We start from the raw sequence: 113877 nt of genomic DNA on the forward strand, positions 1-113877 counted from the left end.
CGCGATGGACGAGATCACCGCAACCGTCCGTCATGCCGCGACCGGCGCGGGCGATGCCGCGCTGGCACTGGAACAGACCCGCGCCGATGCGCGCGACGGCGGCGCGGTGGTCGTCCGGGCTCGCGCGGCGATGGTCGATATCGAGCGCGCCTCGTCCGAGATCGAGGAGATTATCGGCGTCATCGACGGCATCGCCTTCCAGACCAATTTGCTCGCGCTCAACGCCGGGGTCGAGGCGGCGCGCGCGGGCGAGGCCGGGCGCGGCTTTGCGGTGGTCGCTTCCGAAGTACGTGCGCTGGCGCAGCGTTCGGCCGATGCCGCGCGCGACGTGAAGCAGCGCGTGCTGGCCAGCGCCAGCGGCGTGCAGAACGGCGTCGCGCTGGTCGGCGAGACGGGCGTGGCGCTGGAGAAGATCAACGAGGGCATGGGTCGGCTGGGCACGCTGATGACCGGCATCGCCGACGATGCGAATCGCCAGGCCAAGGGGTTGGGCGAGGTGAACACCAGCCTGTCCCAGATGGACATGGTGACGCAGCAAAATGCCGCGATGGTCGAACAGGCCACCGCCGCCGCGCGCAGCCTGGCCGAGGAGGCGGAGCAATTGTCGCAGGCGGTGGAGCGCTTCGTGCTCGACATGCCACCCGCGCCGCTGCGGGTCGTCGAGTCGGTGAAGGAACGGGTCGTGCCGCTGCCTGTCCGACGCGCGGCGAATGAGGACTGGTCGGCCTTCTGATGGCCGGCCAAAGCGGGCTGGCCAAAGCGGGATTGCCTCTGCGGAAACGCATCCTTTCCCGCGTCCTGCTTGATCCCCATCGCGACCCGCGCCACATGGGGGTCATGCTGATCGAGACCGAACCGACGCCCAACCCGGCGACGCTGAAATTCCTGCCCGGCCGCAAGGTTATGGACAGCGGCACCCGCGACTTCGCCTCGCCCGAGGAAGCCGCCGCCAGCCCGCTGGCCGAGGCGATCTTCAACCTGGGCGACGTGACCGGCGTGTTCTTCGGCCGTGACTTCGTCTCGGTCACGGTTGCGCCCGGCACGGACTGGTCGGACGTGAAGCCCGATGTGCTGGGCATCCTGCTCGACCATTTCTCGGCGCAGATGCCGTTGTTCCGCCAAGGTGCGGCGGACTTTTCGGTGCCGTCGGAGGACAGCTTCACCGACGATCCCGAGGATGCCGACATCGTCGCCCAGATTCGCGAGCTGATCGACACGCGCGTTCGCCCGGCGGTCGCTAATGACGGCGGCGACATCGTCTATCGCGGCTTCGACAAGGGCAAGGTGTACCTGAAGATGCAGGGTGCCTGCGCTGGTTGCCCCTCGTCCACCGCGACGTTGAAGAACGGCATCGAGCAGCTGCTGCGCCATTATGTCCCCGAAGTCACCGAAGTGAGGGCCGTCTGATGAACCCCATCGACGATGCCAGCCTCGACCGGCTGTTCCGCGAGGGCCGCACCTTCAACCATTATCTCGACAAGGCCGTAGGCGAGGACGAGATCCGGGCGATCTGGGATCTGATGAAGATGCCGCCGACCTCGACCAACCAGAGCCCGGCGCGCATGGTGTGGTGCCTGAGCGCGGAGGCGAAGGAAAAGCTCGCATCCTGCGCCTCGGACAGCAATGCCGACAAGATCCGCAACGCGCCCGCCGCCGTCATCATCGGCATGGACGTGAACTTCCACGAAACCCTGCCGCAGCTGTTCCCGCATGTGGACGCCAAGAGCTGGTTCGACGGCAATACCGAACTGCGCGAGGCCTCGGCCTTCCGCAACAGCTCGCTCCAGGGCGCCTATCTGATCCTCGCCGCGCGCGCGCTGGGGCTGGATACCGGTGCGATGTCGGGCTTCGACCAGGGCGCGGTGGACAAGGCGTTCTTCGCCGACCAGCCGGGCGTTCGGTCGAATTTCATCGCGACGCTGGGTTATGGCGACACGTCGAAGCTGCATCCGCGCAACCCCCGGCTGGCGTTCGAACAAGCCAACCGGATCGCCTGAGCCAAACTTGCGCACGCTGGTCATCGACACCGCCACCGCCGCCTGCTCGGTCGCCCTTCTCGACGGCGACCGGGTGGTCGCGCATGGCCATGACGTGGTCGGGCGTGGCCATGCCGAACGGCTGGTGCCGATGATCGCGGCCTTGCCCGATGGCGGCCGGGCGGCGCGCATCCTGGTCGATTGCGGGCCGGGCAGCTTCACCGGCATCCGCGTCGGCATCGCGGCGGCGCGCGGGCTGGCACTGGGCTGGGGCGTGACCGCGACCGGCTATCAATCGCTGGCGCTGGTCGCCGCCGCCGGGTTCGCCGCGCGCGACGACGCCGCGCTGACGGTCGTGCTGGAAGGCGGGCATGGCGAGGTCTTCGTCCAGGCCTTTGCCCGCGACCTGACCGCCCTTTCCCCCTTTGCCTCGATGAAGCCCGATGCCGCGCTTGCCGCGTTGGAGGGCCGGGTCGCGATCGGCAACGGGGTCCGCTGGCTGACCGCATTGGCACCCGATCTGCCGGTGGTCGAAGCGCTGCCCGATGCGTCGGAGGCATGGCGGCTGCCCGCCGACCTCACCGCCCTGCCCCCGCGCCCCGTCTATGGCCGAGCCCCGGACGCCAAGCTGCCCGGCGGGATCACGCCGCCCGACGCCGTCGGCCTCGGGGCCGCCTGATGGCTAGCATCGGCATCTCGCTTCGCCCCGGTGACGCGCGCGACGCCGGTGTCGTCGAACGGGTCATGGCCGCCGCCTTCGACCCGCAATGGGGCGAGGCCTGGACTCGCTCGCAGCTACTTGGCGTCATGGCGCTGCCCGGCATCAAGCTGCTGGTCGCCGAGGCGGGTGAGGATCCGGCGGGCTTCGCGCTGACCCGTTCGGTGCTGGACGAGGCGGAATTGCTGCTGCTGGGCGTCACGCCGGAGCATCGCCGCACGCGGATCGGCAGCCTGCTGGTCGAGGCGGTCGTCGCCGACTGCGCCGCACATGGGGTGGAAACGCTGCATCTGGAGGTGCGGTCGAACAATCCCGCCATCCTGTTCTACTCCGCGCATGGTTTTGCCAAGTGCGGCGAACGGCGCAATTATTATAAGGGCGCCGACGGGCGCCATTATGACGCGCACACCTATCGACGGTCGATCGCAACCCGGGCTATCGGCTGACCCGATCACTGTTTCCGGGTTATTGCGAGTCGCTATCCCCTTTTCGCAATTAGGCTTTGGGGGTAGAGAGGGGTTTGCCCGAGGAGTTGAAACGTTACCATGGCCCGCAAAATCGATCTCGAAGCGCTGTGCGCGCAAAAGGGACTGCGCATCACCGAACAGCGCCGCGTGATCGCCCGCGTCCTGTCGGAGGCGGAGGACCATCCCGATGTGGAAAAGGTCTATGAGCGTGCCGCCAAGATCGATCCCGGCATCTCGATCGCGACCGTGTACCGCACCGTCCGCCTGTTCGAGGAAGCGGGCATCCTGGACCGCCATGATTTCGGCGACGGCCGCGCCCGCTACGAACCTTCGCCCGAGGCGCATCACGACCATCTGATCGATGTCGAGACCGGCCGCGTGATCGAGTTCGTCGACCCCGAACTGGAACAGCTGCAAAAGGCGATCGCCGAGAAGCTGGGCTTCCGCCTGGTCGATCACCGGATGGAGCTTTACGGCGTCAGTCTCGACCGCAAGGGATGATGGCAGCGGCCGTCCCCGACGACGCCGACAGCAAGGGCGGCCTGCGAGCAGCGGGTCGCCTTTTATGTATCGTGGGCGTGCTGCTGATCGCGCTGGCGCTGCACGGGGCGTGGCGGCTGGCCGGACGCACCTCGCCCTGGCCGCCCCGCTTCCTGTGCCGGGTCGCGATGATCCTGGGCGCGGACATTCGCGTCGTCGGCACGGCCGAACGCCGCGATGTGATGATTGCGGCCAATCACCTGAGCTGGATGGATATCCTCCTGCTGGCGGGCACGTCGGGCACGCGTTTCGTCGCCAAGGCGGAGGTGGCGGCGCTGCCGCTGGTCGGCTGGCTCGCCGGACTCAACCGTACCCTGTTCGTCGAGCGCGGCGATCGGCTGGGCGTGGGCGATCAGGTCGCGACGATCCGCACCGCCCTGACCGAAGGGCCGCCGCTGGCGGTGTTTCCGGAAGGGACGACCGGCGACGACCTCAACCTGCTGCCCTTCAAGCCCGCGCTGTTCGCCGCCCTGGTGCCGCCCGTCCCCGGCATCCGCGTGCAGCCGGTGCGGATCGACTATGGCGCGGCGGCGGGCGATCTGGCCTGGCTCGGCACCGATCCGGGGGACGCCCATGTCAAACGGGTGCTGCGGCGGCGGGGGCGGTTCACCGTCACGCTCCATTATCTCGCACCATTCGACCCGGCAGACTTCCCCGACCGCAAGGCGATCGCAGCGGAAGCCCGGCGGCGAATCGTCGAAACCTGATCTCCGTCGCGGCCAGTGCGCCTTCCCGAAGCTGGCGAGCGGGCGACTTTTACGATAAGGGCCGCGTCATGCCCGCATCTCCCAAGACCTTCCACGTCAAGTCCTTCGGCTGTCAGATGAACGTCTATGACGGCGAGCGCATGGCCGAATTGATGGCCGCGCAAGGCCTGTCGACGACCGACGATGCCAGCGCCGCCGATCTGATCGTCCTCAACACCTGCCACATCCGCGAGCGCGCGACCGAGCGGGTCTATTCGGAGATCGGCCGTCTGCGGAAGGATGCGGGCGAGCAGGGCCGCAAGCCGATGATCGCGGTCGCAGGCTGCGTCGCCCAGGCCGAAGGGGCGGAGATCGTCCGCCGCGCCAAGGTCGATGTGGTGGTCGGCCCGCAGGCCTATCACAACCTGCCCGATCTGGTCGCCAGGGCGGCGGCGGGCGAGGCCGCGCTCGACACCGACATGCCGGTCGAGTCCAAGTTCGTCCACCTGCCCGGCCGTCGCAAGGTGAACCCCTCGGCCTTCCTGACCGTGCAGGAAGGCTGCGACAAGTTCTGCACCTATTGCGTCGTGCCCTATACGCGCGGTGCCGAGGTCAGCCGATCCTATTCGGCGATCATGGACGAGGCGCGGTCGCTGGTCGATGCGGGCGCGCGCGAGATCACGCTGCTGGGCCAGAACGTCAATGCGTGGAACGATGCCGACGACCGCGGCCTGCATGGCCTGATCCGCGAATTGGACCGGATTCCGGGGCTGCACCGCATCCGCTACACGACCAGCCATCCCAACGACATGACGCAAGGGCTGATCGACGCGCATCGCGACGTCGAAAGCCTGATGCCCTTCCTCCATCTGCCGGTGCAGTCGGGCAGCGACCGCATCCTGAAGGCGATGAACCGCCAGCATACGCGCGACAGCTATATGCGGGTGATGGACCGCGTGCGCGCGGCGCGGCCCGACATCGCGCTGTCGGGGGATTTCATCGTCGGCTTCCCCGGCGAGACCGAGGCGGACTTCGCGGACACGCTGAGCCTGGTCGACGCGATGGGCCATGCCCAGGCGTTCAGCTTCAAATACTCGCCCCGCCCCGGCACCCCCGCCGCGACGATGGCGGATCAGGTTCTGCCTGAGGTGATGGACGACCGCCTCCAGCGTCTCCAGGCCGCGCTCAACCGCGACCAGCATGCGTTCAACCTCGCCAGCGTCGGACGGACCTGCACCGTCCTGCTCGAACGGCGCGGCAAGCTACCCGGCCAGATGCTCGGCAAGTCGCCCTGGCTCCAGTCGGTCCACCTGATCGGCGACCACCAGATCGGCGACCTGGTCGAGGTCGAACTGGTCGCCGCCGGACCGAACTCGCTGACCGGCCAGGCGAAGGTAAAGGCGGCGGCGTAAACCCCAACCTCCGTTCAGGCTGAGTGAAGTCGAAGCCTACGCCTGCGCTTCCGCAATTTTGTTCGCGCGGAGACGCGGAGACGCGGAGGTGCCTGGCTCGTCGATGCTTCATCCGGCCCTCGCGACCGGGAGACCTATTTGAAAGCCAATGGCTCACAGGCCAAGATCGCGGCTAGATACACCCTCTCCGCGCCTCCGCGCCTCCGCGCGAACCAAAATCTTTTTAATCGCGCAGAGGCGCAGAGAGCGCAGAGGAAGAAGAAGGTCTCCCGACCGCCACGCAGGGCTCTTCTTCTCTGCGCCCTCTGCGCCTCTGCGCGCAAAAAAGCCTCATCGCGTCACACCTATGTCACGCAATTTCGCTGGCGTTCCGACCGGTGCCACCCCATCTTGGGGAAACCACAGACGGTGAAAGGACCGCATGAGCCGCAAGCCCCTCCCCGCCCAGGCCGGTGAACGCAGCCGGGCGGAACTCAGCTTCGACAAGCCGCAAGTGCTGGCGCAGCTGTTCGGCCAATATGACCGCAATCTGGTCGCATTGGAGAATCGCCTCGGCGTGTACATCACCGCGCGGGGCAATCGGGTCGGCCTGGAGGGTACCGCCGAGCAGGTGGCGCTGGCCCGCGACGTGCTGAACGACCTCTATGCCCGTATCCAGCGCGGCGAGGAGGTGGATACCGGCCTGGTGGACGCCTCGATCGCGATGGCTTCCGAGCCGACGCTCGACGGCATCCTCAGCGCCGAGCGCAGTTCGACCCCGTCGGTCATGATCCGCACGCGCAAGAAGACGATCGTGCCGCGCACCCCCGCCCAGGCGCATTATATGAAGGAGCTTGTGTCCAACGACATGATCTTCGCGCTTGGTCCGGCCGGCACCGGCAAGACCTATGTCGCGGTCGCGCAGGCGGTGGCGCAGCTGATCACCGGATCGGTCCAGCGGCTGATCCTGTCGCGCCCGGCGGTCGAGGCGGGCGAGAAGCTGGGCTTCCTGCCCGGCGACATGAAGGAGAAGGTCGATCCCTATCTCCGCCCGCTCTATGATGCGCTGCACGACTGCCTGCCCGCCGAGCAGGTGGAGCGGCGGATCGCCAGCGGCGAGATCGAGATCGCGCCGATCGCCTTCATGCGCGGCCGGACGCTGGCCGATGCCTTCGTCATTCTCGACGAAGCGCAGAACACCACACCCGCCCAGATGAAGATGTTCCTGACCCGCTTCGGCCAGAACAGCCGCATGGTCATCTGCGGCGACCCCAACCAGGTCGACCTGCCCGGCGGCGTCGCCGCATCCGGGCTGGCCGATGCGGTGCGTCGCCTGGAGGGTGTCGAGGGCATCGCGATGAGCCGCTTCACCGCCGCCGACGTCGTCCGTCATCCGATCGTCGGGCGGATCGTCGACGCCTATGAAGGGCCGAACGCCTGAGCCTGCTTTCGCCAACATCTGCTTTCGTTGGCGTAACGATGGAACTGTTGATAGGGGGCGGCGATTTTCACCATCACCGCCCCGCTGCCCTTGAAAGGCTCCCATGATCGAAATCGCGCTGATTCATGAAGAGCCCTGGTTGGGCGACGAGCAGAACTGGGAGGCGTTGGCCACCACCGCCGCGCGTGCCGCGATCGAGCGGACGCCCTACGGCCCGCTGCTGACCACGCCCGCGCTGATCGAGATTTCGGTGCGGCTGACCAGCGATGACGAGGTTCAATCGCTCAACCGCCAGTATCGGCAGAAGGACAAGCCGACCAACGTCCTGTCCTTCCCGATGGTCCAGCCCGACCTGATCGAGACGGTGACGCAGAACTCCGACGATGGTGAGGTTCTGCTGGGCGATATCGTGCTCGCCCACGGCGTCTGTGTGGCGGAAGCGGCCGAACGCGGGATTTCCGCCGAAACGCACGCGACTCATCTGCTGGTGCATGGCGTCCTGCATCTGCTAGGCTATGACCATATGAACGATGGCGAGGCAGAAGCGATGGAGGCGATCGAACGCGACGCGCTGGCCAGTCTCGGCATCGCCGATCCCTATCTGATACGCGAGGACTGACACCCCCCGATGGCCGACGGCCCCAGTAGCAGCACCGGCAACGGTGACTCCAACGAATCCAGCATCTGGCACGGGCTGAAGAGCCTGATCTTCGGCGGCGATCAGGAAGAGTCGCTCCGCGACCAGCTGGAGGATGCGATCGACCGGCACGAGGGCGATCCCGGCCCCGATGCCAAGGGCGACCTGACCCCGCTAGAGCGTCAGATGGTCCGCAACCTGCTGCATTTCGGCGAGCGCGATGCCGGTGACGTGGGTGTGCCCCGTGCCGACATCATCGCGGTCGAGGAGCGCACGACCTTCGACCATCTGGTCCAGATCTTCGCCGAGGCCGGACACAGCCGCCTGCCCGTCTATCGCGAGACGCTCGATTCGATCATCGGCATGGTGCATATCAAGGACGTGTTCAACATCCTGGCGACCGGTGCGGAGCATCCCGCCACCATCGCCGGGCTGATCCGCGATCCGCTCTATGTGCCCATGTCGCGCGGGGCGCTCGATCTGCTGGCCGACATGCGCCAGAAGCGGGTGCACCTGGCGGTGGTACTCGACGAATATTCGGGGACCGAGGGCCTCGTCACCATCGAGGACCTGATCGAGGAAATCGTCGGCGAGATCGAGGACGAGCATGACGAGGCGCCGCAGGCGCTGCTCGTGCCGCTCGATGGCGGTGCCTGGGATGCGGATGCGCGCGTCGGGCTGGAGGAGGTCGGCCGCGCCGTCGACCCGCAGCTCGAAGAAGCGGAGGACGATGTCGACACGCTGGGCGGCCTGACCGCCGTGCTGGCAGGACAGGTACCTCCGGTCGGCACCTGTATCGACCATCCCAGCGGCTGGCGGATCGAGGTGACGGAGGCCGATGAGCGTCGCATCCACCGCCTGCGCCTCCATCCGGCGGTGGCCACGGTCGACGAGTGATCCGTGCCTATCGGGCCGGGGATCGCGACGCCTGCCTGGCGCTGTTCGACGGCAATAGCGCTCCCTATTTCGCGCCGTCCGAACGCGCCGACTTCGCGCATTTCCTCGACCATGATGCGGCGAAATGGGCGTTTCAGGTGGCGGAACGGGATGGCCACATCGTCGGCTGCGGCGGGATGGCCATCGGCGGGAACGGTCGAACTGGGTATTTCTGCTGGGGCCTGGTCGACCGCACGCGCCATAGACAGGGCATCGGCACCGCGCTGGTTCGCGTACGACTGGACCGGGCCGCCCAAGCGGATGTCCGCGAGGTCCGGCTGGATACCAGCCAGCATAGCCGGGCCTTTTACGAGCGGCTGGGCTTTCAGGCCGAGCGTGACAACAGATGGATATGGGCCAGGGCTCGACCGCTGCGATATGGTGCTGACGCTTCGCCCCCTGCCCTGGAGCAACGGATAGGCGGTTTGCCGGACGGCCCGACAAACCGCACTCTGTTCAGCCCTGCGCCTGTTGATACCGAAAGCGCATCAGACTAGCACTCTGCGAACCATCACGCGGCGCGGCACATCGCGCGGCCGTCTCGCTCTCGACGCATTGTTCGTAGCTCGAGTAATAAATGTCGAGACGCGGCCGTCCGGCGAAATCGTAGCCAGAGCAGCGGATTTCCACTTCCTGCTCACAGGTTGGCGCCGCAACGACCGGACTGGCCGTTCCCGCAATGGCAACCGTCGCCAGTGCAGCAAACCCTGGAACGGACAACGCAATCCTTTTCATCTCGGCCTCCCTGAAATGGTTCTTGGCGAGACCGGGTGTAGATGTTGGCATGAGGCGGACAACGGCGAATAAGTCCGTTTTGGATGGATGCCGATACCGCCCCGGAAAATCATGCAATCGATCACAGATCACATTTTAATAGGTTATCTCTGCCGGACGCTCTGCCCTATGTCCGGTTGGGCAGCCGATTGACGGCACAGGAACATGATTTCGAGGTTTCCCTGATCGAGGGCGCGAAATAACTCCCTGACATTCGCGTCTTCGACGGCCGCCGGTACGCTCCCCGTGGTACCGGCGGCCAAATATGTCGGTCAGGACTCGAGCAGCGTACCGACGTCCCGCGCCGCCACTATCCAGCGATAGAAGGCGTCTTCGAGATAATAGCGTAGCTGAACCGGCTCCATCGTCACCTTCTTGGCGTTGCCCACGCATGGACGGGCTTGGTCCAGCACCATCATCGTCAGGCGTTCCTGCAAGGCCGGATCGCCATGCGCCTGCACCATTCGCGTCACGAGATCAGGACGGAGTCGCGTCATGCAGATGCCGATCTGAAACAACAACCGATCAGTCGGGATACGCCGTGCATTTCGCCCGGCTTCCCGTACGTTCAGGCGCTGCTGAATCACCGGATTGGTCACCTCCGCCTCGCTCAGCGCGGCGTCGGGGGCGTAGCGTGCCATCGCCTCTTCCAGCAGGGCGCCGCGATCATACAGGTTGCGGCACGTCACGATGTCGAGCTGCGCGACCGGATTGCACTCGCCAAGCTGCGGCGGCGCGCTGGCGAATGGCAGATCGGAATAACAGCTCGCATTGGCGCGGATGATGCGGTCCAGCGCATAGGTCTGCGGTGCGCTGTTCATATCGCCGTCAATCAGCGGCCCGAGCATTTGAGCGTCGAGATTCTTAGCGCATTTGGCAAAGCTCGCGGAACGACTGGCGACCATGGCGAAGCTTTGCCCGGTGATGATCTTGTTGATCCCCGGAGGGGGCGGCGCCTTGCGGTCGTTATTCCCCTGCACGACGACATCTGCAGGTTCTCCCGCTTTCTCCTTTACCGGAACCTTGGCCTTTTCCTGCGGCGAGGCGGCGACCTGCGCCATCGGCAGCAACAGGATCGTTGCCATGACCACGATTTTCTTCAACATCCGAACACCCCCCGAACGATGGAATGACGACACCTATGCCCCCGAATTCCGAAACATACGAGTATTTTTTGGAAGACCCGGAAATACTTGTCTTTACCTGTCCACCAACTACAATTTTATTGGCGCCAACCGGTCACACTTGACGCTATGGTCAAGTGGCAAAGCATCGCACCAAAAATGTGCTCCGCCTTCGCGTTGCGCCTTCCCCCCACGCCGCGCCCACCCTATCCTCGCGCCATGCGCAAACATGTTCTGATTGTCCTTGGCATCATCGTCCTGATCGGCATCGGTATCGTCGCCTGGCTCGCCTGGCCCGACACGGCGCGGTTGAGCGTCGATCAGGTTGCGGGCGCGCGTCCGACGATCGAGACGCCGCGCGAGCAGACGATTCCCACGGTCGACATCGCCAAGCCCGTCGGCTGGGCGAACGGCGCCAAGCCCAGCGTCGCGCCGGGCTTGGCCATCCAGCCCTTTGCGAGCGGCCTCGACCATCCGCGCTGGCTGTACCAGTTGCCCAATGGCGACGTGCTGGTCGCCGAAACCAACTCGCCGCCGCGGCCCGGTTCGGGGATCGTGCAGCGGGTGATGAACTTCTTCCTGGGCCGGGCGGGCGCGGCGGTGCCTTCGGCCAATCGGATCACCCTGTTGCGCGACACGGACGGGGACGGCTTGGCGGATGTGAAGACGCCGTTCCTGACCGGGCTCAACTCGCCCTTCGGCATGGTGCTGTTCGACGGGCAGCTCTACATCGCCGACACCGACGCACTGGTCCGCGTGCCGTACCAGGAAGGCGCGACGAAGATCACCGCCAAGCCGGAAAAGGTCGTGCCCCTGCGCCCGGCGGGCAATCACTGGGCGCGCAACGTGATCGCCTCGGGCGACGGCAAGACGCTGTTCGTGTCGGTCGGCTCGTCGAGCAATGTCGCCGAGAATGGTCTGGATCTTGAAAAGAACCGCGCCGCGATCCTGCAGGTCTGGCCGCAGGACAAGAACTGGCGAATCTATGCGGCTGGGCTGCGCAACCCGAACGGCATGGCGCTGAACCCGGTCAACGGGCGGCTATGGACCGTGGTCAACGAGCGCGACATGCTCGGCTCCGACCTGGTGCCCGATTATCTGACCCAGGTGGAGTTCGGCGATCACTTCGGCTGGCCCTGGTATTATTGGGGGGGCTATCCCGACAATCGGGTCCAGCCGACCAATCCGCCCCTCCAGCAATATGTGAAGCGCCCCGACTATGCGCTGGGGCCGCACGTCGCCGCGCTCGGCCTGACCTTCTCGGAGGGCGCGAAGCTGGGCGACAGGTTCGCGCGCGGGGCATTCATCGGCGAGCATGGCTCGTGGAACCGCAAGCCGCCTTCGGGCTACAAGGTCGTGTTCGTGCCCTTCGCGGGCGCCTTTCCCGTACCCAACGCCAAGCCGGTCGAGGTGGTCGGCGGCTTCCTGAACGCCAAGGGCGAGGCGCAGGGGCGGCCCGTGGGCGTGATCGTCGACAAGACGGGCGGCCTGCTGGTCGCGGATGACGTCGGCAATGTGGTGTGGAAGGTCAGCGCGGCGAAGTAATTATCGAGCTGGAAACAGTCCCCCGCCATGGCGATCGTCACAGGGCTTTCCCCGAAAATTGCCGTTCCGGCGATCGTTGCTCTGGTCATAATCGCCACCGCAGCTGGCCTGCCCAGCATGACCCGCAGAAACGCGCGGCCAAGCTATGATTGGGGTGAACGGGTCCCGGCATCCATTTATGAATGGCCGCCGGGTTGCCTGAAACGGGACTATAGAAAGCATGATCGTCTTCCGAAGACATGCACGTACCGGCGCCGGTATAAGCTGACCAATCCTACGGACCTCGGCCTATCGGTAGGCAAGGGTGAAGTCTGGTATCGGGTTGGAGATGACGCGCTGTTGCTGGATTGTCAGACCTGGGGGCGGGACTGTATCATCAGGAACAGCGTTCCAGGCAAATTCACGACCAAGCGCCAATGAAATAGATTGCTTGCCGCCCCGCTCGCTGCGCTACTTCAACAGCTTCGGTGCCTCCGAGCGGATCACCGCCTCCAGCTGGCTGGAAAAGAGTGACAGGAAGGCGGGCAGGTTGACCACCGCATGGACCTTGTCCTCATAGACGGTCGCCTGTGCGCCGATCGACTGGCCCATCGCGCCGACGGTGAAGTGCATCGTGTCGCCGTCCCAGCGATGCTCGACGGTGGCGCCGCCGGGGATCATGCGGCCGATCTTGCCGATGCCGCCGTCCAGCCGCTGGCGCACGCCCTCCTTGCCGAGCTTGTGCGGGATATCGAGCGAAATGGGGGCGCTCATGCGGTCATCTCCGTAGCAAAGAGCATCGCGTCGTCGGCAAAGGCCTTGAACTCCAGCGCGTTGCCGCTGGGGTCGCGGAAAAACATCGTCGCCTGCTCACCCGGCTGGCCCTTGAACCGGACATAGGGGGCGATGCCGAAGGAGATGCCCGCCGCCTCGACCCGTGCGGCCAGTTTTTCCCAGTCCGGCATGGTCAGGACGACGCCGAAATGCGGCACCGGCACCTGATGGCCGTCGACCGCATTCTCGACTGCAACCGGCTTGGCGGCGGGATCAAGATGCGCAACGATCTGATGACCAAACAGATCGAAGTCGATCCAGTGATCGCTCGACCGGCCTTCGGGGCAGCCCATGACCTCGCCATAGAAATGGCGGGCGGCGGTCAGGTCGTGGACCGGGAAGGCGAGATGGAAGGGGCGCAGGGTCATGAGGGGAAGCTAGGGTGGCGGGGCGGGGTTTGCCAGTCCTTGCAAGCGTTTCCGCCCCTCCACCACCCGGCTCCGCCGGGCGGTCCCCCTCCCCAAGCATAGCTTGGGGAGGATTTGTGCAGTTCATTCCTCCCCAAGCTCTGCTTGGGGAGGGGGACCATGCGCAGCATGGTGGAGGGGCATCGCCACTGCCCGGGCCCGCTCCGCCGCACCGGCCGCCAGCCGGATCGCCACACATCCCGCATTGCTCCTGTCACAGGCCCGCGCCATATCCTGCCGCCGTGACCCGCTATCCCGCTCTCCTCGCCCTGATCGCCGGGGCCGTCGCCGCCTGTGGCTTTGCCCCGCTCGACCTCTGGCCGCTGTTGCTGGTCGGGCTGATCGTCCTGCTCGCGCTGGTGCAGGATGCGCCGAGCATCCGGGGCGCGCTGTGGCGCGGATGGGCGTTCGGGGTCGGACATTTCACCGTCAACAACAACTGGTTTCAGCACGCCTTCGACTTTCAGGACAAGATGCCGCCGGTGCTGGGCTATTTCGCGGCGGTCGGACTGGCGCTCTACCTCGCGATCTTCCCGATGGCGGCGGCGGGCGTGGCCTGGAGGTTGCGGGGGCGGCGACCGGATGCCGCCTATGTGCTGATCTTCGGTGCGGCATGGATCGCGACCGAATATTTACGCGCGCGTCTGTTCACCGGCTATGCCTGGGACCCGTTGTCGGTCGCGTGGCTGCCGGTGATCGGCGTGGCGCGGATGAGCGCCTTTATCGGCACCTATGCCCTGTCGGGGCTGACCGTGGTGCTGGCGGGCGCGATCTGGCTGGCGCTTCGCAGGCATTGGTATCTGGCGGCGGTGATGGTGCCCGCGACCGGGCTGGCCGCGCTGTCCGCTCCGCTGACCCGCGCCGCCGAGCCCGCCGCCGACGCGCCGCTGGTCCGCGTCGTCCAGCCCAATGTCAGCCAGGACCAGCGCGGGCAGAGCGACGGGCCGCTGCTGCTCGAACGCCTGACGCAATTGTCGGGACGTCCCGGCCCCCGCCCCCGGCTGATCGTCTGGCCCGAGGGCGTCGTGCGCGACATGATCGAGGACGGTTACCCAGACTGGGCCTATTTCGGGTTCAACTATGCCCCGCCCTTCTGGACGCGCCGCCAGATCGCCCGCGTGCTGGGACCGCGCGACACGGCGCTGGTCGGGGGCACCGCGCTGCTCTTCTCGCCCGACCGCGCGCGGGTGAGCAGCGCGACCAACAGCGTCTTTGCGATCGGCCCTTCGGCACGGATCACCGGCCGCTACGACAAGGCGCATCTCGTGCCTTATGGCGAATATCTGCCCATGCCATGGCTGTTGAAGCCGCTGGGCCTCGCCCGCCTCGTCCCCGGCGACATGGACTTCACCCCCGGCCCCGGTCCGCGCAATCTGCGCGTCCCGGGCTTCGGGCCGGTCGGGGTACAGCTCTGCTACGAGATCATCTTCTCCGGCCAGGTGGTCGACGAAGCACATCGCCCGCGCCTGCTCTTCAATCCGTCGAACGATGCCTGGTTCGGCCGCTGGGGCCCGCCGCAGCATCTGGCGCAGGCGCGGATGCGGGCGATCGAGGAGGGGCTGCCGATCATTCGCGCCACCCCGACCGGCATCTCGGCGATCATCGCCGCCGATGGCCGCCTGATCGCCACCGTACCCCATGAGACGGCGGGCGCGGCGCAAGCCCCCCTGCCCGCCGCCCTTCCGCCCACGCCCTTCTCGCGCATCGGCAACATGATGGCGCTGGCCATCGCCGCAGGCCTGGCCGCGATCGGCGTTGCCTTCCGCCGCCGTGGCCGCTAGGACCGATATAAAGCTATCTTTATATCCTTATGAGGACGGGAATGCGGAACTCGTACATCTTTACCTCGGAATCGGTTTCCGAAGGTCACCCCGACAAGGTCGCAGACCAGATCAGCGACTCGATCGTCGACCTGTTCCTGTCCAAGGATTCGGAAGCGCGCATCGCGTGCGAGACCCTGACCACCACCAACAAGGTCGTGCTGGCGGGTGAAATCCGCTGCAAGGGCGTGTTCGAGAACGACCAGTGGGCCGAGGGCGCGCTGGAAGAGATCGAGCAGACCGTGCGCGATACCGTCAAGCGGATCGGTTACGAGCAGTCGGGCTTCCACTGGCAGACCTTCGACTTTTCGAACAACCTGCACGCCCAGTCGGCGCACATCGCGATGGGCGTGGACGAGAGCGGCAACAAGGACGAAGGCGCCGGCGATCAGGGCATCATGTTCGGTTACGCGACCGACGAGACGCCCGGCCTGATGCCCGCGACCCTCTATTACAGCCACAAGATCCTGGAAAAGATGGCGGCCGACCGCCATTCGGGCGCGGCCCCCTTCCTGGAGCCCGACGCCAAGAGCCAGGTCACGCTGCAATATGAAAACGGCGTGCCGGTCCGCGCGACCGCGATCGTCGTGTCGACCCAGCATTCGGCCGAATTGTCAAACGAGGCGGGCCAGGCCAAGCTCCGCGACTATGTGAAGTCGGTGCTGACCGACATCCTGCCCGAAGGCTGGCTGCCCGAGGAGAAGCAGATCTACGTCAACCCGACCGGCCTGTTCGAAATCGGCGGCCCGGACGGTGACGCCGGTCTGACCGGCCGCAAGATCATCGTCGACACCTATGGCGGCGCAGCACCGCACGGCGGCGGCGCGTTCAGCGGCAAGGACCCGACCAAGGTCGACCGCTCGGCGGCCTATGTCGCGCGCTACCTTGCCAAGAACGTCGTTGCGGCGGGTCTGGCCAAGCGCTGCACCATCCAGCTCTCCTACGCCATCGGCGTCGCCGAGCCGCTGTCGGTCTATGTCGACCTGCACGGCACCGGCCAGGTCGAGGAAGCCAAGCTGGAGGCCGCGCTGCCGAAGCTGGTTCGCCTGACGCCGAAGGGCATTCGCGAGCATCTGAAGCTGAACGCGCCGATCTATTCGAAGACCGCGGCTTATGGTCACTTCGGTCGCGAGGCCGAGGGCGCGCTGTTCACCTGGGAAAAGACCGACCTGGTTGACCAGATCAAGGCCGCCGTCGCCTGATCCCGTCCATCCGGTAAAGCAAAGACGCCCGTGCGGAGACGATCCGCGCGGGCGTTTTTCTTGGCCCTCGCCCCGCGCCGAACCGCCATTTCATTAGGTCTTAACCCATAAGAGGGCCTGATGGCGTCGATGGCATCGATGTCGACATGGGGGAAAGAGGGCGGCCCGGTCGGTTCGACGCCGAACGCCGGGGGCCGTGGCTATCCCGCGCTGGACGCCCTTCGCGGCCTGGCGGCGATCATCGTCGTCTATTACCATGTCACGGGCGTGGCGACCGGCTTCCGGGGCGGGATATTCGGTCATGGCTATCTGGCCGTCGACCTGTTCTTCGCGCTCAGCGGCTTCGTGCTGTTCCACGCCTATGAAGAGCGGTTCCGCCAGGGCCTGTCGGTCGGCGCGTTCCTGTGGCTGCGGTTGATCCGGCTCTATCCTCTCTATGCGATCGGCCTGTCGATCGGTCTGGCGGCGAACGGGCTTATCCTGCTGATCGACCCGACGCAGGGGATCACGGGCGGACATTTGCTGTCGAGCATCGCGACGGGGCTCGTCCTGCTGCCGTCTTTGCCCCCGACGGGAGACCTGTTCCCGCTGAACGGGCCCTGCTGGACGCTCATGCTGGAATTGATGGCCAATATCCTGATGGCGATCCTGTGGCGGCGGATCAGCGTGCGGACCATGGTCGTCCTTTGCGCAACGCTCGCAGTGATCCTGACGGTCTATGTCACCGCCCATGGCGATGTGGCGGCAGGCGACAAGTGGAGCAATCTTTTGTTCGGCCTCGTCCGCTGTGCCCTGTCCTTCTCCATCGGGATTCTGGTTCGCCTTCTCTCTGGCGGCCGAACGCCCGGGACGGCTCCGGGTAATGTCATGCTGGGCCTGCTGTGCCTCGCGCTAGCCGCCCTACTGATTTGCTCGCCCCCCGCGCAGTACGCCGGGCCCTATGATTTGGCCTTCATCCTCGTCGCGTCGCCGCTCTTCATCCTGCTGGGATCGCGCATCGCGCCGACGGGATCAACGGCCCGCCTTTGCTCCCTGTCCGGCGGGACGTCCTATGCGCTTTACGTCACGCATTGCCCCATGATCGGCGTCGTCCTTCTGTGGAGCTACACCACCGGGACGCTCGTCTATCGGGACCATCTGTTGCTGTTCGCCAGCGGCTATACGTTCGTCTTTGCCGCGCTGGCCTATGCCCTGGACCGCCTGTACGACATTCCTGTGCGGCGTTGGCTGGGGCGCCAGCAAGGGTCGATGGCCCCGAATGCTATTCCCGTGCCTCGCCCTGTACCTGACCATGGGCGAGCAGCGTAAACAGCCCCGCCCCACCGACCAGATTGCCCAGGATCGCCGGGAGCATCAGCCCGAACATCGCCCGCTCGACGGACACCTGACCGGTGAACAGCAGCAGGAACGCCTCGTCCGCGCCGACGATCGAGTGGCTGAATCCGGCGATCGCGATGACATAGGTGATGGCCAGAATGATCCAGAAGGCCTGGGTCCGGCCATTGGGCAGGATCCAGGCGACCACCGCGATCAGGAACCCGGCGGGGATGGCGTTGATGAACGTGTCCCACCCGCCCAGCTCCAAGATACGGACCGACACGGCGACCATCGACTCGCGAATCTCGGCATTGCCCAGCGCCCCCGCCGCCACCATGCCCGCGGCCAGCGCGGTGCCGATCAGATTGGCGACCAGCACGATCCCCCAGAGTCGCAGCGTCCGTTGAAGCGCCCAGGCCGATGGCTTCGTCACCAGCGGCAGCATCGCGGTGATGGTGCTTTCGGTGAACAACTGCATCCGCCCGAGAATGACGACCAGAAACCCCACCGGATAGCCCAGCGACGCGACCAGTCCGCGCCACGGCGCCTCGGGCAGCCCGGCGTGAAGTGCCCCCTCGGCGATCAGCGAGCTGTGGATCGCGATCCCCGCCGCCAGCCCCGACCAGAACAGCGCACCGGCGGGCCGGTCCAGTTCGCTCTCCCCCGCCTCACGCACCGCGCGGTGGAGGTCCTTGGCATCGGCGGCCTTCTGCGCCTTTCCATCGGGTTGGGGAGCATCGTCTTGCATGGTGGAAGCGCAACGAGCGACCCCACCCTTGGCTCCCTGTCCGACCCGCGCTAAAGGCCCGGCGATGAACGATCCGACGACGATCCGCCGCCTTTATGGTCGGCGTCAGGGCCATAAGCTGCGCCAGGGCCAGGCCGCGCTGGTCGAAGAGATGCTGCCGACGCTGAGCGTGCCCGAGGAAGGCCCGCTGGATGCCGTGCGCCTGTTCGGCGAGGATCGGCCGCTTCAGGTCGAGATTGGCTTCGGCGCGGGCGAGCATCTGGCCGGACAAGCCGAGGCGACGCCGGGCACCGGCTTTATCGGCTGCGAGCCGTTCCTGAACGGCGTAGTCGGTGCGCTAGGCCATATCCGCGACCGCGAGCTGACCAATGTCCGCCTGCACATGGGCGACGCGCTGGAGGTGATCGAGCGGCTGCCCGATGCCAGCCTGGAGCGCGTATATCTGCTCCACCCCGATCCCTGGCCAAAGGCCCGCCATGCCAAGCGGCGGATGATGAACCACGGCCCGCTCGACACCATTGCGCGCAAGCTGAAGTCGGGCGGCGAATTCCGCCTGGGCACTGACGACCCGACCTATTGCCACTGGTCGATGATGATCATGAACGGCCGGGCCGATTTCGAATGGCAGGCCCGCACCCCCGCCGACTTCCTCACCCGCCCCGCCGACTGGCCCGAAACGCGCTACGAACGCAAGGCCCGCCGCCAGGGGCATGAGGTGTGGTATTTCAGGTATATCCGGCGGTAAGTCACCGATTTCTCTGATCTAAAGACGCAAAGCGCCGCTCCGGTGGTCGGTACGTGCCACGTCGAGCAGCCCCGGCATGGCCGCGATCGGGCGCAGGCCCCGTCGGGTCATCTCGGCCTGGATCGCCTGGGCATCGCCGCCGCCGGGCTCGGCACTGGCCATGGCGAAGGCCAGCAGCAGCGACTCGTCATCCATGAACTCCATGAGATCGGGGTCCAGCATCGGGTTCATCACCATCCTCCCATTCTATATCTGCATCAATAACAAGCAGATCGCCCGCTGGTTGCCAATGCCGCCGGTTTCGATGGCGATGCGCACGCCCTCTGGCGGGGCGGGGCCGCGTCGTTATAGACGGCGGCCTCGGAATTTGAGGCAAGACATGGTCGATGACAGCTGGGGCGTGACGCCGCCGCGCGGCGGACTGCGCGTCCGGACGAATGACAGCTTGGAGGAGCGCGCCGCCGCACGGGCCAAGGCGCGCGAGGCACGGGCGGGCGAGCGCAGCACGCTGATGGCTGGACGGATGGAGGCGCGCGCCGCGTTGCGTGAGCGCGAGACGCTGGCCCGCGAAGCCGAACGCGCCGCCCGGCGCGAGGCGGAGGAAGCCGCCGCCGCCAGGGACCCCCATGCCGCCGCCGCCAAGCGCCACCGTACCTCGGGCCGCAAGGACGTGGTGCGCGAGCAGCGCGATACGCGGGGCTACGCCACGGTGGTCGACGAGGGGCGGATTCGCGAATTGTCCAAGCGGGGGGCGTCGCTGTCGGGCCTGGCGGCGGCGTTCGGGATTACCGCCGAAGAGGTCGGGCAGATTCTGGCGACGGCGGAGGAATGATCCTCTTGAAACCGATCGACATTCATCCTCCCCCTTCTTCCCTCTCCCCTGGACAGGGAAGAGGGTTAGCGAAGCTTGCTGGCTAGCGCAGCTTGGGTGAGGGGAAGAAGGGCATAGCTGCATGTCGATCCACCCTAACGCCTTGCTTACCGAATTACGCTAAAGCCCGCATTCCATGGCCGATTCCGCCCCGCTCGCCACGCGCCCGCCGCGTCCCCGCTCCGCCGTCAGCCGGGGTGTCGGGTTGGCCGGGCTGGCGGGTTCGCTGGGCTGGATCGCTTTCGCGCGGTGGCGGCATCTCGACGGGCCTTATGCGGCGCTGCTGCATCTGGTCTGTGCGGGTGTGCCGATGCTGCTCTGGTCGGTACTGGCCGACAAGGTGCATCGCCATGCCTCGACCGGGATCGACTGGGCGAATCCCCGTCCCGCCCGCGAGACGCTGGACATCAGCCTGACCAAGCTGGCCGGGCTCTGGGCGACCTTTGGCGGGATCGCCCTGATCTTCGCGACGGGGCGCTTCTATTGGCAGGGGATTTTTGCCTTTGCCATGTGGTGCCTGAGCTGGATCGCGCCGCTGCTTTTCCTGCTGTCGATCCCGTACGTCATCTGGCTCGACCGGCGGCTGGTCAAGCCGAAGGACGGTGCGTGGATGCTGGGCGCATGGCTGACCGGGCAGCCGGGCGTGGATCGGCACGCCATCTACGCACATCTGCGATCCTGGGCGGTGAAGGCGTTCTTCCTGCCCTTCATGCTCGGCGTGGTGCCGGGCGGGTTCGGCATGTTCGTGCGGACCGACCTGAGCGTCGCGCTGCACGATCCGGTGGCGCTGGCCAATGGGCTGATCACGCTGATGTTCCTGATCGACGTCGCCTTTGCGACGATCGGGTACATGCTGACCATGCGGCCGCTTGATGCGCATATCCGCTCGGCCAATCCCTATGCGGCGGCTTGGGCAGCGGCGCTGATCTGCTATCCGCCGACGATCCTGATGGGCGATAACGGGCCGCTCAACTATCGGCCGGGGACCGCCGAGTGGAGCTACTGGTTCGCGGGGCACCCGGTGGTGCTGGCGGTGACGGGCGCGGTGCTGGTCGCCCTGACCGCCATCTATGCCTGGTCGACCGTGGCGTTCGGCATCCGCTTTTCCAATCTGACGCACCGGGGCATCCTGACCCACGGGCCTTATGCGGTGTCGCGGCACCCGGCCTATCTGTCGAAGAACATCTTCTGGTGGATCGCGACGATCCCGATCCTGTCGACCGGGACCTGGGTGGATGCAGCCCGCAGCACGTTGCTGCTCGGGGTGGTCAGCGGAATCTATTACTGGCGCGCGCGGACCGAGGAGCGGCATTTGTCGGCCGATCCGGCCTATCGGGATTATTATGAGTGGATGGAGCGGTACGGAGTGGTGCCGCGATTCTTCAGATGGGTTTTGGGGCGGGGGTAGGCCCTTGGCCTTCGACTTCGCTCAGGCTGAACGGATCGTGGGATATAACCCTTACTGCCGTTCAGGCTGAGCGAAGTCGAAGCCCACGCTGCTCCATCAGAAGCTCGCCTCGCCATACACCCGCGAGATGTCGCCGCCCCATTCGCCATGATAGCGGTCGAGCAGCACCTGCGCAGGTACCTTGCCCGAGCGGACGATCTCGCGCAGCGGATCGAGGAAGCCGGTCTCGTTATCCCCCGCCCCGTTCAACCGCGCGCGCGCCGCCAACCCGGCATGCGCGATATCGAGCACCTCGCCCGCGATATCGCGCAACCGTCCGCCACCCGGCAGCGGTGCGTCCAGTGCCAGCTCGGGCACCGAGTCGCGCAGCGCCTGCCGCTCATCGAGCGACGAGTCCTTGACCAGATCCCACGCCGCATCCAGCGCGCCGTTGTCGTACAACAATCCGACCCAGAGCGCGGGCAGCGCACAGATGCGGTTCCACGGACCGCCATCGGCCCCGCGCATCTCCAGGAAGGTCTTCAGCCGCACCTCGGGAAAGGCGGTCGACAGGTGATCGTTCCAGTCGTCGATCGTCGGCAGCTCGCCGGGCAGGACGGACAGCTCGCCCTTCAGGAAGTCGCGGAACGACAGACCCGCCGCGTCGATATATTTCCCATCGCGGTAGACGAAGTACATCGGCACATCGAGCGCATAGTCGGCATAGCGCTCATAACCGAAACCGTCCTCGAACACGAAGGGCAGCATGCCGGTGCGCGCCGGGTCGGTGTCCGACCAGATATGGCTGCGGAAGGACAGCTTGCCGTTGGGCTTGCCTTCGGTGAAGGGCGAGTTGGCGAACAAGGCAGTCGCCAGCGGCTGGAGCGCGAGGCCGACGCGGAACTTCTTCACCATGTCCGCCTCGGACGCGTAGTCGAGGTTCACCTGGATCGTCGACGTCCGCAGCATCATGTCGAGGCCGAGCGAGCCGACGCGCGGCATGTGGCGCAGCATGATCGCATAACGCCCCTTGGGCATGATCGGCAGCTCGGCGCGGGTCTTGTCCGGCCACATGCCCAGGCCCAGGAAACCGACGCCCAGCTTGTCGCCCGCCGCCTTCACCTGGGTCAGGTGACGCCCCGTCTCGGCACAGGTCTGGTGCAGATTGTCCAGCGGCGCGCCCGAGAGTTCGAACTGGCCCGCAGGCTCCAGGCTGATCGAGCCGTCCGCGCCGGTCAGCGCGATGACGTTGCCGCCCTCCATGACCGGCGCCCAGCCATATTGCTCCAGTTGCCCAAGCAGCGCGCGGATGCCCGAGGCTTCGTCGTAGGACGGCGCGTGGTGATCGCCCAGCGCATAGACGAACTTCTCGTGCTCGGTCCCTATCCGCCAGCGATCGCTGGGTTTTTCGCCGCGCGCGAAGCTGGCGATCAACTGGTCGCGCGACTCGATGATGGCGCTCTTGGCTGTGCTCGCGGTCTTGGTGCTCATGAACCGCGCCTTACGCGGGCGCGCGCGTCCACGCCATAGGCTGAATCAACGCCAGTCCCCCGCCGCCGCCATCCAGAGGGACACTGCCGCCGCCGCCGCGGTATCGGCGCGCAGGATACGGGGGCCCAGGCCGATGCCGATGGCGGCGGGATGCGCGCGGATCGCCTCGCGCTCCTCAACGTCGAAGCCGCCCTCGGGCCCGATCAGGATCGCCGCCGGGCCGTTATGCGCGCGCATCGCCTCCAGTGCGGGGACGCCGCCGGTCTCGTCGGCGAAGAACAGCGCGCGTTCCGGCGACCAGTCGCGCAGCAGCGCCGCCAGCTTGACCGGTTCGGCCACCTCGGGCAGCGCGGTGCGGCCGCATTGTTCGGCCGCTTCGATCATGTGCGTGCGCAGCCGTTCGGTATTGGGCTTGTCCACCACGGTGCGGCGGGTGACGACGGGGACCAGCCTTGCCACGCCCAGCTCGCACGCCTTTTCCGCCAGCCAGTCGACCCGACCTTTTTTCAGCGGCGCGGCGCACAGCCACAGATCGGGCACCGCCTCGCGCTCGCGGAGCATTTCCGTCACGTCCAGCGTCAGGTCGCGCTTGCCGACCGAGGCGGCGACGCCCAGCCATTCGCCGGTCCGGTCGTCGAACAGCTTGACCGGATCGCCGACCTTGGTCCGCATCACCGACACCAGATAATGCGCCGCCGGGCCGTCGATGCGGATCGGCCCCTCGGCCAGGGGCTGGTCGACGAACAGGCGGGGCGTGGATTGCGGCGGCCAGGCGGGGGTAGCGGGCATGGGCCTCGCTTACACGGGTCGCGCGGCACTTGCCACTTTTGCGGCTTCGGGTGTTGTCTGTCGCGAAAGGACGGACGATGGGCAAACATTACCAAGAGGAACTGGAGTCGCTGCAACTCGCGCTGGTGCGCACCCAGATGGCGATGGCGGGATCGGACGAACGCGTGGTGATCGTGCTGGAGGGCCGCGACGGCGCGGGCAAGGACGGCACGATCAAGCGGATCACCGAGCATCTCTCGGTCCGCGCCACCCGCGTGGTGGCGCTGCCCAAGCCGTCCGACCGCGAACGCACGCAATGGTATTTCCAGCGCTACGCCACGCACCTGCCCGCCGCCGGGGAAATCGTGATCTTCAACCGCAGCTGGTACAATCGTGCAGGCGTCGAGGTGGTGATGGGCTTCTCCACCGCCACCGAGCAGGAGGCGTTCCTGCGCGACGCCCCCGATTTCGAGCGGATGCTGGTCGAAAGCGGCATCAGGCTGGTCAAGATCTGGCTCGACATCTCGAAGAAGGAACAGGAAGAGCGGCTGGAGGCGCGGCGCACCGATCCGCTCAAGGCGCTGAAAGTGTCGGACATGGACAAGGTCGCGCAGGCCAAATGGGCCGATTATTCGGCGGCGCGCGACACGATGCTGACCCGCACCCACACCCCCTTCGCGCCCTGGCATGTCGTGCGCGCCGACGACAAGAAGGATGCCCGGATCGCGATCATCCGCCACATCCTACGCGGCATCGCCCCCGCCGATATCGCGGGCGGCGTGAAGGCGCCCGACCCGGAAATCCTGTTCCCGTTCGACATGGCCGCGCTGGAAGACGGGCGGCTGGCCAAATAGGGTTACGGCCGCATTAGGCAAATCTTCACGGGGGCGGGGATAGCGTGTGCGCAAATCCCCAGCGTCGAGGATCGTCCAGGATGTTGCCCCCTGCCCCCCGTATCGCCGCGACCCTGATCGTCCGGAACGAGGCGCGCTGCCTCGCACGCTGTCTGGAAAGCGTCGCCCCGTTCGTGGACCGCATCGTCGTGCTCGACACGGGTTCGACCGACCGAACCGTGGCCATCGCCAAGGCGGCGGGCGCCGAGGTGCATCACCTGCCCTGGCCGGACGATTTCGCCGAGGCGCGCAACCATGTGATGGCCTGCGCCGATGCCGACTGGAACCTGATGCTCGACGCCGACGAGTGGATCAGCGCGGGCGGCGAGCAGCTTCGTCGCTGGTGCGCGGGGCCGCCGCGGCTGGGGTCGGTCTGCATCGAGAACGAGACGGATGGCAGTGCCTACCCGACGCGCAGCTGGATTGCTCGTCTGTTACCGCGCGGCACCTATTATGAGGGGCGCATCCACGAACAGGTCGTCTCTCCCCTGCCGATCACCCCTACCCCGATCCATGTCGGCCATGACGGCTATCTCGCGGCCCAGAAGGCCAGGAAGATCGACCGCAATTACCAGCTGTTGCAGCGCGAACTCGCCGAGCAGCCGGACAATCCCTATCTGATGTTCCAGTTCGGCATGGAAGCGCAGGCGCGGCGCGATCTTCCGACCGCCTGCGACTATCTGCAGCGCGCCCTGGCGACCGCGCCGCGCGATGCCGGGTGGCGGCACCCGCTGGTGACGAGCGCCATGACGCTGATGGCCTATATGGGGCGGCGCGACGAGGCGCTGGCGCTGGCCTATGCCGAATTCCCGCATTGGCAGCACTCGCCCGACTATTTCTGCGTACTGGGGGACATATTGTTCGATCAGGCGCTGGCCGACCCCGCACAGGCGATCGACCATTGGCTGCCGCTGGCGCAAGGGGCCTGGGAACGCTGTCTCGCAATCGGCGAGCGACCCGATCTGGACGGCAGCGTCGCCGGACGCGGCAGCTATCTGCCGCAGCAGAGCCTCGACATCGTGCGGTCGCAGCTGGCGACGCTGGCCGCCTGAGGCCGATCAACCTTTACCATCTCCATGACAGGAATGCGGATCATGTCCCGACCCGTATCGATCGCCGCGACGCTGATAGTCCGCAATGAAGCACGCTGCCTGGCGCGCTGCCTGGGAAGCGTCGCGCCGTTCGTGGACCGCATGGTGGTGCTCGATACCGGTTCGACGGACGGGACCGTAGCCATCGCCAAGGCCGCGGGTGCCGAGGTGCATCATCTGCCCTGGCCGGACAGCTTCTCAGTCGCGCGCAATCATCTGCTCGATCTGGCCGACAGCGACTGGGCGCTGATGCTGGATGCCGACGAATGGCTGGTCACGGGCGGCGAGCTCTTGCGCGAATGGTGCGGCGGTCCGGCGCGGCTGGGGCGGGTGTGCATCCATAATCAGCATGACGATGGCGAGACGGCGACGCGCAGCTGGATCACCCGGCTGATCCCGCGCGGCGCGCGCTATGAAGGCCGCGTGCACGAGCAGGTCGCGTCACCGCTACCGCGCGTTCCCCTGCCCCTGCATGTGGCGCATGACGGCTATCTGGCCGCGCAGATCGCCCCCAAGCGGAACCGCAACCATATCCTGTTGCTGCGCGATCTGGCCGAGCAACCGGACGATCCGTACCTTCATTACCAGATCGCCCGCGACGCCCGGATGCGCGACGATCTGGACGCGGCCTGCACCCATTTCGCGCAGGCACTGGCGCTGACCCCGGCGGATGCGAACTGGCGGCACGAGCTGGTCGTCACGGCGATCACGGTCCTGACAAAGGCCGCGCGGCTGGACGAGGCGCTGGCGCTGGCCGACCGGGAAATGCCGCATTGGCCGGAATCGCCCGACTTCTTCTTCGTGCTCGGCGACCTGCTGCTCGACCGGGCCATGGCCGATCCGGCCAATGCGATCGGGCATTGGCTGCCCTTGGCAGAAGGGTCCTGGCAACGCTGTCTGGCGATCGGCGAGCGTCCCGAGCTGGAAGGCAGCGTGGCGGGGCGCGGCAGCCATCTGGCGCAGCATAATCTGGACGTCATCCGCTCGCAGCTGGCGATGCTGGCAGCCTAGCGCCGCCGCCGGATCAGCCACCACATCACACCCAGCACGACGCCGACGAGCAGGACCACGCCCCCGACCATCCCGGCGACGCGCAGGATCGCCCAGAACAACGCCTCGACGAAACGGCCGACCGCGACCGACAGGCCGATCATGAGGCGAGGCTATGGCGGCAGGACACGCGCCGACGATAGCGGCGAACGCCCTTGCGCGCCACGGGTCGCGGTCATAGGCCGCATGCCATGACCATCGAGCCCATGACCGTCGAGATCGTACCCGATAGCGAGCATAAGGGACTGGTCGGACGGCTGCCACCCCGGCTGCGCGGGCTGGCGCTGCTGGCCCGGTTCGACCGACCGATCGGCTGGTGGCTGCTGTTCTGGCCCGGCGTCTGGGCGATCGCGCTGGCGGGCGGGCTGCCGGATCGCTGGCCGCTGGTGCTGTGGTTCCTGCTCGGTTCGATCGCGATGCGCGGAGCGGGATGCGTGTTCAACGACATCGTCGACCGCGATCTGGATGCCCAGGTGGCGCGGACACGGGCACGACCGATCCCGTCGGGGCTGGTATCGGTGAAGCTGGCGGCGGTCTGGCTGGTCGCGCTGTGCCTGATCGGCCTCGTCGTCCTCGTCCAGTTGCGCCCGCTCGCCGCGATCGTCGCGGTGGCCAGCCTGGCGCCGGTCGCGGCCTATCCCTTCATGAAGCGGATCACCTGGTGGCCGCAGGCATGGCTGGGCATGGTGTTCAGCTGGGCCGCGCTGGTCGGCTGGGCCGAGGTGGCGGGGTCGCTCTCGGCACCACTGTGGCTGCTCTATGCCGGGTCGATCGCCTGGGTGATCGGCTATGACACCATCTATGCGCTGCAAGACCGCGAGGATGATGCGCTGATCGGGGTGCGCTCGTCCGCGCTGCGCATGGGGGCGCATGTGAAGCCGGGGGTCGGGGCTTTCTACCTTGCGGCGGTGCTGTGCTGGGCGGGGGCGATCTGGCTGGTGCGACCGGACGCGATTGCGCTCGCGGCGCTGATGCCGGTGGCGCTGCATCTGGGGTGGCAGGTGGCGACGTTGAAGCCTGACGATGGCGCGGGGGCGCTGCACCGGTTCCGATCGAATCGCTTTGCCGGTTTGCTTATGGCGCTGGCCTGTGCGGTGGTGGGGTCTTCTCTCTGATTCCTCCCTTGGAAGGGGAGGAATTGATAACCGTCACCAAATTGATCCGCCGCAACGCTTTGGCGGGTTGTCGGTTTTCGGAAACTCCGTCACATCTGAAGGTCGATGACCGTAGCCACGCCCGCCACCCGCTCGCTTGCCGAAAGCCATCGTTCGATCGCCATACCGGAGGGCGCGTCCTTCCTGCGGCGGTTGTTCGCCTTTGCCGGACCCGGCTATCTGGTCGCGGTCGGCTATATGGACCCCGGCAACTGGGCGACCGACATCGCGGGCGGTTCGGCCTATGGCTATGCGCTGCTGTCGGTCATCCTGCTGTCCAACATCATGGCGATGATCCTGCAGGCTTTGTCGGCACGCCTCGGCATCGCGGCCGGGCTGGACCTGGCGCAGGCATGCCGGGCAGCCTATTCCAAGCCGGTCTCGCGCATCCTCTGGCTGCTCTGCGAGATCGCGATCATCGCCTGCGACCTGGCCGAAGTGCTGGGCACCGCCATCGCGCTGCAACTGCTGTTCGACCTGCCGCTGGTCTGGGGCGTGCTCATCACCGGGCTGGACGTCTTCCTGATCCTGGCGCTCCAGCGTTACGGATTCAGGAAGGTCGAGGCGTTCATCATCGCGCTGCTCCTCATCATCGGCGGCTGTTTCCTTTATGAGCTGATCGCCTCGCGCCCCGATCCGGGCGCCGTCATGGCGGGCTTCATTCCGACGACGCGGATCGTGACCGACCCGGCGATGCTCTACATCGCGATCGGCATATTGGGCGCGACGGTGATGCCGCATAATCTCTACCTCCATTCCTCGGTGGTGCAGACCCGCGCCTTCGGCCTGACCACCGAAGGCAAGCGCGATGCGATCAAGATGGCGACGATCGACAGCACGGTGGCGCTGTTCTTCGCCTTCTTCATCAACGCCGCGATCCTGATCGTGGCGGCGGCCACATTCCATGTCGCAGGCCGCACCGATGTCGCCGAGATCGACCAGGCGTACCGGCTGCTCGCCCCGATGCTGGGCGCGGGCGCGGCGAGCGTGGTGTTCGGCGTGGCGCTGCTCGCCTCGGGCCAGAACTCGACCGTCACGGGGACGCTCGCCGGGCAGATCGTGATGGAGGGCTTCCTCGACCTGCGGCTCGCGCCCTGGCTGCGGCGGCTGATCACGCGCGGGTTGGCGATCGTCCCCGCCGTGCTGGTCGTTGGGGCCAGCGGTCAGGCGGGCGCGACCAAGCTGCTGGTCCTCAGCCAGGTCATCCTCAGCCTGCAACTGCCCTTCGCCGTGGTGCCGCTGGTCCGCTTCACCGCGAACAAGGGGATGATGGGGCCCTTTGCCAGTCCCGTATGGCTGCGCATCTTAGCGTGGATCATTGCGGCGATCATCATCGGCCTTAACCTGACCTTGTTGTGGGGTCTGGCAACGGGCTGATCTCGTTTTCGCAGTTGCGAAGGAATGCCGCGTGACTTCACCCCTTACGCGACTAATCTGGGTGCAACTGGATCGACAGGGACGCCCGAATCAATGACGACCACCATCACCACCTTGCATGTCGACGACACCGGGCCGCTGGCCGACGCCATTGTCGACACGCTGGTGCACCGGATCGGCAAGGACGCCGCCAATGCGCGGCGGCACGACTGGTTGGCCGCGACCATCCTGACCGTCCGCAACGACATCATCGAACGCTGGATGGCCTCCACCCGCGAAGCCCATGCGGCGGGGGCCAAGCGGGTCTATTATCTCAGCCTGGAGTTCCTGATCGGCCGGCTGCTGCGCGATGCGCTGTCCAACATGGGCGTCATGGCGCAGGTGGCGGGCGCGCTCCAGACCTTGGGCGTCGACCTCGCCGGGCTGGAGGAGATCGAACCCGACGCGGCGCTGGGCAATGGCGGCCTCGGCCGACTGGCGGCGTGCTTCATGGAAAGCCTCGCCAGCCTCGACCTGCCCGCCTATGGCTATGGCATCCGTTATGTGAACGGCATGTTCCGCCAGCGTATCGATGATGGCTGGCAGGTCGAGCTGCCCGAAACCTGGCTCAGCCATGGCAACCCCTGGGAGTTCGAGCGTCGCGAGAGCGCCTATTTCGTCGGCTTCGGCGGCGAGGTGATCGGTACCGAGAGCGGCGCGGTCCATTGGAAACCCGCCGAGGCGGTCGAGGCGGTGGCGGTCGACACGCCCGTCGTCGGCTGGCGCGGCAAGCGGGTCAATACGCTGCGCCTGTGGACCGCGCAGGCGATCGACCCCATCCGGCTCGATCGGTTCAACGCGGGCGATTATACCGGCGCGCTGGCCGGGCAGCTGGCGGCGGAGACTTTGGTCCGCGTCCTCTACCCCTCGGACAGCTCGCCCGCGGGGCAGGAATTGCGGCTGCGGCAGGAATATTTCTTCTCCTCCGCTTCGCTCCAGGACATTGTCCGGCGGCATATCCAGTATTTCAAGGATATCCGCACCCTGCCCGACAAGGCGGCGATCCAGCTGAACGACACCCATCCGGCGGTGTCGGTCGCCGAGCTGATGCGTCTGCTCGTCGATCATCACGATCTGGGTTTCGAGGAGGCGTGGGAGATTACCCGCCGCACCTTCGGCTATACCAACCACACGCTGCTGCCAGAAGCCCTGGAAAGCTGGCCGCTGCACCTGTTCGAGCGGCTGCTGCCGCGTCACATGCAGCTGATCTATGCGATCAATGCCAAGCTGCTGCGCGAGGCCCGTGCCGTCGAGGACATGGACGACCGCGCCATCGCCGCGATCAGCCTGATCGACGAGGGCGGCGAGCGCCGGGTGCGCATGGCGAACCTGGCCTTTGCGGGCAGCCACAGCGTCAACGGCGTCGCCGCGCTTCATACCGAGCTGATGAAGAAGACGGTCTTCGCCGACCTGCACCGCCTCTATCCGACGCGGATCAACAACAAGACCAACGGCATCACCCCGCGCCGCTGGTTGCAGCAATGCAATCCGCAACTGACCGCGCTGATCCGCGAGGCGATCGGGCCGGGTTTCGAGGATGACGCGGAAAAATTGATAGCGCTCACGGAATTTGCGCAGGACGCGAATTTCAGGGAACGCTTTCTGGCGATCAAACGTTCCAACAAAGTGGGGCTTGGGAATTATCTTCGGGAATCGACGGGACTTCGGGTGGACCCCGATGCGTTGTTCGACGTCCAGATCAAACGTATCCACGAATATAAGCGCCAGCTGCTCAACATCATCGAGACGGTGGCGCTGTACGACCAGATCCGCAGCCATCCCGAGCGTGATTGGACCCCGCGCGTCAAGCTGTTCGCGGGGAAAGCGGCTTCCAGCTATCACAATGCCAAGCTGGTCATCAAACTGGCCAATGACGTGGCCCGCCGGATCAACTCGGACCCCAGCGTCGGCCATCTGCTGAAGGTCGGGTTCATCCCGAACTACAATGTCAGCCTGGCCGAGAAGATCATTCCCGCCGCCGATCTGTCCGAACAAATTTCGACCGCGGGCATGGAGGCATCGGGCACCGGCAACATGAAGTTCGCCCTCAACGGCGCGCTGACCATCGGCACGCTCGATGGCGCCAATGTCGAGATCAAGGAACATGTCGGCGACGATCATATCGTCATCTTCGGCCTGACCGCCGACGAGGTCGCCGCCAAGCGCCGCGACGGCTACAACCCGCGCGAAGTGATCGAGGGCAGCCCGGAACTGCGCCAGGCCGTCTCCGCCATCGCCTCGGGCGTGTTCTCGCCCGACGATCCCGGCCGCTACGCCGGGCTGATGGGCGGGCTGTACGATGGCGACTGGTTCATGGTCGCCGCCGATTTCGATGCCTATGCCGCCGCGCAACGCAGCGTCGACACACGCTGGCAGGACCAGGCGGGCTGGGCGACCTCGGCCATCCACAATGTCGCGAAAGTCGGATGGTTCTCCTCCGATCGCACCATCCGGCAATATGCCGAGGAAATCTGGAACGTGATGTGAAGCCACCCCGTGCCGCTCTGGATGCCCTGATCGAGGGCCGCAACGCCGATCCCTTCGCGTTGCTGGGACCTCATGAAGGACCGGGCGGCACGTTCCTGCGGGCGCTGGTGCCGGGTGCGGAGGCGGTCATGGCCTTCGACCTGTCCGGCACGGCGCTGGGCGACCTGAAGAGCGTCGACGCGCGCGGCCTGTTCGAGGGCGCGGTCGAAGGCCCCGCCCAGCCGGTCAAGTACCGCGCCCGCGGCCACGGCGCGGAATGGTGGATCACCGATCCGTACAGCTTCGGCCCCGTGCTCGGCCCGCTCGACGACTTCCTGATGGGCGAAGGCAATCACTTCCGCCTCTATGACAAGATGGGCGCGCACCTGATCGAGCATCAGGGCGTGGCGGGTGTGCACTTCGCGGTCTGGGCGCCCAATGCCGAGCGGGTCGCGGTCGTCGGCGACTTCAACGACTGGAACCCTGGCCGCCACGTCATGCGCCGCCGCCTGGATGTCGGCGTCTGGGAAATCTTCATCCCCGATATCGGAGAGGGCCGCGCCTATAAGTTCGCCATCACCGGCCCGCATGGCGCGGAACAGCCGATGAAGGCCGACCCCTTCGCCTTCGCGGCCGAGCTTCGCCCCAAGACCGCCTCGGTGACGACCGCGCCGCCCCAGCATGTCTGGAAGGATGCCCCCCACCGCGAGCATTGGTCGAAGATCGACCCGCGCCGCGTGCCGATCAGCATCTACGAGGTCCATGCCGGGTCGTGGGACCGCGACGAGAATGGCTGGTATCTCAGCTGGGATGCGCTGGCCGACCGGCTGATCCCCTATGTGGTGGAGATGGGGTTCACCCATATCGAATTCCTGCCCATCTCCGAGCATCCATATGACCCCAGCTGGGGCTATCAGACGACCGGGCTCTATGCCCCGTCGGCCCGGTTCGGCGATGTCGAGGGCTTTTCGCGCTTTGTCGACGGTGCGCACCGCGCTGGCGTCGGCGTGATCCTCGACTGGGTGCCCGCCCACTTCCCTACCGACGCGCATGGCCTGTCGCATTTCGACGGCACCGCGCTCTATGAGCATGAGGACCCGCGCCAGGGTTTCCACCCCGACTGGAACACCGCCATCTATAATTTCGGGCGGCGCGAGGTTTCGAGCTTCCTGGTCAACAACGCGCTCTTCTGGCCCGAGCGTTATCATATCGACGGGCTTCGCGTGGATGCCGTCGCCTCGATGCTCTACCGCGACTACAGCCGCAAGGACGGTGAGTGGGTGCCCAACGAGCAGGGCGGGCGCGAGAATTGGGAAGCGGTCGAGTTCCTCCGCCAGGTCAACCGCCAGGTTTACGGCCAGCATCCCGGCGTCTTCACCGTCGCCGAAGAATCCACCGCCTGGCCCGGCGTCTCGGCACCCGCGCATGACGGCGGGCTGGGCTTCGGCTTCAAGTGGAACATGGGCTTCATGCACGACACGCTCCAGTACATGGCGCGCGAGCCGGTGCATCGGCGGCACCATCATGGCGAAATCCTGTTCGGTCTGCACTACGCCTTCGACGAGAATTTCGTCCTGCCGCTCAGCCATGACGAAGTGGTCCATGGCAAGGGTAGCCTGCTGACAAAGATGGCGGGCGACGACTGGCAGAAATTCGCCAATCTTCGCGCCTATTACGCCTTCATGTGGGCCTATCCCGGCAAGAAGCTGTTGTTCATGGGCCAGGAATTCGCCCAGCGCGAGGAATGGTCGGAAGACCGTCCGCTCGACTGGCATCTGCGGTGCAGCCATGCCCATGAAGGCGTCCGCTCGCTGGTCCGCGACCTGAACCATCTCTATCGCGACACGCCTGCGCTTCATGCCCGCGACTGCGAGCGCGAAGGCTTTGAATGGCTGGTGGCCGACGACAGTGCGCAATCAGTCTTTGCCTGGCTGCGCAAGGCGCCGGGTGAGAAGCCGGTCGCGGTCATCGCCAACATGACGCCGGTCGCCCGAGCGCCCTATCGCCTGCCGCTGCCGCATGACGGCCGCTGGACCGAGGTGCTGAACTCCGACGCGACGCAATATTGGGGCTCGGGCCTTGGCAATATGGGCGGCGTGGATGCCAGTGACGGCGCAGCCTGGGTGACGCTGCCGCCGCTGGCCACCGTCATGCTGCGCTTCGACGGCTGATCTGGATCGAGGCTTTTACAAGAATACCAACGCCTTGCCTGCGCGTTGCGACATGAACACAAGGGACGGGAGACGGACGATGGACCTGAGGCGCGGACAACCGCTGGCGCGCGATGCCATGGCCTATGTGCTGGCGGGCGGCCGTGGCAGTCGCCTGATGGAACTGACCGACACCCGTGCCAAGCCCGCCGTCTATTTTGGCGGCAAGGCCCGGATCATCGACTTTGCTTTATCCAACGCGATCAACTCGGGCATCCGCCGCATCGGCGTGGCGACCCAGTACAAGGCGCACTCGCTGATCCGCCACCTTCAGCGCGGCTGGAACTTCCTGCGCGACGAACGCAACGAGAGCTTCGACATCCTGCCCGCCAGCCAGCGGATCAGCGAATTCCAATGGTATGAGGGCACGGCCGACGCGGTGTTCCAGAATATCGACATCATCGAAAGCTATGCGCCCGAATTCATGGTCATCCTGGCGGGCGATCATGTCTACAAGATGGACTATGAGCTGATGCTCCAGCAGCATTGCGACAGTGGTGCCGACGTCACCGTCGCCTGTCTGGAGGTCTCGCGCGAGGAAGCGAGTGCGTTCGGCGTGATGCATGTCGACGAGACCGACCGTATCATCGATTTCGTCGAGAAGCCCGCCGACCCTCCCTCCATTCCCGGCAATCCGGGCGTGTCGCTGGCGTCGCTGGGCATCTATGTCTTCCGCACCGCCTTCCTGTTCGAGCAGCTGCGCCGCGATGCCGAGACGCCGGGGTCGAGCCGCGACTTCGGCAAGGATATCATCCCCTATCTGGTCGAGCATGGCAAAGCCCAGGCGCACCGCTTTTCCGCCAGCTGCGTCCGCTCGGAGGACGAACCCGGCGCATATTGGCGCGATGTCGGCACCGTCGACGCCTATTGGGAGGCCAGCCTGGACCTGACCGATGTGGTGCCGCAGCTCGATCTGTACGACCGCAGCTGGCCGCTCTGGACCTATGCCGAGATCACCCCGCCCGCCAAGTTCGTCCATGATGTCGAGGGACGGCGTGGATCGGCGGTGGCCAGCCTGATCGCGGGCGACTGCATCGTGTCGGGATCGTCGATCAACCGCTCGCTGCTGTCGACCGGCGTGCGCACGCACAGCTATGCGTCGCTCAACGAGGCCGTCGTCCTGCCCTTCTGCCAGATCGGACGGGGCGCCCAGTTGCGGCGGGTGATCCTCGATCGCGGCGTCAGGATTCCCGATGGCCTGGTGGTCGGGGAAGACCCGGTGCTCGACGCGCATCGGTTCCGGCGCACCGACAAGGGCATCTGCCTGATCACCCAGCCGATGATCGACCGTCTGGCCAACTGAAAGTCCCCATGACCCTTTCCGTCCTGTCGGTCGCCTCGGAGGCGTTCCCGCTCATCAAGACCGGCGGCCTCGCCGATGTGGTCGGCGCGCTGCCCGAGGCTCTGGTGCCGCACGACATCGCCGTCACCACGCTGATCCCCGGCTTCCCCAAGGTGATGCGCGCGATCGGCGAGGACGCCCCGCGCGTCCATCACTGGACGCACATCATCGGCACCGAAGCATATCTGCGCGAGGCGATGATCGGCACGCACCGGCTGCTGGTGATCGAGGCGCCGCAGCTTTGGGAGCGTGAGGGGCTTCCCTATGTCGATACCGGCGGAAATGACTGGCACGACAATTGGCGGCGCTTCGCGGTGCTGGCGCGCGCGGGCGCGGACCTCGCCTCGGGCGCTGTGCCGGGGTACGATTTCGACCTGCTCCACGCGCATGACTGGCAGGCGGCGCTCGCTCCCGCCTTTCTCCACTATGCGCCCGGCCCCGGCAAAGTCGCCAAGAGCATCGTCACCATCCATAACATCGCCTTTCAGGGCTCGTTCGCGGCGCACCACTTCCCCGATCTGGGCCTGCCCCCCGAGGCGTGGAGCGTCGATGGCGTCGAATATTATGGCCAGATCGGCTATCTGAAGGCGGGCCTGCGGACGGCGGATGCGATCACCACGGTCAGCCCGACCTATGCCGAGGAAATCCACCGGGTTCAGTATGGCATGGGGCTAGAGGGCCTGATCGCCGCGCGCGCCGAATGCGTCAGCGGCATCGTCAACGGCATCGACCCCGCCATCTGGAGTCCCAAGGCCGACCCCGCCCTGCCCGCCCCCTTCACCGTCGACACGCTGGACGACCGCATCGCCAACAAGCGCGCGGTCGAACAGGCGTTCGGGCTGGACGAGGATGACAGCCCGATCTTCACCGTCATCAGCCGCCTGACCTGGCAAAAGGGCATGGACGTGCTGGTCGAGGTGATCGACGATCTGGTGGCGCTGGGCGGACGGCTGGTCGTACTGGGCACCGGCGACCCGGCGCTGGAGATCGCCTTCGCCACGGCGGCCCTTCGCCATCCGGGCCGCGTCGCGGTGCGCATCGGCTATGACGAGCCGGTCTCGCATCTTCTCCAGGGCGGATGCGATGCGATCGTCATCCCCTCGCGATTCGAGCCGTGCGGGCTGACCCAGCTCTATGCGCTCGCCTATGGCTGCGTTCCCGTGGTCGCGCGCACGGGCGGGCTGGCCGATACGATCATCGACGCCAATGAGGCCGCGCTGGCCATGGGCGTGGCGACCGGGCTTCAGTTCGATACTGTCACCGCCGACAATATTGTTGCCGTGCTGCGTCGCACAATGAGACTCTATGCCGACCAAGACCAATGGCGGACCATCCAGGTCAATGGCATGAATGCCGACTATAGCTGGCACCATAGCGGCCGCCACTATGCCGAACTCTATCGATCCGTGCTGGGGAACCCATGATCAAGACCGTCGCGACTGAGCCCTATCTCGACCAGAAGCCGGGCACCTCGGGCCTGCGCAAGAAGGTTCGCGTCTTTCAGCAGCGCAACTATGCCGAGAATTTCATCCAGTCGACGTTCGACGCGCTGGGCGATGAAAAGACCGGCCAGACGCTGGTGATCGGCGGCGACGGTCGCTTCCTGAACCGCGAAGTGATCCAGGTCGCGATCCGCATGGCGGCGGCGAACGGCTTTGCCCGCGTCGTGGTCGGCCAGGGCGGCATCCTGTCCACGCCTGCGGCCAGCAACGTGATCCGCCAGCGTAAGGCGCTGGGCGGTCTGGTCCTGTCGGCCAGCCACAATCCGGGCGGGCCGGACGAAGATTTCGGCATCAAGTACAACATCTCGAACGGCGGCCCCGCGCCGGAAAAGGTGACCGACGCGATCCACGCCAACACCAAGTCGATCAGCCGCTGGCTGACCGTCGAGGCCGACGACATCGACCTGGATACGCCGGGCGAGGTGACGGTCGGCGACATGACGGTCGAGGTGATCGACTCGGTCGCCGACTATGCCGCGCTGATGGAGAGCCTGTTCGACTTCGCCGCGATCCAAAAGGCGGTCGAGGGCGGCTTTACCATGTCGTTCGACGCGATGAGCGCGGTGACCGGGCCGTACGCGACCGAGATTCTGGAGAACCGGCTGGGCTTCGCGCCCGGCACGGTGAAGAACGGCACCCCGCTTCCCGATTTCGGCGGCCATCACCCCGACCCCAATCTGGTCCATGCCAGGCAATTGTACGACCGGATGATGGCCCCCGACGCACCCGATTTCGGTGCGGCTTCGGACGGTGACGGCGATCGCAACCTCATCATCGGGCGCGGGCGCTTCATCACGCCGTCGGACAGCCTGGCGATGCTGGCGGCGAACGCGCATCTGGCACCCGCCTATGCCGGTGGCCTGAAGGGTATCGCCCGCTCGATGCCGACCAGCGCCGCCGCCGACCGCGTGGCCGAGAAGCTGGGCATCCCGGCGTACGAGACGCCGACCGGCTGGAAGTTCTTCGGCAACCTGCTGGACGCAGGCATGGCGACGATCTGCGGCGAGGAGAGCGCAGGAACCGGCTCGGACCATGTGCGCGAGAAGGACGGGCTGTGGGCGGTGCTGCTCTGGCTCAACATCCTTGCCGCCTCGGGCAAGTCGGTCGACCAGATCGCGCGCGATCACTGGGCGACCTATGGCCGTAACTATTATGCGCGCCATGACTATGAGGGCGTCGAGAGCGAGCGCGCCGATGCGCTGATGGCCGATCTGCGCGCCAAGCTGGCCACCCTGCCGGGCGAGACGTTCGCCGGGCTGACGGTCGAGGCGGCGGACGACTTCGCCTATACCGACCCCACCGATCAGTCGGTCAGCCGCAACCAGGGCATTCGCGTGTTGTTCGTGGGCGGCAGCCGCGTCGTATTCCGCCTGTCGGGCACCGGCACCAGCGGCGCGACCCTGCGCGTCTATCTGGAGCGTTATTCGGCCGATCAGCTCGACCGCGAGACGCCGGAGATGCTCGCCGACATCATCGCGGCGGCGGACGAGATTGCAGGGATCACCCAGCATACCGGCCGCACCGAACCCGATGTGGTGACCTGATCCTACATCATTCCTCCCCTGCAAGGGGAGGGGGATTGCGGCGAAGCCGTGGTGGAGGGGTGTCACCCTCTCGATAGCGCGACACCCCTCCGTCATCGCTAGCGCGATGCCACCTCCCCTTCCTGGGGAGGAATTGCAATGCTGTCGGCATGACGAATCAGCTCGCCTTACCCCTTGGTGCCACCCCCGTCCCCGGCGGCACCCGCTTCGCCGTGCGCTCGACCGCCGAGCGGGTGGAGCTATGTCTGTTCGACGGCGCAGACGAACGCCGTCTCGCCATGACCCGCGACGGCGATGTGTGGACCACTACGGCCCCGGGCACGAACCATCTCTATGGCTACCGCGCGCACGGGGAATACGACCCGGGCCGCAACCTGTGGTTCGACCCGGCCAAGCTGCTGGTCGATCCTTACGCGCTAGAACTCGACCGCCCCTTCATCCAGTCGCCGCGTCTGGCGGCCTATGGCGAAGACACCGCCGACATCGTCCCCCGCGCCCGTGTCGTCACACCGCTGACCGACACCCCCGCTCGGCCGCTGTTCCGGCCGGGCGGGCTGATCTACGAACTCAATGTGCGTGGTTTCACCATGCGCCATCCCGCCATCCCGCCCGAACAGCGCGGCACCTTGGCGGCGCTCGCCCATCCCGCCGTGCTGGACCATCTGCGCAAGCTGGGCGTCGCGGCGGTGGAGCTCATGCCGATCACCGCTGCGATAGACGAGCGCCATCTGCCGCCGCTCGGCCTGCGCAACGCCTGGGGTTACAACCCGGTGGTGCCGATGGCGCTGTGCCCGGAACGGGTGCCGGGCGGCGTCGCCGAACTGGTCTCGACTGCCGCGGTGCTGCGGCAGGCCGGGATCGGCGTCATCCTCGACCTCGTGTTCAACCATATGGGCGAGAGCGACATCCACGGCGGCACCCTGTCCTTTCGCGGGCTGGACCCGGATGCCTATGCGCGGACGACGGACGGCACGCTCATCAACGATGCAGGCACCGGCAATACGCTCGACGCCAGCCGCCCCGGCGTCCGCGCGATGATCCTCGACAGCCTGCGCCATTTCGCGCGGGCGGGCGTGGACGGCTTCCGCTTCGACCTGGCGCCGGTACTGGCGCGCGGATCGGGCTTCGACGCCCGCGCGCCCATCTTCACCGAGATCGCCGCCGATCCGATCCTGTCGACCCGCATCATGATCGCCGAACCCTGGGATATCGGCCCCGGCGGCTATCAGCTCGGGAATTTCCCGGATCACTGGCTGGAGTGGAACGACAAATATCGCGATCAGGTCCGCCGCTTCTGGCGCGGCGACGGTAGGGCGGGCGATCTGGCGACGCGAATCGCAGGCTCGGCGGATGTGTTCGCCAGCGCCGCCAGCCGCTCGGTCAATTTCGTCGCGGCGCATGACGGCTTCACCCTCGCCGATCTGGCCGCCTATGCCCAGCGCCACAACCACGCCAATGGCGAGGACAATCGCGACGGGCATGGCGACGAGGTGTCGTGGAACCATGGGCAGGAAGGGGCGACAGATGATCCCGCCATTCGCGGCGCCCGCACCCGCTCGGTACGCGCGATGCTCGCCACATTGTTCCTGTCGCGCGGCACCCCGATGCTGACCGCAGGCGACGAGTTCGGCCGCAGCCAGAACGGCAACAACAACGGCTATGCCCAGGATAACGAGGCGACCTGGCTCGACTGGGAGGATCGCGACGAGGCGCTGGAGGATTTCGTTGCACAGCTCAGCGCCTTTCGCCGGGACATGCCTCTGGATTGGACCGACTGGCTAGCCGGGGGCGAGTGGCGCAATCTATCCGGTGGCCCAATGATGCCGGAGGATTGGGACAAGGGCGAAGGCTTTGCGCTTCATCTGCCAATCGGCGACGAAAAGCTGATCCTGCGCTTCGATCACAGGCACGGAGTCTCCGCGATCAGGGGGCGAGTGCTGGAAAGCTAAGACGCGACGGTATCGCATTGCTCCCCTCCCCTTCAGGGGAGGGGTCGGGGGTGGGGCGCCCGCAACAGGCGAACGGCCAGTGGATAGTCCCCACCCCAACCCCTCCCCTTCAGGGGAGGGGCTTAACCCTTGCTCACGGCGTCGCCATCGGTCCCATCAGATTGTGGTTCAGATGCCCCATGATCCAGATCGAGCCCAGCAGCACCAGCGCCACGATCAGGATGCCGAACAGCAGTGCCAGCACATTGTTGCTGTTGTCCGGCCCGGTCGTGATGTGGAGGAAGAACACCAGATGCACCCCCATCTGCCCGATCGCCAGCGCGACCAGCGCGGCGGGTACGGCGGGGCCCCAGACGATATCGAACTGCACCAGCGCAAAGGACGCCGCCGTCAGGATCGCGGCGGCGACCAGCCCGATCGCATAGCTGCGGATGCCGCCGACGACCGAGTCCTTCTCGCTTTCCACGCCCGGCGCGGTTTCATCGCGGGCCATTTCCTCGTCGGGCCGCTCGCTCATCCGCGCACTCCCATCAGATAGACCATGGTGAACAGCGCCACCCAGATGATGTCGAGCGCGTGCCAGAACAGGCTGAAGCAGAGGATGCGGCGCAGGATATCCTCGCGAAACCCCTTGGCCCAGGCCTGCGCCATCATCGTCGTCAGCCAGAGCATCCCCAGCAGGACGTGCAGCCCATGGCACCCGACCAGCGCGAAAAAGGCCGACAGGAAGGCACTGCGCCCCGGCCCCGCCCCCTCGCCGATCAGATTGAGGAACTCATAGGTCTCCAGCGCCAGGAAGCCCGCACCGAGCAGCCCGGTCGCCGCCATCGCGATCTGGAACCAGCGCATGTCGCGCGCCAGCGTGGCGATCCCCGCCAGCCCGCAGGCGAAGCTGGACAGGAGCAGCAGCACCGTCTCCGTCTCGACCAGCTTCAGCTCGAACAGGTCCTTGCCCGAAGGACCGCCCGCCGTCGCATCCTTCAGCACCGCATATCCGGCGAAGAAGCAGGCGAACAGGATGAAGTCCGACAGCAGGAAAATCCAGAAGCCATAGGACACCACGACCCGCTTGGGCGCGGGACCGTCCGGGTTCGGCTCGGCCGAACGGCCCAGCTTGTTGGGATCATGCGTCCGCGCCGCCCCGCTCATGACAGCGCCTCTTCGGGCAGGTCGAGCAGCGTCGCCTTGCTGCGGCGACGGGCCTGGTCCAGCCGTTCGACCTCCTCGACCGGGATTTCATACTCGGCCTTGTCCCGCCATGCGAAGACGATGAATGTCCCCCAGGCGCCGAAGAAGCCCAGCACGACCAGCCACCAGATATGCCAGATCAGCGCAAAGCCCATGGCCGTGGCAAAGAAAGCCGCGACGATCCCGGTCGGCGAATTGCGCGGCATCTCGATCGGTTCGTAATCGGGGCGATCGGATAAGGCGCGGTTCTCGCGCGCCTTCGCCTTGATGCCCCAATAGGCTTCCTCGCCCTTCACATCGGGCAGCACCGCGAAGTTGAAGGCGGGCGGCGGCGAAGTGGTGATCCACTCCAGTGTGCGCCCGTCCCACGGGTCGCCGCTCTCGTCGATCCGGTCGGCCCGCGTCTTGATCGAGACGTAGAGCATCATGATCTGGCACGCGATGCCAGCGGCGATCAGCAGCGCGCCGACGCCCGCGACCAGCAGCCAGGGATGCCAGCCCGGCACGTCATAATGCTGCATCCGCCGCGTCATGCCCATCAGGCCGAGGACATAGAGCGGCATGAAGGCGACGTAGAAGCCGCTGATCCACAGCCAAAAGGCGCGCTTGCCCCAGATCTCGTCCAGCGTGAAGCCGAACATCTTGGGAAACCAGAAGGTGAACCCCGCAAAGGCTCCGAACAGCACGCCGCCGATGATGACGTTATGGAAGTGCGCGACCAGGAACAGCGAGTTGTGCAGCACGAAATCGGCCGGGGGCACCGCCAGCATCACGCCGGTCATGCCGCCGATCACGAAGGTCACGATGAACCCGATCGACCACAGCATCATCGACGTATAGCGGATGCGCCCGCCATACATGGTGAACAGCCAGTTGAAGACCTTCACCCCCGTCGGCACCGCGATGATCATCGTCGTGATGCCGAAAAAGCCGTTCACATCGGCCCCCGCCCCCATGGTGAAGAAATGGTGCAACCAGACCATGAAAGACAAGATGCAGATCACCATGGTCGCGATGACCATCGATCGATAGCCGAAGAGCGGCTTGGACGAGAAGGTCGAGATGATCTCGGAAAACACGCCGAAGGCGGGCAGGATGAGGATGTAGACTTCCGGGTGGCCCCAGGCCCAGATGAGGTTGACGAACATCATCTGGTTGCCGCCCGCTTCCGGCGTGAAGAAGTGGAAGCCGAGATAACGGTCGAGGATCAGCATGCCGAGCACGGCGGTCAGCACCGGAAAGGCCGCGACGATCAGCAGGTTGGAGGCTAGCGAGGTCCAGGTAAACATCGGCATCCGGCTGTAACCCATGCCGGGTGCGCGCATCTTCAATATGGTGGTGACGAGGTTCACGCCCGACAGCAGCGTCCCCATCCCCGATATCTGGAGCGCCCAGAGATAATAATCGACGCCGACGCCGGGGGAGAAGCGCAACTCCGACAGCGGCGGATAGACCAGCCAGCCGGTCTTGGCGAACTCGCCGATGACCAGGCTCATATTGATGAGCAGCGCGCCGCTGGCGGTCAGCCAGAAGCTGACCGAATTGAGCGTAGGGAAGGCCACGTCGCGCACGCCGAGTTGCAACGGCACGACGAAGTTCATCAGCCCGATCATGAACGGCATCGCCACGAAGAAGATCATGATCGTGCCATGCGCCGAGAAGATCTGGTCGTAATGGTCGGGCGGCAGATAGCCTTCATTGCCATAGGCGATCGCCTGTTGCGACCGCATCAGCAGCGCGTCCGAAAAGCCGCGCAGCAGCATGACGCCCGCCAGCAGACAATACATGACGCCGATCCGCTTATGGTCGACGCTCGTGATCCATTCGCTCCAAATGTAGGGCAGATGCCCGCGTCGCCACACCCAGATGAAGACGCCCAGCAGGACCAGCCCGATGACGCCCGCCGACACCAGGGGCAGCGGTTCGTGGAACGGGATCGAATCCCAGCCGAGCTTGCCCGTGAGACTCATTGCTCGCGTCCGTCCTTGGCTTTCTCACCCTCGGGTGCGCCGTTCTTCATGACGATCTGGTCGTAGAGGCCGGGCTGGATCCGGGGATAGCTGGCGGGGCGGACATTGCGACTGGGATGCGCCATCGCGACGAACTCGCTCCAGTCGAGCGTCTTGCCCTGTCCTCCCTGCGCGGTCGCGACGAAGCGATCGAAGCTCGCTTGCGGCACCGCGTCGACGAAGAAATCCATATCGGCAAAGCCTTCCCCGCTATAATGCGCCGACAGCCCGCGATAGCGCCCGGCCTTGTCGGCGCGCAGGTGGAGCGTCGAGTCCATGCCCGACATGGCGTAGATCTGGCTGCCCAGCTGCGGCACGAAGAAGCTGTTCATCACGCCTGCCGAGGTGATGCGGAACTTGACCGGCGTGCCGACCGGCACGACCAGCCGGTTGATCGTCGCAATCCCCTGTTCGGGATAGAGGAACAGCCATTTCCAGTCGGTCGCGACGACCTCGACGGTCATCGTCCTGGCCTTGGACGCGATGGGCTTGGGCGGATCGAGGTCATGGCTGCCGATCCAGGCGATGCCGCCCAAAAACATGATCGCCAGCGCGGGAATCGACCAGACCAGCAGCTCCAGTCGCCCCGAATAAGCCCATTCGGGCAGATGCTTGGCGCGGGTGTTACCCGCCCGGAACCACCAACCAAAGGCGAAGGCCAGGATGATGACCGGCACCACGATGGCCAGCATCACCGCCAGCGAGTTGAAGAAGATGCTGCGCTCGCCCGCCGCGATCGGTCCGGCGGGGTCCAGGATGCCCGGCTCGCAGGCGGAAAGGACGACGCACGACCCAAGGCACGCAAAACGCGCGGGAATTTTGGCGAGGCGCGGGTCGCGGAACATTCACCAGGTGAACGGCGGCCTCCTGCTTTCGTTCCGCCCCCGCAAAGGGATCAGGCGGCGAGTCTTCGCCCCTCGCCGTCGTCGCTGTCATTGGCGGGCCGCTCCACCCGGCGCGGGCGAGCGGTCCGGCTCGCGGACATCCGCCCGGCCCAGCGGCCGAAAACAGGCCAGCGCGCCAGCATCGAGGAGGACAGCACCGCCGCCATGACCAGTTCGGCCACCCCGCCCCATTCGATCGCCGAGGCGAGCATCACCAGATCGCCCATCGGCGCGGCCGCCGCGACCAGCATGCGAATCTCGTCAATCTCGAACCAGATGGCGAGGCCCAGCAGCGCGATCCCCAGCGCCATCATCGCCCAATGCCCCGGCCGGACCCGGCCGAGCAGCCGCGCGGGGGCCTCGACCAGCATGGCCGCCAGCCAGCGGCTGATGGGCAGATTCGGCCAGACATGAAGCGTGATCGTCAGCCCCAGCAGCAACAGCGTCGCGGTCATATCATCCCCCCTTCGAGGTTTCGATTATGGCGCGACCGCACCATTTTACCAGAGGCATGACGCCGCTATGTTCCCACGATGACCCTGCGCAGCGCCCTGTTCCTCCCCGCCTCCAACCCCCGCGCCATCGCAAAGGCGCGTATGCTCGACAGCGATGCGGTGATCCTCGACCTGGAGGACGCGGTCGCCCCCGACGCTAAGGCCGGGGCGCGCGACGCGGCGGTGGCGGCGGTGCGCGAGGAGGGCTTTGGCGAGCGGGTGTTGGTCGTGCGGACGAACGGGTTCGACAGCCCCCATGCGGCCGAAGACCTCGCCGCGCTGGCAGAGGCGTGTCCGGCGGCGGTGCTGATCCCCAAGGTCGACGATGTCGCGACGCTGGCCGCCGCACGGGCGGCGCTGGGGCAGGACGTGCCGCTCTGGGCGATGATCGAGACGTGTCGCGGAATCCTGTCATTGGGCGCGATCGCACAGGCGGCGAGGGAGCTGGGGCTGACCGCCCTGATCGCGGGGACGAACGATCTGGCGAAGGAGATGCGCCTGCCCTCACCCCCCGCACCCGAGGCGTTGCTGCCCTTGCGCGTCCAGATCGTCGTCGCCGCCCGGAGCGCCGGGCTGATCGCCCTGGACGGCGTATGCAACGCCCTTGACGCACCCGATCGGCTGGCTGCGGAATGTGCCGAAGGGCGGCGTCTGGGCTTCGACGGCAAGACGCTGATCCATCCCAACCAGATTGCCGCGGCGAATACGGGCTTCGGCCCGGACGCGGCCGAGATCGCCTGGGCGCGGAGGGTGGTGGAGGCCTTCGCCGATGCCGAGCAAGCGGCGCTGGGCGCGATCCGGCTGGACGGGCAAATGGTCGAACGCCTGCATCTGACGGAGGCGGAGCGCATCTTGGCGCTTGTCCAGCGACCGGCCGAATAATCCGCCCTCACCCTTCCCACCCGCTATCGCGGGCGGGCCCCCTGCCCTCTCCCGCCGGGAGAGGGAGGGAGGCGCAAAGCGCCGGAAGGGTGAGGGTGTGTCGGCTTACTCCAGCTCCAAAATCACCGCATCGACGGCCAGGCTATCGCCGGTTTTAGCGGCGATGGTCTTGACGGTGCCGGACTTGGCGGCGCGCAGGATGTTTTCCATCTTCATCGCCTCGACGACGGCGAGCGGCTGGCCGGCCTCGACCTGGTCGCCCTCGGCAACGTCGAGCCGGACGAGGAGGCCTGGCATGGGGGCGATGAGGAATTTCGACAGGTCGGGCGGCACCTTTTCGATGAGGTGCTGGGCGTAGGGGGCGGCGCGGGCGGGGAGGACGCGGACCGTGTGGCTGGCCCCGCGGGTGGTCAGGCGGAAGCCGGTGCGGGTCTTGGCGATGCGGACGTGGAGGGCCTCGCCGGCCTCGTCCTCGACCGCGATCATCCGGTCGCCGGGGGTGTAGGCGATGGCGAGGTCCAGCTCGGCGCCGTCGACGCCGATCCCGTCGGTCGAGACGTTGACCGCATGGTCCGCTCCCCCGATCCGCACCGTCCAGTCGGCGGGCGGTTGCAGCCGGTGACCGAGCTGGCCGTCGATGCGGCGGGCGCGGTCGGCCTCGGCGGTGGCGGCGAAGGCGGCGACGGCGGCCAGCGTCCGGGTCAGTTCGGCGGAGGCGGGCGCGCCCTGGAAGCCTTCGGGATATTCCTCGGCGATGAAGCCGGTGGACAGCGCGCCGGAGCGGAAACGCGGATGCTGCATCAGCGCGGAGACGAAGTCGATGTTCGTCCCCGGCCCGACGATCTCGAACGCGTCGAGCGCGGCGATCTGGGCGTCGATCGCGGCTTCGCGGGTGGGTGCCCAGGTGACCAGCTTGGCGATCATCGGGTCGTAGAACATGCTGACCTCGCCGCCCTCGGCGACGCCGTCGTCGACGCGCACCCGCACGTCGTCATCGGCCTGCTCGGCGGGCGGGTTGTAACGGACCAGCCGCCCGGTCGAGGGCAGAAAGCCGCGATAGGGGTCCTCGGCATAGACGCGGTTCTCGATCGCCCAGCCGGTCAGCGTCACATCGTCCTGGCCGAACGCCAGCGGCTCTCCGGCGGCGACGCGGATCATCTGTTCGACCAGATCGAGGCCGGTGATCTCTTCGGTCACGGGATGCTCGACCTGGAGCCGGGTGTTCATCTCGAGGAAGTAGAAGCTCTTACCCGTAGTATCCGCCCCCGACACGATCAGCTCGACGGTGCCCGCCGAATAATAGCCGACCGCCCGCGCCAGGGCGACCGCCTGCTCGCCCATGGCGCGGCGCATCTCGGGCGTGACGAAGGGCGACGGGGCTTCCTCGACCACCTTCTGGTGGCGGCGCTGGACCGAGCATTCGCGCTCGCCGAGATAGACGATGTTGCCATGTTGGTCGCCCAGCACCTGGATCTCGATATGGCGGGGGCTCTCGATGAACTTCTCGATGAAGACGCGGTCGTCGCCGAAGCTGGCGAGGCCTTCGCGCTTGGTCGCCTCGAAGCCTTCGCGGACATCCGCCTCGGACCAGGCCAGGCGCATGCCCTTGCCGCCGCCACCGGCGGACGCCTTCATCATCACAGGGAAACCGATGTCGGTCGCGATGCGCACCGCCTCCTCGGTATCGGCGATCTCACCCAGATAGCCGGGGACGACATTGACGCCCGCCGCCTTGGCGAGCTTTTTCGATTCGATCTTGTCGCCCATCGCGGCGATGGCGTTCGGCGGCGGGCCGATGAACACGACGCCCGCCTCGGCACAGGCCTTTGCAAAGCTCTCGCGCTCGGACAGGAAACCATAGCCGGGGTGGATCGCATCCGCGCCGGTCGCCTTGGCGGCGGCAAGAATCAGTTCGGCCTTGAGATAGCTCTCGGCGGCGGGCGCGGGGCCGAGGCGTACCGACTCGTCGGCGAGCCGGACATGCGGCGCGCCGGCATCGGCGTCGGAATAGACGGCGACGGTGGCGATGCCCATTGCGCGGGCCGTGCGGATCACCCGGCACGCGATTTCCCCGCGATTGGCGATCAGGATTTTCTGGAACACGGGGATACCTCTCCTTTTATGTCGTTGGTCCGTGTCGAAATACGTGGCCGGTGGCGCGCCATCGGTGGTTCACCGCCACTGGGCCCCGGCCTTCGCCGGGGAACAGGGCGGTGGAAATGTCACTCCGCCGCCACCCGCATCGGCTCGGCACCTTCCATCGGCTTCAGGCCCAGCCTGGCGAACAGCGCGGCATCGGCATCGTCGCCCGCATTGCCCGCGGTCAGCAGCTTGTCGCCGGTGAAGATCGAGTTCGCCCCCGCCATGAAGCACAAAGCCTGGGTGGCCGCCGACATGCTCTCGCGCCCCGCCGACAGGCGGACCATGCTCATCGGCATGGTGATGCGCGCGACCGCGACGGTGCGGACGAACTCGATATCGTCGATCCGTGCCAGCGGCGTATCGGCGAGCATATCGCCCAGCACCGTGCCCTTGACCGGGACCAGCGCATTGACCGGCACGCTTTCCGGATGGCGCGGCAGGGTGGCGAGCGCATGGACGAAGCCGACCCGGTCGCCGCGCGTCTCGCCCATGCCGACGATGCCGCCGCAGCACACCGAAATCCCCGCCTCGCGCACGTTGGACAGCGTCGCCAGCCGGTCCTCGAAGCAGCGCGTGGTGATGACGTTGGCGTAGTTTTCCGGCGAAGTATCGATGTTATGGTTGTAATAGTCGAGCCCCGCCTCGGCCAGCCGCTGCGCCTGGGGCGCATCGAGCATGCCCAGCGTCATGCAGGTCTCCAGCCCCATGGCCTTCACGCCCTCGACCATGGCGACGACCTTGTCCATGTCGCGCTCCTTGGGGCTGCGCCATGCCGCGCCCATGCAGAAACGCTGCGAGCCCGCCGCCTTGGCCTCGGCCGCCGCCGCCAGCACCGCCTGCACGTCCATCAGCTTTTCGGCCTTTACGTCGCTCTCCGCCGAGGCGCTTTGCGAGCAGTAACCGCAATCCTCGGGGCAGCCGCCGGTCTTGATCGAGAGAAGCGTGCACAGCTGCACCTCGTCCGCCGCATGATGCGCGCGGTGCACTTCGGCTGCACGGAACAGCAGCTCGGGGAAGGGCAGGTCGAACAGCGCGGCGATCTCGGCGCGGGTCCAGTCAGTGCGCAAGGCCGCCTCGGGGCGAAGCGCGGTGGTCGTCGTCATTCCGTCATGTCCTGTCATTCGCCCGTCTCGGGCGGCATGTTATGGCCCAGCAGCCTCAGCACATCCTCGGCCGCCTTCACAAGATTGGTGCCGGGGCCGAATATCGCCTGCACCCCGGCATCGTAGAGCGCCTGATAGTCCTGCGCGGGAATAACGCCACCCGCGATGACCTTGATATCGGCGCGGCCTGCGTCGCGAAGGTGGCCGATGAGTTCGGGGATCAGCGTCTTGTGCCCCGCCGCCAGGCTGGAGGCGCCGACGACGTCGACATCGCGGGTCAGTGCCACTTGCGCGGCTTCCTCCGGCGTCTGGAACAGCGCACCCGCCACCACCTCGAACCCCAGATCGCCGAACATCGAGGAGACGAGGTTCGCGCCCCGGTCATGCCCGTCCTGGCCCATCTTGGCGACGAACAGGCGCGGCTTGCGGCCGAGGCGACGCTCCACGGCCTCGACGCCGCGCAGCAGGCGGGCCCAGCGTTCATCCTCGCCGTAAGCGCCGCCATAGATGCCCGACACCGGGGTCGGCTGGGTGCCATAGCGGCCGAACGCATCCTCCAGCGCGGCGGAAATCTCGCCCAGGGTCGCCCGCGCCCGCGCCGCCTCGACGGCGAGCGCCAAGAGGTTCGACCCCATTCCTCCCTGAGCTTGCTCGGGGAGGGGGACCGCGCCCGCAGGGCGTGGTGGAGGGGCACCGTCAGCCCCGGCCCCTCCACCATCCTTCGGATGGTCCCCCTCCCCAAGACGAGCTTGGGGAGGATTTTGGGCGGCTTGGCGCAGGGCATCGAGTGCCGCTTGGGCCGCCGCTTCGTCGCGCGCGGCCTTCACCGCTGCGATCCGCGCCACCTGACCCGCGCGCACCGCGTGGTTGTCGATATCGAGGATCTCGACCGGTGCCTCGTCGGCCAGCCGGTATGTGTTCACCCCGACGATGACATCCTCGCCCCGGTCGACCTTGGCCGCACGCGCTGCGGACGCTTCCTCGATCATCGCCTTGGGCCAGCCCGAAGCGACCGCCTTGGCCATGCCGCCTTCGGCCTCGATCCGCTCGATCAGCGCCCACGCACCGTCGACCAGGCTCTGAGTCAGGCTCTCGACATAGTAACTGCCGCCCAAGGGATCGACGACCTTCGTCATCCCCGTCTCTTCCTGCAGCACGATCTGTGTGTTGCGCGCGATCCGGGCGGAGAAGTCGGTGGGCAGCGCGATGGCCTCGTCCAGCGCGTTGGTGTGCAGGCTCTGCGTGCCCCCCAGCATCGCCGCCATCGCCTCGATGGTAGTGCGGATGACGTTGTTATACGGGTCCTGCTCGGTCAGCGACACGCCCGACGTCTGGCAATGGGTGCGCAGCATCTTGGAGCGCTCGTCCTTCGCCCCCAGTTGCGTCATCGCCCGGTGCCACAGCACGCGGGCGGCACGCAGCTTGGCGACCTCCATGAAGAAGTTCATGCCGATGGCAAAGAAGAAGGACAGGCGCCCGGCGAATTTGTCGATGTCGAGGCCCGATGCCACGCCATATTTCACATATTCCATGCCGTCGGCGATGGTGAAGGCCAGTTCCTGGAGCTGCGTCGCCCCGGCCTCCTGCATGTGATAGCCCGAGATCGAGATGCTGTTGAACTTGGGCATCTCGACCGAGGTATAGGCAAAGATGTCCGAGATGATCCGCATGCTCGGTTCGGGCGGATAGATATAGGTGTTGCGGACCATGAACTCCTTGAGGATGTCGTTCTGGATGGTCCCTTCCAGCTTGGAGCGGTGAACCCCCTGTTCCTCGGCCGCGACGATGAAGAAGGCCAGCACCGGGATCACCGCGCCGTTCATCGTCATCGAGACCGACATGGCATCGAGCGGAATGCCGTCGAACAGGATTTTCATATCCTCGACCGTGTCGATCGCGACGCCCGCCTTGCCGACATCGCCCGTCACGCGCGGATGGTCGCTGTCATAACCCCGGTGCGTCGCCAGATCGAAGGCGACCGACAACCCCTTCTGCCCCGCCGCCAGGTTGCGGCGGTAAAAGGCGTTCGACTCCTCGGCGGTAGAAAAGCCCGCATATTGCCGGATCGTCCAGGGGCGCCCCGCATACATGCTGGCGCGCACGCCGCGCGTGAACGGCGCAAAGCCCGGCAGGCCGGGGTCGGTCTTCACATCCTCGGCGGTGTAGAGCGGCTTGACCGTGATCCCTTCGGGCGTCTGCCACGACAGGTCGCGACCCTTCACCTCGCGCGCGGCAAGGGCTTCCCAGTCGGACAGCTCAGGGCGTTCGGCCATCGGCCACTCCTCATCCACTCTTATTTTGTTTCACTAGAGCGAAATCATCGTGCGCGCGCAAGGGGCGGCATCCTACCGCCCCAGGAAACGCGGCGGGCGCTTTTCGAAAAAGGCCCGGCCGCCTTCCTCGCCGTCCTGCGTGGCACGCGCGCTGCGCTGATCCTCGGCTTCGCGGGCCAGCGCGGTGGCATAGTCGCTGTCGAACCCGGCATGGAGCGCGCGGCGCATCAGCCCCAGCGCGACGCTCGGCCCGGCCGCCAGTCGCTCGGCCAAGGCAAAGGCTTCCGCATCGAGCCTGTCGTCGGCGGCGACCTTATGGATCATGCCCCAGTCGAGCGCCCTGACCGCACCGACCCGCTCGCCCAGCATCATCATCTCGGCCGCCCGCGCGCGACCGATCAGGCGCGGCAGCAGCCAGCTCGCCCCGCCATCGGGCACCATGCCGATATTGACGAAGGCGTGGAGAAAATAGGCAGTCTCGCTCGCCACGCAGAAATCGGCCGCCAGCGCCAGGCTGCACCCGATCCCCGCCGCCGCCCCGCGCACCGCGCTGACCACGGGGATCGGCAGGTCGGCGAGCGTCAGGAACAGCGGGTTGAAGTGATCGACCAGCGCGCGGTGCACCGTCTCCGGACCGACATCGCCGCCCGAAATATCCGCCCCCGAGCAGAAGGCCTTGCCGGCCCCCGTCAGCAGGACGGCCCGTGCATCGCCGCGCGCCGCCAGCGCCTCGCCGATCCGGTCGAACAATTCGGGCGGCGCGGCATTGAGGCGGTCGGGGCGGTTGAGCGTCAGCACCAGAACGCCGCCCCGACGCTCGGCCAGCAGCACGGGCTCGCTCAATGGCCTTCCCCCGGTGCTTCCATCAGCTCGACCAGCACCCCGCCCATGTCGCGCGGGTGGAGGAAGACGACGGGCGTGCCATGCGCGCCGATGCGCGGCTGGCCCAGCAGCGTGGCACCCTTGGCCTGAAGTTCAGCGACAGCGGCGGCCATGTCGGCGACCTCGAAACAGAGATGATGCTGCCCGCCCGCCGGATTCTTCTTGAGGAAGTTGGCGATAGGGGAGGTTTCGTCGAGCGGCTGGATCAGTTCGATCTGGGTGTTGGGCGCGTCGATGAAGCACACCCGCACGCCCTGCGGGGGTAGGTCGAAGGGTTCGCCGATCGCTTCCGCACCCAGGATGTGGCGATAGGTTTCGACCGTCTTTTCGATCGAAGGGGTGGCGATGCCGATATGGTTGAGGCGGCCGAGAGTCATGCGTGGCTCCGATCGGTTTGCGTGACGAGAGCGCCAGCCCTCCCCCATCCCCTCCCGCTTGCGGGAGGGGCGTGTTTGGGGGCAGCTCTCGCCCAGAGCTTCTCCCCTCCCGCTGGCGGGAGGGGATGGGGGAGGGTTTCCCCACACGCGCCCCTCTCAGAGCGGCAGGTTGTCATGCTTCTTCCACGGGTTCGCCAGGTCCTTGTTGCGCAGCTTGCGCAGGCCCAGCGCGATGCGGCGGCGGGTGGAATGCGGCTGGATCACCTCGTCGACAAAGCCCTTGCTGGCCGCCACGAACGGGTTGGCGAAGCGGGCCTCATATTCGGCCGTCCGCTCGGCGATCTCCTCGGGCGTCTTGCCCCGGAAGATGATCTCGACCGCGCCCTTCGCGCCCATCACCGCGATCTCGGCGGTCGGCCAGGCATAGTTGAGGTCGCCGCGCAGATGCTTGGACGCCATCACGTCGTACGCGCCGCCATAGGCCTTACGCGTGATGACCGTGATCTTCGGCACCGTCGCCTCGGCATAGGCGAAGAGCAGTTTGGCGCCATGCTTGATGATGCCGTTATGCTCTTGGCTCGTACCGGGCAGGAAGCCGGGCACGTCGACAAAGGTCACGATCGGGATCTCGAACGCGTCGCAGAAGCGCACGAAGCGCGCCGCCTTGCGGCTGGCATTGATGTCGAGCACGCCCGCCAGCACCATCGGCTGGTTGGCGACGAAGCCGACCGTCCGCCCCTCGATCCGGCCGAAGCCGGTGATGATGTTGGCGCCGTGGGCGGGCTGCACCTCGAAGAAATCGCCCTCGTCGACGACCTTCGACAGCAGCTCGTGCATGTCATAGGGCTGGTTGGCGCTGGCCGGGATCAGCGTGTCGAGGCTTTCCTCTTGTCTGTCCCAGGCGTCGGCGGTCGGCCGCTCGGGTACGCCTTCGCGGTTGTTGGCGGGCAGGAAGTCGATGAAGTCGCGCGCTGCCAGCAGCGCCTCGATATCGTCCTCGAACGCGACGTCGGCTACGCCGGTTTTCGTCGTATGCGTGACTGCGCCGCCCAACGCCTCCTGGGTGACGACCTCATTGGTCACCGTCTTCACCACATCGGGGCCGGTGACGAACATGTAGCTCGAATCCTTCACCATGAAGATGAAGTCGGTCATCGCCGGGCTATACACCGCGCCGCCAGCGCACGGGCCCATGATGAGGCTGAGTTGCGGCACCACGCCTGAGGCCAGCACGTTGCGCTGGAACACCTCGGCATAGCCGCCGAGGCTGGCCACGCCCTCCTGGATGCGCGCGCCGCCGCTGTCGTTCAGGCCGATGACCGGCGCCCCGACCTTCATCGCCATATCCATGATCTTGCAGATCTTCTGCGCATGGCGTTCGGACAGCGAGCCGCCGAAGACGGTGAAGTCCTGGCTGAAGACGAAGACCAGCCGCCCGTTGATCGTGCCCGAACCCGTCACCACGCCATCGCCGGGGATGACCTGTTCGGTCATGCCGAAGTCGGTGCAGTTATGCTCGACGAACATGTCGAGTTCCTCGAAGCTGTCCTCGTCGAGCAGCACGTCAAGCCGCTCGCGCGCGGTCAGCTTGCCCTTGGCGTGCTGCGCCGCGACGCGCTTCTCGCCACCACCGGCGCGCGCGGCCGCGCGGCGGCGTTCCAGTTCGACCATCGTCGATGCCATGACCTCTCCTTACGTCTTTGCCCGAGCTTATGCCCGAGTGGCGTGGGGGATGGCAATCGCGGGGATTTCCGTTTTCGTAAGGGGAAGGTGGGTGAACTAAGCTCCCCCTCCCGCAAGCGGGAGGGGGTTGGGGGGAGGGTTGGGAGTCTCACCGAGACCATCGCTGGTGGCCCTGCCCTCCCCCAGCCCAGTTTCAGGTAAACGATGCCCCGCATCGTTTAGGTCATGCCGGGGGCATGACCGACCTGAAACTCGCTTACGGGAGGGGAGTAGATAAGGCTATATATCCAGTGCCCAACCATCCCGCCCCTTGGGATCGAACGGCGCGTTCGGCACGAACCGCTCGCGCCCCGCGCGCAGCCGCAACACGCTCCAGTCGCCGCGCCGGTCGACCGTCTCCAGCGTGCAGCCGCAGGCTTCATAGGCCGCGACAACATCGGCGCGCTGCGTCTCCAGCAGGCCCGCCAGCACCAAAGTCGCCTCCGGCCCCGCAATCGCCGCCAGTTCCGGCGCCATCGAGATCAGCGGCCCCGCCAGGATATTGGCGATGACCAGATCATAGGGCGCCGCCGCCATGATCGGATCGGCGAGCGCACCATCGGCGACGATCAGTTCGACGCCGTCCACGCCGTTGATCGCCGCATTCTCGGCGGTGACGTCGATCGCGATCGGATCGATATCGGTCGCAACGACCTTCGCCTCGGGCCAGAGATGCCGCGCGGCGAAAGCGAGCAGGCCGGTGCCGGTGCCGACATCGATGGCGTTCGTCACCGTTCCCGAAGCCATCGCATCGAGCATGGCGAGGCAGCCGCTGGTCGTCTCGTGATGCCCCGTCCCGAACGCGCGCCCCGCCGGGATATGGAAACCGCGCAAGCCCTCCGGCACCGCCTCGTCGCCGGTGTGGACGAAGAAACGCCCGACCGAGAGCGGCTCCAGCCCCGCCTGGCTGATCGTCACCCAGTCCTGCGCGGGCACATGCTCGACCATGGCGGGATGGTCGCCCGCGCTCGGCACCAGCGCGCGGATCGCTTCGATGGTGGTAGCATCGGGCTCGGCCTCGAAATAGGCGTCGAGCCGCCAATGCTCGCGGTCGTCCTCGATTTCCTCGGTGGTCATGATCACCGCCTCGATCGCCAGGTCGTCGGCGGCATCGATCGCCTCCGCCTCGTCCCGGGTGCACGGCAGGGTCAGCTTCCAGCTGTCAGCGGACATAGCTGGCTCCATTCACGTCGAGGACCGCGCCGGTCATCGAGGGCGGCGCATCGGTGCACAGGAACCGGACGGTCGCGGCGACCTCCTCGGGCGAGGCGACGCGGCCCAGCGGAATGTCGGCGAGCAGCGTGTCCCCGCCCCGGCTGGCCAGATAGTCGTCGGCCATGCCGGTCATGGTGAAGCCGGGGCAGACGGCGAAGGCGAGGATGCCCTGCGCCGCATAGCCGCGCGCGATGGTCTTGGTCATCGCGACCATGCCGCCCTTGGACGCGGCATAATGCCAGTGCGCGGGCGAGTCGCCGCGATAGGCGGCGCGGCTGGCGATGTTGACGATGCGGCCGCCGACGCCCCGCTCCTGCCAGTGCAGCACGGCGAGACGGCAGAGTTCGGTCGACGCGGTCAGGTTGATCTGCATGGTCCGCGCCCAGCTGTCCGACCAGTCGTCGGCGTCCAGCGGACTCGCCTCGAAGATACCGGCATTATTGACGAGGACGTCGATCGCGCCGCCCGCCTGATCCAGTGCCTCGGCCCAGAGCCGGGCGGGCGCATCGGGATCGGAAAGGTCGGCGGCCAGATTCGCGCCGGGGCCGCTGCGCGTGGCATGGCCCAGGACCCGCGTGTCCGGCAGGTCGCCCAGGCTCGATGCGATGGCCGCGCCGATGCCTCGGCTGCTGCCCGTTACCAATATCGTCGTCATGCCTCCGCCGTGCCGGGCGGGGGACGATGCGTCAACCGGCGGGATCGATCCTCCCCGGCACGGGGAGGATCTGGTGTCAGGCCGCGACTCGCGCGACGAACTGGCTGGCGCTGGTCTTCAGGTCGCCCAGCTGCGTGTCGAGATGGTCGAAGCCGCGCCCGACCCGATCGATCTCCTGCGCGACATGCTCGGTATCCTGGCGGATCGCGGCGATGGTGTGCGACATGGAGTCGGCGGCCAGCGCGGTTTCGTCGACCGCGGCGGTGATTGCGGTGACGGTCTGGGCCTGCGCCTCCATCGCATGGCGGATCCGCTCGGCCGACACCTGAACCTCATGGACCGTCGCCTTGATCGAGGCATTGGTCTCGACCGTCGAGCGGGTCGCGGCCTGGATGGCGGCGATCTTGGTCGCGATATCGTCGGTGGCGCGCGCGGTCTGGCTGGCGAGGCTCTTCACCTCCTGCGCGACGACCGCAAAGCCCCGGCCCGCATCGCCCGCGCGCGCCGCCTCGATGGTGGCGTTGAGCGCCAGCAGGTTCGTCTGCCCGGCGATGTCGCGGATCAGGCCCAGGATCGATTCGATCGACTTGGCATGGTCGGACAGCATCTCCGACATGCCGACCGCCTGCCCTGCCTGATCGGCGGCGCGGTTGGCGACATCGGCGGCCTGGTCGACCTCGGTGCGGGCATCCTCGATCGCGCGGATCAGCCCCGCGGCGGTCTGTGCCGCCTCGCGCATCGCGACGGCCGACTGTTCGGCGGCGGCGGCGACTTCGCTCGACTTGCCCAGCATCCCGCGCGTCGACAACGAGGCTTCCTGCGCCTGACGCCGCAGATCGCGGCCCTCGACGCTGGCATTCTCGACCACCAACGAGATGCCGTTGCGGAAGTCGCCCGCCAGCCGTTCGCGCTCGCGCTCTGCACTCCATTCGCGAAAGCCCGCGAACAGCTCGACGGTCAGCTCGGTCTCCATGCCGAACAGGCGCAGCAGCGTGTCGATCATCACCCCGCGACGCGGATCGTCGGGCGGCACCGATTCCTGCAACACCTTCAGCGCCGCCCGGTCGCTGGCGCAGGACATGGCCAGCACATCCATCGGCGGCACCCCGGCGGCATAGGCGGACGCGACCGAACGCCCCAGCGACTCGACCCAGTCGCGCCCCGACAAATGGCAGAAGCGGTTGCGCAGATAGGCGCGCCCGGCCGTCAGCTGCCGCTCGCGGTCCATCTTGGTCCAGTCGGGCGCACCGGGATTGGCGCGGCGCCAGTGATTCCAATAGGCCTCGATCACCTCATCGGCGCGCGACTCGATGGCGGGCCAGAGATCGGCGGCCAGGCGGGTCAGCGCGCCGTCGCCCCCGTCGAAGGCGCGAACCCGCGCGTCAAGATCGATCCCTGCCGTAATCTCCGTCGGCGGAGGAAGATCGGTCTCGGCAACAATATTTTCCCGTTCGGGCATAGCGGCTCCCGCGTTCAGGCAATCGGAACGTGATGCCGCTGATTCTGGCGCAAAAAGCGTTAAAGGCGGGTTAGCCGCCGGACGGGCCATGCCGCCATGGCCGGCCGAGACCGCGAATCTCGCCTCGCGACTTGCATCCTGTCGGCGTCTTCACCATAGGCGTATCCGCAAACCAGCCCGACTTTAGACTGTTCGAGGATCTGCCCTTGGCCGCCCGCAACACCGCACGCCCGCTCTCCCCGCACCTCCAGATCTGGAAATGGGGTCCCAACATGCTGGTCTCCATCCTGCATCGTGCCACCGGCACGGGCATGGCGACCGTGGGCGCGGCGCTTCTCGTCTGGTTCCTGGCGGCGGTCGCCGCGGGTCCCGAAAGCTATGCGACGTTCCGCGACGTCTTCACCGTCCAGTCGGGCGGGCTGAACATCATCGGCTATGTGGTCGGCATCGGCCTGACCGCCTGCCTGTTCCAGCACATGGCCAACGGCATCCGCCACCTGTTCATGGACGTGGGCGCGGGCTTCGAGTTGAAGTCGAACAAGCTGCAGGCGCAGGCCACCATGATCTTCGCGGTCTTGATGACGGTGGCCTTCTGGCTCTATCTGGGGATCAAGTGATGCGTTCGGGAACCGCAATCGGCCGCGTGCGCGGCCTGGGCTCGGCCAAGTCGGGCACCCATCATTGGCTCAACCAGCGCCTGACGGCGGGGTCGAACTTCCTGCTGGTCGTGTGGCTGCTGATCTCGATCCTGCGCCAGCCCTCGTTCGATTACGCCGCGATGCATCTGTGGCTGACCAATCCCTGGGCGGCCATTCCGATGGCGATGCTGGTCGCGTCGATCTTCTATCACATGCGCCTGGGCCTTCAGGTCGTGATCGAGGATTATGAGCAGGACCAGAACCGGGTCGCGCTGCTCGTCGTCATGAACCTGTTCGTCTTCACGATCGCCGCCATCGCCATCTTCTCGATCCTCAAGATCGCCTTTGGAGCCGCTGCATAATGTCTGCTGCCGCCTACAAGATCATCGACCATACCTATGACGCCGTCGTCGTGGGTGCGGGCGGCTCGGGCCTGCGCGCGACCATGGGTATCGCCGAGGCCGGTCTGAAGACCGCCTGCATCACCAAGGTGTTCCCGACGCGCAGCCACACCGTCGCCGCCCAGGGCGGCATTGCCGCGTCGCTCGGCAATATGGGTCCGGACCACTGGACCTGGCACATGTACGACACCGTCAAGGGGTCGGACTGGCTGGGCGACCAGGACGCGATCGAATATCTGTGCCGCGAGGCGCCTGCCGCCGTGTACGAGCTGGAGCACGCGGGCGTGCCGTTCAGCCGCACCGAAGAGGGCAAGATCTATCAGCGCCCGTTCGGCGGCATGATGCAGAATATGGGCGAGGGTCCGCCTGCGCAGCGCACCTGCGCCGCCGCCGACCGTACCGGTCACGCCATGCTGCACGCGCTGTACCAGCAGTCGCTGAAGTATGACGCGGACTTCTTCATCGAGTATTTCGCGCTCGACCTGATCATGGACGATCAGGGCAATTGCCGCGGCGTGATCGCGCTGTGCATGGAAGACGGCTCGATCCACCGGTTCCGCGCGCATAACGTCGTGCTGGCGACCGGCGGTTATGGCCGCTGCTATTTCTCCGCCACCTCGGCGCACACCTGCACGGGTGACGGCGGCGGCATGGTGCTGCGTGCGGGCCTGCCGCTCCAGGACATGGAGTTCGTCCAGTTCCACCCGACCGGCATCTATGGTGCCGGCGTCCTCATCACCGAGGGCGCGCGCGGTGAAGGCGGCTACCTGACCAACTCCGAGGGCGAGCGCTTCATGGAGCGTTACGCGCCGTCGGCCAAGGATCTCGCCAGCCGCGACGTCGTGTCGCGTTCGATGGCGATGGAAATCCGCGAAGGGCGCGGCGTCGGCAAGGAGGGGGATCATATCTACCTCCATCTCGACCATATCGACCCCAAGGTCCTGGCCGAACGCCTGCCCGGCATCACCGAGACCGGCAAGATCTTCGCCGGTGTCGATCTGACCCGCCAGCCGCTGCCCGTCACGCCGACCGTCCATTATAATATGGGCGGCATTCCGACCAATTATCACGGTGAGGTCGTCCGCCTGAAGGACGGCAACCCGGACTCGGTCGTCCCCGGCCTGTTCGCGGTCGGCGAAGCGGCCTGCGTGTCGGTGCACGGCGCGAACCGCCTGGGCTCCAACTCGCTGATCGACCTCGTGGTGTTCGGCCGTGCGACCGGCCTGCGCATCAAGGACACGCTGAAGCCCGGCACGCCGCATGCGCCGCTGCCCGCCGGGTCGGAAGAGCTGGCGCTGGGCCGCCTGGATCACTTCCGCAACGCCGCTGGCAGCTCGACCACCGCCTCGGTGCGCAGCGAGATGCAGAAGACGATGCAGCGCCACTGCGCCGTGTTCCGCACCGACGAGCTGCTGACCGAAGGCCGCCAGATGATCCGCGCCACCTATGACCGGATGAAGGACATCGGCATCAAGGATCGTTCGCTGATCTGGAACACCGATCTGGTCGAGACGCTGGAGCTGGACAATCTGATCAGCCAGGCGGTCGTGACGATGGAATCGGCGCTGAACCGCAAGGAAAGCCGCGGCGCGCATGTGAACGAGGACTTCCCCGATCGCGACGATGCCAACTGGATGAAGCACACCGTCGCGACCTTCGACGGCTGGGGCGGCCAGGGCGGCGGGGTCGAGATCGACTATCGCCCGGTGCATGATTACACGCTGACCGACGATATCGAGTATATCAAGCCGAAGAAGCGGGTGTACTAAGGCCCGGTTTACGGTTCGGAAAAGAGGGGCTGGCGAGCGATCGCCGGCCCTTTTTTCGTCTTACTCCCCTCCCGCAGGGGAGTTTCAGGTCGGTCATGCCCCCGGCATGACCTAAACGATGCGGGGCATCGTTTACCTAAAACTGGGTTGGGGGAGGGAAAGCCCCAAGCGACACCACGCGTGGAGAGGCCCCTCCCCCCATCCCCCTCCCGCCTGCGGGAGGGGGTGCGCCAAGCGCTGCTCGCCGGAATCAATCCGCACCGGCAGCCCCTTTTTCTCCCCTCCCGCAGGCGGGAGGGGCTGGGGGAGGGAAAGCCACAAGCGATACAACCCATGGAGAGGGTCCTCCCGCCTTCCGTAATCATTTCGGCAGCGCAGCGGAACGCGAGCGGCGGGGATGGGTTCACTCGGCATGTCCGCATCCGCTATGCTTTCGCCCATGCTGGCCGACCTTGCCCCGCCCCCGCCCCGCCTGTCTGCGACGGACAGCCTGTTCCTCGATTTCGACGGCACGCTGGTCGACCTCGCCGACAACCCGGAGGGGGTACATGTCAGCACCGAACTCGCCGACCGGCTGGACGCACTGGCCGCGCACATGCCGGGCCGTCTCGCCATCGTCAGCGGCCGCTCGATCGCACAGCTCGACGCGCTGTTCGGCCCCCAAGCCGAGCATTTCACCCTCGCAGGGAGTCACGGCGCCGAACGCCGCTCGCCGGAAGACGGCCATGTCCAGCCCGACAAGCCCGACCATCTCGCCACCGCGACCGACGAAATGCGTGCCGTGGCCGAGGCCAACGACCTGTATTTCGAGACCAAGAGCTTCGGCGCAGGCCTCCATTATCGCCGCCATCCGCAAGCCGAACCGCTCGCGATCCGCGAAGCCACCGCCATCGCCGAGCGTCACGGCCTGACCCTGCAACCCGGCAAGATGATGGTCGAGATCCGCCTGCCCGGCGACAAGGGCCGGGCGATCGAGACGCTGATGCAGGCTCCCGCGATGCAGGGCACGGTCCCGATCTTCTTCGGGGACGATGTGACCGACGAGGACGGCTTCGTCGCCGCCGCCGCGCTGGGCGGCGCGGGCGTACTGGTCGGGCCGATGCGCGAGACCGCCGCCCGTTATCGCCTGCCCGATGTCGCCGCCGTCCATATATGGCTCGCCCAAGCGCTGGAGAATGCCAAGTAATGCAACAGGACATGAACCTCTGGCCGATCGGCAATTGCCAGGTTTCCGCGCTGGTCGATTCGGCAGGCCGCTTCGTCTGGGGCTGTGTGCCGCGCGTCGATGGCGACCCCGCCTTTTGCGCCCTGCTCGGCGATGGCGAGCCGGAGACGGGCTATTGGTCGATCGAGCTGGAGGACCGGGTCTCGACCACCCAAGGCTATCTGCGCAACACGCCGATCCTGGTCACCACCCATATGGACGACCGGGGCAACGGCATCGAGATCACCGATTTCTGCCCGCGTTTCTCGCGCGAGGGCCGCGTCTACCGCCCGACCAGCTATGTGCGGATCGTCCGGCCCATCGGCAGCCCCCGCATCCGCATCGCGCTTCGCGTCGCGACCGACTGGGGTACGCCCACCGAGCGGACCCAGGGGTCCAACCATATCCGCTATCTGATGACGCAGCAGACGCTGCGCCTGACCACCGACGCGCCGGTCGGCCATATCGCCGCCGAACAATGGTTCCGCCTCGAGCGCCCGATCCACATGTTCCTCGGCCCGGACGAAAGCTTTGCGGGCGTGCTCAGCGAGGCGAGCCGCGCCATGCTGGAGCGGACCACCCATGAATGGCATCACTGGGTGCGTGGCCTCGCCACCCCGGTCGAGTGGCAGGCGGTCGTCATCCGTGCCGCCATCACGCTGAAGCTGTGCCAGCATGAGGAAACCGGCGCGATCGTCGCCGCGCTGACCACCTCGCTGCCCGAACATGCCGATTCGGGGCGCAACTGGGACTATCGCTACTGCTGGATTCGCGACGCCTATTACACGGTGCAGGCGCTCAACCGGCTCGGCGCGCTCGACGTGCTGGAAGGGTATCTGGAGTATCTGCGCAACATCGTCGATGCGGCACGCGGCGGGCATATCCAGCCGCTCTACGGCGTCGGTGGCGAGGCGACCCTGGTCGAGCGGATCGAGACCAAGCTGCCCGGCTATCGCGCGATGGGACCGGTGCGCGTCGGCAACCAGGCCTATGAGCAGATCCAGCACGATGCGTACGGCCAGATCGTGCTGTCCGACGTGCAGGCGTTCTTCGACACCCGTCTGTTCCGCATGTCGGGCGTCGAGGACTTCCACTCGCTGGAGCGCGTCGGCGAACGGGCCTGGGCCAAATACGACCAGCCGGACGCGGGGCTGTGGGAACTGCGGACCAAGAGCCACGTCCATACCTATTCCGCCGCCATGTGCTGGGCGGCGTGCGACCGCCTCGCCAACGCCGCGCAGGCGCTGGGCCTGGAGGAACGCCGCGCCTTCTGGCAGGAGCGTGCCGACCTGATGCGCGAGACGATCGAGCAATCGGCGTGGCGCGAGGAAACGCAGCGCATGTCGGCGACCTTCGGCGGCGACGATCTGGACGCCAGCATTATCCAGCTGCTCGACCTGCGCTTCCTGTCGCCCGACGATCCCCGCTTCCGCTCGACGCTGGAGGCGGTCGAAAAGGGCCTGCGCCGGGGCAGCCACATGCTGCGCTATGCGACCGAGGATGACTTCGGCCTGCCGCATACCGCCTTCAATGTATGCACTTTTTGGCTCATCGAGGCGTTGTATGTCACCGGGCGTCATGAGGACGCCCGCGCGCTGTTCGAGGAGATGGTGGCGCGCTGCACCCCCGCCGGGCTTCTGTCCGAGGATATCGACCCGAATACGGGCGAGCTGTGGGGGAATTACCCGCAAACCTATTCGCTGGTCGGCCTGATCAACTGCGCCGTCCTGCTGAGTAAACCATGGAGTGCCGTGCGATGAGTCGCCTGATCGTCATCTCGAACCGGGTCCAGCCGCCCACTACCGGGCCGGGCGGAAATCAGGGCGGGCTGGCGGTCGCACTCCTCGCCGCCTTGCGCGAACAGGGCGGTATCTGGTTTGGCTGGTCGGGGGAGACCACCGACCAGTTCAGCGGCCATATCAACTTCCAGCAGGGTGGCGGCGTAACGACCGCCACCATCGACCTGGAAGAGCAGGATATCGAAGAATATTATAACGGCTATGCCAATCGGACGCTGTGGCCGCTCTTCCACTATCGCATCGACCTGACCGAGTTCGAGCGCGACTTCGATTCCGGCTATGCGCGCGTCAACGATCGCTTCGCCGAAACGGTGCAGCCGCTGATCGAGCCAGACGATCTGGTCTGGGTGCATGACTATCACCTGATCCCGCTGGGCCGCGATCTGCGCAAGCGGGGGTTCAAGAACCGGATGGGCTTTTTCCTCCACATCCCGTGGCCGCCGGTGCGGCTGCTGATGTCGCTGCCCAGCCATCGCAAGCTGGTCGAGTCGCTGTTCGCCTATGACGTGGTCGGCTTCCACACCGAGGACTGGCTGGACAGCTTCCGCGACTATGTGACCAAGGAGTTGGGCGGGACGCTCGGCGAGAATGGCGAGGTGACGTGGAACGGCCGCACCATCTGCGCCATCCGTGCGCCGATCGGCATCGAGACCAAGGAGTTCGAGGAAGCCGCCAACGGCCATGACGCCCGCTTCGCGCGCGAACGCATGTATATGTCGGCTACAGGGCGCAGCCTGATCGTCGGCGTCGACCGGCTCGATTATTCCAAGGGGCTGGCCGAGCGTTTCCTGGGTTACGAGCGCTTCCTGGCGCAGAATCCCGAGCGACGCGCACTGGTCTATATGCTCCAGATCGCACCGCCCAGCCGCGAGAAGGTGAACACCTATCAGGAGATTCGCGCCAATCTCGATGCGCTGTCGGGACGGATCAACGGCGAATATGCCGATATCGACTGGGTGCCGATCCGCTACGTCAACAAGGGCTTTCCCCGGCCGGTGCTGGCGGGCATCTATCGCGCGGCTCGGATCGGGCTGGTGACACCCCTGCGCGACGGGATGAACCTGGTCGCCAAGGAATATGTCGCGGCGCAGGACCCGGAAGACCCCGGCGTGCTGATCCTGTCGCGCTTCGCGGGTGCCGCCGAGCAGTTGAAGGACGCGGTCCTGATCAACCCGTACAGCGCCGAGGAAATGTCCGACGCGATCGTCCAGGCGCTGGCCATGCCGCGTGCCGAGCGTATCCGGCGTTGGGAAAGCCTGATCGAAAATGTCCGGCGCGAGGACGTGTTCTGGTGGTGCGAGCTGTTCCTGGCCGCGCTGCGCGGGGACGGGGTGAAGGCAGAGGCCAAGGCTATCGAGGCGGCGGCGTCCTGATCCTCCCCGGTACGGGGAGGGGGACCGCCGCGAAGCGGTGGTGGAGGGGGTTCGCCGCTTAGGACGTACCCAGCGGCATGCCCCCTCCACCAGCCTGCGGCTGGTCCCCCTCCCCGTGCCGGGGAGGAATGGAATGCTCCAGCCGCCGCTTTGGCAGCGCCTCGGGCATTTCCTGCCGGATATAGTCCAGCAGCCCCTCCCGGATTTCACAGCGCAGATCGAACGCGGTCGAGGCATCGCGCGCCGTCATCAGCCCGCGCACCTCGATCGAGTCCGGCTTCACCTCCGTCACCTGCATGTTGAAGAACCGCCGGTCCCAGCGCGTGCTCGCCTCGACCAGTTCGCCCATCTTCTCGCGCAGGCGCGGAATGTCCGCCGCCGGATCGAGATACCAGAAGACCGAACCCAACAACTGGCTGGTCTCGCGCGTCCAGTTCTGGAAACTATTCTCCAGGAACTTGGCGACCGGCACGACCAGCCGCCGCTCGTCCCAGATGCGTACGACCACGAAGGTCAGGTGGATTTGCTCGATCCGCCCCCATTCATTGTCGATGATGACCACGTCGTCGAGGCGGATCGGCTCGGTAAAGGCCATCTGCACGCCCGCGATCAGGTTCTTGAGCGCGGGCTGCGCGGCGGCGCCGACGACCAACCCTGCGATACCCGCCGAGGCCATCAGCGTGACGCCGATGGTGCGGATGCCGGGCACGCTGAGCAGCATCAGGCAGACGGTCAGGAACACGATCAGAAAGATGCCGATCCGTCCCAATATCTGTGCCCGCGTCCGCTTTCGCCGGGCGCGGAGATTGTCCTCGACGCTGATATCAGCGCGCAGATAGACCACGCCCTGAAGCGCGCGCAGCGCGGATACCGCTAGCCAGCCGAGCAGGGCGGGCACACAGAAACCCAAAGCCTGCCGCCAGATTTCGCGCCCGTCGCTCGACATCGGAACGAGGCGCATCGCGAAGCTGACCGCGATGGCGATCGCGACCCAGCGCAGGGGCTGGCGGATATGCGCGAGGACCAGGTCGTCGCTCTGGCTGGCCGTCCGCCGCGCGGCATGCCCGGCGATCCGCATGGCGACGCTGTGTACCAGCACGGCGACGAGGATCGCGACCGCAATGATCGTCAGGTTTTGAAGCCACAGCCATTCGGCCGGTATGTCGAGCGATCGAAGCCAGCGCATGGGGGGCTAAAGGGTGGGAGGGGCGAAGGTTCCTTGTGGGGGCGGGATTCCCTTGGCCTTCGACTTCGCTCAGGCCGAACGGCGTTTGCGGCAAGCCCCGTTCCCAACCTCCGTTCAGCCTGAGCGAAGTCGAAGGCCACGCCACTCCCTTACCCCCAAGACAAAAAGACGCCCCCCGACCAAAGCCGGAAGGCGTCTTCGTCATGTCCGGATCACCGCGCCGGGCGAACCGCACCGGTGGGTGCCGGAGCCCCGGCAGGCGGCGGGGGCGGCGGAACCGGCGCACCCTGCGGTGCCGCACCGTTTACCGGCGCGGGCGGGGGCGGCGGGGGCACCGCACCCGGTGCGCAGCCACCCGGCGGGGGCGGCGGCGGTGCGCCCGGACCACCCGGAGCACCGGGTCCGCCCGGACCGCCGGGGGGTGGCGGGGGCGGCGGCGGGCCGTCACCACGCGGGCCACCGGGGCCGCCATCGGGGCCACGCGGACCGCCCGGCGGGGGCGGAGGCGGACCGACCGGAGTGACCGTCCCCTGCGGATTGACCAGATACTGGGCGTGCATGATGCCGTCGTCATAGCGGCCCTGCACCATCACGTTGCTGCCGACCGCAGGCATCGCGTCGCGGTTGCTGGCGACCATCGCCCGGCCGGTGCCGTCCTGCACGACGAAGCGGTCGCCGAAGACTTCGGCCACGCGCCCCTTAGCGGTGACGACGCCGCTGGTCGAGGCCAGCTTGGCGATCGGCGTCTGGACGGTCGGCGCCATGGTAACGCTGGGCCGCGTCATCGAGACGGCGGCGGCGCCACCGCCCGCACCCAGTGCGATCAGGACCGCAGCGGCGGCGGCCAGCGGTGCCTTGCCCTGAAGACGGGGGGTCGGAATATGGAAACGAGACATTGTCGATCTCCTTGGTTGATGGAGATGCTTTTAGGTGATTCGCCCCGATGCCCGCTGAACCGCGCGGTTCAGATTGGGTTTAGGCTATGCGACGATAGCGGGGCGATAAGGGGATAACGGACACGTCATGCGGATTCTGCTGGTCGAGGATGATCCCGCACTGGGCCCCGCCATCGCGCGGGCCTTGCGTGCCGAGCAATGCGCGGTCGATCTGTTCGACCGGGGCGTCGATGCGGGCCATGCGGGCGATACCGAAATCTATGACGCCGCCGTGCTCGACCTGGGCTTGCCCGATGGCGACGGCATGACCCTGTTGCGTCAATGGCGCGAGGCGGGTCGCGCCCTGCCCGTGCTGATCCTGACCGCACGCGATGGCTGGTCGGACAAGGTGGCCGGGTTCAAGGCGGGCGCGGACGATTATCTGACTAAGCCCTTCCGCGTCGAGGAACTGGTCATGCGCCTGCGCGCGCTGGTCCGCCGTGCGGCGGGCCATGCCCAGCCGCGCCTGACCTGCGGGCCTCTGTCCTTCGACAGCCAGACCGGGCAGTTCGAGCTGGACGGCCTGCCGCTGAAGCTGACCGCGTTCGAGTGGCGCGTCCTGTCCGCGCTGATGCTCCGCAAGGAAGCGGTCATCCCCCGGCTCGAACTGCTCGAGCGCGTCTATGAAGGCGATGCCGATGTCGATTCCAACAGCCTGGAGGTGATCGTCGGCCGCCTGCGCAAGAAGATCGGCGCCGATCTGATCGAGACCGTGCGGGGCATGGGCTATCGCCTGACCGCCGGAGAGGCCGCGTGAGACTGCCCCGGTCGATTCACGGCCGGATGATCCTGATCTCGGGGGCGGCGATCCTGGCGGCGTTGCTGCTCGCGGGCTGGGGTCTGGCGAGCGCGCTGGAGAGGATCGTCACGCGCGGGCTCGACCAGCGGCTCGATTCCGAGATCGCCGTCCTCGCGTCCGCGATCGACAGACAGGGTAAGGTCGACCGGGCCCGCATCGACCAGCGGCGCGGTTTGCTGGAGCCCGAACCCGGCTGGCGCTGGCGGATCGCGGGACCGGACGGGGTGATCGGGTCGGGCGACTTTCCGCCGCTCGCCGCGCCGCATCCGCCGGGGCCTGTCGAGGGCGGCCCGCCCCCTGCCCCTCCGCCCGGCGGTCCCACGCCCGTCGAGCCGCCCCGCCCGGCCGAGGGGCGCACCGAACAGGGCATCCGCGTCCATGCCCGGCAGGTCACCATCCCCTCGACACGCGGGGCTGTGACGATCACCGCCGCCGCTCCACGCGCGGTCGTGGCGCGGCCGATCCGTGCCGCGCTGGTGCCGCTGCTCGCGATGCTGGCGGGGCTGGGCGTGCTGCTCGCCGCCGCCAGCCTGATCCAGTTGCGGCTTGGCCTGCGCCCGCTGCGGCGGCTGCGCGAGGAGGTGGCCGCCATCCGGACGGGCGAGCGCACCCGCGTCGATGAGGATCAACCCGCCGAGCTCCAGCCGCTCGCCGCCGAGCTGAACGCGCTGACCGCCGACAGCGAACGCGCGCTGGCGGCCGCCCGGGCCTCGGCGGCCAATCTGGCGCATGCGCTCAAGACGCCGGTGGCGACTCTGGCGCTCGATCTGGCGAACGATCCGCTCCGCGCCGCGCAGGTCGCGCGGATCGATGACACCATCCGCCACCACCTCGCGCGCGCACGGGTGCATCTGGGCACCAGTCGCGCCGCAACGCTGCTGCGCCCCGCAATAGCCGACCTTGCCGATGCCATCGCGCGCATCCATGCCGAACAGGGCGTATGTATCACCACCGACATCGCCGACGATCTGTCGGTCATGATGGACGCGCAGGATCTGGACGAGGTGGCGGGCAATCTGGTCGACAATGCCGCCCGCCATGCCCGCAGCCGGGTGACCATCACGGCGGTCGCGGAAGGGCGGCATATCCGGCTGAGCGTCACCGATGACGGTCCCGGCATCCCGGAGGCCGACCGGCTCCGCGCGACGCAGGCGGGCGCGCGGCTCGACGAGCGCGGCGACGGGCATGGCTTCGGCCTGGCGATCGCGCGCGAACTGGCCGAACTTCATGGCGGTCGGCTAGTCCTGGACGAAGCGCCGGGCGGCGGCCTGTCCGCCACCGTCCTGCTGCCCCGCGCCGCGCGAACCGAATAAACAGGAGAGGATGATGATCGCCAACCGCTTGCGCCCGCTGGTCCTGCTGCCCGCGCTGGCCCTGCTGCTCCAGGCGCAGAACGCACCGCCCTCCCCCGCCGATATCTACGGCCCGCTCTTCGGTGCGGTGCAGGAAGCGCAGGTCTTTCCCGACGGCAAGACCTTTGCCGACGCGGTGCCACGCGAGGACCCGCAGGCGATCATGGCCGCCTATGCCCGCGAAAAGCCGGTTGGCAAGGCCGCGCTGGCCGCCTTTGTCCGTCGCTATTTCTCGGTACGCGGCGATACCCAGACCAAGCCCCCCTTGCGCGAGCGCATCCGCCAGCTCTGGCCGATCCTGGGCCGCGCGCCTTTCACGCCGGTGGCGGGATCGTCGGCGCTGGGCCTCGACCATGGCTATGTCGTGCCGGGCGACCGGTTCCAGGAGATTTATTACTGGGACAGCTATTTTACGATGCTGGGCCTGAAGGCGGACGGCCAGGCCCCGCTGATCGAGGCGATGCTGGCCGATTTCGTCGATCTGGTCGAGCATTACGGCCATGTCCCCAACGGCACGCGGACCTATTATCTCAGCCGGTCTCAGCCGCCTTTCCTCGCGCTGATGATGGACCTATCGGACAATCGCGATCCCGTACTGGCGAAGCGGCGACTGGCGGCGCTGGTGCGCGAGCATGATTACTGGATGGCGGGGGCGAACTGCCTCGATGCCTCGGGGGCCTGCGCCCATGTCGTGCGGATGCCCGATGGCAGCCTGCTCAACCGCTATTGGGATGCGCGCGAAAGCCCTCGCGACGAAAGCTGGCGCGAGGACCGCGAAACTGCCGCCAAGGCCGCGCCGCGTGCCGCTGGCGTCGTCCAGCGCGACCTGCGGGCGGCGGCGGAATCGGGCTGGGACTTCAGCTCGCGCTGGCTGGCCGATCCGATGCGGCTGGAGACGATCCACACCACCGATATCGTGCCGGTCGATCTCAACAGTCTGTTGTGGATGGCCGAAACCCGCATCGCCGCACGGGCGATGGCGGCGGGGGATGCGGCGACCGCGCGGCGCTTCACCGACCTCGCGGCACGGCGCAAGGCGGCGATCGACCACTATCTCTGGGTGGCGGGCGAGAAGCGCTATGCCGACTGGGACCGGGTGGCCAAGCGGCCCACGCCTGCGAAGACCGCCGCATCGCTCTTCCCTCTATTCGCCGGACTGGCCAGCGCGGACCAGGCGCGTGCGGTCGCCGCCACCACCCGCGCCACGCTGATCGGCGAAGGCGGCCTGCGCACCACGGGCCTGCGCACCGGCCAGCAATGGGATGCGCCCAATGGCTGGGCGCCGCTGCAATGGATCGCGGTCGAGGGGCTGGAGCGGTACGGCGAACAGGCGCTGGCCAAGGACATCGCCCGCCGCTGGGTCGCCACCGTCGCGCGTACCTATGCCGAGACGGGCAAGCTGCTGGAGAAATACGACGTCGAGGAACGCAAGCCCGGCGGCGGCGGAGAATATCCGACGCAGGACGGCTTTGGCTGGACCAACGGCGTAACGGCGGCGATGCTGGAGCGGTGGCCGGATTTGGGCTGAAACGACCGATGACCTTCTGCTCCCCCTCCCGCAGGCGAGTTTCAGGTCGGTCATGCCTCCCGGCATGATCTAAACGATGCGGGGCATCGCTTACCTGAAATTGGGTCGGGGGGAGGGCCGGAAACCTCGCAGAGACCGTAGCCTGTGGCTTTGCCCTCCCCCAGCCCCTCCCGCTTGCGGGAGGGGAGCAAGAAGGCAAGAAACCCCCTGCCCTCAGCACTCGCATCGTGTAGCGGACGCCGCATGACCGACACCCCGCACGCCATCCTCGGTATCGACTTCGGCACCACCAACTCGGTGATCGCCCGCGCCGAGGGCGGCGACTCGCATCTCGTCCCGCTCAAGGCGCCGAAGGGCGAAGACCCCGTCTTCCGCTCGGCGCTGTGTTTCTGGGAGGATGACGGGATCGAGGTGGAGGCGGGGCCATGGGCCATCGCCGAATATCTCGACTTTCCGGGTGGCAGCCGGTTCATCCAGTCGTTCAAGTCGGTCGCCGCTTCGCCCGTCTTCGAACACGCCACCGTGTTCGACAAACGCTATCGCTTCGAGGAACTGGGCCGCGCCTTTCTGGACCGGATGGCGGCGCGCAGCGGCGGCACGCTCGACGGCAAGGCGGCGCGGATCGTCGTCGGGCGGCCGGTCGAATATGCCGGGCACCGACCGGACGAGGCCTTGGCCCGCCAGCGTTACGACGCGATGTTCGCGCGGCTCGGGGCCGAAATCCATTATGTCTATGAACCGCTGGGTGCGGCGTTCAGCTATGCGTCGCGGATCACCGAGCCTGCCACCGTGCTGGTCGCCGATTTCGGCGGCGGCACCAGCGACTTTTCGGTCGTGCGCATCGCCGCCCCCGGCGCGGATCGGCGGTGCGAGCCGCTGGGCCATGCCGGTGTCGGTATCGCGGGCGATCGGTTCGACCAAAGGCTGATCGACCATCTCGTCCTGCCGCTGCTGGGCGCGGGCGGAAAATATCGCTCGTTCGACAAGATACTCGAAATCCCGCGCGGCTATTTCGCCGATTTCGGCGACTGGTCGCGGCTGGCGCTGATGCGCAATCGCAAGACGCTGGCCGAACTGGAAAAGCTGCGCCGCGCCGCGCTCGACCCCGAGGCCATCGGGCGGATGATCGCGATCATCGAGGAGGAGCAGGGATATCGACTCTACGATGCGGTCGGGCGGGTGAAGCGCGACCTGTCGGCGGCGGAGGACGCGCGGTTCCATTTCGAAGGCGGCGGGCTGTCGATTGAGGCGGATGTCGCGCGCAGGGATTTCGAAAGCTGGATCGCCCCCGACCTCGCGCGGATCGAGCAGGCGGTCGACCGGGCGCTGACGGCGGCAGGGACCGAGGCGGGCGCAATCGACCGGGTGTTCTTGACCGGCGGCACCTCGCTGATGCCCGCGATCCGGCAAATGTTCGAGCTGCGCTTCGGCGGCGAGAGGATCGCGACCGGGGGTGAACTCACCTCGATCGCGCATGGCCTGGCGTTGATCGGAGAGCAGGCGGATATTGAGGCTTGGGCTGTCTGAAAGCCCCTCCTCCCGGCAGGGGGGAGGGGTTTGGGGTGGGGGCAAAGCCGCAAGCGATGGTCTCGGTGAGACTCCTACCCTCCCCCATCCCCTCCCGCCTGCGGGAGGGGAGCATCATACGGACAGGTTAGAACCCCTTCTTCAGCGTCACGAACCACTGGCGCGGCGCGCCCGCGAGCAGCGTCTGGTTGTCGCCGCTGGCCGTGAAGCCGTTGGTGCCGATGGTCGAGAGATACCGCTTGTCGGTCAGGTTGGTCACGCTGCCCTCGATCGCGAAACCGCCCCATTCCTTCGGGAACCGATAACCGATGCTGGCGTCGACCAGCACGCGGCCCGCGACCGACTGGTCGTTCAGATAGGTGAAGTAGCGCTTCGACATATAGTCCGCGCCGACGCGGCCAAAGAACCGGCTGTCATCATAGACCAGCTCGCCCTTGACCATGTTCTGCGGCGTGTCGACGACGTAACGCCCCTTTTCGGCGAGCAGATTGCCCGAGCCGTCGCGCACCGTCTGCTGATAGGTGGCATGGTTGTAGGAATAGCTGGCCAGCGCCGAGAAGGCCGAGGTCAGGCGGTAAAAGGCCGAAACCTCCGCGCCATAGCTTTCCACGCCGCCGACATTGTTCAGCGTCGGCGGAATACCCTGGATCGCGGTGCCGACCGAATAGGTCAGCAGGCGGTCGGAAAAGTCGATATAATAACCGACCGCCGACAGCTGCAGCCCGCCGGTGCGATAACGCAGGCCGCCTTCGGCCGTCTTCGACTTTTCGGGGCGCACGGTGCCCGCGACCGAATTGAACGCCGCCTGGCTGATCGAGAAGGGCGCAGCCGTCGCCGCCGCGATGAAGGCGCGCATATTCTCGGTATAGCTGGCGAAGACTTCCGCCTGGTTGCCCAGGTGCAGCACCGCACCGACCTGCGGCAGGAACCAGTCCTCGCTCTTGATCCGCCCGCGTGCCAGCGTGCCCGCCAGCGTGTTCGCCTGGTTACGAACTCGCATCCCCTTCCAGCCGCCATTGAGGGTCAGCTGGCCGATGTCGAGCGTATCGCCGACCGAATATTGCAGCGTCTCGGTGTCGTACTTTCCGTTCCAGACGGTCGCCATCGGATTGCGCTGGAAATCCAGCGCGCTGCGGTTCGGCGTCGCGGTGTCGGTCATGCCATAGAGGCGACGCGCCTGGTGCAGCGTGTTGCTCTCATACCAGCCGGTCAGCTCCAGCTTGTTGGCGCCGGTGGTCAGCGCCAGCTTGGCGATCGTGCCCGCGCGGTCGAGGCTATATTCGGTCGTCCGGAACGACAGCGGCGCGGGGTTGGTGATCGGCGTGCCGTCGGCATTGGGCGCGCCGAGCTGGGTCGGGCTATAGGGCGTGATCCACGAACCCTGGCCCTTGTTATGGTGGTAATAGCTGGTCGAGGTCAGCGACAGCGCCTCGGTCAGCTTGGCCGCGAAGGTCACGCCGCCCAGATAGTCGCGGCGCAGGCCCGCCGCGTCATAATAGCCGTCGTCCAGCGTGATGCCGGTCGGCAGGCCGATGCCGATCCCGGCATAGGGCGCGGAAAAGCCGGTCAGCGACCCGTTATTGGCGCGCGCATAGGCCGCGGCCGCCGCGCCGTTGGTCGCCTGCTTGGCATAGAGGATCGCGAGCGGATAATTGTTCGTGATGTTGTCGTTATAATAGCCGCGACGCTTGATGATATCGAGGCTCAGGTCCTGATAGTCGTTCTCGCGACGATCCGAGAAGTTGAAGAAGCCGGTGATCGATCCCCGGTCGCCGAAGTCCTTCACGATCTTGGCATTGGCCTGGTGCTGGCGCTGGCTGCCGAAACCCTTCCACTTGTCGGTGGTTAGATAGGAATAGCTCAGATAGCCCTTCAGGCCGCCGCCCAGGTCGCCGCTGTCGGCGCGGACAAAGGCGCGGATCGTGTCGTTGCTGCCATAGGTGCCCGAGGCGGCGAGCGCGGCGGTGTCGGACGGCGCGCGGCTGGTGAACTGGATGGTGCCGCCCAGATTGCTGGTCGAGGCGGTGCCGAGCGCACCCGCACCCTGCGCCACGCTGGTCGAGCCGATATTCTCGGAGATGATCGCGCGGCTGATATGCAGGCCGTTGGTCGGACCATAGCTCATGTCGCCCAGCGGCACGCCGTCGAGCGTGAAGCCCAGCTGGTTCTGATTGAACCCGCGAAGCGAGATGCGGGTCGACCATTCATAGGCCCCGAACGGATCGGCCGCCTGGAAATTGACGCCCGGCAGCTTCGAGATCGCCTTGAGCGGCGACGTGCCCGGGGTCAGCCGGCCGAGATCGGCGGCGGTGATCGTCTGCACCTGGCGGCTCTGGCCGAAGCCAAGCACGACGACATCGGCCGGGACATTGGCCTGCTCGCCCTCGGGCGCGGGATCGGCCGCGACCGGATCGGTGGTCGTGCCGGTGACGGCGGCCTGTACGGGCAAGGTCTGCGCCGACGCACCCGATGCGATCAGCGCCAGCGGCGCGACACCGATCAGAAACTTTACCATGTAATCTGGCCCCCAAATGGCTCGTTAACCCAATGGAGCGGGCGCATGGGGCCGGTGCGTGACACCGTGGCGACAGCGTAATGACCGGAATGTGACGGGGTGGAGTTGTGGCTTCGCGGTCACGTACTTTTCCTCCCCTGCAAGGGGAGGGGGACCAGCGAAGCTGGTGGAGGGGTGTTACCACTTGCGAGGATGGCGGAACCTCGCACAGCGGGACACCCCTCCGTCAGGGCTTCGCCCTGCCACCTCCCCTTGCAGGGGAGGAAAAAAAGGGGGCCGGACAACCCGCGTTGCCCAGCCCCCCTTGCCTACCGTCCGACCAAGATCAGCGCGCGATGCCGCCCGCGGCCAGCACCGCCAGCGTGACCAGATCGCCCGCCGTCGAGGTCATCGGCGCGATCTGCACCGGCTTTTCCATACCGATCAGCATCGGTCCGATCATGCTGTCGCCACCCAGTTCGCGGAGCAGCTTGGCCGAGATATTGGCGGACTGAAGACCCGGCATGATGAGGACATTGGCCGGACCCGACAGGCGCGAGAAGGGGAAGTTCGCCATCTGCTTGGGGTTCAGCGCGACGTCGGGCGACATGTCGCCTTCATATTCGAACCCGACCTGCCGCTTGTCGAGCGCGAGCACGCCGTCGCGGACATTGTCGATCCACTGGCCTTCGGGATTCCCGAAGGTCGAATAGGACAGGAACGCCACGCGCGGCTCATGCCCCATGCGACGGGCGACGGCGGCGGTCCGCTCGGCGATGTCGGCCAGCTCCTCGCCCGAGGGACGCTCGTTGACCGTGGTGTCGGCGATGAAGACGGTGTGGCTCTGCCCAACGAGCAGGTGGATGCCGAACGGCACCTTGCCGTCGACCGGATCGATGACCCGGCGGATCTCGCGGAAGCTCTGCGCATAGGTGCGGGTGATGCCGGTGATCATCGCATCGGCTTGGCCCAGCTGGAGCATGACCGAGCCGAAGATGTTGCGGTCCTGGTTGATCATCCGCTCGGCATCGCGGCGCAGATAGCCGCGACGCTGAAGCCGCTGGTACAGGAAGTCGACCATCTGCGGCACCATTTCCGAGGTGCGGCTGTTATGGACTTCATATTCCTGCGGGTTGGTGACGCCCAGCGCCGCCAGACGATCATACACATCGTCGCGACCGACCAGCACGGGGGTACCGTAGCCGCCCTCCTTGAAGGCGATGGCGGCGCGTAGCACCACTTCCTCTTCGCCCTCGGCGAACAGCACGCGCTTCGGATGCGCCTTGGCACCCTCATAGGCCAGGGTCAGGACCGAGGTGGTCGGGTTGAGGCGCGCCCGCAGCTTCTGGCGATAAGCGTCCATGTCGAGGATCGGCCGCGTCGCCACGCCCGAATCCATCGCCGCCTTGGCCACCGCCGAGGGGACCAGCTCCATCAGGCGCGGATCGAACGGCGCCGGGATGATATATTCCGGGCCGAAGCTGTGCTGCGTGCCATAGGCCAGCGCCACTTCCTCCGGCACGCGCTGGCGCGCCAGTTCGGCGATGGCGTTGGCGGCGGCGATCTTCATCTCGTCATTGATGCCGGTCGCGCGCACGTCGAGCGCGCCGCGGAAGATGAAGGGGAAGCCGATGACGTTGTTGACCTGGTTCGGATAGTCCGAACGGCCGGTTGCGACGATCGCGTCGGGGCGCGCGGCCTTTGCCAGCTCGGGGCGGATTTCCGGCTCGGGATTGGCCATCGCGAAGATGATCGGCGAGGGGGCCATGTCCTTGACCATCTCGGGCTTCAGCGCACCCGCCGCCGACAGGCCCAGAAACACGTCCGCGCCGTGCAGCGCCTCGGTCAGGGTACGGCGATCGGTGGCGGCAGCATGCGCCGACTGCCACTGGTTGACGTCGTCGCGGCCCTGATAGATCACGCCGGTGCGGTCGCACATGATGACATTGTCGTGGCGCACGCCCATCGCCTTCATCAACTCGGTACAGGCGATCGCCGCCGCGCCCGCGCCGTTGACGACGACCTTGATCTCGTCCAGCCGCCGCTTGGTCAGCAGGCAGGCGTTGATGAGACCCGCCGCGCAGATGATCGCGGTACCGTGCTGGTCGTCATGAAAGACCGGAATGTTCATCCGCTCGCGCAGGGTCTGCTCGATGATGAAGCATTCCGGCGCCTTGATGTCTTCCAGGTTGATGCCGCCGAAGCTCGGCTCCATCAGCTCGATCGCGTCGATGATCCGGTCGACATCCTCGGTCTTCAACTCGATGTCGATCGAGTCGACATCCGCGAAGCGCTTGAAGAGGACGGCCTTACCCTCCATCACCGGCTTGGACGCCAGCGCGCCCAGATTGCCGAGGCCCAGGATCGCGGTACCGTTGGAGATGACCGCGACCAGATTGCCCTTGGCCGTATAGTCGTAAGCCGTGGCGGGGTCATCGGCGATGGCCAGCACCGGCACCGCGACGCCGGGCGAATAGGCCAGCGCCAGATCGCGCTGCGTCGCCATCGGCTTGGACGCGATGATCTCGATCTTGCCGGGGCGTCCCTCGGAATGGAACAGCAGGGCCTCGCGCTCGGAGAACTGGTCGGTGGGTTCGTCGGACATGCGCGCGGCCTTCGATGCTGTGGATACAAGGACGCTACGGCTCTTGAAGCTTTCGGGCGTGGCTGACAACCCTGTCACGCAGCCCTTTTGCCGCCCTAGGCAAGGCCAGCCATCAGCCTTATAAGTTCATCTATGGAGCATGAGCCCGGCATTTTCGAGCAGCGCGACGAGGCGGCGGAACTGGCCGCCGACGAACGCGCGCTTGTGGATTTTCGGGCCGGCCGTTTCGTGCCGCATGAGAAGATGGCCGAATGGCTGAAGACTTGGGGTACGCCCGATCGCAAGCCCCTGCCCCGCGAATGGCTCGAATAAGCTGGTCGATCCAGGCCTCGCTGCAACTTGCCGCGATCGTCGATTATCTGGAAGAATTCGATCCTTCTGCAGCCCGGCGATTGGGTGCGCGATTGCTAGAACTCGCTGATTCCCTCCGGGAATTTCCCGATCCCGGCCGACCGATTCCGCAGGGTCGTCGCGAGATGGTGACGATTCGCCCCTATATTCTGCGTTATGTCCATGAGGGCGATACGGTGGTGATCCTCGGTATCCGCCATGCCGCCCAACTCTCCGAAGATTGAAGAAGTGCCGATGACCACCCCCACCCCGATGATGGCGCAATATCTGACGCTGAAGGCCGAGGCCGAGGATTGCCTGCTCTTCTACCGGATGGGCGATTTCTTCGAACTGTTCTTCGACGATGCGCGCATCGCGTCGGGCGTGCTCGACATCGCGCTGACCTCGCGCGGGGAGCATGAAGGCGAGAAGATCCCGATGTGCGGGGTGCCGGTTCATGCCGCGACCGCCTATCTGCAGCGCCTGATCAAGGCCGGGCACCGCGTCGCCATCGCCGAACAGACCGAGACGCCCGCCGAGGCCAAGGCACGCGGCGGGTCCAAGGCGCTGGTCGCGCGCGGGATCGTGCGGGTTGTCACCGCGGGCACGCTGACCGAAGAAGCGCTGCTCGACGCCAAGTGCGACAATTGGTGCGTCGCGATCGGTGAAGCGGGCGGTGCGGTGGCACTGGCTGCCGCCGACATCTCGACCGGGCGGTTCGTGGTGATCGATGTGAAGGCCGACGCACTGGGGGCAGAGCTGGCCCGCCTGGCCGCCGCCGAAGTGGTCGCCGCCGAGAATGCGGCCCATGCCGATGCCGCGACGACGCTGCGCCCCTCTTCGACCTTCGACAGCGGGAGCGGCGAGGACCGGCTGAAGCGGCTGTACGGCGTCGCCACGCTGGACGGGTTCGGCCAGTTCAGCCGTGCCGGGCTGTCGGCGGCTGGGGGGCTGGTCGCCTATCTCGACCACACCGCCAAGGGGGCCCTGCCCTTTCTGCGCCCACCCGTGCTGTCGCAGGCGGCGGGCGCGATGGCGATCGATGCGGCGACACGCGAGAGCCTGGAGCTGACTCAGGCTGCGAACGGCCAGCGCAAGGGCTCGCTGCTCGATGCGGTCGACCGGACGGTGACGGGCGCGGGGGCGCGGGCGCTGGCGGGGGATATCGGCGCGCCGCTGATGGACCGGGATGCGATCGAGGCGCGGCTCGATCTGGTTCAGCATTTCCATGACGATGCCGCGCTTCGCGAGCGTTTGCGCGCGGCCTTGCGGGCGCTGCCCGATATCGGCCGCGCCATCGGCCGGATCGCGGCGGGGCGTGGTTCCCCGCGCGATCTGGGGCAGTTGCGGGATGGTCTCGACGGGGCCTGGGCGTTGTCCGAGCAACTGACCGATGGCCCTCCCCTGCTGCGCGAGACGACGCCCCGTTTGCGCGGTCATGGCGCACTGATCGACCTGCTCCGCCGCGCGCTCGTCCCCTCACCGCCAATCGAGGCGAGCGAGGGCGGCTATATCGCGGCGGGCCATGACGTGGCGCTCGACGATCTGCGCGATGCGGGTGCGGGCGGACGCCGCGCCATCGCCGCGCTGGAGGCCGAGTTCCGCCAGAAGACCGGCATTGCCGCGCTGAAGATCCGTCACAATGGCGTGCTCGGCTATCATGTCGAAGTCCCTGCGCGCTCGGCCGACGCGCTGATGAAGCCGGAATCGGGCTTTACCCATCGCCAGACGCTGGCGGGCGTGGTCCGCTTCAACACGCCCGAGTTGCATGAGGTCGCCAGCAAGGTTGCGCAGGCAGGCGCCCATGCGCTGGCCGCCGAGGCCGCGCATCTGGAGGAGCTGACCGCCGCCGCGCTCGCCTCGCGCGAAGGGATCGCCGCGACGGCGGATGCGCTCGCCCGGCTGGACGTGGCGAGCGGCCTTGCGGAACGTGCGGTGGAGGGCGGCTGGGTCCGGCCCGAACTGGTCGACCATGCCTGTTTCGACGTGACGGGCGGGCGGCATCCGGTGGTCGAGGCGGCAGTGGCGCGCTCTGGCGAGCGGTTCGTCGCCAACGACTGTTCGCTGTCGGAATCCTCGCGGCTCTGGCTGGTTACCGGCCCGAACATGGGCGGTAAGTCGACCTTCCTGCGCCAGAACGCGCTGATCGCGGTGCTGGCGCAAGCCGGGTCCTATGTGCCCGCCACGCACGCCAAGATCGGACTGGTCGACCGGCTTTTCAGCCGGGTCGGTGCGTCGGACAATCTTGCGCGTGGGCGCTCGACCTTCATGGTCGAAATGGTCGAGACGGCCGCGATCCTGGCACAGGCTGGCCCACGCAGCTTCGTGATCCTCGACGAAGTGGGGCGTGGTACCTCGACCTATGACGGCCTGGCGATCGCCTGGGCCGTCGTCGAGGCGATCCATGAGGATAATCGCTGCCGCTGCCTGTTCGCGACTCACTATCACGAGCTGACCCGGCTGGCCGAGCGGTGCGAGGCGCTATCGCTCCACCATGTCCGCGCGCGCGAATGGAAGGGCGAACTGGTCCTGCTGCATGAGGTTTCGGAAGGGCCTGCCGATCGCTCCTACGGTCTGGCGGTCGCACGACTGGCGGGGATGCCCCCGACGACGGTGGCGCGGGCCAAGGCGGTGCTGGCCAAGCTGGAGGCGGGCCGCGCCAAGACCGGCGGGCTGGCGGCGGGGCTGGACGACCTGCCGCTGTTCGCCGCCGCGGCCCAGATCGAGGAAGAACAGTGCGACGCGATCCGGGCGGAGGTGGAGAAGCTCGACGTCGACGCCCTGTCGCCGCGCGAGGCGCTGGACGCGCTGTACAAGCTGAAGGCGTTGGCGCGGGAGGGGTAAGTGCCTTTTCGTGCCCCGGCGGAGGCCGGGGCCCAGTTGCGGTGAATGTGCAATGGGCTGATGCGGTTTGCCTCCCCCGTGCCGGGTAGCGCGCCATTAACTTGGTGGCACCTGGGCCCCGGCCTTCGCCGGGGCACGATAAAAGTAAACTTCCCCCCGTTCAGCCTGAGCGAAGTCGAAGGCCACGCACCTCGCCCAGCCGCAAGGACGGCCCGTGTACTTCGACTTCGCTCAGTGCGAACGGAGGGTGGGAAGCTGATCGGGCATGAATGAAGTGCCTCCGCCCCGATCATCATAAACAGGAAAGTGGGGAGCTTCTGTTGCCCGGTGCTCCCCGTACCGCTGGATTCCCCTTCTGTTGCCCGGTGGGGTCCGACCGCGCTATTTTGGTGTAATGTCAGGCCGTGAGGCCCTCAATTACGCCGCAATCGCGAGTGCTTCGTTATCGTTGGCACTTGTGTATATGGGCCGTTGCGGTGGTCCCATTCCGAACGAAAACAGCGCTTTTCAACACACGTCGATCCTGGTTCGGCCCCGTCAGAAACGGTGTCCAAGTACACCACCTTTTATGGTGGAGCCGCCGGGTACTGCCCCCGGGTCCGCTGCGTCTATTACTCGCCGCAGTTTATCGTCATAGCCGGGTGAAACCCAGCAAAAGGGGATATAGGAAGCCCGGCGGCATTACGCAAATGCCTTTCGCTCGCCCCATTTTGGGTCCATGGAGGCGGCCATGTTGACCCAGCGGTCCCGTTATGCGCTGCGCGCGATGCTGTTCCTGGCGGAAATGCCGGTGGACGGGCCGCCGACCTCGATGACCCGCATCGCGGCCGAGGCCAATGTGCCGCGCAAGTTCCTGGAGCTGATCCTCGCCGACCTGAAGGGCGCGCAACTGCTCGACAGCCAGCGCGGCAAGATGGGCGGATACCGGCTGGCGCGGCCCGCGCATCTGATCTCGCTAGGTGACATCATCCGCACGATCGAAGGGCCGCTGGCGCTGGTGCCGTGCGTCAGCCGGACCGCCTATCGCCCGTGCAACGACTGCAAGAGCGAGGCCGACTGCGCCATCCGCCATGCGATGATGCGGGTGCGCGACGAAACGGCGCGGATTCTCGACGGTACCAGCCTGGCGGATGCAACGGCCAAGAAGCTGGCGGCGGCTTAAGCCCTTTACCCAACATCGCGCCACCCCGGCGAAGGCCGGGGTCCAGTTGCGGTGAAGCAACGGAGGCGGCGCGGCGCCGCCTCCCAAGCGACGTTGCTGCGCGTCACGGGCTTGATGGCAACTGGGCCCCGGCCTCCGCCGGGGAACACCAGCCTTCTGATTTAAACGCTCAGGGACGCCGCGCGCGCAGTTCGTCGCGAATTTCGCGAAGCAGCGCGACATCGGCAGGCTCCGCCTTGGGCTCGGCGGCGGCGACGGTCTTGTCCTTCTCGAAGATCGCGGTCGCACGATTCACGGTGCGGATCAGCAGGAAGATGATGAAGGCGACGATCACGAAATTGACCGCCTGCGTCACGAACGCGCCATAGCCGAGCAGCGGCACGCCCGCTTTCTTCAGCGCGGCATAATCGGTCAGCGAACCCGCATAATTGGCGGGTATCGGCCCCATGCGCAGAAAATAGCTGGAGAAATCCAGCCCGCCGAAAATCTTGCCGATCACCGGCATCAGCACATCGTCGGTCAGCGATGTCACGATCTTGCTGAACGCCGCCCCGATGATGACCGCCACCGCCAGATCGAGCACATTACCCCTCGCGATGAAGGCGCGAAATTCCTTGAGCATCGCCAACTCCCTCTATTCGATGAACTTTCAGGCTATCGTCGCTTTTGCCCTTCGCCAAGCGCCTCACGCGTCTTATATAGCCGATACAGTTGACGGAGGAATATTCGAATGCGTCGTCCCGTTCTTGCCCTGACCCCGGTTGTGATGGCCGTCGCTTTGTCCGGCTGCGGCATGAACAGCGTGCCCACGGCCGAGGAAAATGTGAACGCGAAATGGGCCGACGTTCAGGCCGCCTATCAGCGCCGCGCGAACCTCATTCCCAATCTGGAAGCCACCGTGAAGGGCGCCGCCGCCTCGGAAAAGTCGATCCTGACCGAGGTGGTCAACGCGCGCGCCAAGGCGACCTCGGTCCAGGTGTCGGGTGACGACCTGTCCGACCCCGCCAAGATGCAGCAATTCGCGGCAGCGCAGGGCCAGCTCAGCGGCTCGCTCGGCCGCCTGCTGGCCAATGTCGAGGCCTATCCGAACCTGAAGAGCCAGGACAATTTCCAGACCTTCATGAGCCAGCTCGAAGGCACCGAGAACCGCATCAACATCGCGATCGGCGATTATAACAAGGCGGTGCAGGCCTATAATACCCGCATCCGCACCTTCCCCGACGCGATCGGTGCCAAGGTCTTCTACGGTGCCAAGCCCAAGACCCCCTATCAGGCGACCACGCCGGGTGCCGAGAATGCGCCCAAGGTGAATTTCGGCGCCTGATCGTATCCTCATGCCCCGGTTCACCCGGTTGCTTCGCCCGGTCATCGGGCTCTGGCTGATCCTCTGCGCCGTCCCCGTGATGGCGCAGACCTTTCCCAAGTTCGACGGGCTGGTCGTCGATGCGGCGGGCAAGATCGACCCCGCGACCAAGGCGCAGCTCGAACAGAAGCTGGCGGCCTTGCAGAAGGATACCGGCCGCCAGTTGGTGGTCGCGACGATCCCCGACCTGCAGGGCTATCCGATCGAGGATTATGGCTATCGGCTGGGCCGGGCCTGGGGCGTCGGCCTGAAGGACGCGAACAACGGCGCGATCCTGTTCGTCGCGCCCAATGAGGGCAAGGGCCAGCGCGGCCCCCGGCTGGAGGTCGGGCGGGGGTTGGAGCCGATCCTGACCGACGCCTGGTCGTCGCAGATGATCCGTACGCTGATGATCCCGCGCCTTCGGGAATCGAGCGACATATCGGGTGCCCTGAACGCGGGCGCAGACGCGGTTATCGCCCAGCTTCGCGCCTCGCCCGAGGAAGCCCAGGCCAAGGTGGCCGAGGCCGCCAAGCAGTTCGACCGCGAGCATCGCCGCGGCGGCAGCGATTCCAACGGCTTTCCGATCGTCATCATATTGGTGATCTTCATCGGCGGCTTCGTCCTGCTGTCGATCCTGCGCCGCCGACAGGGCCAGCGTTTCCACGACGATGACGATGATGATCGTGGGGGCGGCGGTGGGCGTCGCGGCGGCGGAGGCTGGCCGATCATCCTCTGGGGTCCAGGCTGGGGCAGCGGCGGCGGATCGGGCGGCGGCTGGAGTTCGGGCGGCGGCTCGTCCGGCGGCGGCAGCGACGGTTCGTGGTTCGGCGGCGGCTTTACCGGCGGCGGTGGGGGCGATTTCGGCGGCGGCGGCGCCTCGGGGGATTGGTGAGATGTTGAGCGAAGCCGATAGCGACCTAGTCACCGCCGCCGTCGCGCGAGCCGAGGCGACGACGGACGCGGAGATCGTCACCATCGTCGCGCCCCGGTCGGACGAGTATCGTGATATCGCCTTGTGGTATGCGGCGGCCGCCATGCTGCTGGTGCCGCTCTTCGCCGCGCTCTTCCCCGATCTGGGTTTGAAGCTGCTGGCAATGGTCCATGACGCCTGGAGCGCGCCGGGTGAGGACCTGATCCTCGGCGTGCTGATGCTCGCGCAGATTCTGGTCTTCGGTCTGGTCTTTGCGCTGCTCGGCCCCGTCGCGCGCCGCATCGCGCTGGTGCCCAAGAGCATCCGCCATGCCCGCGTCCGGGCGCGTGCCGTCCTGCTGTTTCGCGTCTCGGCCGAGCGACGGACCGACAGTCGTTACGGCGTTCTGCTCTACCTCTCGGAGGACGAGCATATGGCCGAGATCGTCGCCGACTCCGGGCTGACCGGCAAGGTCGGGCCGGAAACCTGGGGCAAGGCGATGGCGGTGATGCTGCCGCATGTCGCAAAGGGCCATGTCGGCGAAGGGCTGAGCGCGGCGGTCGAGCGCATCGGGCTTGTGCTGGCGACACATTTCCCCAAGACGGCGGCGGACACCAACGAACTGCCGGACAGACCGATCTCGCTATGACCGATCCCCGTATGGACGCCCCCCTCGAAACCCTGGCCGAGGGGCGTTTCCTGGCGCTGCGCAAGCGCGGCACCTGGGAATATGCCGACCGACCGCGCGACATCCGCGCCGCCGTCATCCTGGCGATCGAGGACGGCCATATCCTGCTGGTCGAGCAATTCCGCATTCCGCTGGGCGTGACCTGTCTGGAAATGCCCGCCGGTCTGATCGGTGACGAGACCGAGGGCGAAGCGGTGCTCGACGGCGCCGCACGCGAGCTGGAAGAGGAAACCGGCTATCGCCCCGCCCGGATCGAGGCGTTGGGGGAATTCTGTTCCTCGCCGGGCATGACGTCGGAGCGTTTCACCCTGGTCCGGGCCACCGGGCTGGTGAAGGTCGGCGAAGGCGGCGGCGATTCGGACGAACAGATCGTCGTTCACCGGGTGAAACTGTCCGAGGTTTCCACCTTCATCGCCGAACGCCGCGCGGCGGGCGTGGCGGTCGATGCCAAGCTTCTATTGCTTTTGGGTGGCGGCATCCTGGGCTTCTGAATTCACGCGAAGCCGCGAAGACGATTTATCGCGCGGAGACGCGGAGGCGCGGAGAGGCCTTGCTCGCGGCAGCGAAATATCTCTTCAAGAGGCCGTTTGTGGTGCGATTCCGACGCCACCGCACATACACTCCGCGCTCTCTGCGCCTCTGCGCGAACCCATTCTGAAAATCTTCGCGTCATCGCGGCATCGCGCGAACACATGGAGGACACGCCTGACCTGACTGAAAGCCGCCAAGAAATTTGTTCGCGCAGAGGCGCGGAGGACGCAGAGGCAATCGCTCGCTGACGCGACACGCCTCTCTCAAAGGCTGGTTATGATATGATCCCGATTTCGCCGGGCGAGACACCTCCGCGTCTCCGCGTCTCCGCACGAACCAACCCTCTCAAGCGCCACGCGCGAAAGAAAAAGCGCCCCGGCCTCGACCGGAGCGCTTGAACGTCAGCGGAAATTGTCGGCGTAGCTTTGCAGCTTCAGCGTCTTTTGCGGCGTCGGCACGACATGATGGTCGAGCCCTTCGCGCTGGCAATAGGCGATCGCCTCTTCCAGCGTCGCGAAGGTCAGGCGGACCTGCTCCTGCGTGTCGCCGCTACCGGCCCAGCCGGTCAGGGGATCGGGCTTTTTCGCCTCGGTCGGTTCGAATTCGAGTTGCCAGCGATCGGTCCGGTACTTCCCGGATTGCATCGCGTTCTTGGGGCGCTGGAAGATGCGAGCAGTGGCCATAATTCTTGTCCCTTATCGCGAACCGGCGGCTCTTGCATCCGCCTTTTTCGTGCGCAGCGTCGCGGACGCCGCCGCGGGGTCGTCGGGCCAGGGGTGACGGGGGTAGCGGCCGCGCATTTCCTTGGCCACCGCGCTCCAGCTTCCCGCCCAGAAACCGGGCAGGTCGCGCGTCGTCTGGATCGGCCGCCCGGCGGGTGAGGTGAGGCTGAGGACCAGCGGCACGCGCTCGGCCCCGATCACCGGATGCTCGGCGAGGCCGAACAGCGCCTGCACGCGCAATTCGACGCGCGGCCCACCTTCGGCCGCATAATCAATCGCATGGCTACTGCCCGCCGGACTGGTGAAGTGCGACGGCGCCATCGAATCGATCCGCCGCTGGTCGTTCCAGTCGACCAGATTGCGGATCGCCTCGGTCAGCGCGCCCGGTGCCAGCGCGTCCAGCCGCCGCTTGCCCGCGACCAATGCGGGCAGCCAGTCGTCCAGCCGTTCGAGCAGCGTCTCGTCGTCCAGCGCCACCCCGGCATAGGCCGCCCGCGCCCGGTAAGCCCCCGCCCCGTCGCTCCAGGGCAGCAGCGACAGCCCATGCGTCCGCACCCCCTCGACCAGCGCCTCGGCGATGGCGTCGGGTGACGCACCCGAATCGGGGCCGCTCGACAGGCGAAGCCCGCCCAGCCGCCGTTCGCGCAACGCCTCGACGCCGCCCGTTGCCGGGTTGAAGGTGACGGTCCGCCGCGTCTCGATCCGGTCCGCGAACAGCGCCTCGACGGTGGCGAGGTCGAGCGGCGCGGCGGACAGGATGCGTGCGCCCGAGGCCGCGCCTTGCGTCTCGCCCACCGCCAGCCATTCCGAACTCGCCAGCCCAGAGGCGGCATCGAGCCGGAAGCCCCTGCCCCCCACACTCGCCCAATTCTCGCCCGTGCCGTCACGTCGCCGCGCCACCCGGTCGGGATAGGCGAGCGCGAGACAGACGCCCGCTGCATGGTCCCAAATCTCCTGCTCGACCGGTTTGGGGGCAAGGCCGGTCCAGCGTTTCGCCATCGCCCGCGCCGCTTCCGCCTTGGGGCTACGCTCGGTCCGCCAGCGACGCAGGCGCTGTTCGATATCGACATCCTGCCCGCCGATGCCACGCTCGCCGAGCAGCACCGCGACCTCGGCGGCGGTCGACGCCAGCCCGCGCTCGCCGCTGCGGATCAGCATATGCGCCAGGCGCGGCGGCATCGGCAGTCTTGCGATCGCCTTGCCATGCGCGGTCGGGCGGCCGGTTTCGTCCAGCGCCTCCAACACGGTGAGGCGGGCGCGGGCTTCTGCAACGGCCGCCTCGGGCGGCGGGTCGAGCCATGGGAGCGCGCGCGGATCGCTCACCCCCCAGAGCGCGGTGCCGAGCAGCAGCGCCGACAGGTCCGCCTCCAGGATCTCGGGCGGGTCGAAACGCGGCAGGCCCGCCGTCGCGGCTTCTTCCCACAGGCGGTAAGCGACGCCCGGCGACTGGCGCGCGGCGCGGCCCGCGCGCTGGATGACGGCGGCCTGGCTGGCGCGCTCGGTGACGAGGCGAGTCATGCCCGCCGCACGGTCGTAGCGCGGGCGACGCGCCAGCCCCGAATCGACGACGATCCGCACGCCATCCAGCGTCAGGCTGGTCTCCGCGATAGAGGTAGCCAGCACGATCCGCCGCCGCCCCTCCGGGTCACGCCGGATCGCCGCGCGCTGAGCCGCCGGGTCGAGCGAGCCATGGAGTTCGTGGATTGCGATGGCGGAAGGCAGGCTCGCCAGCCGCTCGGCGGTGCGCGCGATCTCGGCGGTGCCGGGCAGGAAGGCGAGGATGTCGCCCTCTGCTTCGTCCTGCAACGCGCGGCGGATGGCGGCGGCGACCGAATCCTCGATCCGCGCTTCGGCGGCGCGGCCGAGATGGCGCAGGGTTAATGGATGGCTGCGCCCCTCGCTCTCGATGACCGGGGCATCGCTCATCAGGCTGGAGAAACGGCGGCCGTCGAGCGTCGCGGACATCGCGACCAGCCGCAGATCGGGTCGCAATCCTGCTTGCGCGTCGAGCGCCAGCGCCAGGCCGAAATCGCCATCGAGGCTGCGTTCGTGCACTTCGTCGAACAGCACCGCCGAAACGCCCGCGAGTTCGGGATCGGCCTGGATGCGCGCGACGAAGATGCCTTCGGTGACGACGGTCACGCGGGTCGCGGCGCTGACCTTGGTGTCCATGCGCGTCGCATAGCCGAAGGTGCGGCCGACCGGCTCCTCGGCGAGTGCGGCCATGCGCTCGGCGGCGGCGCGGGCGGCGAGGCGGCGGGGGGACAGGAGCAGGACTTCGCCGGTGCACCAGGGCTGGTCGAGAAGGGCGGGCGCGACGGCCGTGGTCTTGCCCGCGCCGGGGGGCGCGACGAGGACGGCGTTGGGGGCGTCGGCAAGCGCGGTCAGCAGGTCGGGCAGGACGGCGGTGACGGGCAGGGTCATGCAGGTGCGATAGGGGGTTTGGGGAGCGGGGTGAAGGACCTCGCCATTCCCGCCGCCGCCTCACCGTCCATCCCCAACCTACGTTCAGCCTGAGCGAAGTCGAAGGCCAAGGGATGCCCCGTCCGTGTGGCGAATGTCGAGGCGTGGGCTTCGACTTCGCTCAGCCTGAACGGAGGGTAGGATGCAGTCTCAGTCAAGCCGTTCCCCGGCGGAGGCCGGGGCCCAGACTCCACAAAATTCGTGGCGCGCCGCACGACGCGGGGGAGGCAAAGCGTTTCGTGCCTTCGACACTGCACGGCAACTGGGCCCCGGCCTTCGCCGGGGAACAGTTGTTTGGTTTCAATACGCCCGCGCGACGGCGAACTCGACCGCTTCGATCATCGCGCTCTTCGCCGGGCCGTCCGCAAAGCCGCGCAGCGCCTCGATCGCCAGCCCGCCATAATGACGCGCGCGGGCCATCGTGTCGTCGACCGCCCGGCTCTTGCGGACCAGCGCGATGGCATGGGCGAAGTCCTCGTCCGACGTCCGCCGCCCCTCGACCGCGTCCTTCCAGAATGCGCGCTCTTCGTCATTCGCCCGCGCATAGGCCAGGATCACCGGCAGGGTCATCTTGCCCTCGCGGAAATCGTCGCCCGCATCCTTGCCCATCGTGCCTGCGTCCGACACATAGTCGATCGCATCGTCGATCAGCTGGAACGCGATGCCCAGGTTCCGACCATAGGCCTCCAGCGCCAGTTCCTCCGCCTCGGGCCGCTCGGCGACGACGGCCGCGATGCGACAGGCGGCAGCGAACAGCGCGGCGGTCTTGGCGTCGATGATCGACAGATAGCGTTCCTCGGCCAACCCCACCTGCCGCACGGCGGTCAGCTGGTTCACCTCGCCCTCCGCGATCACGGCCGAGGCGCCCGACAGGATGTTCAGCACCTTCAGGCTGCCCGCATCGACCATCAGCTGGAAGGACCGGCTGAACAGGAAGTCGCCGACCAGCACGCTGGCGGGATTGCCCCAGATGATGTTGGCGGTCCGCCGCCCGCGCCGCAGGTCGGAGCCGTCGACGACATCGTCGTGCAGCAGCGTGGCGGTGTGGATGAACTCGACCGCCGCGGCCAGGACATGATGGCTGGTGCCCTGATAACCCAGCAGCTGTGCGCTCGCGAGCGTCAGCATCGGGCGCATCCGCTTGCCGCCGCCCGCGATCAGGTGGCCCGCCAGTTGCGGGATCAGCGGGATTTCCGACGCCATGCGGTCGATGATGACCTGGTTCACGGCGTTCATGTCGTCGGCCACCAGCCGGATCATCGGGTCCAGCGAGGGCGCGGGCTTGGCGAGGCGGGTGGCGGTTACGGTCATGGGCAGGTAAGAGCCTCTGGCGACAACGCTTGCCGAACGCAAGCCTAAGCGCGAAAGGGCCCGCGCGAATTCATGTGCGGCGCGGGCCGCCAGAGGGAGACAGACCGATCATGTCCGACACCGTGCTGACCGGCTATCGCCAGTCGATCGACAATATCGACGCCGCGCTGGTCTTCATGCTGGCCGAGCGGTTCAAGATCACCCAGGCGGTCGGACGCTACAAGGCGGAAAACGAACTGCCCCCCGCCGATCCCGGCCGCGAGGAATCGCAGATCGCCCGGTTGCGCCAGCTGGCGAGCGATGCGCAGCTGGACCCCGAATTTTCCGAGAAATTCCTGCGCTTCATCATCGACGAAGTGATCCGCCACCATGAGCGACTGCGCGGCTGATGGCATTCCTGCTGGCGATCGAAGGCGCGGACGGCGCAGGCAAGGCAACCGCGACGGCGGCCGTTACCGAGCGGCTGAACGCCGCCGGGCTGTCGGCGGCGGCCTTGTCCTTCCCGCGATATGCCGAGACGGTCGGCGGCTGGGCGCTGGGCGAGTATCTGGCGGGCCACCTGCCCCATGCCGCCGCGCCCGAGACGGCGGCGACGCTCTATGCGCTGGACCGATTCGAATCGCGCCCGCACCTGATCGAACTGGCCGAAGCACACGACGTGATCGTGTTCGACCGCTATATCGCGTCGAACATGGCCTATCAGGCGGCGCAGGTGGCGCCCGACCAGGCGCCCGCGCTGCTGCAATGGATCGAGCAGTTGGAGACGGTGCAGTTCCGCCTGCCCGCCCCGCATCTGTCGGTCTATCTCGACACGCCGCTGGACGTTGCGCGCGACCTGATCGCCCGCAAGCGCAAGCGGAGTTATACCGACGACACCTATGACGCCTATGAGGCCGATCTGGGGCTTCAGGCGCGGGTGCGCGCGAACTACGCCGCGATGGCGGACGGGGCGATGCTGGGCGAATGGGTGACGGTGTCGACCGTGGCGGGCGGGGCCTTGCGCGATCCGGCGGCGATTGCGGACGAGATCACGGCGCTGGCGATGGAGCGCCTGCGCTAACCCATCGATTGTTCCCCGGCGAAGGTCGGGGTCCAGTTTCGATGCACTATCGATGTGCGCAAAGCATTTGCCTCCCACGCAACGTTTTGACGCGCCACCGGCTTGGGAGGGACTGGGCCCCGGCCTTCGCCGGGGAACGGATTGACTTAATTCGCGAACTTCTCCCCTTGATGAAATCATTGATCTCACGCGAAGCCGCGATGCCGCGAAGAGAGAAGATTTGGTTCGCGCAGAGGCGCGAAGGACGCGGAGCTGTCGTGCTCGCGGCTCTTGCAGCCCGTCTCCCTTAAGCGATCAGGGAAAGAGTATTGCGCGTCGTCGCGCGCGATACTTCTCTGCGTCCTCCGCGCCTCCGCGCGAAATCAAACTCTTTACGGCTTGGCGTGAACAAGATTGACGCAGAAAACGCCCCTCAGTTCGACGCGCGGATCGTCCCGGCCAGCGGTGCGAAGCGGGCGACCTGTTGGCCGACGAGGCGCAACTGCCCCTCGACCGCCGGGTCGCTGATCCACCCTTCCGCGTCGAAATGCGTCTGCTGCGTGTTCACCGCCGCCGCGAAGGGCGTCGGCCAGCCGCGCAGCGCATGCACGATCGAGCGCAGCGCCGCGATGGTCGAACCCGTCGCCTGCCAGCCATAGGCGGTGGCGATCAGCCCCACGGGCAGGTCGGCGAAATAGGGCCGATCGTCCTTTGCCGTTTCCTCCAGCAGGTCGAGCGCGTTCTTCACCAGCCCCGAGATGCTGCCATGATAGCCGGGACTGGCGATGATGATCGCCGACGCCTGTCGCACGGTGTCGACAAACACGCGCTCCGCCTCGGTCCGCTCGCCCGCGCGCGGGTTGTAGAGCGGCAGGCGTGCCAGATCCTCGCCGCCGAAGACATGGGTGCGAAACCCCTCGCCCGCCGCCGCCGTCATCGCGGTGCGCAGCGCGCGCTCGGTCGAGGAGACGCTGCCGATCGTGCCGCCGATGCCGACGACGAGCGGGGAAGAGGATGCGCTGGCCATGCCGAGCCTTTCACCCCGGACCGCGCGGCGGGGCAAGCGCTAAGTTTGCCCAGAGGCCCGCTGGCCTTGTCCGGGCTTTGGGAATCGTTGTACCGCTCGCCTGTCCGGCGCAGGAAGTACGGCAGGGATTCACACGGCATGACGGCATGACGGCATGACGGCGTGGTCGCGGACTTGTCGGCGACCTGACGCCCTATCGCGCGGACGGGGCGTGTGCCCTACGGCCTGGGCGGCCCGGTCGCCGATTCACCGCTGATCCGCGAGCGGGGGCAGGCGACGCTGGGCCTGGGTTACGGATTCCGCTTCGGCCTATAGCGCCGCTCGCGCCGCCGCCGCCGCGCGTCCTAGTTCCGCCCGCTCGGCCCGGACGGCCATCGCGTCCCAGGACGCGGCGGCACGCTCGCAGCGGTCGCGGACATTCTGCAATGTCGCATCGGCGGCGTTGTTGCGCTCGATCTCGGCCTGATTGCGGAAGAAGATGGCATCGCGAGACATGGATTATCCTTTCGGGCCACAAAAAAAGCGGTAGCCGGACCGGCTACCGCTTCGACATTCAGGCGGGCTGAAGGTTGACCGCCGCCATCTTTCCGCGGCGATCCTCTTCCAGTTCATAGGTGACCCGCTGGTTCTGGTTCAGCGTGATCATCCCGGCGCGCTCGACCGCGCTGATATGGACAAAGGCGTCCGCGCCGCCGCTCTCGGGGGCGATGAAGCCATAACCCTTGTCGGCGTTGAAGAATTTGACGGTTCCGGTGATGCTCATATTCGTTCCTTCATCATGATGAACCAGGCTGGGCCGGGTTCGGGGCCGCGGTGCAGGGAAAGAAGGAACGAGCCGCAAAGCAGAGAACCGTCGATTTGCGACTTTAGCACGGATCAATATCGGGTCCCCGCGCGCAAATGTAAGGGCCGGTGCGAAAATACTGTTTCCGCTCACCCGATCGACCGACAGCATGGCCTTGCGAGAGCCCCAATGAACGCCCGAACTTCGCCCCGACCGGCTTTCGGGACTGGCGTCGCCGGTCGGGCGGGTTAGAAGAAGGACAAAGCAGAACGGGAGGACCGAGCGGGGCATGACGAAACACCTTCCCTGGATCGCACTGGCGATCGTCGGAGCGGGCGCGCTGGGCGTGGTCGCCACGGTACGCGGCGAACCGATCAACGCGCTGTGGATCGTGGCCGCCGCCGTCTCGGTCTATCTGATCGCCTATCGTTACTATGCGCTGTTCATCGCGCGGGTGATCGGCATCGACCCCAGCCGCCCCACCCCGGCCATCCGCCGGGCCGACGGCCTCGACTATGTGGCGACCGACCGGACGGTGCTGTTCGGCCACCACTTCGCGGCGATCGCGGGTGCCGGGCCTTTGGTCGGGCCGGTGCTTGCGGCGCAGATGGGCTATCTGCCCGGCACGCTTTGGATTCTTGCGGGCGTCGTGCTGGCGGGCGCGGTGCAGGATTTCCTGGTGCTGTTCCTGTCGATGCGGCGGGACGGGCGCTCGCTGGGCGAACTGATCCGCATGGAGATGGGCCCGGTCGCGGGCACCATCGCGCTGTTCGGCGCCTTCATGATCATGGTCATCATCCTGGCGGTGCTGGCGCTGATCGTCGTGCGGGCACTGGCCGAAAGCCCCTGGGGGCTGTTCACCGTGGCGGCCACCGTGCCGCTGGCGATGCTGATGGGCGGCTATACCCGCTGGGTCCGGCCGGGGAAGATCGGCGAGGTGTCGATCATCGGTTTCATCGGCCTGATCCTCGCCATCGTCTATGGCCAGTCGATCGCTGAATCGGCGACACTGGCGCCGCTGTTCACCTTCACGCCGGTGCAGCTCTGCTTCCTGCTGATCGGCTATGGCGCGGTCGCCTCGGTGCTGCCGGTGTGGCTGCTGCTCGCACCGCGCGACTATCTGTCGACCTTCCTCAAGATCGGCGCGATCGTGGCGCTGGCCATCGGCATCGTCGTGATGGCGCCGCCGCTGAAGATGCCCGCACTGACCAAGTTCATCGACGGCAGCGGGCCGGTCTGGGCCGGGCCGCTCTTTCCGTTCCTGTTCATCACCATCGCCTGCGGCGCGGTGTCGGGCTTCCACGCCCTCATCGCCAGCGGCACCACGCCGAAGCTGATCGCCAGCGAGAAGGACGCACCCTTCATCGGTTATGGCGCGATGCTGATGGAAAGCGCGGTCGCGATCATGGCGCTGGTTGCGGCCTCGATCCTCGATCCGGGCGTCTATTTCGCGATGAACGCGCCCGCCGCCATGCTGGGCACCGACCCGGCCAGCGCCGCCGCCGCCGTCACCGCGATGGGCTTTCCCATCTCCGCCGACACGCTGACCCAGGTCGCGCGTGACGTGGGCGAGCATACGATCATCAGCCGTGCGGGCGGCGCGCCGACGCTGGCGGTGGCGATGGCGGAGATCTTCAGCCACCTGTTCGGCGGACAGGCGATGAAGGCCTTCTGGTATCACTTCGCCATCCTGTTCGAGGCGCTGTTCATCCTGACCGCCGTCGATGCGGGGACCCGTGCCGGGCGCTTCATGCTGCAGGACCTGATCGGGTTGGTCGTCCCCAGCTTCCGGGGATCGAGCAAGGTCGCGCCGGGCCTGATCGCGACCGGCCTGTGCGTCGCGGCCTGGGGCTTCTTCCTCTATCAGGGCGTCACCGATCCACTGGGCGGGGTGAACACGCTGTGGCCGCTGTTCGGCATCTCCAACCAGATGCTGGCCGCCGTGGCGCTGATGCTGGCGACGGTCGTCCTGTTCCGCATGAAGAAGGACCGCTATGCCTGGATCACGGTGGTGCCGACGGTCTGGCTGCTCGCCTGCACGCTGACCGCCGGGTGGCTGAAGCTCTTCTCGGCCGACCCGCGCGTCGGCTTCCTGGCCCATGCCGACAAGTTCGCCAGCGCCGCCGCGTCGGGCAAGGTGCTGCCGCCCGCCAAGACCATGGCGGAGATGGGGCGGATCGTCTTCAACGACCGGATCGACGCCGGGCTGTGCGCGATCTTCCTGGGCGTGGTGCTGGCGATCCTGGTCTATGCGGTGCGGACCTGCCTGATCGCGCGCCGTATCGACCGGCCGAGTGTGACCGAGGTCCCGCCCGAACTGGTGGCCGCCGAATGAGCTGGCTCGCCCGCCTGCGCGAGATCGGCAATGCAATGGTCGGGATGCCCAGCTATGAGGCCTATGTGGCGCATATGGCGGTGAAACATCCCGACCGGGAGCCGATGGACGAGGTGACCTTCTTCCGCGAGCGGCAACAGGCGCGATACGGCGGGAGGAATGGCGGGCGCTGCTGTTGATCGTTCCTGCGAAACCGCGAGGACGGGAAGAAGAAAGAAGGTTGGTTCTCGCGGAGGCGCGGAGGTGTTAGGCCCGGCCGACAGGCCAGACCATCCCACCGCGCGACTCATATTCGGCCACTTCTGAGCGCAGCCAAAGCCCCTCTGCGTCCTCCGCGCCTCTGCGCGAACAAAAAACCTTCGCGCCATCGCGTCTTCGCGTGAGCCGGAAACCCCCGCCCCGCCCCCGCCCTTGCCTTTTACCCGAGCCACAGCTACATCGCGTTCCCATCCGAACAGCGCGGACGGACCTTTCGTCGCAGGCCCCCTGGGGCAGGCGACGGCGGACCCATGCCCCGCTGACAGTAATTTCAACGCAGGTGCGGGAACGGCACGAGTGGCGAAGACGACCCCCATCGAATTCCTCAACCAGGTCAAGACCGAGACCAAGAAGGTCGTCTGGCCGACGCGGCGCGAGACGGTGATGACCGGTGTGATGGTGGTCGTGATGACCACGATCCTGGCCATCTTCTTCCTGGCGGTCGACTCGTTCTTCGAGACGCTGGTCCGCACCCTGCTGTCGTTCGCGAAGTAAAGGGTTCTCATGGCGCGCTGGTACATCATCCACGCTTATTCCGGTTTCGAGGGCAAGGTCCGCGACTCGATCATGGCCGAGGCCACCCGTCTGGGCCTCGACCATCTGGTCGACCAGATCGAGGTGCCGACCGAGACCGTGACCGAGGCCCGCCGCGGCAAGAAGATCGCGGTCGAGCGCAAGTTCATGCCCGGCTATGTGCTGGCCAAGCTCGACATGACCGACCAGGTCTATCACCTCGTCAAAAACACGCCGAAGGTGACCGGCTTCCTGGGCGCGATGGGCAAGCCGCAGGCGATCAGCGAGGCGGAAGCCACGCGGATGCTGAATTCCAAGGAAGAAGCCGCCGCCGCCCCGAAGCACAAGGTCAAGGTCGACTACGAGATCGGCGACGCGGTCAAGGTTCTGGAAGGCCCCTTCGCCAGCTTCAACGGCGTGGTCGAGGAACTGGATTTCGACAAGTCCAAGGTCAAGGTGTCGGTGTCGATCTTCGGTCGCGCCACCCCGGTGGAACTGGACTTCGAACAGGTCGAACGCTCGAAGTAAGTTCGGACCATCCGACGAAAACGGGGCCGGGGCGGCGACGCCACCGGCCCTTTTCGTATCTCGCCCCCGCCGACCCGCCTCATCGCCCGTTTGGGCTGAGCCCTTCGACTGGCTGGCGAGCCAGCCGCTCAGGATAAACTTCGGCGCTTTGCGCCGAAGTCGAAGCCTACGCCCGCCCTCGCCGCACGCCCATCCCGTGGACTTCGACTTCGCTCAGTGCGAACGGAGGGCTGGAAGAAACACCCCCTATAATTTCGCGCTGTTCGCCACCTGCCGGAACGCCGCGACCCCAGCGTCGAAATAATGCAGCCGCGGCGCCTCGAAGGTGATCAGGTACAGCTTGCCGCCGATCATCGCGCCGCACCCCTCGCCCTTGCGCGGCAGGTCTTCGTTCGGCCGGGTGAAGCTATAGGTGAAGCGGATGCCAGGCTTCCCCGCAAAGGCCATCGGCTCCATCCCCTCGACCGTGAACAACGGCGTATTGAGCGCGATGCGATAGCTGTTCTCGACCAGCGTCGGTATGTCGGTCACCAGCATCGTCGCCTTGACGCGCGGCGGCGGCTTGGTGCGCTTGCTGACCTCGCGGAACAGCGTCTGTTCGGGTTCGATCCCGCCATAGAAGGTCAGGTCGTTCAGCGCATCGCCATCGAAGGTCCACGTCTCCGAATTGCGTCCCGGCCGCGCGCCCAGCTTGTTCCATTCGACCGAGGGCGTGACCGTCAGCACCGATTTGGCGACCGCCACGGGCTGCCCCGCCGGAATCAGCTTGTTGCCCGCCAGCACCGGGGCCGCAACCAGCGCCAGTCCGATCGCCGCGATCCTCAAACCCTTCATTGCACGCCCCCTTCCCCGATCAACATCGCCATGGCCGCGCGGTCGCTCGCCTGCGGTGCGCGCGCCAAGTAGGTTTTCAGCGCCGCCCGCCCCGCCGCCTCCTGCTGCCCACGCAGCAGCGACAGGCCCAGCCCGCGCCAGGCGATCGGGTCGGTGCAGCCCGCGTCGATCGCCTGCTGATAGAATTGCGCCGCGCTCACCAGATCGCGGGGGTTACCGCGCTCGCGATAGAGTTCGCCGCGCGTCAGCAGCAGGTCGGGCGTCCATTGCCCGCCCGCCAGTTCGCCCAGCAGATACTCCGAGCCGCCGAAATCGTTGAGCTTGATCTGGTCGGCCAGGAAGGTCGCGCGCCACGGGCGCATCGCCGTCAGAAACGCGTCGCGCGAATCGTCGCCGCGCTCGCCATCCGCCCCCGCCGCTTCGCGCAGATAGGTTGCGCGGGCGAGTTCGGTCGGGTGATCGGCGAAGAAGCCCGCCGAATAGCGATGCGTGACATGCCGCTTGCGTCCCAAGGCAGTTGCATCCTGTTCGGCCATCAGCCGCTCCCAAATGCGCGATGCGGCAAGCGGCCGATAGCCCGCCGCCGCCAGATAGCGCAGGCCCATCAAGTCGGCCTCGGCTTCCTGCGCACGGTTGTAGGAGAAATGGAGTTGGATCAAGCTGGCGGGCAAGGTGCTGTATGGCGAGAGCACACTGGTCCAGGCAATGATGTCCCCGATCGTCCGCCCTCGGCGAAAACTGGCCAGGGTATGGCGCATCTCGAAATGCCCGAACTCATGGCCGAGCAGCGCCGCCAGTTCCGCTTCGTCACGCAATCGGAGCAGGGCACCGGTATAGACGACCATCATACCGTTCGGCGTCATGGAGGCATTGAAGACCGGCGCGCGCACCACATAGATTCGCACGCCGCGACAGCGATCCGCGCCCACCGAACGGCAGAGAACCTTGGTCAGATAAGCGTTCAGCGCCGCATCGCGTACCACGGCGGGTGAGTCGCGCAGATTGCGCTCGGCCTCATCCGCCTGTTGCCACAGCCCGCGCTCGTCGACGGTCGTCGGCGTATAGGCCGTGCCGTAAGGCGGCAGCGGGGCGAGCCTGTCGGACGCGCCTGCGCCCAGAGCCGCCCCTGCGAGCGCAGCGGCGATGATCCATCCGGCCATGATCGCCTCCCGTCAGCGTGCGGCGGTCTTGGCCGGAGCCGCCGGAGCGACCGGCGCCTCGACCGGCTTGCCCGGAAAACCCTCCAGCAATTGCGACACGCGCTTGGCCGCCCCCTCGGGCGTGCGGACATCGCCGCCCATCGCCAGATCGGCGTTGAGCCAGACCAGATCGCCGGTCTTCAGGTCGATCAGCCCGGCATAGCCCTTGTGCACGCCCGCGCTGACCCCGATCCCGGCCACCCCGGCAGCGAAGACTTGCAACAGCTTGCGCCCGGTCGAGCCGTAATGATCCTCGGTCGTCACGAAGAGCGCATAGTCCGCTCCATGCACGCCCGGCAGCTTGGCGACCTCGGACCCGATCGACCACAGGAAGCTGTCGCCGCGCTTCTTGGTCGGCAGGCGATTGCCCGGAAAGAACTGATAGGTGATGACCGAATCGGCCAGCGCGGTGAACAGCGCGCGATATTCATGCGCCGTGGCCGCACCCTGCCCGACCGGCTCGACATGAGTGACGACCCGGTTGCCCAGCTTGCCCTGCGCATCGGCCAGCGCCCTGCCCAGATTCTCGCGCGCCTGGTCGGTCCAGTCGGCATTGGGTTCGTACGACCCGCCGGTCGACTGCGCACCGACCGCGATCTCAGGCCGCATCAGGACGATGGTCGCAGTGCCCGGGGCCAGCGTGAAACCGGGCTTGTTGCCGGTCTTTTCCTGCGCCGCCAGCGGTGCGGCCGCCAACGTCAGCGCCGCCGCACAGGCCAGCGCACCCCATCCCCGTCGCATGTGTCGAACCCCCCGTTCGAGCGATGGCGGAACCGGTCGCTCCCTCGACCGAGTCGTCCATCATGAGCCCAGAGTGACATGGCCGGATCGGCCGTGACAAGCGCAATGCTGGCCTTGCCATTTCGCCCGTTTTCGGCTATCGGCCCGCGCTTCCCTAGCATCTTGCGACGGAACCCTTGCGGGAGGGTGCGCTGGCTCATGCCTCGCGTGCCCGTCACGACCGCTAGACTCGAAAAGAGAGTGACATGGCAAAGAAGATTACCGGCTATATCAAGCTGCAGGTCCCTGCAGGCGCCGCCAACCCCTCGCCGCCGATCGGCCCGGCGCTGGGTCAGCGCGGTGTGAACATCATGGAATTCTGCAAGGCGTTCAACGCGCAGACCGGTGAAGTCGAAAAGGGCACGCCCCTGCCGACCGTCATCACCGTCTATGCCGACCGTTCGTTCTCGTTCGAGACGAAGACCGCGCCTGCGACCTACCTCATCAAGAAGGCGGCCAACCTGAAGTCGGGCTCGAAGGAGCCGGGCAAGGTGTCGGCGGGCAAGATCGCGCGCTCGAAGCTCGCGGAAATCGCCCAGGTCAAGATGAAGGACCTGAACGCCAACGATATCGAGGCTGCGACCAAGATCATCGAAGGCTCCGCCCGCGCGATGGGCCTCGAAGTGGTGGAGGGCTAAGATCATGGCGAAGCTGACCAAGAAGCAGAAGGCCGTCCAGATCGACGCCGAGAAGCTGCACGGCATCGACGAAGCGATCACGCTGGCTCGTACCAACGCGACCTCGAAGTTCGACGAGACGATCGAAGTCGCCGTCAACCTGGGCGTTGACCCGCGTCACGCCGACCAGATGGTCCGTGGCGTCGTCACCCTGCCCAAGGGCACCGGCAAGACCGTTCGCGTCGGCGTGTTCGCCAAGGGCGCGAAGGCCGACGAAGCACGCGCCGCCGGTGCGGACGTCGTTGGTGCGGAAGACCTGATGGAAACCATCCAGGGCGGCACCATCGATTTCGATCGCTGCATCGCGACCCCGGACATGATGGGCGTCGTCGGTCGCCTCGGTAAGGTGCTGGGCCCCAAGGGCCTGATGCCGAACCCGAAGCTGGGCACCGTGACCATGAACGTCGCCGAAGCCGTCAAGGCGGCCAAGGGCGGTCAGGTCGAGTACCGCGTCGAAAAGGCCGGCATCATCCATTCGGGTATCGGCAAGGCGTCGTTCCCGGCGGAAGACCTGCGCGCCAACTTCGACGCGCTGGTCGACGCTCTGATCAAGGCCAAGCCGTCGGGCGCCAAGGGCAAGTATGTCCGCAAGGTCGCCGTCTCGTCGACGATGGGCCGCGGCATCAAGGTGAACGTCTCGGAAATCCCGGGCGCGTAAGCCAAGCCGCCAGCGCATGCTGACAGGATCAGGGGGTCGGAACCGAGGTTCCGGCCCCCTTTTTCGTGGCGGAGTGGCGGGCGGCGCACTTACTCCGTTCAGCCTGAGCGAAGTCGAAGGCCACGCCCCGGCCTCGCCGCAAGCGAATCCCATGCACTTCGACTTCGCTCAGTGCGAACGAAGGGTGGGTTTGGGGGTGGACTATGTGCAAATTACCTCCCTCCCCTTCAGGAGTGACAGGTCGATCAGGCTCCCAGCCTGATCTAAAAGGCGCTGGGCGCGGTTTACCTGATGCTCCTGAAGGGGAGGGGCTAAAGGGGCTTACCCCATGACCGACCGACCAATTTTGGTCAGTCCAAAATCCATCAACGCGGCAAGTCGTCATCCCGCGCCGGAATCGCACCCGAGCGCATGACCGTCCACCCGGCCAGCCTATGCCCCCGCACCGCCGCCTCGGCCGGATCCAACCCGTCCAGCCGCGCCGCCAGATAGCCCGCGTTGAACGCATCCCCTGCCCCGCTGGTGTCACGCGGCGACAGGCGCTCGGGCGGGGGGACGATGCCGACACCGGTGATCAGGCACCCATCGGCCCCCAGCTTCACCACGACCTCCCCCGCGCCCAGGCCCTGCCAGCGGTCGCGCACCTCTTCGGCGGACTTGGCGTCGACCAGCATCGCCTCATCCTCCAGCGTCGGCAGGCCGATATCGCAGCCGCCGATCGCCCGGCGGCACAGTTCGCGTGCTTCGTCCTGGCTGGCGAACAGGCGGGGACGGTAATTGCCGTCGAACGCGACCCGACCACCCCGTGCGCGGACCCGTTGCGCGAGATCGAACAGATGGTCGCGACTCGGCTCGTCGAGGATCGCCAGGGTGATAAGCGAGTATAGCAGCAGATCGGCCTGTTCCGCCTCCGCTATCACCGCCTCGCTGCCCGGCAGGGACAGGGTGCGCCGCGCGGCGCTCTGTCCCCGCCAATAGGAAAAGCTGCGCTCGCCCGCCTCGTCGGTGGTGATCGCATACAGGCCGGGCATGCGGGTCGGATCGCGCAGGGTCAGGCTGGTGTCGATGCCCTCGGCCGTCCAGTCCTGAAGGAGAGTCGCGCTGAACGGATCCTCACCCAAGGCGGTCACGTAGCGGACATCGCGGCCCATCCGCGCCAGATGGATCGCGGTGTTCAGCGTGTCGCCGCCATGACCCAGCCGCCACAGCCCGCCGTCTGCGCGCGACAATTCGATCATCCCTTCTCCGACGACGACGATCCGCATCCACTTCTCTCCTATCGCTCTCCGGCGTCACCACCATAGTGGCAAGGCCAAAATTTGTAACTGGTCAATCCGAATGCCGAATGCTACCGCTAACCGCAGAGAAAATGCGATTTGGGACGAGGGAATAGCGGCCGTGTTGATGATCCAGTCCATGCGGTGGTTCGGACCCGCCGACCCCATCGCCTTGTCCCATATCCGCCAGGCGGGCGCCACAGAGGTCGTCACCGCACTGCATGAAATCCCCAACGGCGTGGTATGGCCGCGCGAGGCGATCGCCGAGCGGCGGGCGATGATCGAGGCGGCCGGGCTGAGCTGGTCGACGGTCGAGAGCCTGCCGGTGCATGACGCGATCAAGCGCGGCGAACTGACCGACGGACTCGTCCAGGCCTATGGCGACAGCCTGCGCAACCTGGCGGCCGAGGGCGTGCGGACCGTCACCTATAATTTCATGCCGCTGCTCGACTGGACGCGTACCGATCTGGACTGGCAGCTGCCCGACGGCGCGACCGCGCTGCGCTTCGAATGGGCGGCGGTGGCCGCCTATGACATCCATATCCTGCGCCGCCCCGGCGCCAAGGCGGATTATTCGGAAGCCGTTCGCGCCGCCGCCGCCGAGCGCTTCGCCGCGATGACGCCCGAGGAGCGCCACAAGCTCGAACGCACGATCATCGCCGGGCTTCCGGGCAGCGAGGAGAGCTTCGACTCGCCCGCCTTCCAGCGTGCGATCGACACCTATGCCGGGATCGACGCCGAGGCGCTGCGGGCGAACCATATCGCCTTCCTGCGCGCGGTCTGCCCGATTGCCGAGGAGGTCGGCATCAAACTGGTCGTCCATCCCGACGACCCGCCCTTCCCCATTTTCGGCCTGCCGCGCGTCGTCAGCACCGCCGAAGACCTCGACCATCTCTACGCCGCCGTACCCTCGCTGGCGAATGGCCTGTGCTTCTGCACTGGCTCGTTCGGCGCACGGCCGGACAACGACCTGCCCGCCATGGTCCGCCGCTTTGCCGACCGGATCGACTTCCTCCACCTCCGCTCGGTCGGCTGGGAAGCAGGCGAGCGCAACTTCCATGAGGCCGAGCATCTGGGCGGCCATGCCCGCATGACGCAGGTGATGCAGGCGGTAGTCGAGATTTCGCATGCGCAAAACCGTGCGATCGTGATGCGCCCCGACCATGGCCACCGGATGATGGACGACCTTCATCGCAGCTCCAATCCCGGCTATTCGCTGCTTGGCCGGATGCGCGGGCTGGCCGAGCTGCGCGGGCTGGAGCAGGGAATCGTGCATATGCTGGGCTTGAACGCAAACGCCGCTCCAGCCGAGCTGGAGCTGACCGTATGACCCGCAAGCTGGAGCTTCACCCCGACCGGCTGCTGCCCGCAGACCCGACGACGCGGGGCATCGCGCGGAGGCTTTACGCCGAAGTCGCGGACCTGCCGATCATCAGCCCGCACGGCCATACCGATCCGCGCTGGTTCGCCACCGACGAGCCCTGGGCCGATGCCAGCGACCTGCTGCTCGCGCCCGATCATTATGTCTTCCGTATGCTCTACAGCCAGGGCATCGCGCTCGACGATCTGGGCATCCCGCATCGTGGTGGCCGCCCCGCGACCGATCCGCGCGCGGCGTGGAAGCTGTTCGCGTCCAACTATCACCTGCTCCGCGGCACGCCGTCACGCATGTGGCTCGACCATGTCTTTGCCGAGGTGTTCGGCTTTGACGAGGCGCTGGAGGCGGCAACCGCCGACCGTTATTTCGACGCGATCGGCGAGGCGCTCGCCACCCCCGCCTTCCGCCCCCGCGCGCTGTTCGAGCGGTTCCGCATCGAATGCCTGGCGACGACCGAAGGTGCCGACGATCCGCTGGTCCATCACCAGGCGATCCAGGCCTCGGGCTGGCAGGGTCGCGTCATCACCACCTATCGCCCCGATAGCGTGATCGATGTCGAGCATGAACAGTTCACAGGCGCGATGCAGCGCTTCGCCGAGCTGACCGGTGAGGATGTCTATAGCTGGTCCGGCTATCTCGCCGCCCATGCCAAGCGCCGCGCCGCCTTCCGCGCGCTGGGCGCGACCGCGACCGATCACGGCCATCCCACGGCGGCGACCGCCAACCTGTCCACGGCCGAATGCGAGGCGCTGTTCGCGCGCATCGTCGGCGGCCACTGGACGCCCGCCGATGCGGAACTCTTCCGCGCACAGATGCTGACCGAAATGGCGAAGATGAGCGTCGCGGACGGCATGACGATGCAGATCCATCCCGGATCGTATCGCAACCACAATGCGGGCCTGTTCGCCAGCCATGGGCGCGACAAGGGCGCGGACATGCCGATGCGCACCGATTACGTCCATGCGCTGAAACCCATGCTCGACGTGGTCGGCAATGAGCGTGACCTGACCATCATCCTCTTCACGCTGGACGAAAGCGTCTATGCGCGCGAACTGGCGCCGCTGGCCGGGCATTATCCCTGCCTGAAGCTGGGCCCCGCCTGGTGGTTCCATGACAGCCCGGAGGGGATGCGCCGCTTCCGCGAGATGACCACCGAGACGGCGGGCTTCTACAACACGGTCGGGTTCAACGACGACACCCGCGCCTTCCTGTCGATCCCGGCGCGACATGATGTCGCGCGACGGATCGACTGCGGCTTCCTGGCACGCCTCGTCGCCGAGCACCGGCTGGAGGAGGATGAGGCGGTCGAGCTGGCCCATGCGCTGACCAACGGTCTGGTCCGCACGGCGTACCGGCTGTGACCCGGCTGAGCGAAGCGACCGCCGCGGCGCTGCCCGACGCCGTGGCGCGTCCCGGCTATGACCGGGCAGGCCAGCGCATCGGCATCGTCCATATCGGGCTCGGCGCGTTCCACCGCGCGCATCAGGCGGTCTATACCGACGACGCGATGGCGGCGGGCGACCGCGACTGGGCCATTGCGGCCGCCTCGCTGCGATCGGGCGGCGTGCATGACCAGATGGCGCCGCAGGACGGCCTCTATACCGTCACCGAACGGTCGAGCGAGGGCGAAGCCGTCCGCCTGATCGGCGCGATCCGCGACGTGATCGTCGCGGCCAAGACGCCCGAACGGCTGGCCGAACGCCTCGCCGCGCCCGACACGCGGGTCGTGACGCTGACCGTCACCGAAAAGGGCTATTGGCGGCGGCCCGATGGTGCGACCGACCTGGCGGGCATCGTCGCGGACGGGAACAGCATCTATCATTATCTGGCGCAGGCGGTGGTCGCGCGGCGGGCGGCGGGGCACGGCCCCCTCACGCTGGTCAGCTGCGACAACCTGCCTGACAATGGCCGGGTCTTGCGCGCCGGGGTGGCCGCGTTTCTGGACCATCAGGGCGAGACGGCGGCGCGGCAATGGTTCGAGCGCGACTGGCGCTGCCCCAACACCATGGTCGACCGGATCGTCCCCGCCGTTACCGAAGCCGATCGCGCGGCGGTCGAGGCGGTGCTGGGGATGCGTGACGAAGCCGCCGTCATCACCGAGCCCTATCGCCAATGGGTGATCGAGGATGATTTCGCGGGCGACCGCCCGCGTTGGGAAGTCGGCGGTGCGCAATTCGTCGCCGATGTCGCGCCCTACGAAACCGCCAAGCTGCGCATGCTCAACGGCGCGCATTCGGCCCTCGCCTATCTGGGCCTGGAGCGCGGGCATGAATTCGTCCACCAGGCGGTCGCCGATCCCGCCATCCGCCCCGTGATAGAACGGCTGATGCGGGACGAGGCGGCGACCAGCTTCACCGCCGCCGAGGGGCAGGCACTGGGGCCTTATGCCGATGCGCTGCTCGCCCGCTTTGCCAACCGGACGCTGGAACATCGCCTCTCGCAGATCGCCAGCGACGGATCGCAAAAGGTCGGCCCGCGCTGGCTGTCCTCTCTGGCGGCGCATGGCGGGGAGGCGCCTGCGACACTCACCGCGCTGGCGGCGTGGCTGCGCTTCATCCGGACGGGGAGTGACGCCTCGCCCGATCCGCGCCGGGCGGAACTGGCCGCGCTGTGGGCGCAGGGCGATGCGGTGCAGGTGGTCGACGCGCTGTTCGGGCACGGTGGTTCGATGGCGGGCCAATGGCGGCCGACCGAGGCACAGCGTCAGGTGCTGGTCCGAGAGATCGAACAGTAAATTCCTCCCCTGCAAGGGGAGGTGGCAGTCCGAAGGACTGACGGAGGGGGGCTTCCTCACAGGACATACTAAGTGGAGAGCCCCCTCCACCACCGCTTCGCAGCGGTCCCCCTCCCCGTGCCGGGGAGGATCTTTCGTTTACTGCCCGTCCTTCGGCTCGATACCCTCCGCCGGGGGCGCATCGTTGCTCGGCGTGCGCTGCACGCGCGAGGTCATGCCGGTGGCCGAGGCATCGTCCAGCATCTGCTGATCGACCGTCCGCTCAGGGGGTGGCGGCGGCACGGTGTCGGCGGCCATGTTGACCGGGGTGACGGCGTCCGCGTCATTGGTCATGACCGGCGTCTCCTCGGGCACGGTCATATTCTCCTCGACCACGGCCGTATCGTTCTCCACCGGCACGGGCGGGTCCTCCGACGAGCGCGAGCAGCCCGCCAGCAACAGCCCGGCGGCGAACAGCGCCATGGCGCCTTTGGTGGTAATCTTCATCATCTGTCCCCTTTAGTCCTTGGTCGCCTGGGCGCGCTCGGCCGAGCGGGCCTCGATCTTGGTCGCGAGCTGCGCGTCCCAGCTATAGGGATCCTCGCGGAATCCCACCTGCCCATCGGCATTCGCGAAAGCGGTCCAGTAGAGCAGATAGACCGCCACCGGCTCGGCCATGCTGGCGCGCACCGTCTTGCCCGAGGCGAGGACGGCATCGACCTGCTCGGGTTGCCATTCGGGCGTGGTCTTCAGCATCAGCGCGGCGAGGTCGGCGGGCTTTTCCAGCCGGACGCAGCCATGGCTCGCCAGCCGGTCGAACTTGGAAAAGCCCGACTGGGCGGGCGTGTCGTGCAGATAGACCGCAAAATCGTTGGGGAAGTCGAACTTGAACCGACCCAGCGCGCTCTTTTCCGACGATTGCTGCAACCGCTTGCTGCCGTCGCCATTGTCGATGATGCGGAACCCCGCGCGCTTCAGATAGCCGGGATTGGCCTTTTCCTTGGGCCACAGCTCCTTGTTGGCGATCGAGCTGGGCACGTTCCAGGGCGGGTTCAGCACGATGCTGCGGATCGTCGACACCAGCATCGGAGTCTCGTTGCCCGGACGGCCCGTCACCGCCTTCATCGACATGACCGGATTGTCGCCATCGAACACGGTCAGCACGGCGGCGGCGATGTTCACCTGGACGCGCTTGGCCTCCAACTGCTGCGGCAACCAGCGCCAGCGTTCCATATTCGCCATGATCTGGCGGATGCGCTGCGCCACCGGCACGTTCAGCACGGCAATGGTCTGGGTGCCGACGGTGCCGACCGGGTTCAGGCCGTAACGACGCTGCGCCCGCCGCACCGCCGCCAGCAGATCCTCGTCGAACCTGTCGCCCGTGGCGCTGACCGCCGGGTCTTCCATCGCCAGCCGCTTGCGAAGCGCCAACACCTGCGGTCCGCTTGCGCCAAAGTTGATGGTGGCCGCCGGGAGCGACGACCAGCCCCCCGCCGCCGCCATGGCGCGATAGCGGGCCAGCCCCTTCACCAGCGCGTCATAGCCCGCATAGGGCGGCGGCAGCGAGGCGATCCAGGCCGACAGCCGGTCACGCCGCACCGCCTCCGCAAAGCCGGGCGCGGGGTCGTAGGGCTGCGGACGGATGCCCCAGTCCTTGGTGAAGTCGGCCGCATCCAGCCGCCCGACATGCACCGCATGGGCATAATCCAGCGCGACGCGGGTCAGCGCGGCGGGCGACAGGGTGGTCAGGTCGCGTGGCGGCCCTTGACGCAGCCCCTGCGCCACCTCTCCCCCGGCGATCAGCGTCGCGAGCTGCCCGGCCTGCGCCTCCGACAAAGCGGGGATCGCCACGGCGGGGGCGGCTTGCGGCAGCGGCTGCACGGTGGCGGGCGGTGCCATCTGGATCTGCGCAGCGGGGGGCTGAATCTGTTGCGGCGTCGTGGGGACCATCACCGGCGGCGGCGCGACCTGCGCCAGCAGCGGCGTCGCGATCATGGACCCGGCCGCCAACGTACCGAGCAGCCGGGCAACGGACGGGCGGGAAACGGAGAAAGGCATTTTGGTCATGCGGATATGATAGCCCCTGTTCGTCGGCATGTCGTCGTGGGAGCGGCGCTTTACATCACGCTATCCTACGCCAAGCTGAACCGATCGACAGGCAAAACGTCGCACACGTCCTGAATTTGAGATTGTCCGCCAACATACGTTAACCGGCCAATGCCGGGCGGCCCGGCTTGGGCGTACCGAGGCGAGAGCCGATACGGCCGCCCCTCTCTCCATGACCAACGCTTGACACGACGCCGGGATCATATTCTGTATACGACCGTCGACTGGGTAAGATGAACGGTGGGATCGGCAAACTCCTTCGGCACAGGATCGGTCACCGATTCACCAGGAAGCACCTCATCGATCCCGGATTACCGGGCCGTACGTACCGAATATCGAAGGCAGCCCGAAAAGAGGCGCCGCACATCCGCAGCAGGAACGGGAGTCAGCAAAACCAAAAGAGGGAAAAGATCATGGTTCATGGAGCAAGCCGGTTGCGCAAATGGGCGCTGGCAAGTGCGGCTGTCGGTGCCCTGATCCTGGCGGTCGACGCCCAGGCGCAGACCCAGGTGACGGGCGGCGGCACGGGCGTGGCGGAAAATGCCGCTGGCGACGATGCGACGGCGGGCGACAATACGATCGTCGTCACCGGTTCGCGTATCCGCCGCAACCCGCTGGACCAGAGCGCCCCCCTCACCGCGATCGACAGCGCGGATATCGCGCGCACCGGCCTGTCCTCGATCGGCGACGTGCTGCAACGCCTGCCGGGCGCGGCGGGCGGCCTCAATTCCCGCTTCAACCGCTCCGGCAATAACGGCAACCCGCCCGATGGCGGCGGCGTCGGGGCCGGATCGGCGGAAATCGACCTGCGCTATCTGGGCAGCCGCCGCACCCTGGTGCTGGTCGACGGCCTGCGCTTCATCAACGGCAGCGCGGCGAGCGGCATTCCCGGCGCGGTCGACCTGAACGCCATTCCCGACAGCATGATCGAGCGTGTCGACGTGCTGCGCGACGGGGCGTCGACCATCTACGGCTCGGACGCGATCGCCGGCGTCGTCAACATCATCACCAAGAAGCGCCAGAACGGCTTCCTCGCCACCGCGCAGCTCGGTGGTTACGACAAGGGCGACGGCGTTACCCAGAATTACCAGCTCAGCTGGGGCCACCGGACGGCGGACGACCGTGTCTCGGTCGTGGTCGGCGCGAACTATATCAACCAGGGATCGGTCTTCGCGGGCGACCGGCCTTATTACGCCTTCCCCGATCCCGGCGCGACCGCATGCACCACGACGTGCAGCTCGGGCACGCCCAATGGCCGATTCATCATCAACAACCCGGTCACGGGCGAGTCGATGAACCTGACGCTGAAGAGCAATCCGCTGACCCAGCCGCGCTTCGATCCGCTGAACCCGACCGGCGCGAACAGCGATTTCAAGGCCTTCACCGTCGCCGACCGGTTCAACTTCCGCCCGTTCAACTATCTGCTGACCCCGCAGGAGCGCTTCGGCGCCTTCGTCAACTTCACCGGCCAGCTGGCGGACAATGTCCGGCTCAGCACCCGGCTGATCTACAATCGCCGCACTTCGGACAATCAGGCCGCGCCGCTGCCGCTGTTCGTCGGGCCGGATGCGGGCAACGGCAATCTGCTCGACACCATCTCGATCGACCGGACCAATCCGTTCAACCCGTTCGGCGTGACGTTGAGCGCGGGCAATAACGGCACGCCCGCCAACTATGCCTTTATCGGCCGCCGCTTCGTCGAAAATGGCCCGCGCCATTACAGCCAGCGGGTCGACACCATGTACATGTCCAGCACGCTGGACGGCCAGATCCCGATCGGCGCGGGCACCTGGTACTGGGACGCCAACCTGATCTATGCCGAGAACCAGGCCAAGCAGGTGGCGCATGGCAACGTCAACGCCGCCAATCTGGCACAGGCGCTCGGCCCGGTGGCGAACTGCACCGGCGCCTGCGTGCCGTTCAACATCTTCGGCGGGGCGGGTTCGATCACCCCGGCGATGATCAACTATGTCACCTTCACCCAGCGCGACCGGTCCGAACAGACGATGACCGACGCGACCCTCAACCTGACCGGCACGCTCTTCCAGCTTCCCGCCGGGCCGCTGGGGCTGGCCACGGGGTATGAGTTCCGCCGCCAGACGGGCTCGTTCAACCCCGACGCCATCGTCGCGGCGGGCTTGGGCTCGGACATTCCAGCCCAGCCGACGGCGGGCGCGTTCGACGTCCACGAAGTATATGGCGAACTCAGCATCCCCGTGTTGAAGGACGTGCCCTTCTTCCGCCTGCTCGAAGGGTCGTTCGCGGCGCGCTATTCGGATTACTCGACCAGCGGCAACCGCACGGTGATGAAGGGCGGGCTCAGTTGGAAGCCGTTCGAGGATCTGCGCCTGCGCGGCACCTGGGCGCAAGGGTTCCGCGCCCCCAGCATCGGCGAGCTGTTCGGCACGCCGTCGCGCTTCGACGGCAATGTCATCGATCCCTGCTCGGGTATCGCCAGCCTGCCCGCCAACAGCACGGTGCGACAGAACTGCGTCGCGCTGGGCGTGCCGGTCAATTATGTGCAGAACGGCCTTCAGCTGCCGATCCTGACCGGCGGCAATCGCGCGCTGAAGCCCGAACGGTCGGAAAGCTGGGTGCTGGGCGGCGTCTATAGCCCGAGCTGGGCGCGCGAGGCCGGTATCGCCAGCCAGCTGAGCCTGGAGGCGGATTACTATACCATCCGGGTCGACGACGCGATCGCCTCGGTCGGCGCCGACGTGCTGCTCGCCAATTGCGTCAACCAGCGGGACGCGGTCAGCTGCGGCGCGATCACCCGCTCCTCGACCGGCAGCGGCCAGATCACGCAGATTCGCGGCCTGCTCCAGAATATCGCCTCGCTGAAGAGCGAGGGGATCGACGTTACCCTGATCTATCGCAGCCCGCGTGTCGGGGCGGGCAGCTTCGGCCTGAACTGGGCAAGCAACTTCCTGTTCGAATATTCGACCACCCTGCCCACCGCGACCGGCAGCGAGAAGCTGGAGCGGCAGGGTACCGAGCGCGGCGACCAGGCCTATCCGCGCTTCAAGAGCGTCGCGACGATCGACTGGTCGAGCGAGACCTTCCTCGCCTCGCTCACCGGGCGCTATATCGGCAAGGTCATCGAGCCCGCCTATGACAATCGCGAGATGAAGCCGATCCTGTATCTCGACGCCCAGATCGGCTGGACCATGCCCTGGCTGGCGCAGCGGCTGACCCTGACCATGGGCGTCAACAACATCCTGGGCCAGCGCGCGCCCGACTGCCTGAGCTGCGGCGGGTTCGATCCGACGACCTACGACCTGCCGGGCCAGTTCGGCTATGCCCGACTGGGCTTCAAATTCTGACGATGGCGTGGCCGGGGCGATGAACCCCGGCCATTCCGATGGGTTACAAACGGAGCCCCTCCCCTTCAGGGGAGGGGTGTTGGTCAGTGGATCTTCCAGTCGACGATCGCCCGCAGGCCCAGGACCACCACGCCCAGCGCATCGCGCAGCCCGGAGGGGCGATGGACATATTGCACATCCGGCTGAAGCGTCAGGAAGCGCGCCACGCGGTCGCTATAGGTCAGTTCGATCGTACTTTCCGACCGCGTCAGCGGCGACTCGTCGGCTGGATTGGCCCGGCGATAGGCGCGGCTCAGCCCGGCGGTCGCGAACCCGATCGAAAGGAGCGATTCGGGGCGTGACGGCAGGACACCATGCCCGGTCACGCCGACCTGCATCCCGTCCGCAAAGGGTGTCGTCAGCCCATCGGACAGGCCCACGCGCAGAAAGGCGCACCAATAGCCCATCTTGTCGGCCTCACCGGCCAAATCCTGCTCCACCAACGCGTACAGACCATGCGACGCGGCGGTATCGGGCCCGAGCGTCACGCCCGGTGGCACGATCCGCGGTTGCCGATCGCTATAGGTCCAGCCGCCGACGGTGATCGCCGTCCGCCCCCTCAGGCCCGCCTCCGCGATGAACAGGGCCGATCGCGGCCCGCCCTCGTCCGCCACGCCGCGCGGGGCCCGGATCACGGCCGCCTGCACATAATGGCGTCTGTCCTCCAGGCGGAGGCGGATGCCCAGATCGGTCTGGGGAAAGATCGACGGCCCATTGGGTCCCGTCGCGGCCAGCTCCGACCCGATGCCGAAAGCAGGTGCGATCAACGCTGCGGCCGAGGGATTGGCGTAGAATTCGCTGTTCAGATCATATTTGCCGACCAGGATCGATCCACGATCCCCGGCAAAACGCTGTTGCAACCAGGCCTGATAGAGGACGGCATCGGGACTGCCGACCTCGATATTGTTGACGCCCTGCAACGTGCCCGCAATGTCGTCGGGCCGCGCGCCTGCATTGCTCAGGATGCCGACATAGGCGCTCGCCCCTTCCCATCCGGCCGCGCGGTTCAGATCGACCGCGGCCATCAGGTCGATATTGTCGAGAAACCGCGCCCCCCGCCTGCCCCCGCCGGCCGCCACGCCGACGAGATCGGCCTTGTAGAGCAGATCGAGGCCGAAGGCGCTGGTCCGCTCATCCTCGCCCTCGCCATTGGTTTCGGCGCGTGGCTCCTCCTCCTGCGCCAAGGCAGGCGACGGCAGCACCGCCAGCATGGGCGCGGCCATCAGCATGATCGATTGACGCAGCGTCATCGTTCATAATCCCCTTTGGCGTATGGGCAGGCGAGAGCCCGCCCCGCCCTTCATGCCGCGACCGCCAGACGGGCGACACCGACTTCGTCCGCCAGGCCGGAAATCGCATCCATGTCGAGCAGCCCGACGATCCAGTCGGGCGCGGAGGGCCCCCGAAAGGCCGGGCGTCGGTCCAGTATCTCGCGCACCGCCGTCACCGGCAGGGCGAACAGCCCGCCGTCGATCGCGAAGACGCCCGCTTCGGTGTGCCCGCTCATGCCGCGCGCCCGAACGCGCGGTCTTGGTCATCCGGACCGCCCGACGTCAGATCGAGCGCAAAACCCCGTGACGGCGCGGAAGCCATGGTCGACTTTGCAGCTTTGCGGGCTGCGGCGCGCTGCGCCGGCCGCCGGGTGCCGTGATCCCGCCCGGCTTCCTCGATGCGGAAATACGAGATGCTGGACTGCAACTGGCCCGCTCTTTCGGCCAGCTGTTCGGACGTGGCCGACATCTCTTCCGACGCACTGGCATTTTGCTGCGTGACCTGATCGAGCTGCTGGATCGCCTGGTTGATCTGCACCGCGCCCAGGTCCTGCTCGCGGCATGCCGCGCTGATCTCGGCGACCAGCTCGGCGGTGCGGCGGATATCGGGGACCAGCTTGACCAGCATCTCGCCCGCCTGGGTGGCGGCGGACACGGTGTCCGACGACATGCCGCTGATTTCGGCCGCGGCCGTCTGGCTGCGCTCGGCCAGCTTGCGGACTTCGGCCGCCACGACCGCGAAGCCGCGACCATGTTCGCCCGCGCGCGCCGCCTCGACCGCCGCGTTCAGCGCCAGCAGATCGGTTTGGCGTGCGATTTCCTGCACGATGCCGATCTTCTCGGCGATGGTGCGCATCGCGACCACGGCCTTCTGCACCGCCGTGCCGCTGATTTCGGCGTCCTGCGAGGACTGGCGCGCGATCTTCTCGGTCTGCGTCGCGTTGTCGGCATTCTGTTTGATATTGGCGGCCATCTGCTCCATCGACGACGAAGCCTCTTCGGCGGCGGCCGCCTGTTCGGTTGCGCCCTGGCTCACCTGTTCCGACGAAGACGATAGCTGCTGGCTGCCTGCGGCCACGCTGGAAGCCGCCTCGGTCGCCTCGCCGACCACCACGCGCAGGCGCTCGACCATCGCGACCAGCGCATGGCCCAGCTTGTCCTTGTCGGACAGCGGCTGATGCTCGACCGTCAAGTCGCCTCGCGCGATATGGTCCGCCAGCGTGGCCGAGGTCCGCAGGTTTTCGGTCATCCGGTTGACGACATCGACCAGATCGCGAATTTCATCGTTGCTCGACACCTCGACCTTCTGGTCCAGATCGCCCGTGGCTACCGCGCCCAGGGCGACGGCAATGCGGTTCAGGCCGCGCGACACGATACGGCTGATCCACAGGGCCCCTGCCACGGCGGTGAGGAAGGCCGCAGCCGCCACCATCAGGAGGGTCGTACGCGACTCCGCATAAAGGACATTCCCCGCCTCATCCGCAGCCTTCAATTCCAATCGCTGGCGCTGCACGAT

At 66.8% G+C, this 113877-nt stretch carries 104 protein-coding genes and 1 other RNA gene (2 of these 105 running past the window's edge); 62 read left to right on the forward strand and 43 right to left on the reverse strand.

Going from position 1 to position 113877, the window contains the following annotated elements:
* From ACWKSV_RS10995 to ACWKSV_RS11055, 13 genes are all read left to right on the forward strand, one after another.
* Positions 1–733: the 3' portion of a methyl-accepting chemotaxis protein gene (locus ACWKSV_RS10995; RefSeq protein WP_076717584.1), read on the forward strand. It extends 1064 nt beyond the left edge of the window; the window shows 733 of its 1797 coding nt (coding positions 1065–1797); its start codon lies beyond the left edge, outside the window; its stop codon occupies positions 731–733.
* Between the two features lie 104 nt (positions 734–837).
* Positions 838–1407: a NifU family protein gene (locus ACWKSV_RS11000; RefSeq protein ID WP_056437140.1), complete on the forward strand. Its 570-nt coding sequence runs from the start codon at positions 838–840 to the stop codon at positions 1405–1407.
* Positions 1407–1997: a malonic semialdehyde reductase gene (locus ACWKSV_RS11005; protein ID WP_076717586.1), complete on the forward strand. Its 591-nt coding sequence runs from the start codon at positions 1407–1409 to the stop codon at positions 1995–1997. The genes ACWKSV_RS11000 and ACWKSV_RS11005 overlap by 1 nt, the downstream gene beginning before the upstream one ends.
* A 7-nt stretch (positions 1998–2004) precedes the next feature.
* Complete coding sequence (gene tsaB, locus ACWKSV_RS11010) at positions 2005–2655, forward strand: tRNA (adenosine(37)-N6)-threonylcarbamoyltransferase complex dimerization subunit type 1 TsaB (RefSeq protein WP_076717588.1); 651 nt, start codon at positions 2005–2007, stop codon at positions 2653–2655.
* The gene (locus tag ACWKSV_RS11015) at positions 2655–3140 is read left to right on the forward strand and encodes a GNAT family N-acetyltransferase (protein ID WP_076717590.1); all 486 of its coding nucleotides are present in this window, start codon (positions 2655–2657) and stop codon (positions 3138–3140) included. The genes tsaB and ACWKSV_RS11015 overlap by 1 nt, the downstream gene beginning before the upstream one ends.
* 99 nt (positions 3141–3239) lie before the next feature.
* A complete protein-coding gene (locus tag ACWKSV_RS11020; RefSeq protein WP_007406973.1) occupies positions 3240–3662 on the forward strand; it encodes a Fur family transcriptional regulator in 423 nt (140 codons plus the stop codon).
* The gene (locus ACWKSV_RS11025) at positions 3659–4408 is read left to right on the forward strand and encodes a lysophospholipid acyltransferase family protein (protein WP_076717592.1); all 750 of its coding nucleotides are present in this window, start codon (positions 3659–3661) and stop codon (positions 4406–4408) included. The genes ACWKSV_RS11020 and ACWKSV_RS11025 overlap by 4 nt, the downstream gene beginning before the upstream one ends.
* A gap of 68 nt (positions 4409–4476) precedes the next feature.
* A complete protein-coding gene (gene miaB / locus ACWKSV_RS11030; RefSeq protein WP_076717593.1) occupies positions 4477–5799 on the forward strand; it encodes a tRNA (N6-isopentenyl adenosine(37)-C2)-methylthiotransferase MiaB in 1323 nt (440 codons plus the stop codon).
* Between the two features lie 421 nt (positions 5800–6220).
* A complete protein-coding gene (locus ACWKSV_RS11035) occupies positions 6221–7219 on the forward strand; it encodes a PhoH family protein (RefSeq protein ID WP_056436576.1) in 999 nt (332 codons plus the stop codon).
* Positions 7220–7322: 103 nt separating this feature from the next.
* Complete coding sequence (ybeY, locus tag ACWKSV_RS11040) at positions 7323–7838, forward strand: rRNA maturation RNase YbeY (RefSeq protein WP_076717595.1); 516 nt, start codon at positions 7323–7325, stop codon at positions 7836–7838.
* A gap of 9 nt (positions 7839–7847) precedes the next feature.
* Positions 7848–8753: a hemolysin family protein gene (locus tag ACWKSV_RS11045; RefSeq protein WP_056436571.1), complete on the forward strand. Its 906-nt coding sequence runs from the start codon at positions 7848–7850 to the stop codon at positions 8751–8753.
* The gene (locus ACWKSV_RS11050) at positions 8750–9289 is read left to right on the forward strand and encodes a GNAT family N-acetyltransferase (RefSeq protein WP_216637073.1); all 540 of its coding nucleotides are present in this window, start codon (positions 8750–8752) and stop codon (positions 9287–9289) included. The genes ACWKSV_RS11045 and ACWKSV_RS11050 overlap by 4 nt, the downstream gene beginning before the upstream one ends.
* Before the next feature lie 321 nt (positions 9290–9610).
* A complete protein-coding gene (locus tag ACWKSV_RS11055; RefSeq protein ID WP_483666796.1) occupies positions 9611–9769 on the forward strand; it encodes a hypothetical protein in 159 nt (52 codons plus the stop codon).
* A gap of 69 nt (positions 9770–9838) precedes the next feature.
* On the opposite strand, the gene ACWKSV_RS11060 is transcribed toward ACWKSV_RS11055, so the two are convergent.
* Complete coding sequence (locus ACWKSV_RS11060; RefSeq protein ID WP_483666797.1) at positions 9839–10627, reverse strand: hypothetical protein; 789 nt, start codon at positions 10625–10627, stop codon at positions 9839–9841.
* Positions 10628–10909: 282 nt separating this feature from the next.
* On the opposite strand from ACWKSV_RS11060, the gene ACWKSV_RS11065 reads away from it, so the two are divergent.
* The gene (locus ACWKSV_RS11065) at positions 10910–12235 is read left to right on the forward strand and encodes a PQQ-dependent sugar dehydrogenase (RefSeq protein WP_076717599.1); all 1326 of its coding nucleotides are present in this window, start codon (positions 10910–10912) and stop codon (positions 12233–12235) included.
* A 450-nt stretch (positions 12236–12685) separates the two neighbouring features.
* On the opposite strand, the gene ACWKSV_RS11070 is transcribed toward ACWKSV_RS11065, so the two are convergent.
* Positions 12686–12988 carry a polyhydroxyalkanoic acid system family protein gene (locus tag ACWKSV_RS11070; RefSeq protein ID WP_076710944.1) on the reverse strand — a complete coding sequence of 101 codons (303 nt, stop codon included), beginning with the start codon at positions 12986–12988 and terminating at the stop codon, positions 12686–12688.
* Positions 12985–13416 carry a VOC family protein gene (locus ACWKSV_RS11075; RefSeq protein ID WP_076717601.1) on the reverse strand — a complete coding sequence of 144 codons (432 nt, stop codon included), beginning with the start codon at positions 13414–13416 and terminating at the stop codon, positions 12985–12987. Before ACWKSV_RS11075 ends, ACWKSV_RS11070 begins: the two co-directional genes overlap by 4 nt.
* A 281-nt stretch (positions 13417–13697) precedes the next feature.
* On the opposite strand from ACWKSV_RS11075, the gene lnt reads away from it, so the two are divergent.
* The 3 genes from lnt (at position 13698) to ACWKSV_RS11090 (ending at position 17785) form a co-directional block, all read left to right on the forward strand.
* Positions 13698–15236, forward strand: a complete 1539-nt coding sequence (lnt, locus tag ACWKSV_RS11080; protein WP_076717603.1) for an apolipoprotein N-acyltransferase — start codon at positions 13698–13700, stop codon at positions 15234–15236.
* A gap of 41 nt (positions 15237–15277) precedes the next feature.
* Complete coding sequence (gene metK / locus ACWKSV_RS11085; RefSeq protein ID WP_076717605.1) at positions 15278–16477, forward strand: methionine adenosyltransferase; 1200 nt, start codon at positions 15278–15280, stop codon at positions 16475–16477.
* A 120-nt stretch (positions 16478–16597) separates the two neighbouring features.
* Entirely contained in the window at positions 16598–17785 is a 1188-nt protein-coding gene (locus ACWKSV_RS11090; RefSeq protein ID WP_076717607.1) for an acyltransferase family protein, read from the forward strand.
* Here ACWKSV_RS11090 and ACWKSV_RS11095 read toward each other — a convergent pair.
* Positions 17739–18542 carry a formate/nitrite transporter family protein gene (locus ACWKSV_RS11095; RefSeq protein ID WP_076717609.1) on the reverse strand — a complete coding sequence of 268 codons (804 nt, stop codon included), beginning with the start codon at positions 18540–18542 and terminating at the stop codon, positions 17739–17741. The two genes, ACWKSV_RS11090 and ACWKSV_RS11095, sit on opposite strands and share 47 nt — an antisense overlap.
* 64 nt (positions 18543–18606) lie before the next feature.
* Between ACWKSV_RS11095 and trmB the strand changes: the two genes are divergently transcribed.
* The gene (gene trmB / locus ACWKSV_RS11100) at positions 18607–19287 is read left to right on the forward strand and encodes a tRNA (guanosine(46)-N7)-methyltransferase TrmB (protein ID WP_076717611.1); all 681 of its coding nucleotides are present in this window, start codon (positions 18607–18609) and stop codon (positions 19285–19287) included.
* A gap of 18 nt (positions 19288–19305) precedes the next feature.
* Here trmB and ACWKSV_RS11105 read toward each other — a convergent pair whose 3' ends face one another.
* Complete coding sequence (locus ACWKSV_RS11105) at positions 19306–19518, reverse strand: hypothetical protein (RefSeq protein ID WP_156361213.1); 213 nt, start codon at positions 19516–19518, stop codon at positions 19306–19308.
* Between the two features lie 148 nt (positions 19519–19666).
* On the opposite strand from ACWKSV_RS11105, the gene ACWKSV_RS11110 reads away from it, so the two are divergent.
* Positions 19667–20119, forward strand: a complete 453-nt coding sequence (locus tag ACWKSV_RS11110) for a hypothetical protein (RefSeq protein WP_076717613.1) — start codon at positions 19667–19669, stop codon at positions 20117–20119.
* A 175-nt stretch (positions 20120–20294) separates the two neighbouring features.
* Positions 20295–21566, forward strand: coding sequence for a methyltransferase family protein (locus ACWKSV_RS11115; RefSeq protein ID WP_172839697.1), 1272 nt, complete (start codon positions 20295–20297; stop codon positions 21564–21566).
* A gap of 96 nt (positions 21567–21662) precedes the next feature.
* On the opposite strand, the gene ACWKSV_RS11120 is transcribed toward ACWKSV_RS11115, so the two are convergent.
* Positions 21663–23036: a glutamate--cysteine ligase gene (locus tag ACWKSV_RS11120; RefSeq protein ID WP_191864605.1), complete on the reverse strand. Its 1374-nt coding sequence runs from the start codon at positions 23034–23036 to the stop codon at positions 21663–21665.
* A gap of 45 nt (positions 23037–23081) precedes the next feature.
* Positions 23082–23825, reverse strand: a complete 744-nt coding sequence (locus ACWKSV_RS11125) for a 16S rRNA (uracil(1498)-N(3))-methyltransferase (protein WP_076717616.1) — start codon at positions 23823–23825, stop codon at positions 23082–23084.
* A 77-nt stretch (positions 23826–23902) separates the two neighbouring features.
* On the opposite strand from ACWKSV_RS11125, the gene ppk2 reads away from it, so the two are divergent.
* The 3 genes from ppk2 to ACWKSV_RS11140 all read left to right on the forward strand — a co-directional run bounded on the left by ppk2 (position 23903) and on the right by ACWKSV_RS11140 (position 26799).
* Positions 23903–24658, forward strand: a complete 756-nt coding sequence (gene ppk2, locus ACWKSV_RS11130) for a polyphosphate kinase 2 (RefSeq protein WP_076717618.1) — start codon at positions 23903–23905, stop codon at positions 24656–24658.
* Between the two features lie 80 nt (positions 24659–24738).
* Positions 24739–25749 (forward strand): glycosyltransferase family 2 protein, encoded by a 1011-nt coding sequence (locus tag ACWKSV_RS11135; protein ID WP_172839698.1) that lies wholly within the window; start codon positions 24739–24741, stop codon positions 25747–25749.
* Positions 25750–25791: 42 nt separating this feature from the next.
* Positions 25792–26799, forward strand: a complete 1008-nt coding sequence (locus ACWKSV_RS11140; protein ID WP_237243448.1) for a glycosyltransferase family 2 protein — start codon at positions 25792–25794, stop codon at positions 26797–26799.
* Here the strand turns inward: ACWKSV_RS11140 and ACWKSV_RS11145 are convergent.
* A complete protein-coding gene (locus ACWKSV_RS11145; RefSeq protein ID WP_042489487.1) occupies positions 26796–26942 on the reverse strand; it encodes a hypothetical protein in 147 nt (48 codons plus the stop codon). The two genes, ACWKSV_RS11140 and ACWKSV_RS11145, sit on opposite strands and share 4 nt — an antisense overlap.
* Before the next feature lie 102 nt (positions 26943–27044).
* Here ACWKSV_RS11145 and ubiA point away from each other — a divergent pair, with 102 nt between their 5' ends.
* The 8 genes from ubiA to glgX all read left to right on the forward strand — a co-directional run bounded on the left by ubiA (position 27045) and on the right by glgX (position 40421).
* Entirely contained in the window at positions 27045–27953 is a 909-nt protein-coding gene (ubiA, locus tag ACWKSV_RS11150) for a 4-hydroxybenzoate octaprenyltransferase (protein ID WP_156884397.1), read from the forward strand.
* A gap of 105 nt (positions 27954–28058) precedes the next feature.
* Entirely contained in the window at positions 28059–29369 is a 1311-nt protein-coding gene (locus tag ACWKSV_RS11155; protein WP_076717622.1) for an Nramp family divalent metal transporter, read from the forward strand.
* A gap of 93 nt (positions 29370–29462) precedes the next feature.
* Entirely contained in the window at positions 29463–31895 is a 2433-nt protein-coding gene (locus tag ACWKSV_RS11160) for a glycogen/starch/alpha-glucan phosphorylase (RefSeq protein WP_083706714.1), read from the forward strand.
* On the forward strand, positions 31892–34045 hold the full coding sequence (gene glgB / locus ACWKSV_RS11165; RefSeq protein ID WP_076717624.1) for a 1,4-alpha-glucan branching protein GlgB: 2154 nt from the start codon (positions 31892–31894) through the stop codon (positions 34043–34045). Before ACWKSV_RS11160 ends, glgB begins: the two co-directional genes overlap by 4 nt.
* A gap of 79 nt (positions 34046–34124) precedes the next feature.
* Positions 34125–35387, forward strand: coding sequence for a glucose-1-phosphate adenylyltransferase (gene glgC, locus ACWKSV_RS11170; RefSeq protein WP_076717626.1), 1263 nt, complete (start codon positions 34125–34127; stop codon positions 35385–35387).
* Between the two features lie 8 nt (positions 35388–35395).
* Positions 35396–36850: a glycogen synthase GlgA gene (gene glgA, locus ACWKSV_RS11175; protein ID WP_338468976.1), complete on the forward strand. Its 1455-nt coding sequence runs from the start codon at positions 35396–35398 to the stop codon at positions 36848–36850.
* Entirely contained in the window at positions 36847–38472 is a 1626-nt protein-coding gene (locus tag ACWKSV_RS11180) for an alpha-D-glucose phosphate-specific phosphoglucomutase (protein ID WP_076717628.1), read from the forward strand. The genes glgA and ACWKSV_RS11180 overlap by 4 nt, the downstream gene beginning before the upstream one ends.
* A gap of 149 nt (positions 38473–38621) precedes the next feature.
* Positions 38622–40421, forward strand: a complete 1800-nt coding sequence (glgX, locus tag ACWKSV_RS11185) for a glycogen debranching protein GlgX (protein ID WP_076717630.1) — start codon at positions 38622–38624, stop codon at positions 40419–40421.
* Positions 40422–40554: 133 nt separating this feature from the next.
* On the opposite strand, the gene cyoD is transcribed toward glgX, so the two are convergent.
* Genes cyoD through ACWKSV_RS11210 form a run of 5 tightly spaced genes read right to left on the reverse strand, consistent with a single transcriptional unit; the run spans position 40555 to position 44957 of the window.
* The gene (cyoD, locus tag ACWKSV_RS11190; protein WP_056436502.1) at positions 40555–40938 is read right to left on the reverse strand and encodes a cytochrome o ubiquinol oxidase subunit IV; all 384 of its coding nucleotides are present in this window, start codon (positions 40936–40938) and stop codon (positions 40555–40557) included.
* Positions 40935–41570 carry a cytochrome (ubi)quinol oxidase subunit III gene (locus tag ACWKSV_RS11195; protein ID WP_076717632.1) on the reverse strand — a complete coding sequence of 212 codons (636 nt, stop codon included), beginning with the start codon at positions 41568–41570 and terminating at the stop codon, positions 40935–40937. Before ACWKSV_RS11195 ends, cyoD begins: the two co-directional genes overlap by 4 nt.
* A complete protein-coding gene (cyoB, locus tag ACWKSV_RS11200) occupies positions 41567–43579 on the reverse strand; it encodes a cytochrome o ubiquinol oxidase subunit I (RefSeq protein WP_191864607.1) in 2013 nt (670 codons plus the stop codon). The genes ACWKSV_RS11195 and cyoB overlap by 4 nt, the downstream gene beginning before the upstream one ends.
* Positions 43576–44463: a ubiquinol oxidase subunit II gene (cyoA, locus tag ACWKSV_RS11205; RefSeq protein ID WP_076717634.1), complete on the reverse strand. Its 888-nt coding sequence runs from the start codon at positions 44461–44463 to the stop codon at positions 43576–43578. Before cyoA ends, cyoB begins: the two co-directional genes overlap by 4 nt.
* 50 nt (positions 44464–44513) lie before the next feature.
* The gene (locus tag ACWKSV_RS11210; RefSeq protein WP_076717636.1) at positions 44514–44957 is read right to left on the reverse strand and encodes a hypothetical protein; all 444 of its coding nucleotides are present in this window, start codon (positions 44955–44957) and stop codon (positions 44514–44516) included.
* Between the two features lie 78 nt (positions 44958–45035).
* Here ACWKSV_RS11210 and ACWKSV_RS11215 point away from each other — a divergent pair, with 78 nt between their 5' ends.
* On the forward strand, positions 45036–45878 hold the full coding sequence (locus ACWKSV_RS11215; protein ID WP_076717638.1) for an HpcH/HpaI aldolase/citrate lyase family protein: 843 nt from the start codon (positions 45036–45038) through the stop codon (positions 45876–45878).
* 105 nt (positions 45879–45983) lie between these two features.
* On the opposite strand, the gene ACWKSV_RS11220 is transcribed toward ACWKSV_RS11215, so the two are convergent.
* The 9 genes from ACWKSV_RS11220 to ACWKSV_RS11260 all read right to left on the reverse strand — a co-directional run bounded on the left by ACWKSV_RS11220 (position 45984) and on the right by ACWKSV_RS11260 (position 57706).
* Complete coding sequence (locus ACWKSV_RS11220) at positions 45984–47981, reverse strand: acetyl-CoA carboxylase biotin carboxylase subunit (protein WP_191864608.1); 1998 nt, start codon at positions 47979–47981, stop codon at positions 45984–45986.
* Between the two features lie 119 nt (positions 47982–48100).
* A complete protein-coding gene (gene bioB, locus ACWKSV_RS11225; RefSeq protein ID WP_076717640.1) occupies positions 48101–49123 on the reverse strand; it encodes a biotin synthase BioB in 1023 nt (340 codons plus the stop codon).
* A 14-nt stretch (positions 49124–49137) separates the two neighbouring features.
* Positions 49138–51396: a methylmalonyl-CoA mutase gene (scpA, locus tag ACWKSV_RS11230; protein WP_076718442.1), complete on the reverse strand. Its 2259-nt coding sequence runs from the start codon at positions 51394–51396 to the stop codon at positions 49138–49140.
* 72 nt (positions 51397–51468) lie between these two features.
* Positions 51469–52239, reverse strand: a complete 771-nt coding sequence (locus ACWKSV_RS11235) for an enoyl-CoA hydratase-related protein (RefSeq protein WP_076717642.1) — start codon at positions 52237–52239, stop codon at positions 51469–51471.
* Positions 52236–52655: a methylmalonyl-CoA epimerase gene (gene mce / locus ACWKSV_RS11240; protein ID WP_076717644.1), complete on the reverse strand. Its 420-nt coding sequence runs from the start codon at positions 52653–52655 to the stop codon at positions 52236–52238. The genes ACWKSV_RS11235 and mce overlap by 4 nt, the downstream gene beginning before the upstream one ends.
* 156 nt (positions 52656–52811) lie before the next feature.
* Positions 52812–54338 (reverse strand): acyl-CoA carboxylase subunit beta, encoded by a 1527-nt coding sequence (locus tag ACWKSV_RS11245; protein WP_076717646.1) that lies wholly within the window; start codon positions 54336–54338, stop codon positions 52812–52814.
* Positions 54339–54617: 279 nt separating this feature from the next.
* Positions 54618–55550 (reverse strand): 50S ribosomal protein L11 methyltransferase, encoded by a 933-nt coding sequence (locus ACWKSV_RS11250; RefSeq protein WP_076717648.1) that lies wholly within the window; start codon positions 55548–55550, stop codon positions 54618–54620.
* The gene (locus ACWKSV_RS11255) at positions 55540–56247 is read right to left on the reverse strand and encodes an SDR family NAD(P)-dependent oxidoreductase (RefSeq protein WP_076717650.1); all 708 of its coding nucleotides are present in this window, start codon (positions 56245–56247) and stop codon (positions 55540–55542) included. Before ACWKSV_RS11255 ends, ACWKSV_RS11250 begins: the two co-directional genes overlap by 11 nt.
* Positions 56248–56323: 76 nt before the next feature.
* A complete protein-coding gene (locus ACWKSV_RS11260) occupies positions 56324–57706 on the reverse strand; it encodes a methyl-accepting chemotaxis protein (protein WP_076717652.1) in 1383 nt (460 codons plus the stop codon).
* Positions 57707–57837: 131 nt separating this feature from the next.
* Between ACWKSV_RS11260 and sdhC the strand changes: the two genes are divergently transcribed.
* From sdhC to ACWKSV_RS11290, 6 genes are all read left to right on the forward strand, one after another.
* Complete coding sequence (sdhC, locus tag ACWKSV_RS11265; protein WP_335695352.1) at positions 57838–58323, forward strand: succinate dehydrogenase, cytochrome b556 subunit; 486 nt, start codon at positions 57838–57840, stop codon at positions 58321–58323.
* The gene (gene sdhD / locus ACWKSV_RS11270) at positions 58323–58706 is read left to right on the forward strand and encodes a succinate dehydrogenase, hydrophobic membrane anchor protein (RefSeq protein WP_056433571.1); all 384 of its coding nucleotides are present in this window, start codon (positions 58323–58325) and stop codon (positions 58704–58706) included. Before sdhC ends, sdhD begins: the two co-directional genes overlap by 1 nt.
* On the forward strand, positions 58706–60514 hold the full coding sequence (gene sdhA / locus ACWKSV_RS11275; protein WP_056433568.1) for a succinate dehydrogenase flavoprotein subunit: 1809 nt from the start codon (positions 58706–58708) through the stop codon (positions 60512–60514). Before sdhD ends, sdhA begins: the two co-directional genes overlap by 1 nt.
* Before the next feature lie 412 nt (positions 60515–60926).
* Positions 60927–61700 carry a trehalose-phosphatase gene (gene otsB, locus ACWKSV_RS11280; protein ID WP_236696973.1) on the forward strand — a complete coding sequence of 258 codons (774 nt, stop codon included), beginning with the start codon at positions 60927–60929 and terminating at the stop codon, positions 61698–61700.
* Positions 61700–63478, forward strand: a complete 1779-nt coding sequence (locus ACWKSV_RS11285; protein ID WP_076717654.1) for a glycoside hydrolase family 15 protein — start codon at positions 61700–61702, stop codon at positions 63476–63478. The genes otsB and ACWKSV_RS11285 overlap by 1 nt, the downstream gene beginning before the upstream one ends.
* Complete coding sequence (locus tag ACWKSV_RS11290; protein ID WP_237243449.1) at positions 63475–64890, forward strand: alpha,alpha-trehalose-phosphate synthase (UDP-forming); 1416 nt, start codon at positions 63475–63477, stop codon at positions 64888–64890. The genes ACWKSV_RS11285 and ACWKSV_RS11290 overlap by 4 nt, the downstream gene beginning before the upstream one ends.
* Before the next feature lie 58 nt (positions 64891–64948).
* Here the strand turns inward: ACWKSV_RS11290 and ACWKSV_RS11295 are convergent, their stop codons facing one another.
* Both ACWKSV_RS11295 and ACWKSV_RS11300 read right to left on the reverse strand, forming a co-directional pair.
* Positions 64949–66076, reverse strand: a complete 1128-nt coding sequence (locus ACWKSV_RS11295; RefSeq protein ID WP_076717658.1) for a mechanosensitive ion channel family protein — start codon at positions 66074–66076, stop codon at positions 64949–64951.
* 212 nt (positions 66077–66288) lie between these two features.
* Positions 66289–66972, reverse strand: coding sequence for a hypothetical protein (locus ACWKSV_RS11300; protein ID WP_191864723.1), 684 nt, complete (start codon positions 66970–66972; stop codon positions 66289–66291).
* A 127-nt stretch (positions 66973–67099) separates the two neighbouring features.
* On the opposite strand from ACWKSV_RS11300, the gene ACWKSV_RS11305 reads away from it, so the two are divergent.
* The 4 genes from ACWKSV_RS11305 to ACWKSV_RS11320 all read left to right on the forward strand — a co-directional run bounded on the left by ACWKSV_RS11305 (position 67100) and on the right by ACWKSV_RS11320 (position 72217).
* The gene (locus tag ACWKSV_RS11305; RefSeq protein WP_058718341.1) at positions 67100–67768 is read left to right on the forward strand and encodes a response regulator; all 669 of its coding nucleotides are present in this window, start codon (positions 67100–67102) and stop codon (positions 67766–67768) included.
* Positions 67765–69123 carry an ATP-binding protein gene (locus ACWKSV_RS11310; RefSeq protein ID WP_335695353.1) on the forward strand — a complete coding sequence of 453 codons (1359 nt, stop codon included), beginning with the start codon at positions 67765–67767 and terminating at the stop codon, positions 69121–69123. Before ACWKSV_RS11305 ends, ACWKSV_RS11310 begins: the two co-directional genes overlap by 4 nt.
* A 13-nt stretch (positions 69124–69136) precedes the next feature.
* Positions 69137–70690, forward strand: coding sequence for an alpha,alpha-trehalase TreF (gene treF / locus ACWKSV_RS11315; RefSeq protein ID WP_443026370.1), 1554 nt, complete (start codon positions 69137–69139; stop codon positions 70688–70690).
* A gap of 243 nt (positions 70691–70933) precedes the next feature.
* Positions 70934–72217: an Hsp70 family protein gene (locus ACWKSV_RS11320; RefSeq protein WP_076717663.1), complete on the forward strand. Its 1284-nt coding sequence runs from the start codon at positions 70934–70936 to the stop codon at positions 72215–72217.
* A 127-nt stretch (positions 72218–72344) separates the two neighbouring features.
* Here the strand turns inward: ACWKSV_RS11320 and ACWKSV_RS11325 are convergent, their stop codons facing one another.
* Entirely contained in the window at positions 72345–74732 is a 2388-nt protein-coding gene (locus ACWKSV_RS11325; RefSeq protein WP_191864724.1) for a TonB-dependent receptor, read from the reverse strand.
* Between the two features lie 325 nt (positions 74733–75057).
* Positions 75058–77316 (reverse strand): NADP-dependent malic enzyme, encoded by a 2259-nt coding sequence (locus tag ACWKSV_RS11330; RefSeq protein WP_076713786.1) that lies wholly within the window; start codon positions 77314–77316, stop codon positions 75058–75060.
* A 132-nt stretch (positions 77317–77448) separates the two neighbouring features.
* Here ACWKSV_RS11330 and ACWKSV_RS11335 point away from each other — a divergent pair, with 132 nt between their 5' ends.
* The 3 genes from ACWKSV_RS11335 to mutS are packed head-to-tail and all read left to right on the forward strand — an operon-like array spanning position 77449 to position 80490.
* A complete protein-coding gene (locus ACWKSV_RS11335) occupies positions 77449–77628 on the forward strand; it encodes a hypothetical protein (RefSeq protein ID WP_056433535.1) in 180 nt (59 codons plus the stop codon).
* The gene (locus ACWKSV_RS11340) at positions 77616–77891 is read left to right on the forward strand and encodes a type II toxin-antitoxin system RelE/ParE family toxin (RefSeq protein ID WP_076713788.1); all 276 of its coding nucleotides are present in this window, start codon (positions 77616–77618) and stop codon (positions 77889–77891) included. The genes ACWKSV_RS11335 and ACWKSV_RS11340 overlap by 13 nt, the downstream gene beginning before the upstream one ends.
* A gap of 28 nt (positions 77892–77919) precedes the next feature.
* Positions 77920–80490 (forward strand): DNA mismatch repair protein MutS, encoded by a 2571-nt coding sequence (gene mutS, locus ACWKSV_RS11345; protein ID WP_076717669.1) that lies wholly within the window; start codon positions 77920–77922, stop codon positions 80488–80490.
* A 343-nt stretch (positions 80491–80833) separates the two neighbouring features.
* On the opposite strand, the gene ssrA is transcribed toward mutS, so the two are convergent.
* Positions 80834–81183: a transfer-messenger RNA gene (gene ssrA, locus ACWKSV_RS11350) on the reverse strand.
* A gap of 37 nt (positions 81184–81220) precedes the next feature.
* Between ssrA and ACWKSV_RS11355 the strand changes: the two genes are divergently transcribed.
* On the forward strand, positions 81221–81652 hold the full coding sequence (locus tag ACWKSV_RS11355; protein ID WP_056433595.1) for an RrF2 family transcriptional regulator: 432 nt from the start codon (positions 81221–81223) through the stop codon (positions 81650–81652).
* 169 nt (positions 81653–81821) lie between these two features.
* Here ACWKSV_RS11355 and mscL read toward each other — a convergent pair whose 3' ends face one another.
* Complete coding sequence (gene mscL / locus ACWKSV_RS11360) at positions 81822–82274, reverse strand: large conductance mechanosensitive channel protein MscL (protein WP_056433530.1); 453 nt, start codon at positions 82272–82274, stop codon at positions 81822–81824.
* A gap of 108 nt (positions 82275–82382) precedes the next feature.
* Here mscL and ACWKSV_RS11365 point away from each other — a divergent pair, with 108 nt between their 5' ends.
* The 4 genes from ACWKSV_RS11365 to ACWKSV_RS11380 are packed head-to-tail and all read left to right on the forward strand — an operon-like array spanning position 82383 to position 85086.
* Positions 82383–82976 (forward strand): LemA family protein, encoded by a 594-nt coding sequence (locus ACWKSV_RS11365; protein WP_056433527.1) that lies wholly within the window; start codon positions 82383–82385, stop codon positions 82974–82976.
* A gap of 10 nt (positions 82977–82986) precedes the next feature.
* Complete coding sequence (locus ACWKSV_RS11370) at positions 82987–83889, forward strand: TPM domain-containing protein (protein WP_083706491.1); 903 nt, start codon at positions 82987–82989, stop codon at positions 83887–83889.
* A 1-nt stretch (position 83890) separates the two neighbouring features.
* Complete coding sequence (locus tag ACWKSV_RS11375) at positions 83891–84556, forward strand: TPM domain-containing protein (protein WP_076713790.1); 666 nt, start codon at positions 83891–83893, stop codon at positions 84554–84556.
* Positions 84553–85086, forward strand: coding sequence for an NUDIX domain-containing protein (locus tag ACWKSV_RS11380; RefSeq protein ID WP_191864725.1), 534 nt, complete (start codon positions 84553–84555; stop codon positions 85084–85086). The genes ACWKSV_RS11375 and ACWKSV_RS11380 overlap by 4 nt, the downstream gene beginning before the upstream one ends.
* Before the next feature lie 441 nt (positions 85087–85527).
* On the opposite strand, the gene ACWKSV_RS11385 is transcribed toward ACWKSV_RS11380, so the two are convergent.
* From ACWKSV_RS11385 to ACWKSV_RS11395, 3 genes are all read right to left on the reverse strand, one after another.
* Positions 85528–85809, reverse strand: a complete 282-nt coding sequence (locus tag ACWKSV_RS11385; protein ID WP_042491340.1) for an ETC complex I subunit — start codon at positions 85807–85809, stop codon at positions 85528–85530.
* Between the two features lie 12 nt (positions 85810–85821).
* A complete protein-coding gene (gene hrpB, locus ACWKSV_RS11390; RefSeq protein ID WP_076713792.1) occupies positions 85822–88272 on the reverse strand; it encodes an ATP-dependent helicase HrpB in 2451 nt (816 codons plus the stop codon).
* 339 nt (positions 88273–88611) lie between these two features.
* A complete protein-coding gene (locus ACWKSV_RS11395) occupies positions 88612–89622 on the reverse strand; it encodes a polyprenyl synthetase family protein (protein WP_076713793.1) in 1011 nt (336 codons plus the stop codon).
* Between the two features lie 110 nt (positions 89623–89732).
* Here ACWKSV_RS11395 and ACWKSV_RS11400 point away from each other — a divergent pair, with 110 nt between their 5' ends.
* Both ACWKSV_RS11400 and ACWKSV_RS11405 read left to right on the forward strand, forming a co-directional pair.
* Positions 89733–90011, forward strand: coding sequence for a chorismate mutase (locus ACWKSV_RS11400; protein ID WP_056433511.1), 279 nt, complete (start codon positions 89733–89735; stop codon positions 90009–90011).
* Positions 90011–90682 carry a nucleoside/nucleotide kinase family protein gene (locus ACWKSV_RS11405; protein WP_076713796.1) on the forward strand — a complete coding sequence of 224 codons (672 nt, stop codon included), beginning with the start codon at positions 90011–90013 and terminating at the stop codon, positions 90680–90682. The genes ACWKSV_RS11400 and ACWKSV_RS11405 overlap by 1 nt, the downstream gene beginning before the upstream one ends.
* Before the next feature lie 412 nt (positions 90683–91094).
* On the opposite strand, the gene ACWKSV_RS11410 is transcribed toward ACWKSV_RS11405, so the two are convergent.
* From ACWKSV_RS11410 to ACWKSV_RS11420, 3 genes are all read right to left on the reverse strand, one after another.
* Positions 91095–91688 (reverse strand): NADPH-dependent FMN reductase, encoded by a 594-nt coding sequence (locus ACWKSV_RS11410; RefSeq protein ID WP_076713798.1) that lies wholly within the window; start codon positions 91686–91688, stop codon positions 91095–91097.
* 309 nt (positions 91689–91997) lie between these two features.
* The gene (locus tag ACWKSV_RS11415) at positions 91998–92183 is read right to left on the reverse strand and encodes a hypothetical protein (protein WP_056433505.1); all 186 of its coding nucleotides are present in this window, start codon (positions 92181–92183) and stop codon (positions 91998–92000) included.
* Positions 92184–92241: 58 nt separating this feature from the next.
* A complete protein-coding gene (locus ACWKSV_RS11420) occupies positions 92242–92451 on the reverse strand; it encodes a cold-shock protein (RefSeq protein WP_056433501.1) in 210 nt (69 codons plus the stop codon).
* A gap of 310 nt (positions 92452–92761) precedes the next feature.
* Here ACWKSV_RS11420 and ACWKSV_RS11425 point away from each other — a divergent pair, with 310 nt between their 5' ends.
* From ACWKSV_RS11425 to nusG, 4 genes are all read left to right on the forward strand, one after another.
* Complete coding sequence (locus tag ACWKSV_RS11425) at positions 92762–94807, forward strand: carbon starvation CstA family protein (RefSeq protein ID WP_076713799.1); 2046 nt, start codon at positions 92762–92764, stop codon at positions 94805–94807.
* Complete coding sequence (locus ACWKSV_RS11430; RefSeq protein WP_076713801.1) at positions 94804–94986, forward strand: YbdD/YjiX family protein; 183 nt, start codon at positions 94804–94806, stop codon at positions 94984–94986. The genes ACWKSV_RS11425 and ACWKSV_RS11430 overlap by 4 nt, the downstream gene beginning before the upstream one ends.
* A 376-nt stretch (positions 94987–95362) precedes the next feature.
* The gene (secE, locus tag ACWKSV_RS11435) at positions 95363–95560 is read left to right on the forward strand and encodes a preprotein translocase subunit SecE (protein ID WP_056433493.1); all 198 of its coding nucleotides are present in this window, start codon (positions 95363–95365) and stop codon (positions 95558–95560) included.
* Positions 95561–95569: 9 nt separating this feature from the next.
* Positions 95570–96106 (forward strand): transcription termination/antitermination protein NusG, encoded by a 537-nt coding sequence (gene nusG, locus ACWKSV_RS11440; protein ID WP_042491307.1) that lies wholly within the window; start codon positions 95570–95572, stop codon positions 96104–96106.
* Between the two features lie 246 nt (positions 96107–96352).
* Here the strand turns inward: nusG and ACWKSV_RS11445 are convergent, their stop codons facing one another.
* Genes ACWKSV_RS11445 through ACWKSV_RS11455 form a run of 3 tightly spaced genes read right to left on the reverse strand, consistent with a single transcriptional unit; the run spans position 96353 to position 98880 of the window.
* Complete coding sequence (locus tag ACWKSV_RS11445) at positions 96353–96940, reverse strand: hypothetical protein (RefSeq protein WP_076713803.1); 588 nt, start codon at positions 96938–96940, stop codon at positions 96353–96355.
* Positions 96937–98100, reverse strand: a complete 1164-nt coding sequence (locus ACWKSV_RS11450; protein WP_076713804.1) for a M48 family metallopeptidase — start codon at positions 98098–98100, stop codon at positions 96937–96939. Before ACWKSV_RS11450 ends, ACWKSV_RS11445 begins: the two co-directional genes overlap by 4 nt.
* A gap of 12 nt (positions 98101–98112) precedes the next feature.
* Positions 98113–98880 carry a hypothetical protein gene (locus tag ACWKSV_RS11455; protein WP_076713806.1) on the reverse strand — a complete coding sequence of 256 codons (768 nt, stop codon included), beginning with the start codon at positions 98878–98880 and terminating at the stop codon, positions 98113–98115.
* Between the two features lie 245 nt (positions 98881–99125).
* On the opposite strand from ACWKSV_RS11455, the gene rplK reads away from it, so the two are divergent.
* Both rplK and rplA read left to right on the forward strand, forming a co-directional pair.
* Entirely contained in the window at positions 99126–99557 is a 432-nt protein-coding gene (gene rplK / locus ACWKSV_RS11460) for a 50S ribosomal protein L11 (RefSeq protein ID WP_007407063.1), read from the forward strand.
* 4 nt (positions 99558–99561) lie between these two features.
* Positions 99562–100254: a 50S ribosomal protein L1 gene (rplA, locus tag ACWKSV_RS11465; protein WP_056433483.1), complete on the forward strand. Its 693-nt coding sequence runs from the start codon at positions 99562–99564 to the stop codon at positions 100252–100254.
* A gap of 365 nt (positions 100255–100619) precedes the next feature.
* Here rplA and ACWKSV_RS11470 read toward each other — a convergent pair whose 3' ends face one another.
* Positions 100620–101519, reverse strand: coding sequence for a sugar kinase (locus tag ACWKSV_RS11470; RefSeq protein WP_076713808.1), 900 nt, complete (start codon positions 101517–101519; stop codon positions 100620–100622).
* A 139-nt stretch (positions 101520–101658) separates the two neighbouring features.
* Here ACWKSV_RS11470 and uxuA point away from each other — a divergent pair, with 139 nt between their 5' ends.
* From uxuA to ACWKSV_RS11485, 3 genes are read left to right on the forward strand one after another with little or no spacing between them, the layout of a single operon-like run.
* Positions 101659–102861: a mannonate dehydratase gene (uxuA, locus tag ACWKSV_RS11475; RefSeq protein ID WP_483666798.1), complete on the forward strand. Its 1203-nt coding sequence runs from the start codon at positions 101659–101661 to the stop codon at positions 102859–102861.
* Positions 102858–104270, forward strand: a complete 1413-nt coding sequence (gene uxaC, locus ACWKSV_RS11480; RefSeq protein ID WP_076713810.1) for a glucuronate isomerase — start codon at positions 102858–102860, stop codon at positions 104268–104270. Before uxuA ends, uxaC begins: the two co-directional genes overlap by 4 nt.
* The gene (locus ACWKSV_RS11485) at positions 104267–105643 is read left to right on the forward strand and encodes a mannitol dehydrogenase family protein (RefSeq protein WP_076713812.1); all 1377 of its coding nucleotides are present in this window, start codon (positions 104267–104269) and stop codon (positions 105641–105643) included. Before uxaC ends, ACWKSV_RS11485 begins: the two co-directional genes overlap by 4 nt.
* 138 nt (positions 105644–105781) lie before the next feature.
* On the opposite strand, the gene ACWKSV_RS11490 is transcribed toward ACWKSV_RS11485, so the two are convergent.
* The gene (locus ACWKSV_RS11490; RefSeq protein WP_338468977.1) at positions 105782–106132 is read right to left on the reverse strand and encodes a hypothetical protein; all 351 of its coding nucleotides are present in this window, start codon (positions 106130–106132) and stop codon (positions 105782–105784) included.
* Positions 106133–106141: 9 nt separating this feature from the next.
* A complete protein-coding gene (locus ACWKSV_RS11495; RefSeq protein WP_237243450.1) occupies positions 106142–107617 on the reverse strand; it encodes a L,D-transpeptidase family protein in 1476 nt (491 codons plus the stop codon).
* A 524-nt stretch (positions 107618–108141) separates the two neighbouring features.
* Here ACWKSV_RS11495 and ACWKSV_RS11500 point away from each other — a divergent pair.
* Positions 108142–111051 carry a TonB-dependent receptor domain-containing protein gene (locus ACWKSV_RS11500; RefSeq protein ID WP_076713815.1) on the forward strand — a complete coding sequence of 970 codons (2910 nt, stop codon included), beginning with the start codon at positions 108142–108144 and terminating at the stop codon, positions 111049–111051.
* A gap of 83 nt (positions 111052–111134) precedes the next feature.
* On the opposite strand, the gene ACWKSV_RS11505 is transcribed toward ACWKSV_RS11500, so the two are convergent.
* The 3 genes in view from ACWKSV_RS11505 to ACWKSV_RS11515 are tightly spaced (at most 50 nt apart) and all read right to left on the reverse strand, a layout consistent with a single transcriptional unit that may run on beyond the window.
* Positions 111135–112340, reverse strand: coding sequence for a carbohydrate porin (locus tag ACWKSV_RS11505; protein ID WP_191864727.1), 1206 nt, complete (start codon positions 112338–112340; stop codon positions 111135–111137).
* 50 nt (positions 112341–112390) lie between these two features.
* Entirely contained in the window at positions 112391–112597 is a 207-nt protein-coding gene (locus ACWKSV_RS11510; RefSeq protein WP_076713818.1) for a chemotaxis protein CheW, read from the reverse strand.
* A protein-coding gene (locus ACWKSV_RS11515; RefSeq protein ID WP_076713820.1) for a methyl-accepting chemotaxis protein crosses the window boundary here: on the reverse strand, positions 112594–113877 show its 3' portion. It continues 483 nt past the right edge of the window; only the last 1284 of its 1767 coding nucleotides appear in the window; its start codon lies off the right edge, out of view; its stop codon occupies positions 112594–112596. The genes ACWKSV_RS11510 and ACWKSV_RS11515 overlap by 4 nt, the downstream gene beginning before the upstream one ends.

It is taken from the genome of Sphingomonas sp. SphC10 (genome assembly GCF_057004845.1).

Coding starts and splice junctions, on each gene's coding strand:
- otsB (WP_236696973.1), top strand. CDS start 60,927: ATGTCCGCATCCGCTATGCTTTCGCCCATGCTGGCCGACCTTGCCCCG.
- ACWKSV_RS11020 (WP_007406973.1), top strand. CDS start 3,240: ATGGCCCGCAAAATCGATCTCGAAGCGCTGTGCGCGCAAAAGGGACTG.
- rplA (WP_056433483.1), top strand. CDS start 99,562: ATGGCGAAGCTGACCAAGAAGCAGAAGGCCGTCCAGATCGACGCCGAG.
- ACWKSV_RS11510 (WP_076713818.1), bottom strand. CDS start 112,597: ATGAGCGGGCACACCGAAGCGGGCGTCTTCGCGATCGACGGCGGGCTG.
- ACWKSV_RS11380 (WP_191864725.1), top strand. CDS start 84,553: ATGACCGATCCCCGTATGGACGCCCCCCTCGAAACCCTGGCCGAGGGG.
- ACWKSV_RS11330 (WP_076713786.1), bottom strand. CDS start 77,316: ATGTCCGACGAACCCACCGACCAGTTCTCCGAGCGCGAGGCCCTGCTG.
- ACWKSV_RS11115 (WP_172839697.1), top strand. CDS start 20,295: ATGGCCGATTCCGCCCCGCTCGCCACGCGCCCGCCGCGTCCCCGCTCC.
- ACWKSV_RS11075 (WP_076717601.1), bottom strand. CDS start 13,416: ATGACCCTGCGCCCCTTCCATCTCGCCTTCCCGGTCCACGACCTGACC.
- ACWKSV_RS11135 (WP_172839698.1), top strand. CDS start 24,739: ATGTTGCCCCCTGCCCCCCGTATCGCCGCGACCCTGATCGTCCGGAAC.
- ACWKSV_RS11300 (WP_191864723.1), bottom strand. CDS start 66,972: ATGTCTCGTTTCCATATTCCGACCCCCCGTCTTCAGGGCAAGGCACCG.
- ACWKSV_RS11370 (WP_083706491.1), top strand. CDS start 82,987: ATGCCCCGGTTCACCCGGTTGCTTCGCCCGGTCATCGGGCTCTGGCTG.
- ACWKSV_RS11160 (WP_083706714.1), top strand. CDS start 29,463: ATGACGACCACCATCACCACCTTGCATGTCGACGACACCGGGCCGCTG.
- uxaC (WP_076713810.1), top strand. CDS start 102,858: ATGACCCGCAAGCTGGAGCTTCACCCCGACCGGCTGCTGCCCGCAGAC.
- bioB (WP_076717640.1), bottom strand. CDS start 49,123: ATGACGACGACCACCGCGCTTCGCCCCGAGGCGGCCTTGCGCACTGAC.
- ACWKSV_RS11090 (WP_076717607.1), top strand. CDS start 16,598: ATGGCGTCGATGGCATCGATGTCGACATGGGGGAAAGAGGGCGGCCCG.
- ACWKSV_RS11495 (WP_237243450.1), bottom strand. CDS start 107,617: ATGATCGCGACGCCGCTGCTGGCGCAGGTCGCGCCGCCGCCGGTGATG.
- ACWKSV_RS11000 (WP_056437140.1), top strand. CDS start 838: ATGCTGATCGAGACCGAACCGACGCCCAACCCGGCGACGCTGAAATTC.
- metK (WP_076717605.1), top strand. CDS start 15,278: ATGCGGAACTCGTACATCTTTACCTCGGAATCGGTTTCCGAAGGTCAC.
- ACWKSV_RS11215 (WP_076717638.1), top strand. CDS start 45,036: ATGACCCTGCGCAGCGCCCTGTTCCTCCCCGCCTCCAACCCCCGCGCC.
- ACWKSV_RS11025 (WP_076717592.1), top strand. CDS start 3,659: ATGATGGCAGCGGCCGTCCCCGACGACGCCGACAGCAAGGGCGGCCTG.
- trmB (WP_076717611.1), top strand. CDS start 18,607: ATGAACGATCCGACGACGATCCGCCGCCTTTATGGTCGGCGTCAGGGC.
- scpA (WP_076718442.1), bottom strand. CDS start 51,396: ATGGCCGAACGCCCTGAGCTGTCCGACTGGGAAGCCCTTGCCGCGCGC.
- ACWKSV_RS11490 (WP_338468977.1), bottom strand. CDS start 106,132: ATGATGAAGATTACCACCAAAGGCGCCATGGCGCTGTTCGCCGCCGGG.
- ACWKSV_RS11095 (WP_076717609.1), bottom strand. CDS start 18,542: ATGCAAGACGATGCTCCCCAACCCGATGGAAAGGCGCAGAAGGCCGCC.
- ACWKSV_RS11295 (WP_076717658.1), bottom strand. CDS start 66,076: ATGCGCTGGCTTCGATCGCTCGACATACCGGCCGAATGGCTGTGGCTT.
- ACWKSV_RS11430 (WP_076713801.1), top strand. CDS start 94,804: ATGAGCTGGCTCGCCCGCCTGCGCGAGATCGGCAATGCAATGGTCGGG.
- ACWKSV_RS11005 (WP_076717586.1), top strand. CDS start 1,407: ATGAACCCCATCGACGATGCCAGCCTCGACCGGCTGTTCCGCGAGGGC.
- ACWKSV_RS11375 (WP_076713790.1), top strand. CDS start 83,891: ATGTTGAGCGAAGCCGATAGCGACCTAGTCACCGCCGCCGTCGCGCGA.
- ACWKSV_RS11285 (WP_076717654.1), top strand. CDS start 61,700: ATGCAACAGGACATGAACCTCTGGCCGATCGGCAATTGCCAGGTTTCC.
- glgC (WP_076717626.1), top strand. CDS start 34,125: ATGGACCTGAGGCGCGGACAACCGCTGGCGCGCGATGCCATGGCCTAT.
- ACWKSV_RS11015 (WP_076717590.1), top strand. CDS start 2,655: ATGGCTAGCATCGGCATCTCGCTTCGCCCCGGTGACGCGCGCGACGCC.
- cyoA (WP_076717634.1), bottom strand. CDS start 44,463: ATGTTCCGCGACCCGCGCCTCGCCAAAATTCCCGCGCGTTTTGCGTGC.
- sdhA (WP_056433568.1), top strand. CDS start 58,706: ATGTCTGCTGCCGCCTACAAGATCATCGACCATACCTATGACGCCGTC.
- ACWKSV_RS11110 (WP_076717613.1), top strand. CDS start 19,667: ATGGTCGATGACAGCTGGGGCGTGACGCCGCCGCGCGGCGGACTGCGC.
- ACWKSV_RS11140 (WP_237243448.1), top strand. CDS start 25,792: ATGTCCCGACCCGTATCGATCGCCGCGACGCTGATAGTCCGCAATGAA.
- ubiA (WP_156884397.1), top strand. CDS start 27,045: ATGACCGTCGAGATCGTACCCGATAGCGAGCATAAGGGACTGGTCGGA.
- nusG (WP_042491307.1), top strand. CDS start 95,570: ATGGCGCGCTGGTACATCATCCACGCTTATTCCGGTTTCGAGGGCAAG.
- treF (WP_443026370.1), top strand. CDS start 69,137: ATGATCGCCAACCGCTTGCGCCCGCTGGTCCTGCTGCCCGCGCTGGCC.
- ACWKSV_RS11145 (WP_042489487.1), bottom strand. CDS start 26,942: ATGATCGGCCTGTCGGTCGCGGTCGGCCGTTTCGTCGAGGCGTTGTTC.
- ACWKSV_RS11455 (WP_076713806.1), bottom strand. CDS start 98,880: ATGCGACGGGGATGGGGTGCGCTGGCCTGTGCGGCGGCGCTGACGTTG.
- ACWKSV_RS11250 (WP_076717648.1), bottom strand. CDS start 55,550: ATGTCCGCTGACAGCTGGAAGCTGACCCTGCCGTGCACCCGGGACGAG.
- ACWKSV_RS11125 (WP_076717616.1), bottom strand. CDS start 23,825: ATGCCCGCTACCCCCGCCTGGCCGCCGCAATCCACGCCCCGCCTGTTC.
- mscL (WP_056433530.1), bottom strand. CDS start 82,274: ATGCTCAAGGAATTTCGCGCCTTCATCGCGAGGGGTAATGTGCTCGAT.
- ybeY (WP_076717595.1), top strand. CDS start 7,323: ATGATCGAAATCGCGCTGATTCATGAAGAGCCCTGGTTGGGCGACGAG.
- ACWKSV_RS11120 (WP_191864605.1), bottom strand. CDS start 23,036: ATGAGCACCAAGACCGCGAGCACAGCCAAGAGCGCCATCATCGAGTCG.
- rplK (WP_007407063.1), top strand. CDS start 99,126: ATGGCAAAGAAGATTACCGGCTATATCAAGCTGCAGGTCCCTGCAGGC.
- hrpB (WP_076713792.1), bottom strand. CDS start 88,272: ATGACCCTGCCCGTCACCGCCGTCCTGCCCGACCTGCTGACCGCGCTT.
- ACWKSV_RS11070 (WP_076710944.1), bottom strand. CDS start 12,988: ATGAGCGCCCCCATTTCGCTCGATATCCCGCACAAGCTCGGCAAGGAG.
- ACWKSV_RS11290 (WP_237243449.1), top strand. CDS start 63,475: ATGAGTCGCCTGATCGTCATCTCGAACCGGGTCCAGCCGCCCACTACC.
- ACWKSV_RS11055 (WP_483666796.1), top strand. CDS start 9,611: ATGGATGCCGATACCGCCCCGGAAAATCATGCAATCGATCACAGATCA.
- cyoD (WP_056436502.1), bottom strand. CDS start 40,938: ATGAGCGAGCGGCCCGACGAGGAAATGGCCCGCGATGAAACCGCGCCG.
- ACWKSV_RS11365 (WP_056433527.1), top strand. CDS start 82,383: ATGCGTCGTCCCGTTCTTGCCCTGACCCCGGTTGTGATGGCCGTCGCT.
- ACWKSV_RS11340 (WP_076713788.1), top strand. CDS start 77,616: ATGGCTCGAATAAGCTGGTCGATCCAGGCCTCGCTGCAACTTGCCGCG.
- ACWKSV_RS11260 (WP_076717652.1), bottom strand. CDS start 57,706: ATGCCCGAACGGGAAAATATTGTTGCCGAGACCGATCTTCCTCCGCCG.
- ACWKSV_RS11415 (WP_056433505.1), bottom strand. CDS start 92,183: ATGTCTCGCGATGCCATCTTCTTCCGCAATCAGGCCGAGATCGAGCGC.
- mce (WP_076717644.1), bottom strand. CDS start 52,655: ATGACTCTCGGCCGCCTCAACCATATCGGCATCGCCACCCCTTCGATC.
- ACWKSV_RS11320 (WP_076717663.1), top strand. CDS start 70,934: ATGACCGACACCCCGCACGCCATCCTCGGTATCGACTTCGGCACCACC.
- ACWKSV_RS11355 (WP_056433595.1), top strand. CDS start 81,221: ATGTTGACCCAGCGGTCCCGTTATGCGCTGCGCGCGATGCTGTTCCTG.
- miaB (WP_076717593.1), top strand. CDS start 4,477: ATGCCCGCATCTCCCAAGACCTTCCACGTCAAGTCCTTCGGCTGTCAG.
- sdhD (WP_056433571.1), top strand. CDS start 58,323: ATGCGTTCGGGAACCGCAATCGGCCGCGTGCGCGGCCTGGGCTCGGCC.
- ACWKSV_RS11400 (WP_056433511.1), top strand. CDS start 89,733: ATGTCCGACACCGTGCTGACCGGCTATCGCCAGTCGATCGACAATATC.
- ACWKSV_RS11255 (WP_076717650.1), bottom strand. CDS start 56,247: ATGACGACGATATTGGTAACGGGCAGCAGCCGAGGCATCGGCGCGGCC.
- ACWKSV_RS11335 (WP_056433535.1), top strand. CDS start 77,449: ATGGAGCATGAGCCCGGCATTTTCGAGCAGCGCGACGAGGCGGCGGAA.
- ACWKSV_RS11210 (WP_076717636.1), bottom strand. CDS start 44,957: ATGACCGCGACGCTGTTGCTGCTGGGGCTGACGATCACGCTTCATGTC.
- cyoB (WP_191864607.1), bottom strand. CDS start 43,579: ATGAGTCTCACGGGCAAGCTCGGCTGGGATTCGATCCCGTTCCACGAA.
- ACWKSV_RS11450 (WP_076713804.1), bottom strand. CDS start 98,100: ATGGCCGGATGGATCATCGCCGCTGCGCTCGCAGGGGCGGCTCTGGGC.
- ACWKSV_RS11405 (WP_076713796.1), top strand. CDS start 90,011: ATGGCATTCCTGCTGGCGATCGAAGGCGCGGACGGCGCAGGCAAGGCA.
- ACWKSV_RS11385 (WP_042491340.1), bottom strand. CDS start 85,809: ATGGCCACTGCTCGCATCTTCCAGCGCCCCAAGAACGCGATGCAATCC.
- ACWKSV_RS11105 (WP_156361213.1), bottom strand. CDS start 19,518: ATGAACCCGATGCTGGACCCCGATCTCATGGAGTTCATGGATGACGAG.
- ppk2 (WP_076717618.1), top strand. CDS start 23,903: ATGGGCAAACATTACCAAGAGGAACTGGAGTCGCTGCAACTCGCGCTG.
- ACWKSV_RS11245 (WP_076717646.1), bottom strand. CDS start 54,338: ATGGCATCGACGATGGTCGAACTGGAACGCCGCCGCGCGGCCGCGCGC.
- ACWKSV_RS11470 (WP_076713808.1), bottom strand. CDS start 101,519: ATGCGGATCGTCGTCGTCGGAGAAGGGATGATCGAATTGTCGCGCGCA.
- ACWKSV_RS11325 (WP_191864724.1), bottom strand. CDS start 74,732: ATGGTAAAGTTTCTGATCGGTGTCGCGCCGCTGGCGCTGATCGCATCG.
- mutS (WP_076717669.1), top strand. CDS start 77,920: ATGATGGCGCAATATCTGACGCTGAAGGCCGAGGCCGAGGATTGCCTG.
- ACWKSV_RS11195 (WP_076717632.1), bottom strand. CDS start 41,570: ATGAGCGGGGCGGCGCGGACGCATGATCCCAACAAGCTGGGCCGTTCG.
- ACWKSV_RS11035 (WP_056436576.1), top strand. CDS start 6,221: ATGAGCCGCAAGCCCCTCCCCGCCCAGGCCGGTGAACGCAGCCGGGCG.
- ACWKSV_RS11505 (WP_191864727.1), bottom strand. CDS start 112,340: ATGACGCTGCGTCAATCGATCATGCTGATGGCCGCGCCCATGCTGGCG.
- glgX (WP_076717630.1), top strand. CDS start 38,622: ATGACGAATCAGCTCGCCTTACCCCTTGGTGCCACCCCCGTCCCCGGC.
- ACWKSV_RS11065 (WP_076717599.1), top strand. CDS start 10,910: ATGCGCAAACATGTTCTGATTGTCCTTGGCATCATCGTCCTGATCGGC.
- glgA (WP_338468976.1), top strand. CDS start 35,396: ATGACCCTTTCCGTCCTGTCGGTCGCCTCGGAGGCGTTCCCGCTCATC.
- ACWKSV_RS11305 (WP_058718341.1), top strand. CDS start 67,100: ATGCGGATTCTGCTGGTCGAGGATGATCCCGCACTGGGCCCCGCCATC.
- ACWKSV_RS11155 (WP_076717622.1), top strand. CDS start 28,059: ATGACCGTAGCCACGCCCGCCACCCGCTCGCTTGCCGAAAGCCATCGT.
- ACWKSV_RS11500 (WP_076713815.1), top strand. CDS start 108,142: ATGGTTCATGGAGCAAGCCGGTTGCGCAAATGGGCGCTGGCAAGTGCG.
- ACWKSV_RS11180 (WP_076717628.1), top strand. CDS start 36,847: ATGATCAAGACCGTCGCGACTGAGCCCTATCTCGACCAGAAGCCGGGC.
- ACWKSV_RS11060 (WP_483666797.1), bottom strand. CDS start 10,627: ATGGCGCAGGTCGCCGCCTCGCCGCAGGAAAAGGCCAAGGTTCCGGTA.
- ACWKSV_RS11045 (WP_056436571.1), top strand. CDS start 7,848: ATGGCCGACGGCCCCAGTAGCAGCACCGGCAACGGTGACTCCAACGAA.
- ACWKSV_RS11410 (WP_076713798.1), bottom strand. CDS start 91,688: ATGGCCAGCGCATCCTCTTCCCCGCTCGTCGTCGGCATCGGCGGCACG.
- uxuA (WP_483666798.1), top strand. CDS start 101,659: ATGATCCAGTCCATGCGGTGGTTCGGACCCGCCGACCCCATCGCCTTG.
- ACWKSV_RS11445 (WP_076713803.1), bottom strand. CDS start 96,940: ATGAAGGGTTTGAGGATCGCGGCGATCGGACTGGCGCTGGTTGCGGCC.
- ACWKSV_RS11420 (WP_056433501.1), bottom strand. CDS start 92,451: ATGAGCATCACCGGAACCGTCAAATTCTTCAACGCCGACAAGGGTTAT.
- ACWKSV_RS11395 (WP_076713793.1), bottom strand. CDS start 89,622: ATGACCGTAACCGCCACCCGCCTCGCCAAGCCCGCGCCCTCGCTGGAC.
- ACWKSV_RS11425 (WP_076713799.1), top strand. CDS start 92,762: ATGACGAAACACCTTCCCTGGATCGCACTGGCGATCGTCGGAGCGGGC.